This is a genomic window from Agrobacterium sp. NPDC089420 (genome assembly GCF_044900305.1).
Classification (GTDB): Bacteria; Pseudomonadota; Alphaproteobacteria; order Rhizobiales; family Rhizobiaceae; genus Agrobacterium.
In genome coordinates this window covers 1-115,343 of sequence record NZ_JBJDMY010000003.1, presented here as the reverse complement: position 1 = coordinate 115,343, position 115,343 = coordinate 1, and the positions used below count along the sequence as shown (strand labels likewise).

General features: G+C 60.3%; 101 protein-coding genes (1 of these 101 running past the window's edge). 40 read left to right on the top strand and 61 right to left on the bottom strand.

Features of this window, described 5'->3' with window-relative positions:
- The 11 genes from ACI2KA_RS05370 to ACI2KA_RS05320 form a co-directional block, all read left to right on the top strand.
- Positions 1 to 250: the 3' end of an NAD(P)/FAD-dependent oxidoreductase gene (locus ACI2KA_RS05370; protein WP_404499920.1), read on the top strand. The gene continues 1,073 nt to the left of window position 1, outside the view; only the last 250 of its 1,323 coding nucleotides appear in the window; its start codon lies beyond the left edge, outside the window; it ends in the stop codon at positions 248 to 250.
- Positions 251 to 267: 17 nt separating this feature from the next.
- Complete coding sequence (locus tag ACI2KA_RS05365) at positions 268 to 966, top strand: SDR family NAD(P)-dependent oxidoreductase (protein ID WP_404499918.1); 699 nt, start codon at positions 268 to 270, stop codon at positions 964 to 966.
- Between the two features lie 493 nt (positions 967 to 1,459).
- Positions 1,460 to 2,233 carry an aspartate/glutamate racemase family protein gene (locus ACI2KA_RS05360; RefSeq protein WP_404499916.1) on the top strand — a complete coding sequence of 258 codons (774 nt, stop codon included), beginning with the start codon at positions 1,460 to 1,462 and terminating at the stop codon, positions 2,231 to 2,233.
- A 16-nt stretch (positions 2,234 to 2,249) separates the two neighbouring features.
- Complete coding sequence (locus ACI2KA_RS05355; RefSeq protein WP_404499914.1) at positions 2,250 to 3,188, top strand: ABC transporter permease; 939 nt, start codon at positions 2,250 to 2,252, stop codon at positions 3,186 to 3,188.
- Positions 3,188 to 3,991, top strand: a complete 804-nt coding sequence (locus ACI2KA_RS05350) for an ABC transporter permease (protein ID WP_404499912.1) — start codon at positions 3,188 to 3,190, stop codon at positions 3,989 to 3,991. Before ACI2KA_RS05355 ends, ACI2KA_RS05350 begins: the two co-directional genes overlap by 1 nt.
- A gap of 64 nt (positions 3,992 to 4,055) precedes the next feature.
- Positions 4,056 to 5,159 (top strand): ABC transporter substrate-binding protein, encoded by a 1,104-nt coding sequence (locus tag ACI2KA_RS05345; protein ID WP_404499910.1) that lies wholly within the window; start codon positions 4,056 to 4,058, stop codon positions 5,157 to 5,159.
- A gap of 85 nt (positions 5,160 to 5,244) precedes the next feature.
- Positions 5,245 to 6,303: an ABC transporter ATP-binding protein gene (locus ACI2KA_RS05340; RefSeq protein WP_404499908.1), complete on the top strand. Its 1,059-nt coding sequence runs from the start codon at positions 5,245 to 5,247 to the stop codon at positions 6,301 to 6,303.
- A gap of 95 nt (positions 6,304 to 6,398) precedes the next feature.
- On the top strand, positions 6,399 to 7,940 hold the full coding sequence (locus tag ACI2KA_RS05335; protein ID WP_404499906.1) for a hydantoinase/oxoprolinase N-terminal domain-containing protein: 1,542 nt from the start codon (positions 6,399 to 6,401) through the stop codon (positions 7,938 to 7,940).
- A gap of 10 nt (positions 7,941 to 7,950) precedes the next feature.
- Entirely contained in the window at positions 7,951 to 9,039 is a 1,089-nt protein-coding gene (locus ACI2KA_RS05330) for a DUF917 domain-containing protein (protein WP_404499904.1), read from the top strand.
- A gap of 1 nt (position 9,040) precedes the next feature.
- Positions 9,041 to 10,129 carry a DUF917 domain-containing protein gene (locus tag ACI2KA_RS05325; protein ID WP_404499902.1) on the top strand — a complete coding sequence of 363 codons (1,089 nt, stop codon included), beginning with the start codon at positions 9,041 to 9,043 and terminating at the stop codon, positions 10,127 to 10,129.
- Positions 10,130 to 10,219: 90 nt separating this feature from the next.
- The gene (locus tag ACI2KA_RS05320) at positions 10,220 to 12,964 is read left to right on the top strand and encodes a LuxR C-terminal-related transcriptional regulator (RefSeq protein WP_404499900.1); all 2,745 of its coding nucleotides are present in this window, start codon (positions 10,220 to 10,222) and stop codon (positions 12,962 to 12,964) included.
- Between the two features lie 59 nt (positions 12,965 to 13,023).
- Here ACI2KA_RS05320 and ACI2KA_RS05315 read toward each other — a convergent pair whose 3' ends face one another.
- From ACI2KA_RS05315 to ACI2KA_RS05300, 4 genes are all read right to left on the bottom strand, one after another.
- On the bottom strand, positions 13,024 to 13,986 hold the full coding sequence (locus ACI2KA_RS05315) for a hypothetical protein (protein WP_404499899.1): 963 nt from the start codon (positions 13,984 to 13,986) through the stop codon (positions 13,024 to 13,026).
- Between the two features lie 81 nt (positions 13,987 to 14,067).
- Positions 14,068 to 15,753 carry an ABC transporter permease gene (locus ACI2KA_RS05310; protein ID WP_404499897.1) on the bottom strand — a complete coding sequence of 562 codons (1,686 nt, stop codon included), beginning with the start codon at positions 15,751 to 15,753 and terminating at the stop codon, positions 14,068 to 14,070.
- Positions 15,750 to 16,847: an ABC transporter ATP-binding protein gene (locus ACI2KA_RS05305; RefSeq protein WP_404499895.1), complete on the bottom strand. Its 1,098-nt coding sequence runs from the start codon at positions 16,845 to 16,847 to the stop codon at positions 15,750 to 15,752. The genes ACI2KA_RS05310 and ACI2KA_RS05305 overlap by 4 nt, the downstream gene beginning before the upstream one ends.
- 101 nt (positions 16,848 to 16,948) lie before the next feature.
- Positions 16,949 to 17,941: an ABC transporter substrate-binding protein gene (locus ACI2KA_RS05300; RefSeq protein WP_404499893.1), complete on the bottom strand. Its 993-nt coding sequence runs from the start codon at positions 17,939 to 17,941 to the stop codon at positions 16,949 to 16,951.
- 292 nt (positions 17,942 to 18,233) lie between these two features.
- Between ACI2KA_RS05300 and ACI2KA_RS05295 the strand changes: the two genes are divergently transcribed.
- On the top strand, positions 18,234 to 19,367 hold the full coding sequence (locus ACI2KA_RS05295; protein ID WP_404499891.1) for an ROK family protein: 1,134 nt from the start codon (positions 18,234 to 18,236) through the stop codon (positions 19,365 to 19,367).
- A gap of 90 nt (positions 19,368 to 19,457) precedes the next feature.
- Here ACI2KA_RS05295 and ACI2KA_RS05290 read toward each other — a convergent pair whose 3' ends face one another.
- From ACI2KA_RS05290 to ACI2KA_RS05255, 8 genes are all read right to left on the bottom strand, one after another.
- Positions 19,458 to 20,399: a dihydrodipicolinate synthase family protein gene (locus tag ACI2KA_RS05290; RefSeq protein ID WP_404499889.1), complete on the bottom strand. Its 942-nt coding sequence runs from the start codon at positions 20,397 to 20,399 to the stop codon at positions 19,458 to 19,460.
- A gap of 64 nt (positions 20,400 to 20,463) precedes the next feature.
- Complete coding sequence (locus tag ACI2KA_RS05285) at positions 20,464 to 21,417, bottom strand: phosphoglycerate dehydrogenase (protein WP_404499887.1); 954 nt, start codon at positions 21,415 to 21,417, stop codon at positions 20,464 to 20,466.
- Between the two features lie 26 nt (positions 21,418 to 21,443).
- Positions 21,444 to 22,514, bottom strand: coding sequence for an ABC transporter ATP-binding protein (locus ACI2KA_RS05280; protein ID WP_404499885.1), 1,071 nt, complete (start codon positions 22,512 to 22,514; stop codon positions 21,444 to 21,446).
- Positions 22,515 to 22,518: 4 nt separating this feature from the next.
- On the bottom strand, positions 22,519 to 23,352 hold the full coding sequence (locus tag ACI2KA_RS05275) for a carbohydrate ABC transporter permease (RefSeq protein ID WP_404499883.1): 834 nt from the start codon (positions 23,350 to 23,352) through the stop codon (positions 22,519 to 22,521).
- A 16-nt stretch (positions 23,353 to 23,368) separates the two neighbouring features.
- Complete coding sequence (locus ACI2KA_RS05270) at positions 23,369 to 24,262, bottom strand: carbohydrate ABC transporter permease (protein WP_404499881.1); 894 nt, start codon at positions 24,260 to 24,262, stop codon at positions 23,369 to 23,371.
- A 188-nt stretch (positions 24,263 to 24,450) separates the two neighbouring features.
- Entirely contained in the window at positions 24,451 to 25,773 is a 1,323-nt protein-coding gene (locus ACI2KA_RS05265) for an extracellular solute-binding protein (protein ID WP_404499879.1), read from the bottom strand.
- Between the two features lie 300 nt (positions 25,774 to 26,073).
- On the bottom strand, positions 26,074 to 26,781 hold the full coding sequence (locus ACI2KA_RS05260) for a GntR family transcriptional regulator (RefSeq protein ID WP_404499877.1): 708 nt from the start codon (positions 26,779 to 26,781) through the stop codon (positions 26,074 to 26,076).
- Positions 26,782 to 27,112: 331 nt separating this feature from the next.
- Positions 27,113 to 28,159 (bottom strand): substrate-binding domain-containing protein, encoded by a 1,047-nt coding sequence (locus ACI2KA_RS05255; protein ID WP_404499875.1) that lies wholly within the window; start codon positions 28,157 to 28,159, stop codon positions 27,113 to 27,115.
- Between the two features lie 356 nt (positions 28,160 to 28,515).
- Between ACI2KA_RS05255 and ACI2KA_RS05250 the strand changes: the two genes are divergently transcribed.
- The 4 genes from ACI2KA_RS05250 (at position 28,516) to ACI2KA_RS05235 (ending at position 33,428) form a co-directional block, all read left to right on the top strand.
- A complete protein-coding gene (locus tag ACI2KA_RS05250) occupies positions 28,516 to 29,997 on the top strand; it encodes a sugar ABC transporter ATP-binding protein (protein WP_404499873.1) in 1,482 nt (493 codons plus the stop codon).
- Positions 29,997 to 31,031: an ABC transporter permease gene (locus ACI2KA_RS05245; RefSeq protein WP_404499871.1), complete on the top strand. Its 1,035-nt coding sequence runs from the start codon at positions 29,997 to 29,999 to the stop codon at positions 31,029 to 31,031. The genes ACI2KA_RS05250 and ACI2KA_RS05245 overlap by 1 nt, the downstream gene beginning before the upstream one ends.
- A gap of 32 nt (positions 31,032 to 31,063) precedes the next feature.
- A complete protein-coding gene (locus ACI2KA_RS05240) occupies positions 31,064 to 32,107 on the top strand; it encodes a substrate-binding domain-containing protein (RefSeq protein WP_404499869.1) in 1,044 nt (347 codons plus the stop codon).
- 67 nt (positions 32,108 to 32,174) lie between these two features.
- Positions 32,175 to 33,428, top strand: coding sequence for an LVIVD repeat-containing protein (locus ACI2KA_RS05235; protein WP_404499867.1), 1,254 nt, complete (start codon positions 32,175 to 32,177; stop codon positions 33,426 to 33,428).
- 66 nt (positions 33,429 to 33,494) lie between these two features.
- Here the strand turns inward: ACI2KA_RS05235 and mgrA are convergent, their stop codons facing one another.
- The 4 genes from mgrA to ACI2KA_RS05215 form a co-directional block, all read right to left on the bottom strand.
- Positions 33,495 to 34,538 carry an L-glyceraldehyde 3-phosphate reductase gene (gene mgrA / locus ACI2KA_RS05230; RefSeq protein ID WP_404499865.1) on the bottom strand — a complete coding sequence of 348 codons (1,044 nt, stop codon included), beginning with the start codon at positions 34,536 to 34,538 and terminating at the stop codon, positions 33,495 to 33,497.
- A gap of 88 nt (positions 34,539 to 34,626) precedes the next feature.
- On the bottom strand, positions 34,627 to 35,889 hold the full coding sequence (locus ACI2KA_RS05225; RefSeq protein WP_404499863.1) for an SfnB family sulfur acquisition oxidoreductase: 1,263 nt from the start codon (positions 35,887 to 35,889) through the stop codon (positions 34,627 to 34,629).
- 10 nt (positions 35,890 to 35,899) lie between these two features.
- Positions 35,900 to 37,168, bottom strand: coding sequence for an SfnB family sulfur acquisition oxidoreductase (locus ACI2KA_RS05220; RefSeq protein ID WP_404499861.1), 1,269 nt, complete (start codon positions 37,166 to 37,168; stop codon positions 35,900 to 35,902).
- Positions 37,169 to 37,336: 168 nt separating this feature from the next.
- Positions 37,337 to 38,785 (bottom strand): FAD/NAD(P)-binding protein, encoded by a 1,449-nt coding sequence (locus tag ACI2KA_RS05215; protein WP_404499859.1) that lies wholly within the window; start codon positions 38,783 to 38,785, stop codon positions 37,337 to 37,339.
- A 295-nt stretch (positions 38,786 to 39,080) separates the two neighbouring features.
- Between ACI2KA_RS05215 and ACI2KA_RS05210 the strand changes: the two genes are divergently transcribed.
- Complete coding sequence (locus tag ACI2KA_RS05210) at positions 39,081 to 40,499, top strand: LLM class flavin-dependent oxidoreductase (RefSeq protein WP_404499857.1); 1,419 nt, start codon at positions 39,081 to 39,083, stop codon at positions 40,497 to 40,499.
- A 90-nt stretch (positions 40,500 to 40,589) separates the two neighbouring features.
- Here ACI2KA_RS05210 and ACI2KA_RS05205 read toward each other — a convergent pair whose 3' ends face one another.
- The 7 genes from ACI2KA_RS05205 to ACI2KA_RS05175 form a co-directional block, all read right to left on the bottom strand.
- Complete coding sequence (locus ACI2KA_RS05205) at positions 40,590 to 41,591, bottom strand: ABC transporter permease (RefSeq protein ID WP_404499855.1); 1,002 nt, start codon at positions 41,589 to 41,591, stop codon at positions 40,590 to 40,592.
- Position 41,592: 1 nt separating this feature from the next.
- A complete protein-coding gene (locus tag ACI2KA_RS05200; RefSeq protein WP_404499853.1) occupies positions 41,593 to 42,624 on the bottom strand; it encodes an ABC transporter permease in 1,032 nt (343 codons plus the stop codon).
- Between the two features lies 1 nt (position 42,625).
- Positions 42,626 to 44,185: a sugar ABC transporter ATP-binding protein gene (locus ACI2KA_RS05195; RefSeq protein WP_404499851.1), complete on the bottom strand. Its 1,560-nt coding sequence runs from the start codon at positions 44,183 to 44,185 to the stop codon at positions 42,626 to 42,628.
- A gap of 91 nt (positions 44,186 to 44,276) precedes the next feature.
- Positions 44,277 to 45,284 carry a sugar ABC transporter substrate-binding protein gene (locus ACI2KA_RS05190; protein WP_404499849.1) on the bottom strand — a complete coding sequence of 336 codons (1,008 nt, stop codon included), beginning with the start codon at positions 45,282 to 45,284 and terminating at the stop codon, positions 44,277 to 44,279.
- 213 nt (positions 45,285 to 45,497) lie between these two features.
- The gene (locus tag ACI2KA_RS05185; protein WP_404499847.1) at positions 45,498 to 46,751 is read right to left on the bottom strand and encodes an acyl-CoA dehydrogenase family protein; all 1,254 of its coding nucleotides are present in this window, start codon (positions 46,749 to 46,751) and stop codon (positions 45,498 to 45,500) included.
- Positions 46,752 to 46,797: 46 nt separating this feature from the next.
- Positions 46,798 to 47,889, bottom strand: a complete 1,092-nt coding sequence (locus tag ACI2KA_RS05180) for a rhodanese-like domain-containing protein (RefSeq protein ID WP_404499845.1) — start codon at positions 47,887 to 47,889, stop codon at positions 46,798 to 46,800.
- Positions 47,890 to 47,930: 41 nt separating this feature from the next.
- A complete protein-coding gene (locus ACI2KA_RS05175) occupies positions 47,931 to 49,538 on the bottom strand; it encodes an ABC transporter substrate-binding protein (protein WP_404499843.1) in 1,608 nt (535 codons plus the stop codon).
- Between the two features lie 12 nt (positions 49,539 to 49,550).
- Between ACI2KA_RS05175 and ACI2KA_RS05170 the strand changes: the two genes are divergently transcribed.
- Both ACI2KA_RS05170 and ACI2KA_RS05165 read left to right on the top strand, forming a co-directional pair.
- A complete protein-coding gene (locus tag ACI2KA_RS05170; RefSeq protein ID WP_404499842.1) occupies positions 49,551 to 49,820 on the top strand; it encodes a hypothetical protein in 270 nt (89 codons plus the stop codon).
- Positions 49,821 to 49,913: 93 nt separating this feature from the next.
- Positions 49,914 to 50,756 carry an NADPH-dependent oxidoreductase gene (locus ACI2KA_RS05165; protein ID WP_404499840.1) on the top strand — a complete coding sequence of 281 codons (843 nt, stop codon included), beginning with the start codon at positions 49,914 to 49,916 and terminating at the stop codon, positions 50,754 to 50,756.
- Between the two features lie 62 nt (positions 50,757 to 50,818).
- Here ACI2KA_RS05165 and ACI2KA_RS05160 read toward each other — a convergent pair whose 3' ends face one another.
- The 9 genes from ACI2KA_RS05160 to cysE form a co-directional block, all read right to left on the bottom strand.
- Positions 50,819 to 51,556, bottom strand: a complete 738-nt coding sequence (locus tag ACI2KA_RS05160; RefSeq protein ID WP_404499838.1) for an ABC transporter ATP-binding protein — start codon at positions 51,554 to 51,556, stop codon at positions 50,819 to 50,821.
- A complete protein-coding gene (locus ACI2KA_RS05155) occupies positions 51,556 to 52,362 on the bottom strand; it encodes an ABC transporter permease (protein WP_404500425.1) in 807 nt (268 codons plus the stop codon). The genes ACI2KA_RS05160 and ACI2KA_RS05155 overlap by 1 nt, the downstream gene beginning before the upstream one ends.
- Positions 52,363 to 52,409: 47 nt before the next feature.
- Positions 52,410 to 53,378 carry an aliphatic sulfonate ABC transporter substrate-binding protein gene (locus ACI2KA_RS05150; RefSeq protein ID WP_404499836.1) on the bottom strand — a complete coding sequence of 323 codons (969 nt, stop codon included), beginning with the start codon at positions 53,376 to 53,378 and terminating at the stop codon, positions 52,410 to 52,412.
- A gap of 201 nt (positions 53,379 to 53,579) precedes the next feature.
- On the bottom strand, positions 53,580 to 54,929 hold the full coding sequence (locus tag ACI2KA_RS05145) for an LLM class flavin-dependent oxidoreductase (protein ID WP_404499834.1): 1,350 nt from the start codon (positions 54,927 to 54,929) through the stop codon (positions 53,580 to 53,582).
- Between the two features lie 110 nt (positions 54,930 to 55,039).
- The gene (locus ACI2KA_RS05140) at positions 55,040 to 55,693 is read right to left on the bottom strand and encodes a methionine ABC transporter permease (RefSeq protein ID WP_404499832.1); all 654 of its coding nucleotides are present in this window, start codon (positions 55,691 to 55,693) and stop codon (positions 55,040 to 55,042) included.
- Complete coding sequence (locus ACI2KA_RS05135) at positions 55,674 to 56,846, bottom strand: methionine ABC transporter ATP-binding protein (protein ID WP_404499830.1); 1,173 nt, start codon at positions 56,844 to 56,846, stop codon at positions 55,674 to 55,676. The genes ACI2KA_RS05140 and ACI2KA_RS05135 overlap by 20 nt, the downstream gene beginning before the upstream one ends.
- Positions 56,847 to 56,848: 2 nt before the next feature.
- Entirely contained in the window at positions 56,849 to 57,640 is a 792-nt protein-coding gene (locus tag ACI2KA_RS05130) for a MetQ/NlpA family ABC transporter substrate-binding protein (protein WP_404499828.1), read from the bottom strand.
- Positions 57,641 to 57,926: 286 nt separating this feature from the next.
- Positions 57,927 to 58,337: a hypothetical protein gene (locus ACI2KA_RS05125; RefSeq protein ID WP_404499826.1), complete on the bottom strand. Its 411-nt coding sequence runs from the start codon at positions 58,335 to 58,337 to the stop codon at positions 57,927 to 57,929.
- 34 nt (positions 58,338 to 58,371) lie between these two features.
- Positions 58,372 to 59,226, bottom strand: coding sequence for a serine O-acetyltransferase (cysE, locus tag ACI2KA_RS05120; RefSeq protein WP_404499824.1), 855 nt, complete (start codon positions 59,224 to 59,226; stop codon positions 58,372 to 58,374).
- A 305-nt stretch (positions 59,227 to 59,531) separates the two neighbouring features.
- On the opposite strand from cysE, the gene ACI2KA_RS05115 reads away from it, so the two are divergent.
- The 5 genes from ACI2KA_RS05115 to ACI2KA_RS05095 all read left to right on the top strand — a co-directional run bounded on the left by ACI2KA_RS05115 (position 59,532) and on the right by ACI2KA_RS05095 (position 64,151).
- Positions 59,532 to 60,476 carry an MYG1 family protein gene (locus ACI2KA_RS05115; protein ID WP_404499823.1) on the top strand — a complete coding sequence of 315 codons (945 nt, stop codon included), beginning with the start codon at positions 59,532 to 59,534 and terminating at the stop codon, positions 60,474 to 60,476.
- A gap of 336 nt (positions 60,477 to 60,812) precedes the next feature.
- Positions 60,813 to 61,826 (top strand): taurine ABC transporter substrate-binding protein, encoded by a 1,014-nt coding sequence (tauA, locus tag ACI2KA_RS05110; RefSeq protein WP_404499821.1) that lies wholly within the window; start codon positions 60,813 to 60,815, stop codon positions 61,824 to 61,826.
- A 72-nt stretch (positions 61,827 to 61,898) separates the two neighbouring features.
- Positions 61,899 to 62,690: a taurine ABC transporter ATP-binding protein gene (locus ACI2KA_RS05105; protein WP_404499819.1), complete on the top strand. Its 792-nt coding sequence runs from the start codon at positions 61,899 to 61,901 to the stop codon at positions 62,688 to 62,690.
- Entirely contained in the window at positions 62,687 to 63,538 is an 852-nt protein-coding gene (locus ACI2KA_RS05100; protein ID WP_404499817.1) for an ABC transporter permease subunit, read from the top strand. Before ACI2KA_RS05105 ends, ACI2KA_RS05100 begins: the two co-directional genes overlap by 4 nt.
- 424 nt (positions 63,539 to 63,962) lie before the next feature.
- Positions 63,963 to 64,151, top strand: a complete 189-nt coding sequence (locus ACI2KA_RS05095; protein WP_404500423.1) for a hypothetical protein — start codon at positions 63,963 to 63,965, stop codon at positions 64,149 to 64,151.
- 69 nt (positions 64,152 to 64,220) lie between these two features.
- On the opposite strand, the gene ACI2KA_RS05090 is transcribed toward ACI2KA_RS05095, so the two are convergent.
- The 8 genes from ACI2KA_RS05090 to ACI2KA_RS05055 all read right to left on the bottom strand — a co-directional run bounded on the left by ACI2KA_RS05090 (position 64,221) and on the right by ACI2KA_RS05055 (position 73,765).
- Positions 64,221 to 64,412 (bottom strand): hypothetical protein, encoded by a 192-nt coding sequence (locus tag ACI2KA_RS05090; protein ID WP_404499815.1) that lies wholly within the window; start codon positions 64,410 to 64,412, stop codon positions 64,221 to 64,223.
- Between the two features lie 76 nt (positions 64,413 to 64,488).
- Positions 64,489 to 65,811 carry an NtaA/DmoA family FMN-dependent monooxygenase gene (locus tag ACI2KA_RS05085; protein WP_404499813.1) on the bottom strand — a complete coding sequence of 441 codons (1,323 nt, stop codon included), beginning with the start codon at positions 65,809 to 65,811 and terminating at the stop codon, positions 64,489 to 64,491.
- 60 nt (positions 65,812 to 65,871) lie between these two features.
- Positions 65,872 to 67,518 carry a dipeptide ABC transporter ATP-binding protein gene (locus ACI2KA_RS05080; protein ID WP_404499811.1) on the bottom strand — a complete coding sequence of 549 codons (1,647 nt, stop codon included), beginning with the start codon at positions 67,516 to 67,518 and terminating at the stop codon, positions 65,872 to 65,874.
- Entirely contained in the window at positions 67,515 to 68,387 is an 873-nt protein-coding gene (locus ACI2KA_RS05075; RefSeq protein ID WP_404499810.1) for an ABC transporter permease, read from the bottom strand. Before ACI2KA_RS05075 ends, ACI2KA_RS05080 begins: the two co-directional genes overlap by 4 nt.
- On the bottom strand, positions 68,384 to 69,400 hold the full coding sequence (locus ACI2KA_RS05070; RefSeq protein WP_404499808.1) for an ABC transporter permease: 1,017 nt from the start codon (positions 69,398 to 69,400) through the stop codon (positions 68,384 to 68,386). Before ACI2KA_RS05070 ends, ACI2KA_RS05075 begins: the two co-directional genes overlap by 4 nt.
- 39 nt (positions 69,401 to 69,439) lie before the next feature.
- Positions 69,440 to 71,062, bottom strand: coding sequence for an ABC transporter substrate-binding protein (locus ACI2KA_RS05065; protein WP_404499806.1), 1,623 nt, complete (start codon positions 71,060 to 71,062; stop codon positions 69,440 to 69,442).
- A 34-nt stretch (positions 71,063 to 71,096) separates the two neighbouring features.
- Complete coding sequence (locus ACI2KA_RS05060) at positions 71,097 to 72,734, bottom strand: ABC transporter substrate-binding protein (protein WP_404499804.1); 1,638 nt, start codon at positions 72,732 to 72,734, stop codon at positions 71,097 to 71,099.
- 29 nt (positions 72,735 to 72,763) lie between these two features.
- Positions 72,764 to 73,765 (bottom strand): MsnO8 family LLM class oxidoreductase, encoded by a 1,002-nt coding sequence (locus ACI2KA_RS05055; protein WP_404499802.1) that lies wholly within the window; start codon positions 73,763 to 73,765, stop codon positions 72,764 to 72,766.
- Between the two features lie 235 nt (positions 73,766 to 74,000).
- On the opposite strand from ACI2KA_RS05055, the gene ACI2KA_RS05050 reads away from it, so the two are divergent.
- The gene (locus ACI2KA_RS05050; protein ID WP_404499800.1) at positions 74,001 to 74,705 is read left to right on the top strand and encodes a GNAT family N-acetyltransferase; all 705 of its coding nucleotides are present in this window, start codon (positions 74,001 to 74,003) and stop codon (positions 74,703 to 74,705) included.
- Between the two features lie 20 nt (positions 74,706 to 74,725).
- Here the strand turns inward: ACI2KA_RS05050 and ACI2KA_RS05045 are convergent, their stop codons facing one another.
- The 10 genes from ACI2KA_RS05045 to ACI2KA_RS05000 all read right to left on the bottom strand — a co-directional run bounded on the left by ACI2KA_RS05045 (position 74,726) and on the right by ACI2KA_RS05000 (position 84,348).
- Positions 74,726 to 74,899: a hypothetical protein gene (locus ACI2KA_RS05045; protein WP_404499798.1), complete on the bottom strand. Its 174-nt coding sequence runs from the start codon at positions 74,897 to 74,899 to the stop codon at positions 74,726 to 74,728.
- Positions 74,900 to 75,028: 129 nt separating this feature from the next.
- A complete protein-coding gene (locus ACI2KA_RS05040; protein ID WP_404499796.1) occupies positions 75,029 to 76,000 on the bottom strand; it encodes an ABC transporter ATP-binding protein in 972 nt (323 codons plus the stop codon).
- Entirely contained in the window at positions 75,997 to 76,971 is a 975-nt protein-coding gene (locus tag ACI2KA_RS05035; RefSeq protein WP_404499794.1) for an ABC transporter ATP-binding protein, read from the bottom strand. The genes ACI2KA_RS05040 and ACI2KA_RS05035 overlap by 4 nt, the downstream gene beginning before the upstream one ends.
- The gene (locus ACI2KA_RS05030; RefSeq protein WP_404499792.1) at positions 76,968 to 78,512 is read right to left on the bottom strand and encodes a gamma-glutamyltransferase; all 1,545 of its coding nucleotides are present in this window, start codon (positions 78,510 to 78,512) and stop codon (positions 76,968 to 76,970) included. The genes ACI2KA_RS05035 and ACI2KA_RS05030 overlap by 4 nt, the downstream gene beginning before the upstream one ends.
- Positions 78,505 to 79,416 (bottom strand): polysaccharide deacetylase, encoded by a 912-nt coding sequence (locus tag ACI2KA_RS05025; protein WP_404499790.1) that lies wholly within the window; start codon positions 79,414 to 79,416, stop codon positions 78,505 to 78,507. Before ACI2KA_RS05025 ends, ACI2KA_RS05030 begins: the two co-directional genes overlap by 8 nt.
- Positions 79,413 to 80,201, bottom strand: a complete 789-nt coding sequence (locus ACI2KA_RS05020; protein WP_404499788.1) for an SDR family NAD(P)-dependent oxidoreductase — start codon at positions 80,199 to 80,201, stop codon at positions 79,413 to 79,415. Before ACI2KA_RS05020 ends, ACI2KA_RS05025 begins: the two co-directional genes overlap by 4 nt.
- Positions 80,202 to 80,213: 12 nt before the next feature.
- The gene (locus ACI2KA_RS05015) at positions 80,214 to 81,038 is read right to left on the bottom strand and encodes an ABC transporter permease (protein WP_404500421.1); all 825 of its coding nucleotides are present in this window, start codon (positions 81,036 to 81,038) and stop codon (positions 80,214 to 80,216) included.
- A 38-nt stretch (positions 81,039 to 81,076) separates the two neighbouring features.
- Entirely contained in the window at positions 81,077 to 82,003 is a 927-nt protein-coding gene (locus ACI2KA_RS05010; protein WP_304984190.1) for an ABC transporter permease, read from the bottom strand.
- 75 nt (positions 82,004 to 82,078) lie between these two features.
- Positions 82,079 to 83,587: an ABC transporter substrate-binding protein gene (locus tag ACI2KA_RS05005; protein WP_404499786.1), complete on the bottom strand. Its 1,509-nt coding sequence runs from the start codon at positions 83,585 to 83,587 to the stop codon at positions 82,079 to 82,081.
- Between the two features lie 2 nt (positions 83,588 to 83,589).
- Positions 83,590 to 84,348: a GntR family transcriptional regulator gene (locus ACI2KA_RS05000; RefSeq protein ID WP_404500419.1), complete on the bottom strand. Its 759-nt coding sequence runs from the start codon at positions 84,346 to 84,348 to the stop codon at positions 83,590 to 83,592.
- A 406-nt stretch (positions 84,349 to 84,754) separates the two neighbouring features.
- Here ACI2KA_RS05000 and ACI2KA_RS04995 point away from each other — a divergent pair, with 406 nt between their 5' ends.
- Both ACI2KA_RS04995 and ACI2KA_RS04990 read left to right on the top strand, forming a co-directional pair.
- Positions 84,755 to 86,260, top strand: coding sequence for an ABC transporter substrate-binding protein (locus ACI2KA_RS04995; protein WP_404499785.1), 1,506 nt, complete (start codon positions 84,755 to 84,757; stop codon positions 86,258 to 86,260).
- 79 nt (positions 86,261 to 86,339) lie between these two features.
- Positions 86,340 to 87,554 (top strand): amidohydrolase family protein, encoded by a 1,215-nt coding sequence (locus tag ACI2KA_RS04990; protein WP_404499783.1) that lies wholly within the window; start codon positions 86,340 to 86,342, stop codon positions 87,552 to 87,554.
- A gap of 6 nt (positions 87,555 to 87,560) precedes the next feature.
- Here ACI2KA_RS04990 and ACI2KA_RS04985 read toward each other — a convergent pair whose 3' ends face one another.
- Genes ACI2KA_RS04985 through ACI2KA_RS04945 form a run of 9 tightly spaced genes read right to left on the bottom strand, consistent with a single transcriptional unit; the run spans position 87,561 to position 99,008 of the window.
- Positions 87,561 to 89,081: a M81 family metallopeptidase gene (locus ACI2KA_RS04985; protein ID WP_404499781.1), complete on the bottom strand. Its 1,521-nt coding sequence runs from the start codon at positions 89,079 to 89,081 to the stop codon at positions 87,561 to 87,563.
- Between the two features lie 11 nt (positions 89,082 to 89,092).
- Positions 89,093 to 90,382 carry an NAD(P)/FAD-dependent oxidoreductase gene (locus tag ACI2KA_RS04980; protein WP_404499779.1) on the bottom strand — a complete coding sequence of 430 codons (1,290 nt, stop codon included), beginning with the start codon at positions 90,380 to 90,382 and terminating at the stop codon, positions 89,093 to 89,095.
- Positions 90,379 to 91,038 (bottom strand): VOC family protein, encoded by a 660-nt coding sequence (locus ACI2KA_RS04975; RefSeq protein ID WP_404499777.1) that lies wholly within the window; start codon positions 91,036 to 91,038, stop codon positions 90,379 to 90,381. Before ACI2KA_RS04975 ends, ACI2KA_RS04980 begins: the two co-directional genes overlap by 4 nt.
- A complete protein-coding gene (locus ACI2KA_RS04970; RefSeq protein ID WP_404499775.1) occupies positions 91,035 to 91,841 on the bottom strand; it encodes an ABC transporter permease in 807 nt (268 codons plus the stop codon). Before ACI2KA_RS04970 ends, ACI2KA_RS04975 begins: the two co-directional genes overlap by 4 nt.
- A 1-nt stretch (position 91,842) precedes the next feature.
- Entirely contained in the window at positions 91,843 to 92,703 is an 861-nt protein-coding gene (locus ACI2KA_RS04965) for an ABC transporter permease (protein WP_404499773.1), read from the bottom strand.
- A gap of 57 nt (positions 92,704 to 92,760) precedes the next feature.
- On the bottom strand, positions 92,761 to 93,813 hold the full coding sequence (locus tag ACI2KA_RS04960) for an extracellular solute-binding protein (RefSeq protein ID WP_404499771.1): 1,053 nt from the start codon (positions 93,811 to 93,813) through the stop codon (positions 92,761 to 92,763).
- Positions 93,814 to 93,837: 24 nt separating this feature from the next.
- Complete coding sequence (locus ACI2KA_RS04955; protein WP_404499769.1) at positions 93,838 to 95,844, bottom strand: hydantoinase B/oxoprolinase family protein; 2,007 nt, start codon at positions 95,842 to 95,844, stop codon at positions 93,838 to 93,840.
- Positions 95,841 to 97,895, bottom strand: coding sequence for a hydantoinase/oxoprolinase family protein (locus ACI2KA_RS04950; protein ID WP_404499767.1), 2,055 nt, complete (start codon positions 97,893 to 97,895; stop codon positions 95,841 to 95,843). The genes ACI2KA_RS04955 and ACI2KA_RS04950 overlap by 4 nt, the downstream gene beginning before the upstream one ends.
- 15 nt (positions 97,896 to 97,910) lie before the next feature.
- Entirely contained in the window at positions 97,911 to 99,008 is a 1,098-nt protein-coding gene (locus ACI2KA_RS04945; protein ID WP_404499765.1) for an ABC transporter ATP-binding protein, read from the bottom strand.
- 228 nt (positions 99,009 to 99,236) lie between these two features.
- Here ACI2KA_RS04945 and ACI2KA_RS04940 point away from each other — a divergent pair, with 228 nt between their 5' ends.
- The 6 genes from ACI2KA_RS04940 to ACI2KA_RS04915 all read left to right on the top strand — a co-directional run bounded on the left by ACI2KA_RS04940 (position 99,237) and on the right by ACI2KA_RS04915 (position 105,508).
- Complete coding sequence (locus ACI2KA_RS04940) at positions 99,237 to 100,214, top strand: LacI family DNA-binding transcriptional regulator (RefSeq protein WP_304984203.1); 978 nt, start codon at positions 99,237 to 99,239, stop codon at positions 100,212 to 100,214.
- 395 nt (positions 100,215 to 100,609) lie between these two features.
- Positions 100,610 to 101,641, top strand: a complete 1,032-nt coding sequence (locus ACI2KA_RS04935; RefSeq protein ID WP_404499763.1) for an amino acid ABC transporter substrate-binding protein — start codon at positions 100,610 to 100,612, stop codon at positions 101,639 to 101,641.
- Positions 101,642 to 101,659: 18 nt separating this feature from the next.
- Positions 101,660 to 102,844, top strand: a complete 1,185-nt coding sequence (locus ACI2KA_RS04930; RefSeq protein WP_404499761.1) for an amino acid ABC transporter permease — start codon at positions 101,660 to 101,662, stop codon at positions 102,842 to 102,844.
- Complete coding sequence (locus ACI2KA_RS04925; RefSeq protein ID WP_404499759.1) at positions 102,841 to 103,923, top strand: amino acid ABC transporter permease; 1,083 nt, start codon at positions 102,841 to 102,843, stop codon at positions 103,921 to 103,923. Before ACI2KA_RS04930 ends, ACI2KA_RS04925 begins: the two co-directional genes overlap by 4 nt.
- Before the next feature lie 314 nt (positions 103,924 to 104,237).
- Positions 104,238 to 104,426, top strand: a complete 189-nt coding sequence (locus ACI2KA_RS04920) for a hypothetical protein (RefSeq protein ID WP_107327886.1) — start codon at positions 104,238 to 104,240, stop codon at positions 104,424 to 104,426.
- A 35-nt stretch (positions 104,427 to 104,461) separates the two neighbouring features.
- Positions 104,462 to 105,508 carry an isopenicillin N synthase family dioxygenase gene (locus tag ACI2KA_RS04915; protein WP_404499757.1) on the top strand — a complete coding sequence of 349 codons (1,047 nt, stop codon included), beginning with the start codon at positions 104,462 to 104,464 and terminating at the stop codon, positions 105,506 to 105,508.
- A 121-nt stretch (positions 105,509 to 105,629) separates the two neighbouring features.
- Here the strand turns inward: ACI2KA_RS04915 and ACI2KA_RS04910 are convergent, their stop codons facing one another.
- Positions 105,630 to 106,604 carry a fatty acid desaturase gene (locus tag ACI2KA_RS04910; RefSeq protein WP_404499756.1) on the bottom strand — a complete coding sequence of 325 codons (975 nt, stop codon included), beginning with the start codon at positions 106,602 to 106,604 and terminating at the stop codon, positions 105,630 to 105,632.
- Between the two features lie 239 nt (positions 106,605 to 106,843).
- On the opposite strand from ACI2KA_RS04910, the gene ACI2KA_RS04905 reads away from it, so the two are divergent.
- Genes ACI2KA_RS04905 through ACI2KA_RS04885 form a run of 5 tightly spaced genes read left to right on the top strand, consistent with a single transcriptional unit; the run spans position 106,844 to position 112,207 of the window.
- A complete protein-coding gene (locus ACI2KA_RS04905) occupies positions 106,844 to 108,406 on the top strand; it encodes an ABC transporter substrate-binding protein (RefSeq protein WP_404499754.1) in 1,563 nt (520 codons plus the stop codon).
- A 42-nt stretch (positions 108,407 to 108,448) separates the two neighbouring features.
- Positions 108,449 to 109,432, top strand: a complete 984-nt coding sequence (locus ACI2KA_RS04900; protein ID WP_404499752.1) for an ABC transporter permease — start codon at positions 108,449 to 108,451, stop codon at positions 109,430 to 109,432.
- On the top strand, positions 109,429 to 110,262 hold the full coding sequence (locus ACI2KA_RS04895; protein ID WP_404499750.1) for an ABC transporter permease: 834 nt from the start codon (positions 109,429 to 109,431) through the stop codon (positions 110,260 to 110,262). The genes ACI2KA_RS04900 and ACI2KA_RS04895 overlap by 4 nt, the downstream gene beginning before the upstream one ends.
- Positions 110,259 to 111,233, top strand: a complete 975-nt coding sequence (locus ACI2KA_RS04890) for an ABC transporter ATP-binding protein (RefSeq protein WP_404499748.1) — start codon at positions 110,259 to 110,261, stop codon at positions 111,231 to 111,233. The genes ACI2KA_RS04895 and ACI2KA_RS04890 overlap by 4 nt, the downstream gene beginning before the upstream one ends.
- Entirely contained in the window at positions 111,230 to 112,207 is a 978-nt protein-coding gene (locus ACI2KA_RS04885) for an oligopeptide/dipeptide ABC transporter ATP-binding protein (RefSeq protein ID WP_404499746.1), read from the top strand. Before ACI2KA_RS04890 ends, ACI2KA_RS04885 begins: the two co-directional genes overlap by 4 nt.
- Here ACI2KA_RS04885 and ACI2KA_RS04880 read toward each other — a convergent pair.
- Complete coding sequence (locus ACI2KA_RS04880; protein WP_404499744.1) at positions 112,189 to 112,995, bottom strand: phosphate/phosphite/phosphonate ABC transporter substrate-binding protein; 807 nt, start codon at positions 112,993 to 112,995, stop codon at positions 112,189 to 112,191. The genes ACI2KA_RS04885 and ACI2KA_RS04880 overlap by 19 nt on opposite strands.
- Positions 112,996 to 113,084: 89 nt before the next feature.
- Between ACI2KA_RS04880 and ACI2KA_RS04875 the strand changes: the two genes are divergently transcribed.
- Together ACI2KA_RS04875 and ACI2KA_RS04870 are read left to right on the top strand one after the other, a co-directional pair.
- Positions 113,085 to 114,704 carry an FAD-dependent oxidoreductase gene (locus ACI2KA_RS04875; protein WP_404499742.1) on the top strand — a complete coding sequence of 540 codons (1,620 nt, stop codon included), beginning with the start codon at positions 113,085 to 113,087 and terminating at the stop codon, positions 114,702 to 114,704.
- Positions 114,704 to 115,024, top strand: a complete 321-nt coding sequence (locus ACI2KA_RS04870) for a 4Fe-4S dicluster domain-containing protein (protein ID WP_404499740.1) — start codon at positions 114,704 to 114,706, stop codon at positions 115,022 to 115,024. Before ACI2KA_RS04875 ends, ACI2KA_RS04870 begins: the two co-directional genes overlap by 1 nt.
- Positions 115,025 to 115,343 lie beyond the last annotated feature (319 nt).

Below are 115,343 nucleotides of genomic sequence, written 5' to 3'. Positions count from 1 at the left end.
TGCCGAGGCGCGCGTGGTCAGCGAATGGGCCGGCATGATGGATGTGACGCCCGATGCCGTGCCCGTCATCAGCAGCGTCCCCTCCGTTCCCGGCTTTTTCATCGCCTCCGGCTTTTCCGGCCATGGCTTCGGCATCGGCCCCGGCGCTGGGCGCCTGATGGCCGATATCGTGATGGGGGGCGATACGCTGGTCGACCCCGCACCGTTCAACATTTCCCGGCTTCGCCCGAAACTCGCCGTCGCGGCTTGACGATGACGGGCCGGCCAATGCCCCAGAGCAGCAAACCCGTCGTCGTCATCAGCGGCGCGTCACGCGGCATCGGTGCCGCGGTGGCGCAAACCATGCTGGATGCCGGCTGGGCCGCAAGCCTTGGCATGCGAAACCCCGCTGCCTCTGCGTTCAGCGGGCCGGACGTCCTCAACTGCCGCTATGACGCCCTTGACCCGGCATCGGAACGATCCTGGTTCGCACAAACCCTGGCAACATACGGGCGTATCGATGCTCTCGTGCTGAATGCCGGCATGATGATCAAAAAATCCGTGCTCGAGGCAACCGATGATGATTTCGACACCATCTTCGCCGTCAACGTCAAATCGCCGATGCGGCTCAGCCAATATGCCTGGCCGCATCTTGAAAAAGGGCCAGGGCGCATCGTCATCCTCTCCTCCCTGTCCGGAAAGCGGATCAAATCCGATGGTTCGGGGCTGTACGGCATGTCGAAATTCGCACTTACGGCGCTGTCGCACGCCCTGCGCCAATGCGGCCGGGAAAGCGGCGTGCGCTCTACCGCCATCTGCCCGAGCTTCGTGGCGACGGACATGTCAAGCACATTGACGGGCGTCGACCCCGCACTGCTCACGCAGCCCGAGGACATTGCCGCAATCGTGCGAAGCGTGCTCTCCCTGCCCTCGCGGGTCAGCATCGCCGATATTCCGGTCCATTGGTCGGTCGAGGACTGCTACTAGAGACCGGGTCTCCTCAAGGACAGAGATAGCCCGCCGACCGCTCCGTCCGACGCAATCGGCAGCCATACCGAAAAGCGCCTGCAGGGGCGGCGCCACAAACGATCGTGACCGCGATCAGCGGCAATGCGGGCAACGGATATAGCGCGGGTTCCAAAACGGAGGGAGCCTCGGCATCTTTGCGAGGGCCTGGGAAAAAATCCCCTTTTTTAGATTTTACGTCTAATATTTAATCAACCACAAGAAATGCATGCGTTTTATGCGCGAATTACTACCCAAAAGAATAGTAATCGTCCACTCAAGCCAGCCATACTACCCATCCGAAAGAGCGAAGCCCCTATTCGCCAAAGCCCTTTCGCCACAGGGCAAGCCGATGCACCGTAAGACATCGGAACAAGCAGCGCCCGGACGCTCAAGGACACGGGACAGCGACTTTCGCGGCCCGGACACCGCCCGCCTGTAAAGCCGTTGCGGCGCTTCAAGGAGGTATCGAAAATTGCGTGACACCATCGTCAATATTCGTGTCGTATCCCCCATTGTAACACGCGGCTTTCGCAAGCTGTCGGATCTCCGGGCGCTGGAATATCCCGGCATCAGCCTGTCCCACGCCGAAATAACCACGGGGCCGGGCTCAATCGAAAGCGAGTTCGAGGCGGCGATGTCCGTTCCCGGCACCCTGCTCGAAATCGCCCGCGCCGAACGTGACGGCGTCGATGCCGTCATCATTGATTGCATGGGCGATCCGGGCCTGCGCCCGGCCCGGGAGATTTCCGGCATGGTCGTTCTCGGGCCATGCCAAACCGGCATGCATGTTGCTTCCATGCTGGGACACAAATTTTCCGTCATCACCGTCATGCGCCGCCTGATCCCATCCTTTGAAAACACCGCCGCCCTTTGCGGCCTTTCCGGCAAGCTGGCCTCGGTGCGCAGTGTCGACATTCCCGTGCTCGCTCTTGAGGCAGATCTTGCCGCCACCGCCCGCCGTCTCGTCGAGGAAGGCAAGAAGGCGGTGGAGGAAGACGGCGCGGAAGCCCTGATCTTCGGCTGCACCGGCCTGATGGGATGCGCTGCCGGCCTGCGCGAGGGATTGCTCGCCGAGGGCATCGACGTTCCCGTCGTCGATCCCATCCCGACAGCCGTTTCCATTGCCGCTGGCCTCGTCCGCGCCGGCCTTTCCCAAAGCAAGACGACCTATCCGGCGCCGCCGGAAAAGGAACTGATCGGTTACGACGCATTGCACGGGGCCATGCTGCCGCAAGCGGCTGAATGATGGGAGATGGGGCGACATGGCGGTATCCGCAATGACGACAACGGATAAACAGGTGAAGGGGCTGCCCATCGCTCGGGTTTCGTCGGTTCAGAGACGCTTTGGCGAGGGTTTCGGCTTCTGGCTGCTCCTGCTGCCTGCACTGATTTTTTTCATCGCCTTTTTCGTCGTGCCCACTGCCTCGCTGTTCGGCCTTGCCTTTAACAAGTCGGTAGCGGGGGTCATAACCCTGTCGAGCGCAATCACCTTCGACAATTTCGCACGAATCTTCACCCGCGCCATCTATTACGAGGCCATTCTTCGATCCGTTGGCATTGCCGCCGTGGTGGCGCTTGTCTGCCTGGTGCTTGGATATCCGCTGGCCTATGTCATCGCCAAAACGGTCAATCCCGGCCGCAACACCCTGCTGATGATCCTCGTCTTGTCGTCCATGCAGCTCGACATGGTCATCCGGCTTTACGGGCTGATGGTGCTCCTCGGCGATAACGGCCTCATCAATGGCGCACTCATCCGCATGGGCATCATTTCACAGCCATTACCGCTGATGTACAACATCTTCGGCGTCGTGGTCGGGCTGGTGCAGATCACGCTGCCCTTCATGATCCTTTCCCTGATCGGCATCATCAAATCCATCCATCCGGCGCTGGAAGAGGCGGCCAGATCGCTTGGAGCCTCCCGCAGCCGGGCCTTTTTCTCGATCGTGCTGCCGCTTTCCATGCCGGGAATTCTGGCGGGCACGCTGCTGGTCTTCGCACTCGCGATTTCATCCTATGTGGTGCCGGCACTGATGGGCGGCTGGAAGGTGATGGTCATGCCGATCCACATCTACCAGCAGGTGGCGGAAACCGGGCGCTGGCAATTCGGCGCGGCAATCGCCGTCGTCCTCTTCGTCACCAGCCTGATGGCGATCGCCATCTATCACCGCGCTGCCATGCGCACCACGGGAGGGCGCAGCTGATGCGTGAGGAATCATCCATTCCGCTTGTTTTCAGGCTTCTGTCGGCACTGACGCTGACCATCCTGCTGGTGCCGGTCATCATCGTCATCCTGTCCGGCCTGAATGCCGGCGACTACCTGACCTTTCCGCCGCAGGGTTTTTCCCTGCGCTGGGTCTACGCCTTCCTGACCTCGCCGACCTTCCTTTCGGCCTATGGCGTTTCCTTCCTCGTCGCCGGCATCTCGACAGCGATTTCGACGGTGCTCGGCACCATGGCGGCCCTTTTCCTGACACGCGCTTCCAGCCGTCTTGCCGCACCTTTGCGCGCCTTCTTCATGATGCCCATCGTCTTGCCCGGCGTCGTACTTGGCCTTGCGCTCTATGTGTTCTACGTCACCACGGGCATCGGGCTGGCGCGGAGCATGGCGGGTCTGATCGTCGGCCACGTCATCGTCACCTGCCCCTTTGTCATCGCCACGGTCACCGCCGCCCTCGTCGGCTTCGACCGCAGCCTGGAGGAGGCGGCGCGGTCGCTCGGGGCTTCCCCCTTCACCGCCTTTCGGCTCGTGACGCTGAAGATCATTTCGCCGGCCATTTCGGCGGGCACGATCTTCGCCTTCATCATTTCCTTCGGCCAGTTCGAGGTAACGCTGTTTCTCTCGACGCCAAACCTGCAGACGCTGCCGATGGCGATGTATGTGGCGCTGCGCTACGCCTTCGAGCCCACCGCGGCTGCGGCCGGCATCTTCGCCATCCTCCTCGTCGTCGTTTCGATGGTGGCGACATCCAGGCTCATCAATCTGAAGCGTATTTTCGGCGGCTAGGGCTCCGCCGGACATTCAATGAAATACCCGTATCCATAGATTCAAAAACAAGGGGAACATGGACATGACAGGAATGACATTCGATCCCGGCCGCCGCAGGCTCCTCAAGATGGGGGCTGCAGCGGCAACCCTGCCGCTCTTCAACATCAACCACGCCTTCTCGCAGGACGTGACCTATGACGGCTCGGTTTTCGATGCCGGCGGGGCGGTGCTGCGGATCGGGGAATGGGGCGGCCCCTGGGGCGAGTTGGTGCACAAATATCTGCTGACCGACTTCGCCAAGGACTTCAACTGCAAGATCGAATATGATTCCACCTGGCCGTGGTTTCCGAAATTCGTCGCCAACGGGCCGCAGAAACCGCCGCTCGACATCACCAACTGGAACCTGCCGGAAATGTTCAAGACGGCGGGTGCGGGTGATTTCTTCCACACGATCGAAGACATCCTTCCCAACCTGCCGAATGGCAAAAATCTCTGGCCTTTTGCCACCTCGAACGGTGTCGGCGTCACCTGGGCTTTCAACCAGTATGTGCATGCCTATCGCACGGATCTCGTTACCCCGCCGCCCACCAGCTTCAAGGACATGTGGAAGCCGGAATTCGCCGGCAAGCGCGGCACCTACATCACCTCCAACACGCTGCAGATGGACTTCTTCCTCGTCGCCTGCTCGCTCTTCGGCAAGGATCAGTATGATCTCGACGCCGGTTACAAGGCGATGAAGGAATTGATGCCCGCCAAGATTTCGGATTTCACCGGCAACATGCAGACGCTGATGGATCGCGGCGAGGTGGTCATCGCGGTGCAGAGCGACGCCGAACCCATGCAGGCCCGCGACAAGGGCGCTCCCTTCGCCGTCATGTACTGGAAGGAACTGCAGCCGATCCTCACCCAGACCTATACGATCAGCCGCTATTCCGAACCGACCCAGAAGAAGCTGGCCTATGCGCTTCTCAACCGCGCGCTTGAGCCGTCCTTCATGACCAATATGGGCATGGAATTCTACCTGCGTCCCACCGTCTCCAATGCCGTGCTGCCGGATAATCTCGTCAAGGCGGGTATTGTCAACAGCGCCGACGCCATCAAGGATTTCTGGCTACCGGACTGGAAGGCCTATCTCGAAAACGAAGACGAGATCGTCGAGACCGTCAACGAAATCTTTGCGGGCTGACCTTCGCAGCGGAAGAAGGGCGGCGCCCGCAAAACAGCGTAGCCGGCGCCGGCCACGCCCCAGAGGGAAAGGACAACGGAAGACGATGTCGGACATTCAACTGAAAAGCCTCGTCAAATCATATGGCGACAATGTCGCGGTGGCGGGCATCGATCTGCACATAGAGCAGGGCGAGTTCTTCTCGCTGCTCGGACCTTCCGGCTGCGGCAAGTCCACGACATTGCGCATGATCGCCGGCTTCATCCGCCCGACATCGGGGCAGATCCGGATCGGATCGGATGACGTGACCCACCTGCCGCCGGAAAAGCGCGACATCGGTATCGTCTTCCAGAATTATGCGATTTTTCCGCATATGAACGTGGCGGAGAACATCGCCTTCGGCCTGAAGCTGCGAAAGAAATCCAGGGAGGAAATCGACAGCTCCGTCGCCTTCGCCTTACGTCAGGTGGGGCTTGCCGGATACGAGGACCGTTATCAGCGCCAGCTCTCCGGCGGCGAGCAGCAGCGTGTGGCGCTTGCCCGCGTGCTGGTCACCGAACCGCGCATCCTGCTTTTGGATGAACCGCTTTCGGCGCTCGACAAATCGCTGAGGGAGGAGATGAAATACTGGATCAAGGACCTGCAGAAGAAACTCGGCATCACCACCGTTTACGTGACCCACGATCAGGACGAGGCGCTTACCATGTCCGACCGCATCGGCGTGATGCAGAAAGCCAAAGTTGAACAGGTGGGCACGCCGCAGGAAATCTATGAAAGGCCGAAGACGCTTTTCGTCACCACCTTCATCGGTCAGTCCAACGTCATCGATGCCACCGTCAAGGGCCGCGACGGCGAAAGGCTCGCGGTCCGCTTCGGTGACAGCACGGCGCTGACGCGTCTTCCGTCCGACAATTTTTCCGAAGGCAAGGCCGTCAAGCTGGTGGTCAGGCCGGAAAACATCATCATCGGCGAGGCCGGCACCGGCCTTGCGGCAACCGTCGTTTCGGAAACCTATCAGGGCGCCCTGGTCCGCTACCATCTTTCGGTGGGCGGGCAGGATATCGTCGCCGAACGGCAAAACCAGTCCCATCTCGCCAAGCTCTCGCCCGGACAATCGGTCGGCCTGACCTGGGACCCGGAACGATCCGAAGTGCTGGTGGCCTGAAGCCCGGCACCGGAACCAGAAAATCGGGAACGGATGCAATGTGCGGCGACTATCCGCGCAGGCGCCCTTCCCTTGCCTATCGACAGGAGAAAGACATGCGTATTGGCATTGATGTGGGTGGTACGAATACCGACGCCGCCCTTATGGATGGGGCAGCGGTCATCGGCGCGTGCAAAAGCCCGACAACGGCCGATGTCGGCTCGGGCATCGTGGCCGTGCTGAACAAGCTTCTGGGCATGACCGGCGTGTCCGTGTCGCAAATTCAGGCGGTGATGATCGGCACGACCCATTTCACCAACGCCGTGGTGGAGCGCAAGCGCCTGCTGGAAGTTGCCGCCATCCGTCTCGGCCTGCCGGCCACCAAGGGGTTGCCGCCGCTGACCGACTGGCCGAGGGACCTTGCCGACACGCTCGGCCGCCACACCTTCATGCTGCGCGGCGGGCATGAATTCGACGGCCGCACCATCGCGCCCCTGGACGAGAAAGGTCTGATGGAGGTTGCCGCCACCGTGCGCGAACGCGGCCTGAAAACCGCGGCGATCACCTCGGTTTTTTCGCCGGTGACGCCGGAAATGGAACTGCGCGCCGCCGAAATCCTGCGCGATGCAGTCCCCGACATCGCCATCTCGCTCAGCCACGAGATCGGCAGGGTGGGTTTTCTCGAGCGCGAAAACGCCTCGATCATGAATGCCTCGCTGGCGGAACTTTCGCGCAAGGTCGTTTCCTCCTTCCGCAATGCGCTGAAGGAACTCGACATCAAGGCGCCCTTCTTCATCAGCCAGAACGACGGAACGCTCATGTCGCCCGACTATGTGGAGCGTTATCCCGTTCTCACCTTCGCGTCCGGGCCGACCAACTCGATGCGCGGCGCGGCCATGCTGGCCGGCGTCAAGGAGGCCATGGTGGTGGATATTGGCGGCACGACATCGGATGTCGGCATGCTCGTGCACGGCTTTCCCAGAGAATCGGCGGTTGCCGTCGATATCGGCGGCGTGCGCACCAATTTCCGCATGCCGGACGTGCTCGCCATCGGGCTCGGCGGCGGCTCGCTGGTGCGTGACGAGGGTGCACGCATCGGTCCCGATTCCGTCGGTTACGAGATCACCAGCAAGGCGCTGGTTTTCGGTGGCGATACGCTGACCACGACGGATATAGTGGTGGCGGCCGGGCTGGAGGATATTGGCGACCGCTCCCGTGTTGCCCATATTCCCGCAAAAACCATCGACACCGCGCTCGACACCATGCACCGCATGGTGGACGAGGCCGTGGACCGCATGAAGACGAGCGCCGATCCGCTTCCCGTCATTCTGGTGGGCGGCGGCTCCATTCTGGTATCGCGCGACCTTCCTTCAGCATCGAGGGTCCTGAGACCCGAAAACGCCTCCGTCGCCAACGCCATCGGCGCGGCGATAGCGCAGGTAGGCGGCGAGGTGGATCGCATCTTCTCGCTGGAAGGCACCTCGCGTGACGCCGTTCTGGCGAGCGCAAAGGCAGAAGCCACCGAACGCGCGGTGAAGGCGGGGGCAGCAGCAGCCTCCGTCAAGATCATGGATATCGAAGAAGTACCGCTTGCCTATCTGCCCGGCAGCGCCACCCGCATCCGCGTGAAGGCGGTCGGCGATCTGGTGATCGGTTGAGGACATGGCGATGAAACTCACACGCGAACATCTTGCCGATCTTGCCGTCGGTGCGGCCTTTCTGGGAACCGGCGGCGGCGGCGACCCCTATGTCGGGCGCATGATGGTACAGCAATGCCTGGACGAAGGCTGCGAGGTCGAGCTCATCGACCCCACGGAATTGCCCGACGACAGTCTCGTCATCCCGACAGCCATGATGGGGGCGCCGACCGTGCTGGTGGAGAAAATCCCCTCCGGCGACGAAGCCATTTTCTCGCTACGCCGTCTCGAAAAACGCCTCGGTAAAAAGGCCGGTTACACCATGCCCATAGAAATCGGGGGCATCAATTCCACCATTCCGCTGGTCGTCGGCGCCCGGCTTGGTCTGCCCATCGTCGATGCGGACGGCATGGGCCGCGCCTTTCCGTTTCTCGAAATGGAAACCTTCGGCGTTTACGGCATATCCGGCTCGCCCATGGCGGTCAGCAACGAATGGGGCGATTGCGCGCTGATCGAAGCCGTCGATAACCGCCAGATGGAATGGCTCTCCCGCGCCGTCGCCATTCGCATGGGCGGCTGCGCCTATATTGCGGAATATGCCATGAGCGGCGCGGAGGTGAAGCGCACGGCAATTCCCAATACGCTGACACTGGCGATCCACATCGGCAAGGTGTTGCGCAAGGCGCAGGAGGACCACATCAATCCCATCGAGGCGCTGCTGGGTTTCCTGCCGTCCACGCTTTACCGTTATGGCCGCGTCATCTTTCAGGGAAAGATCGTTGATGTGATGCGTGAAACCAAAGCCGGTTTCACCATGGGCCGTGCCCGCATAGAAGCCGTTGTGCCATTCGCCTCCCAGATGGAGATCGAAATCCAGAACGAGAACCTGATCGCCAGGCAGGATGGCAGGGTAAAAGCCATCGTGCCGGACCTGATCTCGATCATGAACACGGAAACCGCCGAGCCCATTACCAGCGAAAACCTGCGCTACGGCCAGCGTGTCACCGTCGTCGCCGTCTCCGTGCCCGAAATCATGCGCACGCCGGAAGCCCTGAACGTCTTCGGCCCGGCCTGCTTCGGCCTGAAGGAACCCTTTACCTCGATTGAGGAGATCGACTGACATGGCAATCATAACGGAGCAGGATATTGACGATCTGGCCGTGGGTGCCGCCGTTCTCGGCACCGGCGGTGGCGGCGATCCCTATATCGGCAAGCTTCTGGCCAAGGCCGCCATCGAAAAATATGGCCCGGTCGATCTGATCGCGCTTGACGCGGTGCCCGATGGCACAGCCGTGGCGGCCTGCGGCGCGATGGGGGCGCCCACCATCCTCATCGAAAAAATCCCCTCCGGCGAAGAGGGCGACCTTGCGCTTGAGACCTATGAGGATCACACCGGTATCGATGTCGGCGCCATCATTCCCTTCGAGGCGGGCGGCATCAATTCCATGATCCCGATCGTGCTTGCGGCAAAGAAGCGCGTGCCGGTCATCGATGCCGACGGCATGGGTCGCGCCTTCCCGCAGCTCGAAATGGAAACCTTCAACGTCTACGGCGTGCCGGCCAGTCCGGTTGCGGTGGCCGACGAACGCGGCAACCGCGTGCTGATCGAAACGGAAGATGCTGCAAAGGCCGAGTGGCTGGCCCGCGGCGTGACCATCCGCATGGGCGGCCAAGCCTATATCGTCAATTACGGCATGGATGGCGCAACGGCAAAACGTGTGTCGGTGCCGGCTACCATGTCGCTCGCGATTGGCATCGGCCGGACCCTGCGCGAGGCGGCCGCCGGGCATCTCGATCCGGTCCGGGCGCTTGTCGATTTTTTTGCGGGCACGCATTATGGCCACGCCGAAATCATCACCTCCGGCAAAGTCTGCGATGTCGCCCGCAAGGAGGAAAACGGCTGGTCGGTGGGCATCGCAACCATCGAACCCTTCGACACCTCGAAGCCGAAGGTCAAAATCCGCATCCAGAACGAAAATCTCGTGGCCGAGGAGGAAGGCGGCCGCGTGCTGGCGATCGTTCCCGATCTCATCACCGTGCTCGATATCGACACGGCCGAAGCCATCACCACCGAGAGGCTGCGTTATGGGCAGCGGGTCAACGTGCTGGCCGTCAGGGTGCCGCCCATCATGCGCACGCCGGAAGCACTTGCCGTCTTCGGTCCCGCCGCCTTCGGCCTGTCGCAAGCCTACCGGCCACTCGGCTCTTGACGAACGCCCGGCATCGGGCACTGATAATGCCCTGCCCCTGCCGGACATCTTTCCGGCAGGGGCAGGTCGTGCAGTGACGAAAGAGGACCGATGCCGAGCCGTGCCCTGCGTGAAAAGCCGCCGCATGCCGTAAGAACCTTTACCGGCGCCGGGCTGCGCTTCAGCCCGCCGCGCATGCTTTTTTCAGGCATTGAGAGGCCTTATCTGCTTTCCAAGCTGGCCGCAGGGCTCGCAAGACAGATCGTCGTCCTTCGCGCCCCGCCCGGTTTCGGCAAGACCGCGCTAATGAAAGCGGCCTATGAGCGTCTGGTGGACGGCACGCTCACGCTGCCCGGCATGCGCGATACGGCGGTTTCCCACTGCTCCTGGCTAAATGCTTCAGGCATTGCCTCGCCTGAACGTTTCGTCGGCGACTTGCGTCAGTCGCTTGGTCTTGCGGCGATGGCGGACGCGCAGGATGCCCTGATCGATGCCATGGACACCGTGGCGCAGCGGGATGGGCTGACCATTCTTTTTATCGACACGATCGATGAAATCGATACCGGCGGCCGATACCGGCTTATGGAACAGCTCATCCTTTCCGCGCCCGATACGCTTCGCATCGCCTGTTCCTCCTGCTCTCCCGCACAATTGCCGCTTGCCCGGCTGAAGGCACGCGGGGTGCTGACGGAAGTGACGGCGCGCGAACTCGAATTCGGGCGGTCCGACCTGCGGCGGCTTCTGGCCCGCGGCGCGATGTCGGCGCTCGTCGATCCCCTGATGGAGATTACCCGCGGCTGGCCCGCTCTGGCGCAGCTTGCCGCCGGTATCGTCACCGGCGGCCCCACGGAAGAAGAACGCCGCCTGCTGCTCGCCGGCACCCATACCGATCTGACCGATTACGTTCGCGAAACCGTCATCAACCGGCTTTCCCCCGCACTTTTGACCTTGCTGCGGCAATTATCGCCTTTTTCGGAATTTCGCCTCGATCTGGCATCCGATCTTGGTTTGCCTGTCCTGCCCGAAGACGATCTGGCCATGCTCGAGGCCATGCATCCGGTTATAGAGAACGGACCGAACGGCTGGCTGTCGCTGCATCCCGTGCTTCGCACCTGCCTCGAAAGGGACACCGCCTTCGTTTCGGAGACGGAAAAAAAGGCGCTTCATCGCCAGGCCGCCATCTGGTTTGCAACCCGCGCCCATCTGGAGCGCGCCGTTTCTCACGCGGCGCAGAGCGGTGATTTCCGTATGGCGGAAGAAATCATCGGCAAGGCCGGCGGCGTCGATATTTTCCTGCGGGCCGGACATCAGGTGCTGGAGCATCTGATCGATAATTTTCCGCCGGAAATCCTGCATGCCTCACCCGGCCTGATGGTCTGTTATGCCGTCGTGCTTTCCAAGCGTGGAAATGCGGCCGCCGGGCGCGAGCGGCTCGATATTCTCAAGGCTAACGGCGAATGGTCGGCTGCCGCGCTCGCCGCCGTCGACCGCAGCGTCCTCGACCATATCGACAGCCTGATCGATGTTTACGAAGACCGCCGCATGACCGCAGCCGAGGTGGAACGGCTGGAACGGGCCGCCGCCGCCCTGCCGCCGCACGCCACTTGGGAACTGGCCTGGCTCTACAACCACCTCTGCATCATCTATACCCGGACCGGCGACCTGGAGGCGGCAAGGCGGGCGGCGCTGAAGGCGCTCGGATATTATCGCGAGGAAAAAACGCCCTATGCCCAGGTCTTCATGCTCATCCATCTCGGCCTCGTCAGCACGCTGACCGGTGAATTTTCCGCCGCCCTGCAATTTTGCCGGGAGGCCGAGGAACTGGTGGAACGGGTGCACTGGACGGACAGGAACCTGCTCGCCATCGTGCGCCTTGCCGCTGCCGATGTGCTTTATCAGCAAGGTGAGGTGCTTCATGTCGAGCAGACGCTGACGGAATGCGTGGAGCCGCTGATACGCGGTGAAAGCTGGGTCGACCTGTTCATGCGGCTGTTCTGGCTGCTCGCACGCAGCCGTCTTCAGGTCGCAGGCTTCGATGCCGCCGCCGCCGCAATCGACAAGGCCGAGGAAGTGGCGGTGGAGCGTAACCTGCCGCGCCTGAAGACAGCGGCTGCGATCATGCGTGTCGATCTGCTCGTCAGGGCCGGCATGATCGAGTCGGCGACGCAGGCGATGGAACGGGTGGAAATATTGAAGCAGGCGGGCGGCCCGGATAACTGGACCTGGCGGGAAGCCTATGATTTCGACATCGCAACCGCCCGGCTGGCGCTCGTACAGGCACAGGCGCCACAGGCGTTGCAAACACTCGAAACCCTGATCCTTTCCGCCAAGGCGTCCGGTCGGGCCTATCACCGCATGCTGGCGGAAATCCTGGCGGTGCAGGCGTCATGGAAAGCAGGACGGCAACAGCAGGCCTTCGCCTATCTGCAGTCGGCCATCGCGCTTGCCCGCGCTCACGAAGCGACGCAACTCTTTACCGACGAGGGACACGATCTGGCCACCACCTTGCGCGCCATCGTGCGCCGTTTCGGCCTGAAGGTATTCAGCCCGGACGCCGTGGAATTCATGAGCCGTATCGTCGGACACGGTCTCGGCCGTCAGCCGCGCACGATGCCGTCGCCGGGCAGCAGCGATGATGGCGCAGCCCACGCTGCCGGACTACTGAGCGGCCGGGAAACCACCGTTCTGAAACTTCTTTCCGAAGGCCGCAGCAACAAGGAAATGGCCCGCGATCTTGGCCTTTCCGAAGCAACCGTAAAATTCCACCTGAAAAACATCTATGCGAAGCTTGGCGTCAGCCGGCGTGGCATGGCCGTTTCCGTCAGCAAACATCTCAAGCTGACCGACCGCGAGTAGCGCCGACATCGACGCCCGAAGATTGCCGGCGCCAACGAAGCAAGGTTCCGAAAACCGGACTACCCCTGGGCCATGTTCAGGCAAACAACGGTCCTGTCATCACTGAACTCCGCCGTTGTCGACCCTTTAACGGATGGATAATCCTGCAGCTTGTGAAAATCCGCCGCCTCGACACGCGCGAACTCGGCTTCCCAGGCCGGGATATCCGTTCCCACCGGCAGGGACAGGTAACCGTCGGTGAAAATTTCAAGGCTTGAGAGTTCCTGCTTGGAAATGCGCAGATCCACGGTCCCTTCATCGATGACCCTTCCGCCATTGATCGATGCGTAACCCAGGACGTGGCCCCGCCTGTTTGCGAATTGCGGCTGAACACGGATACCACCCATCAGGAATTCCTCGACCGCTTCCATGTGGTTCTGAAGACCGCTCATAGCGGCGGCGGCGATGACAACATCATCCGCATCCTGCGCCGTCATGACACCGTTTTCGACAGCGGAACGCAGGCCCGAGAAGATCGTCGCACGGGTGCGCGCTTCAGCCTCGTCACCATCGCCGGTGGCCGCGAAAATCTGCTTGAACACGAAGATGCGCGCCGAAGTACTCACCATGTCGATCAGCTTTGTGTGCTGCAACAGGCGGGCGCCGTTGATCCTGATGCCGGAATCGCCGGCCAGCAGCAGACGAAAGCTGTCGCCCATATCCGCCACGATCGCCAATGTCGTCGATGGCGGATGGCTGGCATTGATGCGCCGCGCCTCGTTTTTCAGAATATCGCTGATATTCTGAAAGAGCGCGGGCGCGGCGAGTGTTTCCAGCGTGCCGTCAAGGCTCATCTCGGCCACGGCCCTGGCGGCGGCAAGGGCGGCAATGCGGCCGGAACTCAGCCCATTGTAGCTTGCGCCGGTCGGATCGGTCGCGCCGTCGAAAACGGCCAGAACCCGCCCGGGAATGAGAAGCGCCACATCGTCCCCCGGCATTGCGGCGTTCTTGTATTTCGATTGCGAAAAGCTCGCGATATTCATCTTTCTGGTGTCCTTGCAGAGGGAGGCTGGCGGCGACATACAAGTCGCCGCTGCTGCAGTTTTGAATGATATTGTTCGGGTTCAGACGAAAGAGGCTTCCTTGTCCTCCGACAGCCGGAAGACGACGAAGACGCAAAGCCCGGTACTGACGAGAAGCAGGGTGGAGAGAGCCGCCGCCGTGCCGAACTCGCCGTCGATCACCTGGATATAGATCAGGACGGGCATCGTGATCGTCCGCGCCGTATAGAGGATCAGCGTCGAGGACAATTCGTTGATGGCGGTGATGAAGCTCATCAGCGAACCGATGATGAGACCCGGCAACATCAAAGGCACCGTCACCGATATGAAGGTCTTCGCCGGCGAGGCACCGAGATTGACTGCGGCCTCCTCGATAGAAGGTTTGATCTGCCGGAGGATCGAGGTCGTGGAGCGGACGCCGTAAGGCAGGCGGCGGATGAACACCAGCAGGATGATGATGAGCGCCGTGCCGGTGATATCAAAAGGCGGATAGCGGAACGTCGTGACGTAACCAATCGCCATGACGACGCCGGGTATCAGATAGGGCACCATCAGCAGGAGATCCAGCGAACCCGATATCGCATTGTCGCGCCTCACCACGATGAAAGACAGCAGACCGGAAACGATGGCGATCAACACAACGGCGGCAATCGCAAAGGTGAAGCTGTTGGCGATCGCCTGCGGAGAATCGCGAAGAATGCGGGCATAACTGTCCAAACCGAAGCCGCCCGTGAAGACGGGACCGCTGGTTGCGAGGAACGATGTATAGATGACCGTAAGCGACGGCAGCATGGCGACAAACACCACCAGATAGCAGAAACCGTGCACGATGAACGACTTCAGCGGGCGCATGGATCGCTTCACCGGCCGGTTCGTCAATGAACTGGCATAACGGCGGCGGGCGAGAATACGTCTTTGCAGCAGCAGCGCAGCCATGGAAATGGCGATCATCACCATCGAGATCGTGACCGCCATGGTCGGCGTACCGGCCATTTCCGAGGTATATTGGGCATAGGCGATGGTCGACAGCGTCCTGATGCCCTTGCCGAGAATCGCCGGCGTTCCGAAATCTGCGATGGACAAGACGAAGCAGATGATCGCACCGGTGCTGACGGCCGGAAAGACCAGCGGCAGGGTTATCTTGCGGAAACGCTCGAATGCCGTGCAGCCGAGGTTTTCCGCTGCATCCTCATAGGACTTGTTGATGGTATTCAGCGCGTTTTCCGTCATCAGGAAGATATACGGGAAGAATTTCAGGCTGAAGACCATCACGATGCCGGGTATCCCGTAAATGGTCGGCAACGAAATGCCGGCAAAGGACAGCAGATTGGTGACCGCCCCGTTGGCGCCAAACAACATGATCCAGGCATAGGCGCCGATGAAGGGCGGCGCGCAGAGAACCAGCACGGCGAAGGTAGCGATGAAGGTGCGCCCCTTGATACGGTAACGCGAGGTGCAGAAGGCAAGCGGAATTCCGAGAAGACAGGCCCCCAACATGCCGAGCACGCCGATGACGAGCGTATTCCACAATGCCACGGTGTAGAAGCGCCGCGTCAGCACCTGAACATAGTTGCCAAGACCAAAAGCCCCCGTCTTGGCGTCGAAGAAACTGATGAAAAAAACACTGAAAATCGGCAGGATCAAAAAGATTGCCAATATGACAACGGCGAACGCCGTTACGCTGGTCCAGAAACCCGGCAATTTCAGGCGGAAACCGCCTGAGGTCGCAGTTGCGGTCGCATCCGTCATGACAGGCGCTCCCCGGTGACGCCTTCACCGAACAGCTGCGTATCACCCGCACGCCAGGAAAAAACGGTTTTCTGGTCAGGCTGAAGGGCGATGATGTCCGCCGATGGCTTGGTGATCGCCTCGATTTCCTCGCCCGACGGCAGTATCGCGGCAACGTTCATCTCGCGGCCGGTGAAGCTGACCTGCCTTATGGTGACAGGCAATTCGATGCGGTCTTCGCCATCCGCCGCGCGCGGGCCAACGGCGACCACCTCTGGCCGGATGGCGGCGATAACGGTTCTTTCCGGCGCAATGGCATCAAGCTGCGGCAATGCCACCGCATGGCCGGAAATGGATGTTTGGCCGCCCGAACGGTCAAGTGTCAGGAAATTGTTTGCCCCCACGAAGGAGGCAACGAAACGGTTGGCGGGGTTGTTATAAACTTCCCAGGGCGCTGCCGCCTGCTGGATTACCCCGCCATACATCACGCAGACCAGATCGGACATGGCAAGCGCCTCCTCCTGATCATGCGTCACGTAGACGGTGGTAATGTTCATGGCCTGCTGAATTTCACGCAGCTCGCGCCGCAGATCCACGCGCAGTTTCGCATCCAGGTTGGATAGCGGCTCGTCCATCAGCAGCACTTTCGGATTGATGACGAGCGCACGCGCCAGACCGACACGCTGCTGTTGACCGCCGGATAATTCGTGCGGCATGCGCTTGGCATAGGGTGTCAGCTGCACGATGTCGAGGATCTTGCCGACACGTTCGCGAATCTCTGCGGAGGACGCCTTGCGCTGCTTCAGCCCGAAGGCGATGTTGTCGAATACGGAAATATGCGGGAAGACCGCATAATCCTGAAAAACCATGCCAACATCGCGCTTGTGGGCGGGCACATGTTCGATCGCCTGTCTTTCGATACTGATGCTGCCGCTGTCCTGCTGGTGAAATCCGGCAATCGTGCGCAAGAGGGTCGTCTTGCCGCATCCGCTCGGACCGAGAAGCGTAAAAAACGAGCCCGATGGGATGGAGATATTGATGTCGGAGAGGGCGACGACCTCCCGGTAACTTTTCTTGATGCTGGTAATTTCCACGGCGGCCATGTGTTGCTCCATGACAGATCCTGCGCGGCCCGGGACCACGTTGGACGAAACGAAAAGCGAATTGTGAATGGGGTAAAGGGGACGGTCGCCTTCGCGCCGTCCCCGGCAATTTGTTACTGGACGTCGAGCAATATCTCGTTCCATTTTTCCATCAGGCGCGCGCGGTTGTCCGCAGCCCATTTGAAGTCGTATTTCGCGTCTGGAACATCGGACAGCGGAACGAGTGCGGCATTGGCCGGGACATCGGTTCGAACCGAGCGGCGGCCTGCCTTCACCACGACTTCCTGCGCTTCCTTGGAAACGATGAAATCGATGAAGGCCTTGCCGTTGTCCGCATTGGGTGCCCCCTTGACGAGCGCCATGCCGTCTGGCGCGATGGCCGTACCCTCTTTCGGATAAACGATTTCGACCGGCGCGCTGCCGAGCTTGTAGCGCAGCGCGGCGTCCTCCAGCGTGATGCCGACTGCCTGTTCGCCGTCATTGACGAAACGCGGCACTGCGCCTGAAGAGGTGGAAAGAACAGAATTGCCAAGAATGCCGCTATAGACTTCCCAGCCCTTCTCCTCGCTGTCGAAATCCTGCAATACCGTCGCCATCTGAATATAGGCCGAACCGGACTGGTCGGCGCGAGCCGATGAAATCAGGCCCTTATAATCCGGCTTTGCGAGATCGGCCCAGGATGTGGGAACGGGAGCGCCCTTCAGGGCCTGCTTGTTGACGATGAAGGCCGTAACGACCGCCGTGAAAGGCACCCAGTTCGCGCTCGGCGAAAAGGCCGGATTGATCGATGCCGCTTCGACAGGCTTGTATGGCTCGAAAAGATCAGCGGAAAAGTCGATCACCGTTCCGTCGACGCTCCAGATCACGTCACCCGCCGCCTTGCCGCTTTCGGCCTTGATGCGGTTCATCAGCTCGCCGGACCCGGCTTTGACAAGCTCGACCTTGGTGCCGGTTTTCTTTTCAAACAACGGCAGCAACTCGTCCATGAGCTGCTGCGGCGCGGCGGAATATACCACGACAGTCCCTTCGGCATGAGCCAAAGCCGCGCTGGCAAGGAAGGTGGCGCCGGCAAAAAGGCGCGCAAAGATAGTGCATGATTTACGCATAAGGGGGCTCCGTTTTTTTGTTCCCTGACAGACCAAGCCCTGCGACATGATTTCTTTTTGATTTTGCCTGTCGCCACCCGCTGTCTGGAATTTATTTTCTTTACGTAAATTAATTAGTCAAGCCGGAATTTATTTTGAATGCAAAAATAAATTACCGGTTTGAAAAAACAGAATATTTCATGATCGGCATCCATAATCATCCAGCCCCGGAAACAGGTCGTGCGGGAAAACAAGGTGTACAATCGCCCGATTTGCGCTAATCATCCGGCGTAACTTCTCGCTGGAGACTTGCTTGATCGACCTCGGCTATAATGAGCGGCGTCTGCTCGAGATTTTGCGCGGCAAGGGAGGCATGTCGCGCATCGAACTGGCGCGCGAGATGGAGGTTTCTGCGCCGACCCTGACCCGCCTGACGGCCAATCTCCTGGAGTCCGGCCTCATCATCGAGGCGGAGGAAGCACGCAATGACGGCAAGCGGGGAAAACCGTCCACCGCCATCGAAATCAATCCAAACGGGCTCTTCACCCTCGGGGTCTATTTCAATCCGGACGATCTGCGTGTCTGTATAGCCGACCTCAACGGCACCATAAGGCAAGAAATCAGATCGGAGCTGGAGGGGCACAGTTTCGAACATATCATGGAGATGGCCGAGACGGCCGCCCGGCAGGTGCTTGAAAAAGCGAAGGTCAAAAAGAAAGATGTGCTGGGCTGCGGCATCAGCTTTCCGGGTCACTTCAAGCGGGATCGCGGCCATGTCTTCCGTATCAAGCAGTTCGAAAGCTGGCGCGATATCGACGTCGACAAGGACTTCCAGCCCTATTTCGATTTCCCCGTCTTTCACGAAAACGATGGCAATACGGTCATCCTTTCCGAGCTTTATTATGGGGCAGGCCGCAATATCCGCAATTTTGCAATGATCTGGCTGACCTATGGCATTGGCGGCGCGCTTGTCGTGCAGCGCCACCTCTACCGCGGCACCAATGGCAATGCGGGCGAGTTCGGCGGGCTGTTTCCCAAATCCCACCCCCGCCCCTCGGGACAGGACCTTTGCGACACTCTGGCTGCGCAAGGTGTCGGCATTCGCCGCCTGAAAGACATTGACGAAAGTTATTCCGATCATCCCGCCGTGATTTCCTGGCTCGAGCGGGCGACGGATCAGCTGCGTCTGCTGTCATTGACGGTCGCCCGCACGATGGACCCGGGAGCGATTATTTTCGGCGGATCGCTGCCGGACTGGATTCTCGAGCACATCGTCCGGCGTATCGGTTCGCTGGAAATACTCGGCGAAGATTTTTTCGTCGAGCCGCCGGAAATACGCAAATCCATGATGAGCGACCTGCCTCATCTCGGTGCGGCCAGCATACCGATCTACCGCGCCACCACGCCAAGCTATTATTCCGGCCGTGCCCTGAAAGGCTGGGCATGACGCCTATGGCCACCAGACCATCGATGGGCCGGGGCTTTTGGTCCCATGAGCGCCCCGGCCCGGCAGGCACGCCGAAGTCCCTGAAAAGCGCTAGTTCGGAGAGCCTGCGGCCTTGGCTATGCGCCGCCGGAATTCCGCCGTTCCCTGCATGATCTTGTCCAGAAGGGCATCTAACGCCCAGAACCGCTCCTGGATATCGAAGGTCACCGCTCGGCTTTCAATCCCACGGATGGTGCCGAGACGCTGGTGATAAAGCTTCGCCAGTTTGGGATAACCCATGGGCTCCGCCATGGCGGCAAGCGCCAGATAGACCGACAGTTCGTCAGCCAGTTCCGGCTGCCGGTCGGCTTGCGTCAGCAGCCATTTGTAAAGGTCGGGATGGAAATTGGTGAAGACACCCGTAAAGCCGCGGGATCCCGCCTTCATGGCATCGAACGCAATCGCGGCATTGGCATTGACGATGGCAAGCGGCGTATGCGCCGTGAGAGCCACGCGCCGCTTGACGGTTTCAAGATCGCAGGAGACGTCCTTGAGGATGACGAAGCGGCCGCTATCGGCGCAGACGGAGATTTCGGCATCGCTCACAAGGCGGCGATAAGGCGCGGGGCATTCATATAGGCCAAGCGGCAGTTCGGACGGCAGGCGATCAAGAAGCCAGCCGAGATCGTCGAGAAACTTCGAACCACCCTCCTGCCGCGCATCGAGCCGGTTGGTGACAAGCACCATGCCGTCGACACCCGTCTGCGCAATCGCGTTGAGTTCTCTCTGCTGATCCTCAAGCGCCTCGCTGATATGGCCCGAAGCGATGACCGGAATGCGGCCAGCTGCGGCCTTCTTGACGAAGGCGGCCAGTTCCACCCGCTCCTCAAGGGTAAGGAACATCATTTCAGAAGACTGGCACACGGCAAAAAGCGCGTCGGATCCATTGGCGATGTACCATTCCACGAGATTGGCGACACCCTCGAAATCTATTTTGCCGTCCCTGAACGGCGTGATCATCACGGGAATGATGCCTTCGATTCGTCTGGTCATTATTTTCGTCCTGTCAAACATAAGGGGTTCAAGCATTCCGGCGCGAAGACCGCGCTGTGGCGGATCAGAGCCGGTTCCGTGGCTGGCGGTTCGCAAGCACGTCGATCACGGCCTCGGCGGTAATCTGCCCGATGGAGGTGTAGGTTTCATAGGTTTCCGCTGCCGTGTGTGGCGTGGTCACGATCTGCGGCAGGGTAAAGAGCGGATTATCGGGCAGGGCGGGCTCCATCTCGTAGACATCGATCGCCGCCGCCTGAAGATGACCGCTGACGATGGCGTCGTAAAGCGCCTTCTCATCGACAAGGGCGCCCCTCGCCGTATTTATGAAAATCGAGCCGGGTTTCATCCGGGCAAAACGCCGGGCATCCATGAGACGGCGTGTCTCCGGCAGGCTCGGCATCATCATCACCAATATGTCGGAAGATGAAAGCACCTCATCCATGTCGCACAGGCGCACGCCAAGCGGCGTTGCGGCAGCCTGGTCGGGAAACTTGTCGTAGGCGATCACCTCCACGTCGAAACCGGAGAGTTTGCGGGCGATCTTGCGGGCGATGTTGCCGAAACCGAGGAGGCCGACGCGGCGGCCGATCAGCTCCTGGCCGACGAAACGGTCCCACGCGCCGCCGCGCAAGGCATCGTGCAGATAAGGTATCCGGCGCATTGCCGAAAGGATCAGTCCGAGCGTCAGCTCAGCCACGGCATTGGCGTTGCCGCCCGGCGCATTGGTCACCGCTATGCCGTGCCGATGGGCCGCGTCGATATCGATATTGTCGACACCGACGCCGAAACGCGCGATCGCTTTCAGCCGCGGCGCAAGGCCAAAGACCCGGTCATTCCAGGTGTCGACACCGGCGATAACGGCATCCACATCGTCAAGTCTTGTGGACAATTCATCAAACGTCATCGGACGTCCAAAGTCGTTTTCGACGACCCTGATGCCTTCCGCTTCCAGCATGGCCTTGGCGTCTGCGCAATAGCGGGAGTAATTGGTTGCCGTTACCAGTACGGTCTTGCTCATTGCAATGTCTTTCGGAAAATCGGAATTCAGATACGTGCGCCGGCCTGATCGAACAGAACGCAGCGATCGGGATCGAAATGCACAGTCAGGATGTCGCCGGGAGCTGGCGCCATGTCGCCGGGCAGGCGGCAATTCAGCCGGTTGCCGGCAATATCCAGCAAAGCGAGCGTGTCGGCCCCCAGCGGTTCGATCAATTGAACGGGACCGGAAATGGTGACGAGGGAGGCTGACGGCCGATGGGTCGAGTCCGGCAAAAGATGCTCGGGCCGCACGCCGAGCTCCGCCGCCCCTTCATAGTCTTGACGTTCGACCGGCACCGGAAAGCGCGTCCCATCCGGCAAGGTCGCAATACCCTTCGCAAGCTGAACGGGCAGGAAATTCATCGCCGGCGCCCCGATGAAGCCGGCAACGAAACGGGTTCTCGGATTGCGGTAAAGCTCCTGCGGCGCCCCGATCTGCTGGATGTGACCGTCCTTCAGCACGACGATGCGATCGGCCATGGTCATGGCTTCCACCTGATCATGGGTGACATAGATCATCGTGCTGCCAAGCCGCTGGTGAAGCTGCTTGATTTCCGCACGCAGGTCGACACGCAGCTGGGCGTCGAGATTGGAGAGTGGCTCGTCGAAGAGGAAAACCTTGGGTCCGCGTACCATGGCGCGCCCCATCGCCACACGCTGGCGCTGGCCGCCGGAGAGTTCGCGCGGGCGCCGTTTGAGCAGATGCGTGAGCTGCAGGGTACGGGCTACATCATCGACGCGCTGCCGCACCTGCGCCTCCGGCACATTGTTCATCCGCAGGGCAAAACCGATATTCTTCTCCACCGACATGTGGGGATAGAGCGCATATTCCTGAAACACCATCGCCACATCGCGTTCCCAGGGGCGAAGCCTGTTGACGATCGTCCCATCGATGGAAATCGACCCCTCCTGAAAATTCTCCAGGCCGGCAATCATGCGCAGCAGCGTCGACTTTCCGCAGCCGGAAGGACCGACGAAGACGATGAATTCGCCGTCGGCAATATCGAAGGAAAGACCATGGATGACACGGTGCGCGCCGTAAGCCTTGACGACGTTCTGGATGGAAAGAGTGGCCATGGGATTATCCTTTGACTGCCCCCGCGGACAGGCCGGCCACAAGGCGGCGCTGGACGAGCAGGGTGAGAATGAGCGGCGGAAGAGCGATCATGGTTGCGGCGGCCATCAGCGCGCCCCAGTTGGTGACGCCTTCGCCAATGAAATTGAACGATGCGACGATGGCGGTCTTGGTATCGAAGCCGGAAAGCGCCAGAGCAAAGAGGAAATAGTTCCAGGTGAAGATGAAGCACAGAATGGCGGACACCACCACACCCGGCATGACCACCGGAAGCACGATGCGCCAGAGCGTCGACAGCGGACGGCAGCCATCCATCTGGGCCGCCTCCACCAGTTCGCGCGGCATGGCGTCAAAATAGGGCAGCATGGTCCATAACGCGACCGGCATGGCGATGACGGCATGGGTGAGGATCAATACCGTATAGGAACCGACGAGACCGAGTTCGGAAAAGATGATGAACCAGGGCAGCAGGAACAGCGTGCCCGGCGCCATGCGTGAGAACAGCGCCAGCGTTGCGGGCCATGTGGTGCGATGCCAGGAGACGGCAAAGGCGGCCGGAAATGCGAGCAGGATGCCGAGCAATGTCGCCCCCGTGGAGACGATCAGCGAATTCAGCGTGTTGGACAGGAATTCCGTACGCTCGAAAAGCTGGCGGTAATTATCGAGAGTGGGTGTGAAGAAAAGGCTCGGCGGCAGCTTCGTCACCTCGTAGCGATCCTTGAAGGACGACAGGATCATCCACAGGATCGGGGTGACCGCGGCGATGACCAGAATGACGGTGCCGAGACCGCCGCGCAGCTTTTCGGCAAGAGACGGCTGATATGCCTCATGTTCGTGCATGAAATTCCTCCTCGGTTTACCAGGTGACCGCCCGCCGCAGCCTTGAAAAGGCGACGACGGTGACCATGACGACAGCCGCGAGCGTAATCATGCCGGCCGAGGCATAACCGAAACGGGAAAACTCGAAGCCCTGCTGGTAGGCATAGATATTGAGCGTGGTCGAGGCATTGCCTGGCCCCCCGCGCGTGGTGATGTAGATCACGTCGAAGAACCGGAGCAGATCGACCGAGCGCAGGATCGCGGCGGAAAGCAGCGTCGGAGCGAGCAATGGAAGGGTAATGTGGACAAGCCTTTTCCAGCCGATGACACCATCGATCTCCGCCGCCTCGAACACCTTCGTCGGCAGGGACTGAAGGCCGCCCAGAACCAGAAGGCCGATCAGCGGCGACCATTGCCACGTGTCGACGGCAGCAACCGTCAAAAGCACCCATTTGGGATCGGCAAGCCAGAGACTTGGGCCGATTCCCACCTGTCCGAGCAGCCAGTTCGCCACGCCGACGGCCGGATCGAGAATGACGATGGCCATCATGCCCACGACCACCGGCGGCATCATGAACGGCATCACCGCCACCGTGCGCACGAGGTTCCGCGCGCTGCGCACGCGGTTGAGGGCAAAGCCGAGCCAGGTGCCGATTACCATCTGCATGGCAAGCGCAAGCCCGTAAAGAACCCAGGTCAGAATGAAGGCGTTGTGGAATTCGCCGTCGGAAAGCAGCTCGGCATAATTTGCGAGACCGACGAACCGGTCCTCCATGCCGAGCGAATTTTCGCGCAGCGACAGCCAGACCGCATAAAGAATTGGAAAGACAATCATCAGGCCGACAAACGCCACGGCAGGCGCCATCATCCAGCGAAAGGAAAGAACGGTCTGGCCGGGGCCGGAGATGCGGGAAGGCATCGGAGCGGTCATCACACGGTGTCCCTCATAAAAATGATACTTGCGTCTGTCATTGCCGCCGTCACGCCGCGCAATGGGTCGTGAAACGGACCGGCAGGCTGTGCAGCGATTAGGGAGAGCAATATTTCCTGCCGGGGATCCGGCTCCGGACTTTACAGCACGGAACCGGACTTGCCGGGAGGCTTCCTGAAGCCCGCGAATTACTGCAGGGCGAGCAACGCCTTGTCCGCCTCGCAGGCGCCATCCTTGATGGTATTGTTGCCGAGCAGATAATCCTGAACCACCTTGCCGATGATCTCGCGGGTCTGCGGCACCTTGTCGGTGGGCGATGCATAATCGCCAGTGCCCGTTTTGCTGATCTGCCTGATGGCATCGGCCCAGCTCTTGCGGATCGGCAATTCATCGGTGAATTTTTTCATATCCGGACCATCAAAAACCGAGCCGCGCGGCGGCGCGACACCCGCATGGATGAGACGCGCCTCGATTTCCGGCGATGTCGCCCATTGCATGAACAGCCAGGTGGCTTCCTTGCGTTTGGAGAAATTCGACATCGACAGGCCCCAGCCGAAAGCGACAGGTTTGGAGATGCCGGTTTCCTTGCCGGGCGGCAGCACCTTGATCGCAAGATCGTCAGCGCGGCCCGGGAATTTGATGATATTGGAGAATTCGTTGGAGGATTCATGCGTCATGGCGACCTTGCCCTGGCCAAGCAGTTCGACGACCTGCGGGAAGGAGTGGTTGGACGAACCGACAGCGCCATAGGTTTTCAGAAGATCGCCATACATCTGCAGGCCGGCTATGGTCTTTTCCTGGCACAGACCCGGCTTCGTCTTGTCCGCCGACTTGAAGTCGCCGCCAAGATTGAAGACAAAAGAGGCCATCGGATAGGGGATGGCATTGCGCACGCCGCGCGCAGTCCAGGCATTGACCGATTTGTCGCATTCCGAAATTGTTTTTGCGGCAGCAGGAATATCCTCGAGATATTGCGGTTCAGGCACGTTGCACTTGGCGAAGATATCCTTGCGCCAGTAGAACAGCGGACCTTCGACATTGATCGGCACGCCGGTCAGCTTGCCATCAAATATCTCGTTCTTGCGCAAACCCTCGCCGAAATCCTCGAAATCGAAATCCGGCGACGTCAGGCTCGCATCCTTCAGCAGCGGGTTGAGATCGGCATACCAGCCGGCCTTGTTGTAGACCGCACCTTCGCGGATTTTCAGCGAAATGAAGGCGTCGACATCGGACGACTTGGCCTGCATGAGCGTCGACAAACGGGCGCGGATCGGGTCTTCGTTGAGAATTTCGACGCGAACCTTGATCCCGGTCTTTTCGGTAAATTCACCGGTCATGTCCTTGATGGCATTCGGCCAGGGATGGTTGGTGAAAAGAACATTTATTGTCTGCCCTTCCTGAGAACGCCAGTTGAAATCGGCGGCTGCCGCAATCGAACCGGTAAAAACGACGCAGGATGCGAGGGCTGCCATTCCTGACGCTGCGGCCAGACTGTTCCTGAAAAATTTCATGTCAATCATATCCTCCCAAATCTCGGTTATTTTCCTCAATGACATACGGCCCTCAGATGAGACTGCGGGCGATGCCTCCCCTCCCGGTCGGCGCGGATTGCTGCACGGCCGCATCTCCTCCCTCAAGACAGACGGACGCTAGCAGGAAAATTTCACTACTGCAACAAGTAACATGTTAGTGTGATTGATAGTGATATTTTCGTTGGCGCGTTGCAAGCCGCCTGCACGGTGCCGCGATTTCGTCGGACATCTCCTGAGCAAGCCCGGCAGCCTGCAAAGCGGGAAATGTTAGGAGGAGAACTACCGCGCGATCGCGCGGTTTTTGGCATTGTGAATATGTTGCTCCATCGCGGCCGCGGCCGCGGCCGGATCGCGTGAGGCGATCGCGTCGAGGAGGTTCAGGTGATCATACATCGTCGGCAGGACGAGAGGAGGATTGAGTTGCGTATGCGCCTGACGGATCAGGCGGATTTTTATCGCGTTCACACGGTAGATATTGGTGAGAATGGAATTCTGCAGCGAATCGATCATTCCGTGGTGAAATCGTGAATCGAGTTCCTGCGCCCTGTCGACCAGGGCCTTGGAGACATGATTGGCATCCGGTTCGGCATTACAGGCATCGATGATATCGAAGTGTTCCTGCCGGATGGCTTCCAGCGTCTCATCGCTCACCAGCCTGGCGAAGACCTGAACAGCCTCTTTTTCCAGAAACAGCCTGACCTGAAATGCGTCCTGCACCAGGTTGAGATCGACCTGGGCAATCTGCATGCCACGCTGCGGAACGGTGACAAGCAGGCCCTCGGCCTCAAGGCGCGGGATCAACTCCCGGATCGCTGCGAGCGGCAACTGGGTGAGCTCAACCAATTGCCGTTGCGAAACAAATTGCCCGGGGCGAAGCTGGCGTGAAAGAAGGTGTTCCGTGAAGCTGGAATAAGCGCGGTCCCTCTGATTGACGTGACCTTCCGCGTTTCTCAGGCTGCGGCCATCCGTTTTCTTTTTCTCGACCAAAGAGCGAACCTCCAATACATGCACCTAACATGTTAGTAAGATTGCCAATGGGATTCAATGACCAAAGAAGTGCCGGAAGAGCATCCGGCATTTTGGAGCAGCAACCGCCCGACGGCCGCTTTTCCTGGCGTTATCCACCAAGGGCCTGCAGAGGGTTAAAATCGGCTGATCAACCCTTGCGTCATCATGACTGATGCCACGATTTCCGCTTACGGCCGCTGCCGGATCAGACCGCGAGAGGCGGGACCCGAACCGGCATTCTTCGCACACAAAATCGGCCCGTCGCTTTCAGGGCGGGCCGACATGCTTTCGAAATCCCTTTCCAGGGGGCTCAGAAGGCAGCCGCCGGTATCCAGCTCGCCGTGGCCGCCGTACTGGTCGAGAAGGCGGGAATCTTCTTCGCAAGTTCCTCGATGGTCTTCACGTCGGCCGCCCGCAATTGCTCCTGCGTGACCAGGACCGGATCGACAACGATGTTTTTCGGCACAGTCTCACCGGCGATTTCAAGGGCGGCGGCGCGTACCGACACGGCACCGACGACGGCCGGATTGGTCGCCGCCGTTGCGACCCAGGGGCTGCCCGGCTCGACGATTTCCTGAATATCGGCCGTGGAAATGTCAGCCGAATAGATCTTGATCCTGTCGCCGATGCCAAGATCGGCCGCCGCCAGTTTCACGCCGCGGGCAAATTCGTCATAGGGTGCAAAAATCACCGAGATTCCCGGATTGGCGCGCAGGACGGCCTTGGCCTGATCGGCCGTCGCCGCCGCGGTCGTATCGCTGACGGTGCCGAAACGGGCTTTTTCGACAATGCCCTGGTTGGCTGCCTTCACCTTGTCCCATATCTCGTTGCGGCGGTCGAGCGGCGCAAAACCCGCCACATAGGCATAACCGGCCTCAAAATTCGTGCCGTTATCCTTGAGGGCCTGATCAAGCGCCAGTTCGGCCAGGCGATGATCGGACTGCTCTACCTGCGGGATCTTCGGGTTATTAAGGTTCACATCGAAAGCGATGACCTTGATGCCCTTGTCCAGCGCCTGCTGAACCACATCCGTCAGCGATTCCGGCTGGCCGTGATCGACGATGATGGCCTGCACACCAAGATTGATCGCCTGCAGGATCTGCTCGCGCTGTTGGGCTGCATCCTGCCTGCCGGGGAATATCCTGAGATCGGCACCCAGCGCCCTGGCCTGCGCTTCGGCACCCGATTGATAGGCCTGGAAGAAATCGCCAGCCGAAATATAGCTGATGAGTGCGATCTTGACCCCGCCCTTGTCGAAGGGCTCTGGCGCGCCTTTTAATCCCTGCGCGCTCGCGGCCCCAGCGGCCAGAAGCGAGGGCAAAAGCGCAAGGGCGAGATAACCGGGTTTAAAAGGCATATGGATTTTTCTCCAATTGGATGGCGGCTGGATAGCCATCTAATTATGTGCATATAATCTATCGTTTTTATGGGTTTAAAATTGCTATTTTGAGCCGGGAACGGAGTTTTCTTTTGCCTCGCGAGCTTGGGCCGGGACAGGTTTTGCTCATGCCGCAAAGATGGGCGCTCTGCGCAAGTATCGGCCGAAACAGCCCGCGGGCATCGCCTAAAAGTGATGAATTTCAAAACCTTGCAACCTGCCCGCGGCACCGTGGAAATTTATTCCCTGCTTTGGCGATACAATAGAAGGGCCATTCTTGTTTGCGGCTGCAAAAGGACTACCAAACTGGATTGTTACAGGATGGATTTCCACACATGCCCCTTCTCGACGTTCAGAACATCTCGCATGCGTTCGGCTCCACCAAGGCTCTCGTCGATGCGCATCTTATGATCGAAGCGGGCGAAGTCGTTGCTCTGATGGGCGCGAACGGTGCTGGAAAATCCACGCTCGTCAAAATCCTTTCCGGGCTTTATCGGCCCGATACCGGAACGATGACATGGCAGGGCAAGCCATTTTCGCCGCAAAGCCCGGCGGATGCGGCATCGCAGGGCATCGTGACGGTTCATCAGTCAACGGATGTCGTCGGCATTCCGGGCCTGACGGTCGCGGATGCGCTTCTTCTCAACCATTTCGTCGATGGCCGTCATCCCTTCTTCCTGTCGAAAAAATCGGTCCGCCGGCAGGCTGCAGCCATTCTCTCAGAAACCGGTTTCGATATGCCGCTCGACCGGGATTTCGAAACGCTGAGCGCCGCCGACCGGCAGCAGGTCGCCATTGCCCGCGCCTTGGCAAACAAGGCCCGGCTGATCATTCTCGATGAACCGACAGCCAGCCTCTCCGCCCGGGAGTCGGCCCGTCTTTACGATCTCGTGCGTTCTTTGAAGGCGCACGGGATCGGCGTGCTTTATATCTCGCACCGAACCGCCGATCTCGAGGCGCTCGCCGACCGGGTCGAAATCCTGCGGGGCGGGCGCAATGTCGGCTCCTTTGCCCGGCCCGTCGATTTCAGCGCCGCCATTGAAACCATGATCGGCCGTTCGCTGGATGCGGCGCGCCCGGACCGGCGGCGCGATTTCGAAAAGACGGTGCTGCGGTTGGAAAACGTGCGTCTGTTGCCGGACAGCGCGCCCTTTTCCCTTTCCGTCCGGGAGGGAGAGGTCGTCGCCATCACCGGCGTTCTGGGCGCCGGCAAAAGCCGTCTTCTGTCCACGCTGTTCGGCCTTGGCTCTTTTTCCGACGGGCAGGCATATCTGGATGGAAAGGCCTATGCGCCGGGCAGCCCGGCAAGGGCAATCGCGGCCGGCGTGGTGATGGCCGCCGAAGACCGGCATAGATCCTCCTTCATCCATGCCGACTGGCCGGGCGAAAGCATTGCCGCAACGATCAGCCTGCCGCATCTCGGCCAATGGTATCCCTCCGGTTTCCTGTTATCCAACCGGGAAAAAGAGGAAGGCCGGAAAGCGATCCAGCGCCTGTCGATCAAGGCGCAATCGGCCGACGCCTCGGTCTGGTCGCTTTCGGGCGGCAACCAGCAGAAGGTCGTCATCGGCCGCTGGGAAGCCGAGCCCAGCCGCCTGCTTCTGCTCGACGAACCGTTTCAGGGCGTCGATGTCGGCGCGAGGCAGGATATCATTGCCGCCATTCGCCGCCATTCCGAGCGCGCCACGCTCATCGCCACTTCAGACCCGGAGGAGGCTTACGAAGTGGCGGACCGCGTTCTCGTGATGGATGGGCACACCCTTTTCGAACAAACCAACGATGCCGGAACGCCGCATCGTCACAAGGAACATGCCTGATGGTCGACGGCACCCGAGATATTTCAGAACAGTCAAAAGAAACGGCGACACTGGAAACCCTGCGAAACGCCATAAGACGCGGCGCGGTCTTCCTGCTGCTGGCGGCGATGGTCGTCGGCTTCTCGCTCGCGCAGCCCGCCTTCATCAACATCAACAATCTCATGAGCATCCTGCAGGCGGTGTCCGTCGTCGCCATTATCGGTGCGGGCGTCAGCGTCACGCTTGCCATCAACGGCTTCGACCTCTCTGTCGGTGCGGTAGCGGCATCCAGCGTCATGGCCGCAAGTTATGCGATGATCGTGCTTGGTTTGAATGCCTGGCAGACGGTGCCGCTGGTGCTGGCCTTCGGCGCGCTTGTCGGCCTTGCCAATGCTTTCCTGATCGTCAGGCTCAAGGTGCCGGACCTGCTGGCCACACTCGCCACCATGTTCCTACTGACCGGCCTCCAGCTCATTCCGACAGCCGGCCGTTCCATCTCCGTCGGCCTCATCCTGCCTGACGGTTCGACGGCCAGCGGCAGATACGATCCCGCCTTCCTGACGATCGGACGCTCCAGCCTGTTCGGCTTCATTCCCCTGCCCGTGGTGCTGATGGCCATCGTCGCCGTCGTTCTGTTCATTCTCACCGAAAAAACGAGGTTGGGCCGCCTGATCTACGCCACCGGCGGCAATGAGACGGCGGCCCGGCTTGCAGGCGCCAATGTCGACCGGATCAAGACCTTCGCTTATGTGCTTTCCGGCACGCTCGCGGCCCTTGGCGGCATCATCGTCGCCGCCCGCGTCGGCCGGGGTGACGTTTCCTCCGGCGCATCGCTGCTGATGGATTCGGTCGCGGCCGCGCTGATCGGCTTTGCGGTTCTGGCGCTGCGCCGCCCCAACGTTCTCGGCACGCTTGTCGGCGCCGTTTTCGTCGGCGTGCTGCTCAATGGCCTCACCATGCTGAACGCACCTTATTACACGCAGGACTTCATCAAGGGCGCCGTTCTGGTTGGCGCGCTGGCGCTGACCTACGGCGTTGCCCGCTCGAAAATCTGACCATTCAATATCCGTCCAGAGAAGTGGAAACCATGTTCAAGACCGTCAAGAAACTGGCCGCGGCCGTCATTTCGCTTACCCTCCTCTCCACCGGCGCCTTTTCCGCCGGTATCGAAGGCGCCCCGGCGCCCTTCGACAAGAAGACGGTCAATATTGCCGTCGTCAGCTTCCTTGGCAGCGGCGACTGGCTGCAGGCCTTTGAGGCCGGCGTCAAGCGGCAGGCCGATACGCTCGGCGTCAAGCTCACCGTCTCCCAGGCCCGCAATGACAATGACACGCAGAGAAACCTCGTCGAGCAGGCGATCAATCTCGGCGTCGACGGCATCATCATCAACAATGGCCGCCCGGAAGTGCTGAAGGACGTGGCGCAAAAGGCGCTCGACAAGGGTATCAAGGTCGTTGCATATGACGTGGACCTCGACAATCCGCAAATCCCGCAGATCGAGCAGAGCGACAAGGACATGGCGAGGCTGGTGCTGGACCAGGCCGTGAAGGACAAGGGCGACGGTTTTGTCGGCGGGGCGGTCTACGTAGCCGGCTTTGCACCGCTCGACCGGCGTTACGCCGTGTGGAAAGATGTCGTCGCCAAACACAATCTGAAGGAAAAGGCCGTATGGGGCGTCGTCAACGATACGGTGCCCGCCTCCGTCGCCGATCAGACGAAGGCCGTCCTGCGCGCCAATCCGGATATTTCCGTCATCTTCACTCCTTGGGATGAATTCGCCAAGGGCGCAAAGCTCGCCATCGACGAACTCGGTCTTTCACAGCAGGTGAAGATCTACGGCGTCGATATTTCGACGGCGGACATCCAGCTCATCACCGAGCCGGACAGCGCCTGGGTCGCCACCGCCGCAACCAACGCCGCCGTCGTCGGTGAAGTATCGGTGCGCGCCGTCGCGCTTTCGATCGCCGGCCAGTTTCCCGGTCGGTCGGTGCTGTTGCAGCCGACCCTCATCACCCGTGACGATCTGGTGAAAAACGACATCGGCACCATCGAGGACCTCCAGAAGAAATTCCCGGCATTTCTGAAAAGCGATGCCGCTACCGCCGCCTGGATTCCCGCCGTCAAGCATTGACCGCCTTCGCCAAGATGCGCCGCCGTTTACGGGCGGCGCTTTTTCCGTCGCAACGCAAGAGCAGACCATGGCCGCCCCAGACCTCTCGACACCCGATTTCGCCCGCAACATGAAACTCATCGGCCACAGCGATATCGGCGGCCGTGGCGATGGCCTGCAACTGATGGTCCATCGCGGTTACGCCTATGTGGCGCATCCTTGGTCGCAGGGTTTTTCAATCATCGACGTGCGCGACGCGAAAAACCCGAAAACCGTCAACTACGTGCAGGCCCCGGCCAACACCTGGAACATCCACCTTCAGACCCATGACGACCTGCTGCTGGTCATCAACGCGCTCGATCTTTTCGCCGATGTCCAGTCCTTCACCGACGAAAAGGCCTATTATACCAAATCGGTCGGCGAGACGGTCGCTGCGGAAAAGAGGGAGCGGGTCTGGACGGCGGGCATGACCGTGTTCGACATCTCGACACCCGACAAGCCCAAAAAAATCGGTCAGCTGGATGTCGACGGCATCGGTTTCCATCGCCTGTGGTATGTGGGCGGGCGTTATGCCTACGCTTCGGCGCTGCTGGACGGTTTCTCCGACTATATCTTCGTCACCATCGATCTTGCCGATCCAACGAAGCCACAATTGCTGGGCCGCTGGTGGCTGCCGGGCATGAACACGGCCGAGGGTGAAAAACCGGCATGGGGCGAGGGAAAACGGTACGCCCTGCATCACGCGCTGGTGCATGGCGACACCGCCTATGCCTGTTGGCGTGATGGCGGCCTGACCCTGCTCGACGTCAGCGATCATTCGGCCCCCAAGCTCATCGTCCATCGCAACTGGTCACCGCCCTATGGCGGCGGCACCCACTCGCCGCTGCCCTTGCCGGGTCGCGACCTGCTGGTGGTTGCCGACGAAGCCGTGCTTGATAATGAAGAGGATGGACGCAAGCATACCTGGATTTTTGACATCCGCGTTCCGGAAAATCCGGTCAGCATTTCGACATTCCCGATCCCGAACGAGATCGATTACGGTAAGAAAGGCGGCCATTTCGGCCCGCACAACCTGCATGAAAACCGGCCGGGATCCTTCGTGTCGGAAACGCTGATCTTCGCCACCTGGCAGAATGCCGGCATCCGCGCCTTCGATATTTCCGATCCCTATCGTCCCGTCGAAACCGGCGCGCTCGTTCCCGCAGGGCCGACAAGGATGACGGACCGGCGACCGGGCCGGCCGAAGGTCATCCAGTCAGCCGATGTCTTTGTTGACGCCAACGGTCTGATCTACGCGACCGACTATAATGCCGGGCTTGAAATCATCGAATATGGCGGTTGAAGCAACGTGGCCTGACAAGAAAATCGCCCGGGCTTTGCCGGGCGATTGTTGGCATGACAGAATGCATCAGACCGCTTCGTCATGGGACGGTTTTTCCCACAGATTGATGCCGCCTTCGACGGCGTAGCGATCGATTTCCGCCAGTTCCTCCGCCGTGAAATAAGGGTTCTTGAGCGCCGCGACATTTTCTTCCACCTGTCTGGCGGAGCTTGCGCCGATCAGCGCCGAGGTCACGCGCTGGTCACGCAGCACCCAGGCGATGGCCAGCTGCGCCAGCGACTGCCCGCGGTTTCTGGCAATCTCATTGAGAGCGCGGGCGCGTTCGATGTTTTCCTGCTTCAAATGTTCCGGCCGCAGGAAATCCCCACCGGGACGGTTGACGCGCGCATCCTGCGGCACGCCGTTCAGATATTTGTTGGTCAGCAGTCCCTGCGCCAGCGGCGTGAAGGCGATTACCCCTGCACCGACCTCGTCGGTCGCATCCAGAAGCTCCTTTTCGACCCAGCGGTTGAAGAGATTATAGGCAGGCTGGTTGATGAGGAGCGGCACGCCGCGCTCTTTCAGCAGGGCGGCAATTTCTCGCGTCTTCACGCCGGAATAGGACGACACGCCGACATAAAGCGCCTTGCCCTGACGAACGGCCTGTGCCAGCGCATCGGCAGTTTCTTCGAGCGGCGTTTCCGCATCGAAACGATGCGAATAAAAAATATCGACATAGTCCAGCCCCAGCCGGGTCAGGCTCTGATCGAGGCTCGAAAGCAGCGCCTTTTTCGAGCCGCCGCCACGTCCGTAGGGACCGGGCCACATGTCCCAGCCGGCCTTGGTGGAGATGATCAACTCATCGCGATAAGCCGCAAAATCCTGTTTCAGTATATGGCCGAAATTTACCTCGGCGCTGCCGGCGGGCGGACCGTAATTATTGGCGAGGTCGAAATGGGTGATGCCGAGATCGAAGGCCTTGAAAAGAATGGAGCGTTGCGTTTCGAGCGGTGTCGTATCGCCGAAATTGTGCCAGAGGCCGAAGGAAATCGCCGGCAGCTTCAGGCCGCTGCGCCCGACACGGCGGAAGGTGGCGTCTTCATAGCGGTTGGGATCTGGATGATACGTCATGGTCGCTGTTTCCTGGTGGCGTTGAATGACCGTCCGGCGATCGGTGATCGCCGGTTCGGATGGGGATTTGTGATTTTGAAACCGGACCCTAGATGGCCCCGTGTCGCGGCGGCAGCACACCGTTCAGATAGAAATTGCCGATATGGTGATATTTCCAGCGGACGGGGTCATGCAGCGAATGCGTTCTGGCATTGCGCCAGTAACGATCCAGCCCGTAGCTTTCCAACGTGGAACGCGCCCCGCCGAGTTCGATGAGCTTCGTGGACGCAAGTTGAGCGGCTTCGGTGCCGAGCGACTTGACCTCCGCCACCGCGATGGAAGCCGCCGCCACCGTTTTTTCGTCCGGTGCCGCAAGCGCACCATCGAGAATACGACCTGCTCTCGTCAAAAGAGCATCGGCCGCATGCACGCGGATGGAGACGTCTCCCACGGCATGGATGGTGTGCGGATCCTCATAACCATGCTCGATGCTCAGTTCGAAAAACGGGCGGGCATGGGCGCGAACATAGGAGATCGTCTCCGCGAGCGCGCCGCGTGCAATGCCGACCTGCACGGCGGCATGAATGATCTGCGCAAAAGGCCCCATGGGTGTCGGCCGCTCGAAGACGACATTGTGATCCACGACCTGGAAGGGCGTGATTTCAACCTCATCAAAGGTGACTGTGCCGCTGCCTGTCGTGCGCTGGCCAAAGGACGTCCAGTCGTCAACAAGGGAAAGACCAGCCGTTGCGCGGTCGATGAAGACGATGTTCACCCGCCCATCCGGCCCCTTGGCGACGACAACGATGATATGGGCAAACAGAGAACCGGTGGAATAGAACTTCTGTCCGTTCAGCAACAGCCTGCCGTCCCGCTCGGCAAAGTGCGTCTTGTAGTCGACCGGGGTTTTCGTGCCGATTTCGGTAAAGGCATTGCCCAGCCGGTCTCCGTCGAGAATGCGCTGAAAATAATGCCGCTTCTGTTCCTCGCTGCCGGCCAGCCGCAAGGCCTCGACCATGTAGAAATGGTTTTGTGGAATTTGCCCGATACTGCCATCGGCGGCCGAAATGATGGCGGTCACTTCCGCCAGCGTAACGGCGGAAACCCCGGCGCCGCCATAATCTTTCGGAACGGTGATGGCCCACAACCCGCTTTGCGAGAAACGCTCGATTTCAGCGAGCGGCAACCGCCGCTCCCGGTCACGCTCGACGGCCCCGACGGCAAAGCCACGCGCAAGCTCCTGCGCAACGGCAATCGCTTCCGCATCGTCCTTTATGATGTGGGCCTTCGTCCGGCGCGGCGGAATATGCGGCGCAGGTTTTCCCGAGGTCAACGCGGCCTCGCGATGCAGCTTCCGGTCAGTCGTTGTCATGGAAACGGCCTCAATTCCAGGCATGGCGCGGGGGATGCGCGCCGTTCAGATAATAATTTCCGACATGGAAATATTTCCACCGCACCGGATCGTGCAACGTATGGACGCGGGCGTTGCGCCAGTGCCGGTCCAGCCCATGTTCGGCAAGCGTCGAACGGGTGCCGGCGAGTTCGAACAGTTTGTTGGTTGCCAGAATGGCGATTTCGGTGGTCAGAACCTTCGATTCCCCGGTCCTGATCGTCGCTTCCGAGACGGTTTCGAGCGTCGTGTTCCGTTTTGCCGTGTCAATGCTGTGACCGGCGATTTCCAAGAGCGCCTCGGCTGCATGCAGCCGGATTTTCAGATCGCCGATGGCGGCAATGGTGAAGAGATCTTCGCCAGCCGTCTGCTTGCCGCTGTCGAGCCACGGACGGCTGTGCTTGCCGATGAAGGCGATGGTGTCATCGATCGTGCCGCGCGCGATGCCCACATCGATCGCCGACTGGATGATCTGCGAGACCGGGCCACCGATGGTAGGATGATCGAAGGACGTGACCTTGACCGCCCTCTCCCCGGGAACGCGGACATTTTCGATCTTCACCGATCCCGATGCCGTGGTGCGCTGACCGAAGCTCGACCAGTTGTTGGTCACCGTCAGGCCCGGAGCATCGCGGTCGGCGAAAACGAGGTATCCCTGCCCCGTCTCGTCGAGTGCGACAATCGGCACGATATGCGCGAGCAGCGCACCGGTCGTATAAAATTTCTCGCCATTGACGACGACGCTGTCGCCGTCATGAACCACTTTCGTCTCGAAATCGGCGACGGTCTTGCTTTTCAGTTCGGAAAAGGCGTTGCCGTAACGAATACCCTGAAGCGCCCAGCCGAAAAACAGCTTCTTCTGGTCTTCCGTGCCGTCCAGTTCGACGGTGGCGACGATTGCCAGATGGTTCTGGGTGATCTGGGCAATCGCAGGATCGGCTGCGGCAATCGTTGCAATCACCTTGGCGAGCGTGGCGTAAGAGACTTCCGGCCCACCATAGGCCTTGGGAACGTTGATGCTCCAGAGACCGCTCTGGGAATATTCGTCGAGCTCGTCGATGGGCAACAGGCCTTCCCGATCGCGCAGCGCCGCACCGACCTTAAATTTTTCCGCCAGCCGCTGCGCGATTTCTATGGCTTCCGCATCCGACGAGACGATATGCGCCGGCTTCGCCGGACGCGGACGCGGCGCAATCGGGTCCGCAGAATTAACGCGGGGATGAACACTATAGTCGATCTTGGTCTCGGAAATCGTGCCCATGGGACGCCTCGCAAACACGGTGAATGATGGCGTGAGCATCGCATAAGGTGCGGCACTGAACAGTAATTCTATGTTTTTTATATTCTAAAAAAGAGAAGGTTTTTCTCTATTATCGGCAAAAAATGAAAGAGTCGCGGAGCGACAGAGCGCCGGTGAAGCGCGAAATATCTACCCCGAAACAGATTGCACCGCAGCCGACCGGGTGACCGCCGCCACCGATGCGAGACGGCGCGCTATCACCTGCGCCACGTAGACCGCGTGTTCCGTGACCTGAGGCAGGCCCATCAATTCCCCGAAGGTTCCGCGCGCCAACGGACCGCCGATCAGCAATGTTTCGATTGTCTCACCTTGCCTGTCGACGGCACGCGATTGCTCATCGCAGCGGATACCAAGCCCCGTTGGGCACAGGGTCAGAAGACCCGCCTGTTTCAGACCGGAAAGAAAGGCCTGCGAGTTCAATATCCCGCCATGGGCCGGACCCGTCGTGACGATGACCGCATCGACATCAGTCGGCGTGACGTCCTTGTCACCGCGAAATCTGATATCGATATGCAATGAACCGCCTTTGTCGGGCCGCGCAGAAACAAGCGAACCTGCGGCGATCTGCAATTGACCGGAAAGGACGGCGGCGTCCAGCAGCGTCTCCACCTGCGGCGCGATCCTGAAGCGATGCGCATCCCAGAAGGGGCGCAACCAACGGACGATCCGACGCCGTTCGTTGACCGGAAGATTGCGCCAGATGTCGCGCCCTTGCAGGCGGACGGCGTCCAGAACGCCATGCCAGGTCGCACCGTCGGCTTCGGAGACACGCAAGGCTGCACGAATACGCCGCAACAATTCCGATGCGCGTCCCGATGGCGGATCGGTAAAGTCACCATAAGGCTCCTGCGGCACGGCTGGATGGCCACGGGACCGCAGGCCGCGGCGCGACAGCGAAACGACCGGCCCATGATGACCGCGCCGCCTGAGCGCGGCAAAGGCATCGGCCGCCGTCAGGCCATTACCGACGATCAGAACACGGTCTTCCGCATCGATCTTGTCCAGCGCGGCATCCGCATTCACGTCGGCCACCAGTTTCGAATGGCCGGCAAGCGGTTGCAGCACCTGCGGTAGGGCCGGCGGCGGATGGCTTGTCGCCACCACCACGATATCCGCGAAGTGGCTGTCTCCGTCCGCGGTCAGCAATTCCCAGCCATTGCCGCGGCGGCCCACATGCTGCACGGTACTGCGCCTGTGCTCAAGGCCCCCCGCCTCCAGCAAAGGGGCTATTTCGGCAGCGACATAGGCGCCGAAGACGCTGCGCTGCGGATAGGCCTGCCCATCCGGCAAAACCGCCGCAGCATCATCGGCCAAGGCGTTCGTTCTGTCGAGATAACGGACGAAACTATCAGGGTCGTCGGGATAAAGCGTCATGCGCCCGGCCGGCACGTTGATCCGGTTGGCAGGCTCCGGCGTGGAATAGGCAAGTCCCGCCCCCAATGTCGCCCGCGGCTCGAAAACGATGACCTGCACCGCCTCCAGCCGTTCGACAGCCCTATGGAGGTGAACGGCAAGCGCTGCTCCGCTGAATCCGCCGCCAATGATGGCGACAATCGCATTCTTCCGGTTTACTGGCATATCAACCCGTGTGATCTCGTCGCCTTGCGGCTGCGGAAAAATCTACAACATTTGTCGATATAGTAGCCTTAAGAATTTCCAATCTTGGCGGGCGGAGCGAAAAAATCATCCGCATCGCCGTCTTCCGGCACCGGTTTAATTCACACATGCATGACGGAGTGACGGCAAAGGGCTGTTGCCTGCCGCTTCAAGCGCGGAATTTTATTCTCCAAGATAGTCTATAAAAAACATCAGGAAACTGTCGCGCGCTTCCGGCCGCCTTTATTCTCGGCTGCGACAGATTTGGGAGTTCAGCATGAGCAAGACCATCCGCTTCAATGCCTTCGACATGAATTGCGTTGGCCACCAGTCGCCGGGCCTCTGGGCGCATCCGCGCGATAAATCCTGGAAATACAAGGATCTCGACTACTGGCAGGATCTGGCCCGCACGCTGGAACGCGGCGTGTTCGATGGCATCTTCATCGCCGACGTCATCGGCTATTACGACGTCTACAAGGGTTCGAATTATCACGCCCTCCATCAGGCCGCGCAGATACCGGTCAATGATCCGCTGCAGCTTGCCGCCCCCATTGCGCTGGCGACGGAACATCTGGGCATCGGCATCACGGCCTCCACCTCGTTCGAACATCCCTACACATTTGCACGCCGGCTTTCGACCGCCGATCACCACAGCAAAGGCCGGATCGGCTGGAATATCGTGACTTCCTATCTGGAAAGCGGGGCGAAAAATATCGGCCAGGGCGGTCTGCGCCGCCATGACAACCGTTATGAAGTGGCCGCCGAATATATCGAGGTGCTCTACAAGCTTTTCGAGGGCAGCTGGGAGGAAGGCGCGGTTCTGCGCGATCGTGACCGACGCATCTTCACCGATCCCGCCAAGGTTCATGAAATCGGCCACAAGGGCAAATATTTCGAGGTGCCGGGCTACCATCTGAGCGAGCCCTCGCCGCAACGCACTCCGGTTCTTTATCAGGCGGGCGCGTCAGGCCCCGGCAAGGCCTTCGCCGCCGAACATGCGGAATGCATCTTCGTGGCTGCGCCGACCAGATCCGTTCTCAAGCAGCATGTGGCGGAAACCCGGCGCCGCGTCGCCGAAGCCGGCCGCGACCCCAAAAAGGTCTATATCTACACGCTGGTCACCATCATCACCGACGAGACGGACGAAAAAGCGCAGAAGAAGTTCGAGGAATACCGGGACTATGTCTCCTATGACGGCTCGCTGGTCTTCATGTCCGGCTGGAGCGGTATCGACTTCGGCCAATATGCACCGACGGACCAGGTCCGGAAGGTCGAAACCAATGCCATCCATTCCTTCGTGGAACACATAGCCGGCGGCGACAAAGCCTGGACGATCGACGAACTGGCGAAATTCGGCGGTATTGGCGGCCTTGGCCCGGTCTTTGTCGGTTCGCCTTCCCGCATCGCCGACATCCTGCAGGAATGGGTGGATGACACGGATGTCGACGGCTTCAACCTCGCTTATGCGGTGACACCGGACAGTTTCGAGGATGTGGTCGGTTACATCGTGCCCGAGCTTCAGAAACGCGGCGTTTATCCTACGACATACAGGACCGGGACGCTGCGTGAAAAGCTTTTCGGCGATGGCGATTACCTGGCGGCCAACCATCCGGCCAACCGCTACCGCGACATTGAAGCCGTCAAGCGGGAAGAGGCGGAAGCAGCCAATACGGTGCCGAAAAGCGCCGCGATCTGACAGCGGCTGCCGCACTGCAGGCGGCACGCTCACATTGCGTGATCGGAATTTTCATGCGCCTTGCGCCCGCCCCTGCTCCACAGGGGCGGTTTATGCATGGGCGGCCGCCTTGCGATTGGCGAAGCCGATGGCGAGCACGAGGAAGATCAGCAAACCCGTACCGACCTGTTGCCAATAGAAGTTCAGGCCCGAGAGCAGAAGGCCGTTGGCGACGATGCTGAGCAGCAGCACGCCGAGAACGGTGCCGGGCACATTCGGCCGCCCCCGTGCATCAAGCGTCGTGCCGATGAATGTGGCGCCGATCGCATTCAGCAAGAAGGCATTGCCGGATGACGGAATATAGACGGTCACCGTGGAGGTGATGATGAGCCCGGCAATGGCGGCGACGAAGGCCGCCAGAACATAGACTGCCGCGACGCTGCCGGAAAGCCGGATACCGGAATAACGGACAACACTCGCCTGGATTCCGGAAGAGACGACAACGCGGCCGAAGCGCGTGGCGGACAGGATCACCCATGCGGCGATGACGACGAAGAGCGCAACGATCAGCGGGACGGAGACGCCGAACAGGTTGCCGTGGCCGAGGAACCGAAAGGTTTCGGGGATTCCGGCGGGCGGCAGATAGACGGGATTGCCGCCATTGGTCAGCAATTGCTGGACGCTGCGGCCGACGAACAGCGTGCCGAGCGTGGCGAGGAACGGCGAAATACCCACACCGGCGATGAGAACGGCGTTGAAGACGCCGACCAGTGCACCGGCGGCAAGGCCCGCCAGCGCCGCGATTGCCACCGGCTGTCCGGCAAGCACCAGCGATACGAAGGCGAAACTCGCAAAATCGATCGCGGCGCCAACGGAAAGATCGATACCGCCGGAGGCCACCACGAAGGTCATGGCGATGGAAACGATTGCCAGCAGCACGAAATTGTTGACCAGCACGCTGACGAGGTTCGTCGCGGTCAGAAACCCGGGCGCCAGACCCGCAAACAGGGCGAAAACGATCAGCAGCGCCGCTGGCAGCGCAAAGCGCGCACCAGCCCGCAGGATCGGGATGATCGTGGTTTTATTGTGCGGGGCGACGGCGGCAGTCGACATGTTAGCGGTTCTCCCGGCGCAAAAGGGTGGTGGCGGATACGACGAGCAGGATCAGCAGGCCCTGGACGCCGCTCACCAGCGTGCTGGAAATGTTGAGAAGCTGAAAACCGTTGACGAGGAAACCGACAAAAAGCGCCGATAGCAGCGTGCCGGTCACCGTCGGCACCAGACGACGTGAAAAGACGGCGCCGAGCAGCGCGGTGACTACCACCGGCAGCAGCATTTCACCGGATCCGGTGGTGCTGCCGCTGAGATAGGAAACGGACAGGATGCCCGCGAAACCGCCGAACAAGCCGCTTGTCACAAACGCACCGGCCACGAAGGATCTTACCGGCAAGCCACCTGCCCGCGCCGCCTCGGGAAATTCCCCCACCGCATAAAGGCGCAAGCCCAGAGGCGTATATTGCACCGCGGCGGCCACCAGCCCGGCAAAAAGGATGAGCACATAGGCCAACACCGGTATTCCGGCGGGACCACTGGCGGAAAGTGCCGAAAGGAAATCGGTGGAGGCTGGAATGACGGTATTCTGCGTCAGAACCAGTTCCAGCCCGGCCACGACATTCATCACCGCAAGCGTTGCCAAAAGCGGCACGATGCCGACCACCGTGACGGCGACCGCGTTTACCGCCCCGATCGCTGCCCCCGTGGCAAGCGCTCCCGCCGCAGCCGTGGCATCGCCATATCCAGCCTGTATGAGGGTCGCGTAAACCGCAGCGCTCAGGCCCATATTCGCCGCCAGCGACAGATCAATGCCGCCGGTGACCACATGGGAACCGCCGGCGATGATGACAATCGTCAGCCCGATGGCGAGAACGCCACCGATGGCCGATTGCGCCAGCACATTGCCGATATTGCCCACGGACAGAAAGAACGAGGCAGCAAGCGAAAAGAAAACAAACACGGCGACGAAGACCGCAAGCGCGCCGCCCCGCAGGGCGAAAGTCGCAAGTCGGCGATGAAACCTGCTTTCGCGCGGGCGCGCAGAAGTCACCGCCTGCGGCAAATCCAGATCAGGAGGCGTGTCAGCCACCATCTCAGATGCTGTGAGTATTGGCGTCCGAAGCACCTGTGACCTCCGATAGAATTTGTTCCTGCCGCGTGTCCTTCGAGATGAATTCGCGTGCAATCCGGCCGCGGAAGAAGACCAGGACCCGGTCCGTAATGCCCAAAAGCTCTTCGATGTCGGACGAGAGGACGATGACGCCCGCACCACGTGCAGCGAGTTCGCCGATAAGCGTGTAAATCTCGACCTTGGCGGCAATATCGACGCCGACCGACGGTTCATCGAGAAGATAGATTTCCGATTGGCGGCTCAGCCATTTGGCAATCGCAACCTTCTGCTGGTTGCCGCCTGAGAGGGTTCTGACCAGCGCCTCCGGACCTTCGGTTTTTATCTGCAACCGCTCGATCAGATCTTCGGTCTGCTGCCGCTCCTGCGTCTTCCTCAGAAATCCAAGGCGGGAAAAGCGGCCGAGACCGGCAAGCGTGGTGTTTTCCGCAACGGTCAGATCAAGCGCAACACCGTCACGACGACGATCCTCAGGAACGAGGGCAAGGCGCCGCGCCGCCGCATCCGCCGGGCTGGAGGAGGTTATCGCCTGGCCGTGCGCCTCGACCGTGCCGGATGACGGCGTCTCCAGTCCGAACAGGGTGCGGATGACCTCTTTTGCGCCTGAACCGACCAATCCTGCGAGGCCAAGCACTTCGCCTTTCTTCAGCGTGAAACTGACATCCGAATATTTGCCGGCAAGCGTGAGGTCTTTTACCGACAGGAGCGCTTCTCCGGGAACAAGCTGGGGCTTGGGGTAAAGCTCGGCGATGTCGCGGTTGACCATCAGCGCGCCGATTTCAGCAGCCGATGTATCGGCGACGGAAAGGGTCGCGACATCGCGTCCATTGCGCAGGACCGTCACCGTATCGCAGATATCGACGATCTCGCCGAGATAATGCGAGATATAGATCACCGTTATGCCATCGTCCCGCAGCCGCCGGATGAGCGAAAACAAAAGCGCCGCCTCCCGCCGCACAAGCGCTGCGGTGGGTTCGTCGAACACCAGCACCTTCGGATTGTCGAGCAGTGCGCGCGTGATCTGGACGATCTGCTTTTCCGCCGCCGACAGATCGGAAATCAGCGCCGAGTTCGGCAGGCGCATACCGAAATAGCGCTCGAGCACCTCTGCGGCACGGCGGCGCATCAGGTTGCGATCAAGAAACGGCGTTCCCTTGATGCGTGGTTCACGCCCCAGAAAAAGCGCTTCACTCACCGTGAATGTGGGCACCAGCAAGCGGTCCTGATGAATGAAATGAATACTGAGCTTTTCGACAAGGTGGGGCGTCAATCGATCATGGGATTTTCCGTCGATCTCGATCGAACCGCCATCCGCACCGTGCAAACCGGCAAGCAACTTGATGAGCGTCGATTTGCCGGCGCCATTTTGGCCGACCAGGCCGTGAACGGTGCCACGGCGCACGGCAAGCGATGCACCGGACAGGGCCTTGGCGCCGCCGAAGGACTTGGTAATATCGTGCAGACGAATGATGTCGTCCGTCTCGCGGGCCTCGACCGGGTGGTCCGGATATATTGCGACAGCCACGGCAATTTCTCCATGCTCGGCGGTTCAGATCGTTCCGCGTCAGGGCCTGACGGGCGCGGAGCAGCAGCACCGCGCCTTGCAGCACAAAACTTCAGCCAATGCCGAGCTTTTTGGAGACTTCACCGACATTCACCTTGTTGGCGAGGAGAGCCGGGACATAGGTTTCACGCGGCAAGGTTTCACCCGCCAGATACCGCGCAACGTTCCGGATGGCCGTTCTGCCGAGTTCGGCGGGCTGCTGGGCGACATCGGCCGCAGCCGGAGAATTGGGATCGGCGACGAGCTGAAGAACCTCGGGGCTGCCATCAACGCCATAGGTCTTGATTTCCGTGCGGCCGGCCGCGGCCAGCGCCTGCGTTGCACCGAGCTGCGGAATATCCCAGGCCGACCAGATCGCCTTGATCGACCCCTTTTCCGGATATTTGTTGAGGATTGCGGTGATCTGCGTGAAAGCGTCCTGCACGGTGTTCGGAATGACGTCGCGCAGTTCCGGCTGGATGATCTTCACCTTGGGGAAATATTTGGTGACGTTGACGAGCTGGTCGTAGCGGATGGCGCAGGGCGTCACGCCGTAAAAACCGTTGAACACGACGATATTGCCCTCGCCACCGATATCGGAAACCAGCTGCAGCGCCAGATCCTTGCCGATGCCCCAATTGTCCGAGGTGGCATTGTTCAACGAATTCGTCGAACCGACATCGATGGTGAAGACGGGAATGCCCGCATCGCGCGCCTTTTTCAGCCAGGGGTCGATGACGCTCAACGTGCCCAAAAGCTGCACGATCGCATCCGGCTTCTGGGCGATCAGCGTCTGAAGCTGCGACACCAGCTTGCCGTCATTACGGCTGGCATCAACCGCGATCGGTTCACCGCCGAGGCGCTTCACCTCCTCGATCTGGGCGTTATAGGCCTGCAGATCGAAGAAATGATCCGTGCCCGTGGCGCTGATGCCAATGCGCTTGCCCTTGAGGGAAAGTTCCTGTTCGGCGAAAGCCTGCGAACCCGACGCCGCCTGCGTGCCAACGGCTGCGGCGGCGACCGCGGCGAGTTTCAGGAGATTGCGGCGGTTGAAACCGGAGGAGAAAATATCTTCTGTCATGTGCGTCCCCAAAATAGATATAATCCATAAATAAAATATGGAATCTGGCCCCGACAGACAGGATTTTCCAAATGCAGGCCGATGCGGAAAATTTTTAAGCCGGCGGATCGGATGGATTGGGTTGCGGCAACGAAGATAACCGCAACGCCACTTATCGAACGGCGAAGGAGGCAGCGATCATCTGCGCGCCGCCGCCCGTGCTCCACGTCCTTCTTACACTTCGGTTTTTTCCTTCTCGGTTTGCGGCGCTATTCCCACGCCTCCATGCGGCGCTGGTGAAGTGCCGTTGACGGCGAAATTCCCGACGATACGGTCGTGATAGATACGGGGATTGTGCGACGTTATGGTGCGGGCATTTCGCCAGTGACGGTCCAGACCATGGCTGCGTTTTGCCGCGGAGGCGCCAAGCGCGTCGAAGAGGATCGTGGATGCATCGAGGATCAGATTGCTGACCACCGTGACCGATTGGCTGACTTCGAGTTCCGCATTGCGGTTTGCCAGCGCAATGCCGTCCTCATCTGCGGAAAGATTGGCTTCATAGGCAGCCTGCAGGGCCTCTGCGGCCTTCAACACGATGACGCCGGCGCTATAGGCCGCCCCCCTGACCCGCCCAACGACCTGAAGCACCTGCGGGTCTTCGGCAAAACGAGAGGCATTGCTGCGTTGATAGACCCGCTTGCGTTCCGCGACATGACGGGCGATTTCCGAAGCGGCCGCACGGCCGATACCGGCAAGCGAGGCCAGATGAACGAGTTGGAAAAAGCCGCCCGAATAGCTGAAGCGAAGGGCACTGGGTTTGATGAGATCTTCGGCAATCGCCACGTCCGTAAAACGCGCCGTGCCGCTGGCCGTCAGCGCCTGGCCAAAACCGTCCCAGTCATCGAGAATCTCGACGCCGTCCGCCTTGGTGGGAACAAGTGCCCCGACCGGCACGCCGTCACCATCCACGGCGCCCAGCGTTATCCAGTCGGCATAGAGCGAACCGGTCGTATAATATTTCTCGCCATTCAGCCGCCAGCCGCTGTCATCGCGGGTAAGCTGGGTGGAATAGGTTCCAAGCCGGGCATCGCCAACTTCGGAAAACCCGCTGCCAATGGTCTCGCCCTGCCCGATCCGCTCCAGCCATGCATCCCGCCATGGCGAAGGTTCTGCGTTGAGCAAATCCTCCGTGAAGCCCAAATGGCTGCGGTAAGCATTGGTGAGATTGGGATCCGCTTCCGCCAGTTCGATGATGAGGCCGAAAAGTTCAGGCAATGTCAGGCCGAGGCCACCGAATTTTTCCGGTAGGCGCAGCCTGGAAAAACCGGCCTCTTTCAAAACATCATAGTCATTGAAACGAAGCTCGCGGCCAAGATCATGTCGTATGGCGTCTCTACCGATATCGGAAAAAATTCCCCGAAATCTCTCGGCTATCGTGTCGAAGCGTCTGCTGGGCGCGGAACCCCAGGCCTGGCTGGCATTGGTCATTACAAATCCCTGTCCGTGGAGCGGTCTGGCGAAATCCGAGCCGCGCTTATGCCGCGGCCGCTTCGACATCCTGTTCGAAATCATGCAGATGAAGAGCGATTTCAAAACCTCGCCGCTTCAGCCAATGCGCCACGACACGGGCGCGGGCACCCAGCAGGTCATCCACGAGAACGACCCGGGCGCCCCGCACGGCAATGGTGCGATAGGCGACACCGAGAAGCTGCCCGCCTTCCGAGGAAATAGAGCCTTCAAGATGCGAAGCCGCGAATTCTTCCGGCGTTCTCACGTCAAGAAAATAGGTCGTGCGCGTCTTGTCCCGCAGCCATGTTTCAACCGTCGGGCGGTCGATGAACAGCAGATCGTCGTCACCGGAGAATGTTTCGAGCCGCGCCTTCGCAATGTCCTTGGCGTCGTCACTGGCAGGCGGATAGGTTTGTGAACGCCCCGTTTCCAGTTCAAACCCATCATCCGTCCAGCCGCGCGTCCCTTCGTGCAGATAGCTGACGTCGTTTTCGACTCCGGCGTCGATCAATGTCTGCGCCCCGAGGATTGCACGGGGCAAACCGGCGCATGACACGACGACCCTCGTTTTGGACGAGGGCACGAGATCGGAAAAACGCAGCAGAAGTTCCGCACCCGGCACGCCGATGGCGCCCGGCACATGCGCCTTTTCATATTCCGCTATCGTGCGCGTGTCGATGACGACGACATCCTCGCCGGCTTCCTGCCAGGCCTTCAGCTCGCGCGCGAAAACCACCGGCGTGTTCTTTTCTCTCCGTATCTTCTGAACGAAGGGGACGCCGGGAATATCAAATGTCGGCAAGGCGTCCACGCCGCCCGCGATCCACGCCGGAATTCCGCCGCGCAGGAAATGAATGTCGCTCCAGCCTTTTGCGGCAAGCCGTTCCGCCGCCTGTTGCGCGCGCCCTGATCCGTCATCCACCAGAACCGTTCGCACGACAGGGCGCGGGATGAAGCGGTCTATTTCCGCCTCCAGCCTTTCAGCCGGCAGATTGGTCGCAAACAGCGGTGAGGCATATCCCACCTCTTCTGCGGAGCGAATGTCGAGAATGGCAAGTTCCTTGCCATCTCCCAGCCATTCGATGAGACGATCCTTGCTGACTGCATGTATGGACATTGCGTATCCTCCTGACAAATCCTGGTTTTTCACTGGGGGTTTCAGGCCGTCGGGTCCAGCCACAGGTCACCGAAACTCCAGTTGAGACCCTGTGCGCCGGTGACGTAGTTCTTGACCCGCTTGCGCGCCACGATCTGGCTTCCAGCCGCAACAAGATCGACGGAGGCGACTTCGTCGTGGATGAGGTGCTGAAACTGGCTCCAGATCACCCAGCGCTTTTTCGCATCGGGCTCGATCGCCGCCGCCTCGAGAAGTGCGTCCGCCTCCGGATTGGCGTAATTGGCGGCATTGGAAAACGGCAGGCCGATCTTGAAATTCTTGCTCCAATAGGCGCGCTGAATGCCGAGCGATGGATCGAAGGTATTGGAAAGGGATTCCACCACCAGATCGAAGGCGCGGTCCGTATAAACGGTCTTCAGATAGGTCGGGAGGTCGTATTTGCGGATCTCGACGGAAATGCCGATCTTCTCGAGCTGGCTGCGAAGGACATCCGCATAACCCGGCGTCAGGTAGGAATTATAGGTCAACCGCGCTGAAAACCGCCTGCCGCCATCCTTGCGGGGATATCCCGCCGCATCGAGCAGTTTCTCCGCTTCCTTCGGGTCGTAGGCGTGGGCCTTGACCGACGGGTCATACCAGTTCGGCAGGGCCGTGCTGACGGGGCTCGGCGATATCTGCGCATAACCGAAGAGCGCCACATTGACGATTTCATCGAGATTGATCGCCTTTGCAATGGCGAGGCGAACCTCTTTCTTGCGGAAGATTTCGTTATCGTAGTTGAAGAACAGCTGCTGCTGCGGTCCCGCATAGTCATAGGTGTTCGTATCGAGAACCAGATCCGGGTTCTGCTTCAACCGTTCGAGATCCGCCAGCGGGACCGGATTGTCGCCGATATCGACCTCACCCGTCTCCAGCGCCACGGCCCGTGCGGCCGGATCGGTGATGATGCGCAGAATGATGCGGTCAAGATATGGTTTGCCGGCATCCCAATAGTCGGGATTGCGGTCGAAGATCAGATGGCTGCCCGGCGTCCATTCCGTCAGCCGGAAAGGACCGGTGCCAATCGCCGTCTGCAGCGTCTGGCCGTCGGCGGGCTTCAGCTTCTCGAAAATGTGCTTCGGCACGATCGGCGATTCCGAACTCGACTGCGCGGCGATCAGAAAAGGCGCCGGTTTGGACAGAACGATGATGGCGGTCAAGGGATCGGGTGTCTCGACCGCCTCGACGTTCTGATAGGTGATGCGGCCGCGCGGATGGGCTTCCTTCAGACGGAAAATCGAAAAGGCAACGTCTTCCGAGGTGAAATCCTTGCCGTCGTGCCACTTTACATTCGGCCGGAGCTTGAACGTATAACGCAGATGGTCATCGGAAACGGACCATTCCGTGGCCAGCAAGGGCTGCGGAGTAAGATCGAAATCAAATGTCAGAAGACCTTCCACGATCTTCGGGCCGATCGCCTGCCCCGTTCCGGACGACGTATTGATGGCAAAAAGCGCATTGCCGGGATCGACACGATAGAGCAGGTTGAGCGTGCCGCCGGACAAGGGCCGGCCCGCGTTGCCGTTTGCCGCGAATACCGAACCCGGCAGGGCGGTTCCCGCCGTTGCCAGAAGAAGCATCTTGTTGAACTGCCGGCGTCCTATCGTCATGAAAATCCCCGTTTGAAACAGCGTTTCGATGACAAAAGCATCGGGGCAAAGCGGCGCGTTCCTAAGAAGAAAATTCTTCCTGACCCGCAAAGAAAACATTTCTTGCAGAATTCCATTCCGGAACGCCGCCAATCAGGCACCAAATTTGTGCTGAATCCCCCGGCGGCCTTGGATTGCCGTTACGCGTCTTCAAAGCCTCGCGCGATAAAAGGAAATCGCGCCGGCATGTCTTTCAAATCCCGCATGGAAATGTTGTTTCACGGAAAAATCGCGAATGAGTAGGACATTGCTCGGCACAGCCGCCGGTAGGGCATATCAAGTGACAGGCAATTTGCGACCTTTCCCGGCCCCCTCGACATTACGGAGTTTTCCAAGATGACCCTGTTCAGCCCCATCACCAGACCGGAAATTCCACAGCAGCGGGTCGAAGCCCGTTACGGTGCGGAAGCAACGTTTTCCCCGCCCTTCTGGAATGACACCATCGATGCATTGCTGAACCACCGCACCGCCCGCGCCTATCTGCCCAAAGCGCTGCCGGAGGGCAGCCTGGAACTCTTGGTCGCGGCCGCACAATCCGCTCCGACCTCCTCCAATCTGCAGGCATGGAGCGTGGTGGCGGTGCAGGACAGGGAGCGCAAGGCGCGTCTGGCGGATTTTACCGGCGGCAACGCCCATATAAAGGACGCGCCCGTTTTCCTCATCTGGCTGATAGATCTGAAGCGGCTGCGAACGATCGCCTCCAGCCATGGCAACCAGGGCGAAGGCCTGGATTATCTGGAAAGCTTCCTGATCGGCGCCATCGATGCGGCGCTGGCCGCACAGAACGCCGTCGCTGCAATCGATTCACTCGGCCTCGGCTCCTGTTATGTGGGCGGCATTCGCAACAGGCCGGAGGACGTGTCCCGCGAGTTGAAGCTGCCGCCCGAAACGGTCGCCGTTTTTGGTCTCACCGTCGGTTACCCCGACCCGGCCGTGAAAACCGACGTCAAACCGCGCCTGCCGCAATCATCCATCCTGTTTCACGAGACCTATTCGGAATCCGCACGCGACGACCTTGCTGCCTATGACGCGGTTTTGAGGGTGTTTCAGGAAAAACAGGGGCTTCCGCAAAATGGCTGGACAGCGCCTATCGCCCAGCGCGTGCGCGACGCCGATGCGCTGAAGGGCCGTGCGGAACTGAGCAGCACATTGCGCCATCTCGGTTTCGGCATCAAATAGACACCGGCAACGGCCCTGCCATTTTACCGCCGATGATGAGCTTTGATCCGCGGGTAACCGCTTTACGCAGTGGCAAATGTGGAGCCGAGAAGGGCTCTTGCTTCACGACGATAATGATCGACGCCATTATCGTCGCGGTCGCGCCGGCCGGGAAGATCGACGATAATTTCCTCAACGATATGCCCCGGCCAGGGCTTCATCACCACGATCCGGTTCGCCAACAGCACAGCCTCATCAATATCGTGGGTGACGAGGATGATCGTCGGGCGGCTTTCTTCCCATATGTCCAGGAGATGATTTTGCAGTGCGGCGCGCGTCAACGCATCAAGCGCCGAGAACGGTTCATCGAGAAGCAGAACCTCGGGCTGGGTCACCAGTGCCCGCGCAATTGCCACGCGCTGCGCCTGTCCGCCGGAAAGCTCCTTGGGCAGCCGGTTTTCGTAGTCCTCGAGATGGACTTGCCCGAGGGCGAGGCGTGTTCGCCGCTCCCGCTCGGCAGCGGGAAGATGGGTCAGGCCGAAGCCGATATTGTCCTTGACCGTCAGCCATGGCAGCAGGCGCGGCTCCTGAAAGATCAGGTTGATCAGCGGATGCGGCTCTGTGACGATCTCGCCATTGATCGCCACCGTTCCGCGGCTCGGCCGTTCAAGCCCGCTGATCAGCCGCAACAATGTGCTCTTGCCGCAGCCGGAGCCGCCGATCACCACGAGGATTTCGCCGCGCGGCACGTTGAGCGTGAAGCCGCCAAGCGCCTGGACACCGCTGTCATAGGTCTTGGAAAGTCCGTTGAGCGACAGCATCACGCCCCCTCCCGCTTGAAATTGTCCTGCCAGGCGACAAGCGGCGATGTCAGCAACACGAGCAACCCGTCGGACAATTTGCCGATGATGGCGAAGATGATGATCGACGCCACGATTTGATCGGGCTTGCCGAGCTGCTGGCCATCGACCAGCAGATAACCCAGGCCTTCGGAAGCGCCCATGAATTCGGCGGCAACCACGAACATCCAGCCAAGCCCAAGGCCCGAACGCAACGAAACGATGAAGGATGGCAGCACCGCAGGAAACAGGATGCGGCGCACAAGATCAAAGCCGGACAGCCTGAAAATCCGGCCGACCTCCACGATCTTGCGATCCACCGACAGAAGCGCCGTCGAGACGCCGAGATAAACGGGGAAAAACACGCCGGTCGCAATGAGGACGACCTTCGACGTTTCAAAAATGCCGAACCATAGGATGAACAGCGGCACCCAGGCGATTGACGGGATGGCACGCAGGGCCTGCAGCGTCGGATCGATCAGGCGGCGTGCGACACCGAAAAAGCCGGTGATGCTGCCGAGTATGGCGCCAGCCAGTGATCCGGCGACGAAACCGAACAGCACTCGCAGACAGGTCGCGCCGACATGTTGATAGAGGTCGCCCGCCTGCGCCAGCTGCCATAGCGTGGCGATGATCCGCGAAGGCGGCGGGACAAGGCGTCCCGTCGCCAATCCCGAAAAGACCGCGAGTTCCCAGATCAGAAAACCGCCGACAGGCAGGAGTATGGCGAGCAGGGCGCGTGTGAGAAAGGGGGGCCATGCCTTCGTCGCACGGCTCTTTCCTTGAATTTCACCCTGCTCCGCCAGAATGTCGGTTGTCGTCACGTTCGGCACCGTTATTGAACGAGCGCTTCGCTGAAGCTTGGGTCGATAAGCTTGTCGGCCTCGGCCGCGATATCGGCTCCGGCCGGCAGGACCCCCGCCTGCTGCAAGGCAAGTCCCGCTTTCAGGATGGTGTCGCGCTGTTCCGAGCCGATACGGGAATATTGCAGGTCGGTGCGCTCCAGCTGCTTGGTGATGACCGCGTCGGGCAGCTTGGCTGCTTCGATCAAGGCGGCCTTCAGTGCCGCCGGATCGGCAAGCGCACGCTTGCGCGCCTGTTCATAGACACCCAGCACCCGCTTCACGACATCGGGGTGTTGGCCGGCGAAGGTTTCAGTGGTGTTCAGCACACCCCAGCTATTGTTCTCGGGCTTGCGATAAAACAGCTTTGCGCCGTCCTCCACTTCGGCAGCGGCCATCAGCGGATCAAGACCGGCCCAGGCATCGACGTCGCCGCGGGTGAGCGCAAGGCGGCCATCGGCGTGCTGGAGCAGAACGAACTTCACATCGCCATCCTTCAGTCCGGCATCGGCCAGCGCCCGGACGAGAAAAATATGCGGATCGGTGCCGCGGGTGACCGCAACCGACTTGCCCTTGAGGTCGGCAACGCTGGCAATCTTGGAATCCTTGCCGGTGACCAGCGCGGTCCATTCCGGACGCGAATAGACATAGACCGACTTGATGGGATTGCCGTTGACACGCGCGATCAGAGCGGCGGCGCCGGCCGTGGAACCGAAATCGATGGAGCCGGCATTGAGAAATTCAAGCGCCTTGTTCGAACCGGCCGATTGCACCCACCTTATGGCGATACCGTCCTTTTCGAATTCCTTTTCCAAAAGCCCTTCCTTCTTGAGAAGAAGGCCGACCGGATTGTAGGTCGCCCAGTCGATGCGAATTTCCGACAGGTCAGCGGCCGCCGCCGGCGCCAGTCCCAGACCGATGAAGCCGGCAACCGCCGCAAGCCTCGCAATGATAGATCGCATGAATGAGCCCTCTCCAGAAAAACAGTGGTGAGAGCCTAGGGACTTGATGGCCTCAGGATAAGGAAAGATGTTCCATTGTCGTGTTTGCCTATGGAATTTATCAGCTTAAATGAAACGCAAGTTGATCCAAAATTTCAACGCAGGCGCTGCCATGGCGCACAGCCGCGGAACCCAAAGGAAAACCGTTTTGGCCGGACCCCGCTACAGGGTGCGTGCGTAATGCCGGGAGGACAGGCGATCACCGTAACCGAACATCCTGTTGCGGAGAGAGCCGCCTCCATAGGAGGTCTTGTAAGCCCCGCGCGCCTGAAGCTCCGGTACGACAATATCGATGAAGGTTTCGTAGCTTTCCGGCACCACGGTCCGGGTCAGGTTGAACCCGTCGATCCCGCTTTCCTCCACCCATCTGATCAGCTCGGCAGCGACTTTGGCGCCATCGCCGACGATCAGCGGATATCGGCCACCGATCGCCAGTTCTTTCAGCAATTGCCGCCTGGTCCAGCCCTTTTCGCGCGCAAGCTGGTTGACCGACTGGATGGCGTTGCCCTTGCCATAGGAAATAGGCTCGTCCGGATCGTAGCGGGAAATATCCACGCCGCTGCCTGCCGAAAAATGGGCGAGCCCCGCCTCCGGACTGGCATGGTCGAGATAGTCGGACAAGCTATGCTCGGCTTCCGCCACCGTTCTGCCGGCCACGACAGTGATGCCGAGGAAGATTTTGACATCCTCGGCACGCCGGCCGGCGGCAACCACCTCCTCGCGTAGGGCCTTCACCGTCCGTCCCGCAGCGGCGGGGTCCGTGGCGCCGATGAAGATGCATTCCGCGTGGCGAGCGGCAAACCGCTTGCCGCGGCCGGACGCGCCGGCCTGATAGAGCACGGGCGTCCGCTGCGGCGACGGTTCGGCCAGATGGTAGCCATGTGAGCGATAATAGGGACCGTCATGGCGAATCTTGCGGACGCGGCCCGGCTCCGCATAGATGCGGCGCGCCTTGTCCAGCACCACGGCATCGTCATCCCAGCTGCCCTCCCAAAGCTTGTAGAGCAGGTCGAGATAATCGTCAGCCCGGTCATAACGGTCGTCATGCGCGATCATGCCATCCTGGCCAAGCGCATGGGCGGCACTGTCGAGATAACCGGTCACGATGTTCCAGCCGATCCGTCCTTCGGTCAGATGATCCAGCGTCGACATGCGGCGGGCGAATGTATAGGGATGTTCGACACCGGTATTGACCGTGATGCCGAAACCGAGATCGCGCGTGACTGCGGCCATTGCCGAAACGAGCATGGCCGGATCGTTGACGGGAAGCTGTATGGATTCCTTTAGCGTCAGATCGGCCGATCCCTGATAGATGTCGTAAACACCGACGATATCGGCCAGAAACAGCCCATCGAACAGGCCGCGCTCCAGCGTGCGGGCAAGATCGGTCCAGTAATCGAGCTTCTTGTATTCGTGCGACCGGTCGCGGGGATGCGTCCAGAGGCCATGATTAATGTGCCCGACGCAGTTCATATTGAAGGCATTGAGAAGAATCTCTTTTGTTTCTTTCATCAGATGGTTCCCGATCCGGTTTGGTCAAATGACGCCAGCAGGCGATGGCCGCCTCCTGAATGGCGGCGGCATGGGAAGGGCGTTCGACAGACAGGAGAGAATGGCGGCCTTTAGCGGGCACGCAGGCGGCGCACCGCGAAATCGCCGACGAACTGGACAAGGCAGACGATGGCGATCAGAACCGCAATCACCACCAGCATCACCGTCGTATCGAAACGCTGATATCCATAACGGATGGCAACGTCCCCCAATCCGCCGGCGCCGACAGCACCGGCCATGGCGGATGCGCCGATCATCGACACGATGGTGATGGTGAAGCCGCCGACCAACCCTGGCAAGGCCTCCGGCAGAAGAACATGGCGAATAATGTGCCAGCGGCGGCAGCCGATGGCCTGGGCAGCCTCGATCAGCCCGTGATCGACCTCCCGCAGACTGACCTCGGCGATACGGGCAAAAAACGGTGTGGCACTGATTGAAAGCGGCACCACGGCGGCCCACACGCCGATGGTCGTGCCGGTGACCAGCCGCGTGAAGGGCAGAAGCGCCACGAGCAGCACGATGAACGGCGTTGCCCTGAACCCGTTGATGATCGCGCCGAGCACCCGATTGGCGCGCGGCGCCTGGATCAGTCCGCCCGGTGCAGAGAGGACCAGAAAGACGGCAAGCGGGATGCCGGCGAGCAACGCCACGGAAGCCGAGGCGCCGACCATCAGGACCGTGTCCAGAAAAGCCTTCCAGAGGCGGTCAATCATCAGAGGCGACATAACCGACGATCCTTATATGACTGGCGAGAGAGACGGAGAGGCTTTCCGCGATCCGTTCGATATTGCGGCCTTTATGGGGAACGCTGAGGATCAGGCGCCCGCCGACATGACCCTGAATGCGATCCAGATTGCTCTGGATAAGTCGCGTGTCGGGGCCGAAAACCGCTCCCAGTTGCGACAGGTCCGGCGCATCGCCGTCGGCACCGGTAAATACCAGCTCGACGATGGCGCGACTTGCGCCGCCGCCGGGCCGCTCCGTGCGTAGCGCCGCGGCCAGGTCTTCCGGCAGGCCGCGGGTAAGCGGCGCCAGCAAAGCGCGGGTCGCATCATGTTGCGGATTGCCGAAAACCCGCCAGACCGCGCCGCTTTCGGCGGTCTCACCCTGCTCCAGAACCAGGACGTGATCGCAGATCTCGCGGATGACGCTCATCTCATGGGTGATCAGGACGATGGCGAGCCCAAGCCGGCGATTGATGTCCTTGAGAAGTTGCAGGATCGAAAGGGTCGTTTCGGGATCGAGCGCCGAAGTCGCCTCGTCGCAAAGGAGAATCTCCGGTCGACTGACCAAAGCGCGGGCAATGCCGACACGCTGTTTCTGCCCGCCGGACAATCGTGAAGGATATGTTTTTTCCTTTCCCTCCAGCCCGACCAGACGCAGAACCTCGGTCACACGCGTGCGGATTTCATCGGCCGGCACGCCGGCGACCAGCAGCGGCAGAGCGACATTTCCGAAAACCGTCTTGGCCGACAGAAGATTGAAATGCTGGAAAATCATGCCGACCCGGCGACGAAATGCGACCAGGTCATTTTCGCCAAGTGTGGCAATGTCCTCGCCGCCCACGATCACCCGGCCGGACGTCGGACGCTCGAGACGATTGATGGTGCGAATGAGGCTGGACTTACCCGCGCCGGATCGCCCGATGATACCGAAGATAGAGCCGGCCGGTATATCGATCGTGATGTCCTTGAGCGCATCAACTCTGCCCGATGAGGAATGGTAGGTTTTTCCCAGTGCGTCGAAACGGATGATGGTCCCTGAGGCGCCGCCCCCTCTCCTCAGAGAAGGGGTGGTCGCAGCCCCGGCTTCCTCATGCGCATGGGCGGAGCGTTTGAAACGGCCCTCCACGGGCGCATCGAAGAATGCCGAGCTCATCGTCACCACGCAATCGTGTAGAGCTTCGGATTACCCGCGAAACCCTTGTCTATGGCTTCGCGCACCACCTTGGAAGACTGATAGAGTTCGACGATTTTCTTGAGCGCCGGATTTTCCGCCTTGGCCTTGTTGGCCGCAAAAACGATGGCGAACTGCTTGTCGTCAATGCCGGAATAGATCAGCGCCGAACCGGGATCAAACGTTTTCGCAGCGATGATGAAGTGCGGATAGCCGAGTGCGAGATCAACGTCGCCGGTGATACGCGCCAATTGCGGACCCTCGACTTCCGTGAAAGTCACCTTCCTTGGATTTTCCACGATATCGTCAAGCGTTCCCTGAAAACCGACGCCTTCCTTGAGCTTGATCAGACCGCCTTTCTCGAGCAGCAACAGCCCGCGCCCCTGATTGACGGGATCGTTGGCGATCGCGACGGTCGCACCTTCGGGAACGCTGGCGAAATCCTTATGCTTCAAGGAATAAATGCCGATATTGGCAAGCGTGCCGGTTCCGATCGGAACGATGTCATAGCCCTTCTGCTTGATGGCATTGGCCAGGAAAGGCTTGTGCTGGAAATAATTGAGATCGAGGTCGCCAGCCTGCAACGCTTCGTTGGGCGTCGTCCAGTCACTGAACTCAATTACCTCAAGGTCGATACCCTGCGCCTTCGCCTCGGGCACCAGCGCCTCGACGGAATCTCCATAGACACCCGGAACGACACCGATCTTGACCGTCTCCGCAAAGGCCGGTGCAGATATTGCGATTATCGCAGCAAAAAAAATGTAAAGAAACTTCATGTGCCCCTCTCGAATAAACAATATTTATAAAATTAGTAGATTTATTGGAGTTTGAGAGGGACTGCTTTTCGCACGGACGTTGATGAGGGAAAAAATTTGCCCCGTGACCGAACTTTGGCGCATCGGTCGCACTGCCGCTCCCCGACAGCACGTCTCGACGCCAAAGACGCTGGCGCAAGGATTTAATCGCTGCCATGGCGGATAAAAGAAACCCTCCACGAAGGAGGGTTTCTCATAGGCCGGCGGCCGAAATGTGCGATGCGCTCAAAAAGCAACAATCACAGGGTTAGAGAGCGCTTTGTCGAACCACGGTGATCTTACCGAGCTCGACCAGGGGCGTAACGTCAAGCCGTCGCCCTTCACCGGACAAATCAAGACTGTATCGAAATATCTTTTCGATTGGCTGATCGTCATTCTCATGGATTTTCTCCGTCCCGATATAGGGGCCGGCAGGAATGGGAATGCCCGAGGCCTCACAATCCTCGAGAGCGCGAAAACGTACAGGTGCACCTTCCATTTGTTCCTCCATAGGCTCAATCAAATGAAAACCAATGCAGCGGGTACTGCCGGAATATATTGCTTTGAAACGAAACGTGAAGCAATCGGCGAAATTTGATGGAAGAAAACAAACCTCGGCCGAATGAAATATCTGGCGCGCAAAGCGATAAACCAGCGCCGCAAATCCGACAAACGGCAATTCCGGCAGCGCGGCGCGCGCAGCCCGATGGATGTCAGATGATGTATTCCGGCTCGCTCATCACCTGGTTCATGCTGACGCCCGGCAACTCCGCTTCCCGGCGCGGCGGTGCGATCGGGCGGGCGGGTACACCGACGACCGACGTATAGGGAGCGACCGCACTGACCACGACGCTGCCCGCCCCCACCTTGGCGCCCGTGCCGATCTCGATATTGCCGAGAATCTTCGCTCCGGCGCCGATCAGGACACCACGTCTCACCTTCGGATGGCGATCGCCGCTTTCCTTGCCGGTCCCGCCAAGCGTGACGTTCTGGAGAATGGAAACGTCATCCTCCACCACTGCCGTCTCGCCGATGACCAGGCCGGAGCCGTGATCGAGCATGATGCCCTTGCCCATTTTCGCCGCCGGATGAATATCGACGCTGAACACCTCGGAAATGCGGCTCTGGATATGACGGGCGAGATGCACGCGCTGGTGATGCCACAGCCAATGGGCGACCCGCTGGCCCTGAAGCGCAACAAAACCCTTGAAATACAAAAATGGCGTCAGGATTTCCGTATTGGAAGGATCCCGCTCCTTGACGGCCAGAAGATCGGATGCGGCACTGGAAAGAATGCTGTGATCATTGAGAAAGGCCTGACCGATAATCGACAGGAGCTCTTCCTGATCCAGATCGTGATTGGCAAGCTTCAGAGCGATGCGATGTGCCAGCGCCTGGGTGAAACTCGTATGGTAAAGCACCGCCGAATTCATCGCCCGGACCAAGGCAGGGTCCCTGGCTGAAGCTTCGACGGCCTCGGAACAGAGGGCTTCCCATATTCCCGCGACTTCGCCCGAAACGGCCGGCTCCTTCGAAAGGTGGCCAAAATTGCCGAGCTGCAAAACCATGCATCGTCCCTTTCCATTGTCGGGTGACGCCGTACGAATCTCAAGACATCCGGTCGGCGTCTGGATTTTACTCCCCAAAGCGGGCGCATCCGTACATTTATATCGGTATGAGCCGTGCAGATCGCGCAAGAAGACCACGCACAATCTCGATGGATTAAAAAGAAAAACCAAATATCTGGAGGCTCACAGCATATGATTGCTTTTGATCGCCGTGGCGAATACCGGGTTGAGATGATGTCCGGCAAAGGGTATCAGGTGCCCCGGTCCCCGGCGGAGCTTCCGCAAGCAACAAGGCATATCCTGACATGATCCCGGACTTCCTCGTCACCCATTCCGGTGGCTTCCACGCCGACGAACTTTTGTCCAGCGTCGTGCTGACCCGGCTTTTCCCGCAGGCTCGCCTCGTCCGCAGCAGGGCGTCCGAATGGATCACACCCGGCGCGGACCGCATCGTCTACGATGTTGGCGGCGCTTACGATGCGGCAGCGGGCGTTTTTGACCACCATCAGCGTGGCGCCCCGTTGCGTGAGGATGATCAGCCCTACAGTTCGTTCGGCCTGATCTGGAAGCATTTCGGTCGTGACTATCTTGCCGCCATGGGCGTTCCGGAAGAGCATGTCGAAACAATTCATGCCTCTTTCGATACCAGCTTTGTGCTGCCGGTCGACCTTGTCGACAATGGCGCGCTCAGCCCCTCCATCGCCGGACCGCTCGTTGGGCTCACGCTGCCTGTCCTGCTGGAAACGCTGAAGCCTGTTTTTGACGAGACAGACCCGGAAGCGGAGGATCGCAGTTTCCACGCAGCGCTCGCTATCGCCCGCAGCTTCGTCGAGGCGAAGATTGCCAATGGCACCGCGAAATTGCGGGCCGAGGCGCTTGTGAACCGGGCTATCGTGAATGCCGGCGAAGGACATATTCTGGAACTGCCGATGGGCATGCCGTTTCGGCCCGCCATCGTCAAGGCGGGCGCAGATCATCTGCTCTTTGTCGTTCACCCACGCAACAACGACTGGTGCCTGACCGGCATCCGCCGCGCGGATGAGGGGTTTGAACTGCGGGCGGACCTGCCGGCCGCCTGGGCCGGCCTTACGAACAAAGAGCTGGAGACGGTTTGTGGTGTCGAAGGCGCAAGCTTCTGTCACAACGGTCGGTTCATCGCCGCCGCCAGAACCCGCGATGCCGCGTTGGCCATGGCGGCACTGGCGGTAAAGGAGGCTCTCCACGCGCAGGCGACGGCGGCAAAGCCGTGACCTGGTGGGGTCGCTCCTGGCCCCGCCGTCCCTGCGCCTGATGCGTTGCAGGCCAGCCTCGAAGGCGGTCCGTGTGGCACTTGGGTTGTAAGCAGACCGGCTCGCATATCTTCCGCCTTTGGCAAGCGCCGATTGGGCATCTTGGCGACCTTTGCCGCCGAGATGACGATCTCAATCGGATAATTTTCTATAGTTTTTATGGGTTTTCCGCCAAGAATTTGCCGTTCGGCAGAATTCTATAGATTGGTTTTCCTGCCAATTCGCGGCGCGTCACTTATGCTTTTCTTCATTCACATGAATTGCGAAGAAATGGCGCTATCGCCGGAAAGCTCAGTCATGACGCCCAGAACATTATTTTCCGCTGTAATCGCAGCGACGATTGGCATGGCGGCTCCGGCATTTATGGCCGAAGCGGCAGACAAAAAGGTCGTCGTCGCGTATCAGACCGACGCGCTGCCGTCCTCCGTCGCAATCGCCAACGGCGAATTCGCCAAGGAAACCGGTTACGATATCGATTTCCGCAAGTTTAATTCCGGCGCGGAAATCTTCGCCGCCATCGCATCGGGAGACGTGCAGATCGGCTATGTGGGTTCCAGCCCCTTCGCCGCCTCCACGTCGCGCGGCCTCGACGTGAGAGCCTTTTACCTGTCCTCGATCTCCGGCATCGACGAGGCGCTCGTCGTTCGCAATGGCTCGAGCATCGAAAGCCTCGACAATCTCAAGGGCAAGAAGCTGGCCGCCGCGCCGGTTTCAACAGACCACTACCAGCTTCTGCAACTGATCAAGTCGCTGGGCCTTTCCGAAAAGGACGTGCAGGTTCTGGCCATTCCGCAGCCGGAAATCGTCGCCGCCTATAATCGTGGCGACATCGACGGCGGTTTCGTCTGGGATCCGGCGCTGACCGAGCTGAAGAAAAACGGCAAGGTTCTCATCACCTCGAAGGAAGTTGCCGAAAAGGGCGCCCCAACCTTCAGCGCCTGGGTTGCGACCGGCAAATTCGCCGATGACAACAACCAATTCCTGGCCAAATTCGCATCTGTCATCAATAAATATTACGCCTCCTTTGCCACCGACAAGGCTGCATGGGGTCCCCAGAGTGAAAATGCCAGGATACTTGCCAAGCTCCTGGGCGGCACCCCGGAACAGCAGGCTGCTGCGCTGAACAATCTCAACCTGCTGACGCCCGAAGTACAGGCTTCCGACGCGTGGCTGGGCGGCGGAGAGAATTCGGGGGTTGCGAAAATCCTCAAGGCGACATCGCAGTTCCTCAAGGATCAAGGCAAGATTTCCGAAGTTCTGCCAAGCTATGCCGCGTTTACGACGGCGGATGCGCTGAAGCTCACCCAGTAAGCAAGGCGAGAGAAAACACGCACCCGCCTGTTCCCAGGGAACCGGCGGGTTTGCCATCGGGGGACCGATAAAATGCTGAAGATCCAGAATGCCACGGTTTATTTCGATGGCCATGACGGCAAGGAAATCCACGCGCTCGACCGGGTAAATCTCGATATTCCCGAAGGCGCCTTTGTGGTTGCGCTCGGCGCATCGGGTTGCGGCAAATCCACGCTTTTGAACGCTATTGCCGGATTCCTGCCGATCTCCGAGGGATCCATCTCCTTGAACGGCCGCGAGATCGTGGCGCCCGGCGCCGACCGCGGCGTCGTCTTCCAGAAGGACACCCTGCTGCCCTGGTCCAACATTGCCGACAACGTGGCGCTTGGACTGAAATTCGCAGGCATCGGCAAGAAGCAGCGGCGCGAAAAAGCCGTGGAGCTGCTTGCGCTGGTCGGCCTCAAGGATTTCGCCGCGAACTTCCCTCATGAGCTTTCCGGCGGCATGCGCCAGCGTGTCGGTATTGCACGGGCACTGGCCACCGAGCCTGATATTCTGCTGATGGACGAGCCGTTCGGCGCGCTCGACAGCCTGACACGCGAGCAGATGCAGGAATTGCTGATTTCCGTCTGGCACCGGACCGGCAAACGCATCTTTTTCATCACCCACTCCATCGAGGAAGCGCTGTTTCTCGGTACGCAGGTCATCGTCATGTCGCCCCGGCCCGGTCGGGTCGTCGCGCGTTACGATCTCGATTTCGTGCGCCGCTTCGTTGAAACCGGGGACGTGCGTTCCATTCATCTGTCGCAGGAGTTCAACACGCTGCGCGAGGAGATCCGCGAAATTCTGCACCACGACCATAACAGAACGGAGCTTCACGCATGACGACGCTGGAACTTGAGGGCAAGGTGATGGAAACCGGCCCCGCAAAGCCCAGGACAGTGAAGATGGCCGGCTTCGGGCTGGACGGCAAACCGACCGTTGCGATCAGCATCGCCGCCGCCGCCGTGCTGATTTTTGCCTGGTGGGCGGCAACGGCGCTCAAGCTCGCGCCGAGCCTCTTCCTGCCACGCCCCGGCGAAGTGCTGCATCAGTTCAGCGTTATCTACGCAGACGGTTATGCCGGCGCATCTATCGGTCAACACATCGGCGCCAGCCTGTTCCGCATCGGTCTTGCCGCCGCGCTTGCCGTCGTCACCGCCATTCCGATCGGCCTGTTGATGGGCCTGAACCGCTGGGCCAAGGGCATTCTCGATACGCCTATCGAGTTCTACTGGCCGCTGCCGCCGCTTTCCTATCTGCCATTGATGATCATCTGGCTTGGCATTGGGGAAACATCCAAGGTGACGCTGCTGTTTCTGGCCATGTTCGCCCCGATCTGCCTGTCGGCGCAAGCCGGCGTGCGTTCCGTTTCGGTGGAGCGCGCCAATGCGGCACGGTCGCTCGGCGCATCGCGCCTGCAGCTCTTCACCCATATCGTGCTGCCAAGCGCCCTGCCGGAAATCCTCACCGGCGTGCGCATTGCCTTCGGCATCGGCTGGGGAACGCTGGTTGCCGCCGAGCTGATTGCCTCCACGCGCGGCATCGGCTTCCTCATCATGTCCGCCGCGCAGTTCCTGGCGACCGATGTGGTGTTCGTCGGCATCGCCATCATCTCCGTATGCGCTTTCGGTTTCGGTTTTTCAGTCCGGCTGCTGGAGCGGATCCTCGTTCCATGGAAGGGAAAGGCCTGACAGGCCTTTCGCCTGTTCCCGGGCCGCCGCAGGCCTTCCGGATCGCTCCTACCGGCATGGTTAAAACAGCAGCCGCTTTTTTCCGACAGCTGCCACGCCCGCCACTTGAGGAATTTCAGTTCCCGGTTTTTTATTTTTTGAGATAAACATCTACGTGCCGTTTGTATTTAGGAGAAATATAGATTTTTCTTCCAATTATCTACCGAATTCGGTGGTTTTCTAGGGGATGTTTGTATATATTTTTTATGGAGAATTCATCAAGGAGTTGGATATGGCCTTTGCACCCGCCTCGCCTGCATTGACATCAAATCGTATCCGCTACTCCGAACCGTGTTGTCGCTTCCCTCTGTTCCAGATGCGTCGCCCGTCGAAAGACGGCCCACACCCAACAAGCCAGCAAAGCCAGAACAGGCGGAGAAGCAGGATGCATAGACAAACGATTGAATATCAGGGGCTGCCCGTCGGCATCGCCATTCCAAACGATGACAAGTTACGGTTCATAGCTGTCAAATTTCACGTCATCGATCTGGATAACCGGCAATTTTCCAGTGTCGCGGAATTGAAGTCGGCGATCCAGGCGCATCTGGGCGAGGAACAGGCACTGGCCGCCTGAGCGAGACGAGAGGCGATCATCGGCACGCCGGACTCCGTCTCTCCAGCAACCTCAACCGGACATGGAATTTCAGACCGGACCCGTCAAAAACAGGGCTTCGCCTCCGAGGCTCGACGTTTCCCATTTCCATCCGCTGGAAAAATAAACGCCTTTGTCAGCGCTCTGCACAACGTACTCCACGACCACGGCCTCTTCGGCGGCTACAGAAAAGCGATCGGCTGGCACAAGGACACGCGCCAGCATCGCCACATCAACGTTCACTTTCGTCTTCCGCAATGAACCGACCCAGCCGTGCAGTTTCAAGCCGGTTCGGATATGTCGTCCGTCGTGAGGAAATCTAGGCGGTTCGCGTACCGATGACATCATGGGAGACAGAAAATCCCGGAAGCTGCAGATTGGCGCGGAAGTCGTCGCCCAGATAATCCGTATCGATTATGGCGCGGCGGCGCAGTTCCGGCAGAAGTCCGTTGACCAGCAGGTCCTCCTGCTCGGGATTGCCAAATCCGTGAAGGGAGAGCACGTCGAGAATTCCCGCCCGATAGCGTTCTTCAATCGCGTCGGCGAGTTTTTCAGGGGTGCCCGCCACCGACCAGTGCCCCGTTTCCTGGGCCTGAATAATAAGCTCCCGCAATGACAGGCCCTGTTTGGCATAACGGCGGAAAACTTCCACCCGGCCGCGCCGGCGGTTGATGCTTGTCACATCGGGCAGCAGCGTATCCGGTAGCGGCTGATCGAGCGGCAACCCGGACAGGTCGATGTCGCCGCCCAGCATATCTGCGAGTTTGAGGCGACCTTGCTCATAGTCGATGCGCTCGTGTTTTTCCTTTAGCCGACGCGCGACATCCGCATCCGACTCGCCGATGACCGAATGGAAGGAATTCATGATGAAAGGCAGGCCGGCGGCACGGCCGAACGCTGTTGCGCGGCGGCGCAGTTCTGTCGCGAAGGTGACGGCATCTTCGAAACGCGGCTGCGACGTATAGACAACCTCGGCATAACGAGCGCCAACGGTAACCCCGGCTTCCGACTGGCCGGCCTGAAACAGCACGGCCCGGCCCTGTGGCAGCGGCGGTACATTGAGCGGTCCCTGCACGCTGAAATATCGTCCCTTGTAGTCGATCGGGTGAAATTTGGCGGGATCCACAGCAACCGCGCCGGAGGCTTTGCGCTGGGCCGCATCCCGCTCATTGGCATCGTAAAGGCCGTTAACGATTTCGATGAACTCGGCCGCCCGCTCATAACGTTCCTCCGGGCTCGGCAGTTGCTCACCGAAATTCTCCTCACCGACCGAAGAGGTAACCGCGTTCCAACCGGCCCGGCCGCCGCTGAGATGGTCCAGCGTGCCGATCTGGCGCGCAAGATTAAAGGGATGGTGGAACGTGGTGGAGATGGTGGCAATCAAACCGATCCGAGACGTCGCCTGGCTGAGCGCCGACAAGGTCACGATCGGTTCCTGAATGCCGGCCGTGCCGGCCAGTCCGGCGGGATCGATATGGAGAAGGTCGGCGGTGAACAGCCCGGTGATTTTCTCGGCTTCGGCCTTTTTCGCCAGCTCAACGGCGCGTTTGATACCGGTCGTTGCATCGGGATCGTTCGATGCGGCAATCACGCTGCTGGCACCGGTGAGCGTTTTCAGACGTCGGGGGCGGGTAAGCGCCATGATCGTTTCCTCTTCAATGCTACGTCGTGTTTCTTGCCGGCTGGTGGACAGCCGGCGGATTTATGCAAGCGCGGGAACGGCATCGATCAGTTTTCGCGTGTAGCCGTGCCGGGGAGCGGAGAATACCTCGCCAACCTCGCCGCTTTCGACGATCCTGCCGTCCTTCATCACCAGCACCCGGTCCGTCAGGTGACGCACGACGCCGAGATCATGGGAGATGAACAGCAGCGACGTGCCGGAGGCCGCCTGGAGTTCCGCGAGAAGATCGAGAACCTGCGCCTGGACGGAAACGTCAAGCGCGCTCACCGGCTCGTCGGCGACCAGAAGGCGCGGGCGCGGGGCGAACGCTCTGGCAATGGCCACGCGCTGGCGCTGGCCACCGGAAAGCTCGCGGGGATAACGGGTGAGAAAGTCGCCGCCCAGCCGGACGGCTTCGAGAACCTCCAGCACACGGTCCCGGCGCTCGGCACCGCGAAGGCCAGTGACATCGAGGCTCTCGCCAACGATCTTTTCGACCGTATAACGTGGATCAAAGGAGCTGAAGGCATCCTGGGCAATCAGCTGCATGCTGCTGCGGTGGGATTTGCGCAGGCTCTCGGCAATATTGCTCCATGGCTGCCCCTCGATAAAAACCTCGCCATGTTCGGGCTCAACAAGCCCCAGAACCATTTTGGCCACGGTGGTTTTTCCGGAACCGGATTCGCCCACGATACCGAGCGCTTCCCCTGCAGAAAGATCGAAGGATACATCGTTGACGACGGGCGCATTTTCCGGCCCGCCATAGTGCTTGACGAGATTGTGCACCGAAAGCACGTGCTTGCCCGGATGAACGGTCCTGGGCGGCAGCGGCACACGTTGCGAAATGGCCGTTTCGCCGCCGTCAACCGGCAGCGGCACCGTTGCCGAAAGCCGATAACCCTTCGATCCGGCCGATGGCACCGCATCGAGGAGTTGACGGGTATAGGGATGTTTCGGCTGGCGCAGCAACTCTAGCGTTGCCCCCTCCTCGACGATACGACCTTCATTCATCACGAGAACCCGGTCGGCAAGGCGCGAAACCACCGCCAGATCATGGCTGATCAACAGCAGGGTGTGCCCGGCTTTCCGGCGTTCGGCCAGGAGGTCGAGGATCTGCTTCTGCACCGTCGCATCGAGCGCGGTGGTCGGCTCATCGGCTATCAGCAGCGACGGGTTTCTGGCGATCGCCGTTGCGATCAGGGCGCGTTGCCGCAATCCGCCCGAGAGCTGATGCGGATATTGACGCAACCGCCGGACGGGATCGGGAATGCCGACCGATTGCAACAATGCGTGGCTGTCGAAATTAGCCGGAGCGCGGGCAAACAGTGTCCGGCGACCTGCAGCATCCGAAAGCTGCTGCGAAATACGGCGCAGCGGATCGAGCGAGACCAGCGCATCCTGCAAGACGAAGCCAATCTTCCGCCCGCGAAGGCGCCGCCAGTCGCCTTCGCGATGGCCGAGCACATTTTCCCCTGCTATCTCGAATCTGTCCGCGGTCACCCTGGCGGTATGTCCGGCAAGCCCGATCAGGGAGCGGGCCGTGACCGATTTTCCCGACCCGGATTCCCCGACAAGCGCGACAGTCTCGCCGCGGTGAATGGTGAGATCGATCCCGTGCACAACGGTATTCTCACCATCCCCGCGCGGAAAACCGATCTTCAGATTGCGCACTTCCACCAGCGGCGTCATGCCTGTCTCCTGCCTTCAAATGCGAGCTGCCAGCGTTTTCCAAGAGTGCTGATGGCGATGACGGTGAGCGTGATGGCAAGGCCCGGCCAGATGCCGATCCACCACGCCACACGCAGATAATTGCGCGCCTCCGCCAGCATTGCGCCCCATTCGGGTGTCGGCGGCTGCGGCCCCATGCCTAGAAAGCTGAGACCTGCCGCCTGAATGATGGTCGAGCCGAGGCCAATCGTCGCCAGGATGGGAACCTGCGCTATCGCGTGTGGCAGAACGTGCCGGGCGACCAGGGTGAAGCGGCTGAGGCCAAAGGTTTTCGCCTGCTCAACATAACCGCTTCGCGCAATGACGAAGGTCTGCGCGCGCACGACCCGGGCAAAACGCGGGACGGAGGCAACGCCGAGCGCGAAGATCAGATTGACGGTTCCCGGCCCGGTAAAGGAGATCAGCACCAGCGCCAGCAGCAGATCCGGAAACGACGATACGACATCGAGAAACCGCGATATGAGTTCGTCGACCGCACCGCGTGCCAGACCGGCGACGAGCCCGAGAAGCGAACCGGCCAACGCGGCGATGGCGATGGCGCTGACCCCGATCAGGATCGAATAGCGTGCGCCATAGACCACCCGCGAAAAGACATCGCGGCCCAGATGATCCGTCCCGAACCAATGTTCGATCGAAGGTGGCAGTTGCGCCTGCAACGGGTCCGCCAGCAAGGGATCGGCGGCAGTCACAAAATGCGGCCAGATGGTCGCCGTCGCCACGAGAAGCAAGAACAGCGATGGAAGCGTCAGCCCCGGCCTTGCAAGCAGCGCCGATACGACCAGCCGCAGACGGCCGGTTGCGGAGAGCGGCGCCTCGTGGGAAATGCTCACGACCTCGCCCTCCCGCCCTCATTGCGCAATCTGGGATCGAGCAGCAGATAAAGAATGTCCACCAGGGTGCTCATCGCCACATAGATAAGTGCGGACAGGATGGCGACCGCCAGCACGACCGGCATATCATGCGAAAGAACGGCATCAACCGTGATCCGCCCGAGCCCGGGGCGTCCGAACACCGCTTCCGTGATGACGGCGCCGGAAAGGAGATTACCGACTAGCCAGCCCGCGAGGGTCACGGTCGGCAGCGCGGCATGGCGCAGACCGTGACGCAGCCTGAGGACAAGATTGCTGGCGCCCCAGCTGCGAACGGTCAGCGCGAAAGGTTCCTCAAGCGCGCGCTCCAGACCTTCCCGCAGCACCTGCCCGAGGACGGCCCCAAGCGACAGGCCCAGCGACAGGGCCGGAAGCACCAGCGCCGAAAGGTTTCGGTCCCCGGAGACCGGGAAAATCTTGAATGTAAAAGAAAAAACGTAAAGCAGCAGGATGCCCAGCCAAAATGTCGGCGTGGAGATCAACGTCAGCTCAAGACCGCCGGCAATGCTGCGCGAGACGCGTTTGCCGGCGGTGAGAACGGCGCTCGCAACCGCAAAGACGATCGCCACCACAAGAGCCGCGGCGGTCAGCTTCAGTGTCGGCAACATCTGCGTTGCAACGAGGCTCGATATGTCGGTCTGCAGTATATAGGAACGCCCGAAATCGCCGTGCAGCAATCGCGTCAGATAAGCGAGATACTGGTCGAAAATGGACTGATCCAGTCCCCACTCGGCGCGGATGGCCGCCTCGATTTCGGGTGTGCGGATCTGTTCGCCGATCAGCAGGCTGACAATATCGCCGGGCGCAAGCTGGATGCTGATGAAACTCAGCGTCACCGCCGCCCACAGCACGAGTATGCCTGAACCGATGCGCCCGAGAACCTGAAGCGGCAGGCCGCTTCGTCGCCGGAGGCGTCCACGACGGAAAAGGGACGCCGGCACCTGGCCCAGCGATGTCACATTGTCAGCTGTCATAGCGTCCACCCTCCGTTGTTGTGTCAGCAGCCGGGCAAGTTACTCGCTGCGCCATAGGTCATAGGCATTTTCCGGCAATTGCTTGAACGGCCGGAAGGTGATGCCCTTCACGTAACTTGCGGCGGCGACCTGGTCTTCGGGCTCATAGAGCGGAATGGCATAAACCTGATCGAGGATCGCAAAACGCTGCAGCTTCGCGTAAATCTCGAAACGTTTTTTCTGGTCGAGGGTCGATGCCGCCTCGTTCAGCCATTGCGCCAGCTCCGGTGCCTCGGCCCGGCTGTAGTTGATGGTGCCGCCCTTCTGAAGCGGCAGGTAATGATATTCGATGTCGATCGCATCCGTCGGCGTGTTGGAATTGGCGATGGACCCGAACTGGCCGGTCTTGCGGCGATCGGTATAGGTCCCGGCATCGACATAGTTGATGGCAAGGTCGATACCAGCCACCTGCCGCGCCTGCGCCTGTAACGCCTGCAGCAGAACGTCGCGCTGGTCGCGCACCGTGGCCTGCGCCTGCACGACATCGATGGTCAGCCGCTTGCCGTCCTTGGTGCGGAAGCCTTCCTCGTCCTTTTCGCTCCAGCCGGCTTCATCCAGCAGCCTGTTGGCCACGGCTGCATCGGCGCCATAGGTCTTCTCTATGCTCTTGTCATAGAATTGCGGATCGATTGGCGAGGTGATGCCCCAGGCGCGCGTGCGTTCGCCGCGATAGACAGCCTGCAGGATCCTGTCGATATCGAGCGAGGCGAGGAGCGCCTTGCGCACCTTCACATCCTGCGTCGGACCCCAGGTGACATTGAGGAAAAGCGAGTATGGCGTGCCGGTATTGAGCGCCGTCTGATAGGTGAAGTCGGCATTGTCCTTGAAGAGTGCGGCGTCGTTGCCCGAAATCCCTTCGATCACGTCAAGCTGTCCGGACGTCAAGGCGCCGGTCCTTACCGATGATTCCGGAAGGAACCGATAGGTTATCTGGTCGAGATAGGCCGGACCCTGATGTTTGGCGGTCTTTGGCGCCCAATTATAAGCCGGGTTCTTTTCGAATTGGATTTCCTGGCCTTTCACATAACGCTTGAGAATGAAAGGACCGGTTCCGGCGACCTCCGGCCCGCCAGACTTGATTTGTGACGACGAAAAAGCAGCCGGCGAGAGGATTTCGAGGCCGGCGACATAATCAAGGAAGGGTGCGTATATGTCTTTCAGCGTGAAGGATATGGTATGGCCGTCGACAGCCTTAAGCTCGGCTATGCGTGAAACCGGGCCGGCGCTGACGCTGGCGGAATAGGCGGGATCCTTGAGTTTTTCGAAATTGGCGATGACCGCCTGCGCGTCGAGTTTCTGGCCATCGGTGAAGGCAACATCGTCGCGCAGCTTGAACGTATAGGTTTTGCCATCTTCGGAAATGCTGTAGCCCGTTGCAAGCCAGGGTACATAGCCACCGTCCGCCGTGCGCGCCAGCAGCGATTCATAGGCATTTCGCAACAAAAGCTTGGTCTTGTCCTGGCCGTTCAGTTGTGGATTGAGGGTTGCGGGTTCAGTCTCCACACCCCAGGTCAATGTGCCGCCACTGACCGGTTTGCCGTCTGCTGCCGAGGAGAGGGCCGGGAAGGCCGAGATTGCCAGCAACGCGGCGCCGGCAACGACGAAATGTCTGCGATTGAGCATGCTTAAACTCCATAAAAAATAAATGACCGACAGATCAGGCGTTCTGCTGAAGCCAGATATCGTAGGCGTTGTCGGGAAGGCGTTTGAAAGGTCTGAAGCCGACGCCCTTGACCGCGACAGCGGCCGCGATCTGGTCATCGGGCACATAAAGCGGCAGGCCGAGCGCCTGTTCCAAAATCGCATAGCGCTGCAATTTCGCGTAGATTTCGAACCGCTTTTGCTGATCGAGAGTGGATGCAGCCTCGTCTAGCCAGGCGGATATTTCCGGTGCTTCGGTGCGGCTGTAATTGATTGAGCCACCCTTGTCGCGCGGGAGATAATGAAAATAGATGGTGACGCCGTTTTCCTGTGTCGTCGTCGAGTTCGGGATAATGCCGTACTGACCATCTTTCTGGCGGCTGGAATAGGTCCCGGCATCGACATACTGCAAGGCGAGATCGATCCCGGCATGCTGGCGAACCTGCGCCTGTACGGCCTGCAGAAGAATGTCACGCTGGTCGCGCACCGTCGATTGCGACTGCACGACCTCGATCGTCAATCGCTTGCCGTCCTTCACGCGGAAACCACCGCCGTCGCGGGCGGACCAACCGGCTTCGTCGAGCAGGTCGTTGGCAAGCTTCGGGTTGAAACCGTAGGCCTTTTCGATGCTCCTGTCGTAAAAATCGGTATCGGCGGGGGTAAGAATACCCCAGGCGCGCCGGCGCTCGCCGCGATAGACCGCCTGCAGGATCTGGTCCACGTCCACAGCCGCCTGGAACGCCTTGCGCACTTTGAGATCGGCGGTCGGCTGTTGGTTGACGTTAAGATAAAGCGTATAGGGTGTGCCGGTATTGAGGGCAGTCTGATAGGAAAATTCCGGATCATCCCGAAACAGACCGGCATCGTTGCCCGGAATTCCCTCGATCACCTGCACCTGCCCGGAAGACAGAGCGCCGCTGCGCACGGCGGATTCCGGCAGGAACCGATAGATCACCTCGTCCAGATAGGCTGGTCCCTGGTGACCGGCGGTCGCCGGCGCCCAGTTATAACCGGGATTCTTGACGAAGCGGATTTCCTGACCCTTGACGTAGCGGTCGAGAACGAAGGGACCCGTGCCGGCGATACCAACGCCGCCGGATTTCAGTTGCGGCGAGGAGAAAGCCCGCGGCGACAGGATTTCAATCCCGGAAGCCCCGTCGAGGAAAGGCGCATAGACCCGCCGGAGCTTAACGACGACCGTGTATTCGTCCACGGCCAGCGCTTCGGTAACATGGGACAGATGACCGGCGCTGATGCTGCCGGAATAGGTCGGCTCCTTCAGCTTGGTGAAGTTGAGCGCCACCGCGGCGGCATTCAGCTTTTCGCCATCGCTGAAGGTCACGTCGTCACGCAGGACGAACGTATACTGCTTGCCATCCTCCGAGATGGAATAGCTTCTGGCCAGCCATGGCGCATAACCACCATCGGGCGTGCGGGCCAGAAGCGATTCATAGGCATTGCGCAGAATGAGCTTTGCCTTTGCCTGCCCGTTGAGATGCGGATTGAGCGTGCTCGGCTCGGTCTCGACAGCCCAGGTCAACGACCCGCCGCTTGTTGGTTTCTGGGTAGCATCGCCCGCACCGAAAGCGACCCGGCTGCTGGCAAAAATCGCTGCGGCACTCGTTGCCAGAATGAAATGACGTCTGGTTACCATATCCAATCCCCTGTGCCCGACGCCTGCCGTCACGCGGCGAGTGCGCGGTTGGCCGCGGCCAGATATTCGATCGTCTTCAGGCGGTGTGCGCCTTCGGAAACAGGGCACTCCACGATGAACTCGTCGATGCCGTGATGTTGATGAAGCCGAAGCAATTCGGCACGGACCGTGGAAGGGGAGCCGCGAAGGATCAGTGGGCTGCGCTCTTCGATGCGATAATGCATGGCGCCTGCCTGCCGGACATATTCCAGTGCCTGCTCCTCACTTCCGACATTCACAGCCTGTCCGCCCTCGACCTCGACACGAAAACGGCGGCCTTCGACCGCAAGCGCCTCTGCGGCCTGGTCGGTTTCCGCCACCACCACAGCGACCGCCAGAACCGCATATTTGCCGCCCGATTCCCTGAACGCGTTCAGCGCCTCGGAAATCGCGGCCTCACTGCCGTGGATGTGGCCGGCATAAACGAAGTTCCATCCCAGCCTGCCGGCAAGCCGCGCACTTTCCGGGCTCGCCCCAAGCAGGAAGCGGTTTGGCGGCGAAGGCGGCAGGGGGTAGGCTGCAAGCTTGCCTTCATCCGCGTTGTCTGCCTTTTCGTCACGGACAAACCGGTCGAGATCCTCGAGCTGCCTTTCGAAGGAGGGCTTGCGCGCGGGATCATAGGCGCCCTGAAGGGCACGCGTCGACAGCGGAAGTCCGCCCGGCGCCTTGCCGATGCCGAGATCGACACGGTCGGGCGCAAGAGCGGAAAGCAGCTTGAAGTTTTCGGCGACCTTATAGGCACTGTAGTGCTGCAGCATGACGCCGCCGGACCCGATATTGATCCGCTGGGTCTGGGCCAACAGGAAACCGATCAACACCTCGGGAGACGAACTCGCCAGTTTCGGCGAGTTGTGATGCTCGGCAACCCAGAAGCGGAGGAAGCCGTGCGCCTCGGCTTTTTGTGCAAGCGCCACGGTTCGCCGCAACGCCGCCGAAGCACTCTCATCCTGATGGATAGGGCTCTTGTCGAGAAAACTCAAACCAAAGGTCATCGATACTCCCAGCGGAACGCCTCATTAATCTGATAAAATCTATATTTTTAGTGTTATAAATAATCGAGCAACGATATTTCCTTATTCAATTGCACAATAAAAGATCATGCCGCGCCAAAGCGGTCTGCCCTGCGCCATGCTTCTGCCCGCGGCTGAGGCCGGTGCAGGCGTCCGAAAATCCCGCCTGATAAACACCGTCCGGACAGCCGGCTATCGTGCCCAAGCGAGACAAGCCATGCCCGATGTCATCATCCACTCCACCTTACTTCACCCTTCAACCCAACCCCTCATCGAAGGCCTGATCAGCGAATATGACGGGCGATACGGCACAAGGGATCGCCCCGGCGGTGCGCGCGGCGAGATACTGCGTTATCCGGAAGGGCTCTATTCTCCGCCATTAGGCGATCTCCTGCTGGTGCAAAGGGATGGCAAAACCATTGCCGGCGGCGCTTTCATGAGCCATGACAACGAAACGGCAGAAATAAAGCGGATATGGACGGACCCTTCCTTGCGGCGGCAGGGGCTTGCCCGCACCATCATGTCAGCACTTGAGGAGAGCGCTGCGGCGCTCGGCTATACCCGTACCTATCTCTCGACCGGGTTCCGCCAGCCGGAGGCCGTCGCACTTTACCTGAGCCTTGGATATCGCCCGCTTTTTGACACCTCTGTCGATACGCAACTCTATCGCTCCCTTCCTTTCGAAAAGCATATCGGCGCCAAGGCCGGGCAGAAAGGAAGCACGCCGGTCTATCCTCCGGCGGCCTCCTTCGAAGCGGCGACGCTGCGCGTGAAGGCATTGAAGGAAGGACAGGAAGCGAAAATCCTGGCGCGCTTTGCCGAGCACGGCGCAGCACGGGCCGCGGCCGGCCTCGACGGACTATCGCATCAGGATGGGTTTTCCGGCCACAAGGCTCAAGCTTCAGTAGGGAGTGCGATATGACTTTCAGGGCGAATTTTCATTTAGGCATGGACCTCAGCCTCCCATCGCCGGATCTGCTCGGGCAGGGCAGCAAGCCGGGCAGCCTTCTCCAGCGACTTGATGAAGGTTTCGACCTCATCACCGTCGGAGACGGCTTTGCACTCCCCACGGGTGATGGCCTCGACGCCATATTTTCGCAAACTGGTTCTGAGCACGCACGAGCCAGGCGAGTATCCAAGGAGAGATTATGGTCAGACCGGCAGGCAGATATCTGGCATTTACAGCCCTTATCGGAATTTCGCTGGCAGCAAGCGTTACGGATGCGGCCACGCTTACATGAAGGCTCAACTTCTGATGTGGCACGCGACAGCGTGTCCGGATAATTTTGTGAGCTGAGGCGGCATTCTACGGCAGATATCTTCAGCAATCGGGCAGCGGCTCGAAAACCTGCACCCTTGAGGCGGATTAGCCGGGCTGGGTATATCGCCACGCAGCACGATGCGTTTACGCCGCCTCTGGGACACGGGGTCGGGCAGCGGCACGGCAGACAGCAGCGCCTCCGTGTAGGGATGCACCGGCCTTGAGAATACTTCAGCTGTGGGACCTGTCTCAACGATATTGCCGAGATACATGACCGCGACGCGATCCGCGAAATGTCGCACCACGGAAAGGTCGTGGCTGATGAACAGGTAGGACAGCCCGAACCGCCTCTGAATATCCAGCAGAAGATTGAGAATTTGCGAGCGGATGGAAACATCAAGCGCGGAAACCGGCTCATCGAGGATCAGCAATCTGGGATTCAGCGCCAGTGCGCGGGCAATGACGATGCGCTGTCGCTGGCCGCCGGAAAACGCATTTGGCATGCGCCCCGCGTGCCCGGCATGCAGGCCCACCAGGCCAAGGAGTTCAGCCACCCGTTCGCGCCGCTCCGCAGCCGTTCCCACACCATGGATCGCCAGCGGCTCGGCGATGCTTTCGCCGATGGAGAGTTTGGGGTTAAGCGCCGAAACCGGGTCCTGGAAAACGATCTGGATATCGCGGGACAGATTTTGCAGGGTGCCGGCAAGCCCGTGCACGACGGGCGCACCGTTGAAACGGATAACACCGCCCGTTGGCCTGGTCATTCCGAGAATGGCTGCCCCCAGCGTGGACTTTCCGCAACCGGATTCGCCCACCAGCGCAACGCTCTCGCCGTGACCGATTTCGAGATCGACGCCATCGACGGCCTTGACGTAGCCGACCGGCCGCCCGAGCAGACCACCGCGGATGGGGTAATGGACCCTGAGACTTTCAAGGGAAAGCAGCGCTTCGCTCATGCAAGCTCTCCTATACGCTCTGAATGCCAGCAGGCGGCGGCGCCACTGTCATCTCTTGCTGCAAGCGGTGGAACGGCCTCGGCGCAAATGGCACCCGCCAGCGGACATCGCGGCCGGAAACGGCAGCCTTCCGGCCATGAGCCGATATCCGGCACGATACCCTCGATCGTCGACAGATGCGTTTTCGGTGCGCCATCAAGACGCGGAATGGTCGAGAGCAAAAGCCGCGTATAGGGGTGTTCCTGCTTTGCGAAAATCGCATCGACCGGCGCTTCCTCGATCACACGCCCCGCATACATCACCGCCACCCGGTCAGCCATATCAGCGACAACCCCCATATCGTGGGTTATCAGCAGAATGGCGGCACCGGTTTCCTCGCGCAGTCTTTTCATGAGTTCGAGAATCTGCGCCTGAATCGTCACATCCAGCGCCGTGGTCGGCTCGTCGGCAATCAGCAGGCGCGGGCGACAGATCAGTGCCATAGCGATCATGGCGCGCTGGCACATGCCGCCGGAAAGCTCGAAAGGATATTGCCCGAAGCGGACCTCCGGGTCGGGAATGCCAACCTCCTCCAGCATGGCAATGGCTGCCTTGCGCGCCGCCCGACCATCGAGATTGCGGTGAACGACGAGGCTCTCCTCGATCTGGCGGCCGATCTTCATCAGCGGGTTGAGCGAAGCCACCGGCTCCTGAAAAATCATCGCAAGATCATTGCCGCGCATCCTGCGGCGCTCTTTTTCGGCCATGTCGAGAAGGTTATTCTCGCCCAATAAAACGCGCCCGCCGGTCACACGCGCCACCTTCGGCAAAAGCCCCATGACCGAAAACGCCGTCATCGACTTGCCGCAGCCGGATTCACCGACCACCGACAGGATTTCCCCTTCATCGACATGGAAGCTCACGCCATCCACAACGGGGTTTCCGGCAATCGCCACGGCCAGTTCCTGCACATCAAGTACGCGCTTCGTCATGCGCCCTCCGCCCCGACTGCCGCCCATGGGTGATATGGATGCGCCATACCGATATTTTCTCCGTTTTCACGCAAAACGAGGGACGGAATGGCGAAATTGACCGGGTAAAGCGTATCAGGAATGATCTCGACCGGAAATTCCTCGCCCAGCCGCGCCGCCACATCAGGGCGGGCGCGTTCGCTGATGCGCAGTTTCACGCCGCTTGCATCGATCCGTGGCGCATGCAGCGCCTCCTCCGGCGACATGCCGTAGACCGTGATCCAGGACAGGATTTGCGCGACCGCGGGCATGATTTGCCTTCCGCCCGCAGCCCCCAGCGCCAGCTTTGGAGTGTTCCCGTCGCTTGCGATAATCGGACACATATTCGCCAGCGGTCGCACGCCGGCCGCTATCGAATTCGGCTGGCCAGGGCGCGGGTCGAACCACATCATGCCATTGTTCATCAGAAGGTCGGTCGAGGGCAGCACGACTTTCGAGCCGAAACGCGACAGAAGCGTATTGGTCAACGAAACCATGGTGCCGTCACGATCCACCACGCTGATATGCGTCGTGCAGCTTTCGCCCCTGCTGCCATGGCCCAGCGTTTTCAACCGGTATTCGCTGGCGCGCCGGATGGCGCGGCCGAAGGCCAGAGCGGTGCGGCCGGAAAGCGGCTCCTTCTCCGGCAATGTTCTTTCCAGCTCCGCCAGCACATCAGCCAACGTTGGGCCACCGGAAAGGCCGGGCATGGCGTGAACGGTCATGCCGCGCCAGCCGATATCAAGCGGCTTTTTCCAGATTGGCCGATAGTCGCGCAAATCATCCGCACGGATCGGACTGCCGCCTGCCTCAAGGTCTGCCAGCAGGCTTTCCGCAATCTGCCCCTCATAGAAATCGCGCGCGCCGTGGCTGGCGAGGCGCTCCAGCATCAGCGCCTTTTTCGGCATGGTAATCGTACGCTGCGCACCCGCCTCCGGCACGCGCGGCGCGCGACCATTATCGAGGAAAAGCACTGAAGACGCGGGAAAACGATGCAGCCCCTCGGCATCGATTGCGAGGCAAAGCACGGTAAACCAGTCGAGCACCAGGCCACGCCGAGCGTGTTCTATGGCCGGTTGCAGCGCCTCGGCAAAGCTGATGCTGCCGAAGCGTTCCAGCGCCTCCGCCAAACCGGCCACCGCGCCGGGTACACAGATGGAGTCGTAACCGATCAGATTGCGATCGCCCTCAACCTGCGGCCAGTTGAACCAGTCGCCATCGCGGCCAGGCATCAGCCGATAGGAAGCCGTATCGAGATGGCGCGAGGATATAACGTTGAAGTCCAATGCGTCGACGCTGCCATCGCGCCCGTCAGCCCGCAGCAGGAAGCCGCCACCGCCAAGCCCGGAAAGCCATGGCTCGACAACACTCAGTGTCAGCGCCGTGGTGACCGCGGCATCCATGGCATTGCCGCCGCGCGCCAGCGCAGCCGCGCCCGCTTCGGCTGCCGGTCCGTTCTGGCATGCAATAAGACCGCCTTTGCCGACTGTCTGCGGCTTGCGTATCGTCCAGTTTTCAGCCATCGGCCTGCCCGAATCTGCGTTTGCCGATTGCAGCCGGCACACTTCCGGCTACAGCAAAACGGCCCTTGTTGGCCGATGCGTCATGATAAGCGGCGATCTCTGCCGCTGTGGCCACCCAGGCAGTCTTTTGCGCCACGATCGCTTCCAGCAGTTCTTCCAGCAGCGCGATGCGCTGGGCGCGACCGGAAATCCAGTCATGCACCGTCAAGGTGAACAGGCCGCCGAAACGGTGAATGGCGTGCCATTCAGCAAGCCAGTCCTGCAACACCGCGCGGCCGGATTGATAGGGCCACTTGTCGCGCCCGCCGCCTTCGAACTTGAAGAAGATCGCGTCATCTGTGGCCCATTGCACCGGGATTTCGGTCACGCCATCGATCTCGTAGGGGTGATCGAAGCCGGAGAGTGAGGAGTCGTAAGCGAGCCCCAGCCGCCGCAATTCCCGCAGCATATGCGGCGTCATCTCCCAGGCAGGAGAGCGGAAACCGACCGGGATACGGCCGGTCTGCTTCTCAAACAGCGCAACGCTGGCTTCCAGCGCGCCGGTAAATTCCGCGTCGGTGACTTCGGAAACGATCTCGTGGAAATAGCCGTGCAGCCCTATTTCATGGCCGCCTTCAAGCAGCGCGGGCAGGATTTCGGGGTTGGCTTCCGCTGTCAACGCCGGCACGTAAAAGCTGGCTTTCACGCCATGGCGTGCGAAAAGATCGAGAAGGCGGTATAGCCCGGTGCGCGGTCCGAAACGACGGATTTCCAGCGTGCCGAGACGATCCGGCACGCCATCGCGATGCGCCCACATGTAGGGTACATGCGCATCGACATCGACCGAGATCAGCGCCGCCGCCTGCTTGCCCTCGGACCAGACATAGGCGGGCCAGGGTGATTTCACATCAAGCGGCGCGCTCATAATGCAGTCTTCTTCTGCTGGAAAACGGCTTGCGAACCGATGGAATTGCCGCCATCAACGGTGAGCGTCGCCCCGGTAACGTAGGATGCGCCCGAGGACGAGATATAAAGCACCGCTGCCGCCACATCAGCTGCGGACGAGGCGCGGCCGAGCGGAATGGAGGACGTTACAGTGTTCACGTGCTCATCGGTCAGCGGGCTGACATCGCTGCCCGCCGCGAAGCCCGGCTCGACGGCGTTGACACGAATGCCATATTCCGCAAGCTCCAGCCCGAGGCCCTTGGTCAGGCGGTCAAGCGCAGTCTTCGATGTGCAATAGGGAACCACGGTACTGCGCATCTTGCGCGCGGCACCTGAGGAAATATTGACGATGGAGCCCCCCTTGCCCGCAGCGATCATCTGCTTCGCGAAGAGCTGCGACAGCAGGAAGGGCGCGCGCAGGTTGATACCCATGATCCTGTCCCAGTCCTCGACCGATATGTCGAGCAGGAAGCCGGAGGGATAAATACCCGCATTGTTGACGAGAATATCGGGTGCGCCCCATGTTTCCGAAAGCGTTTGCGCAAAAGCGCCAATCGATGCGGCATCGGCAAGATCGGCAGGAACAGCCACATGCCCATCTCCCTGTAATTCGGCCTTCACGCTCGCCAGCCGCGCCTCGTCCACGTCGGTCAGGCAGACATGCGCGCCTTCCTGCGCGAAGGCGCGGGCGATCCAGCCGCCGATAATGCCGCCTGCGCCTGTCACGATGACCTTTTTGCCCTTGAATTCGTTCTCAAAATTCATAGCGATAAACTCCTATCTGCCGCGCGGATCGAGCCGGTCGCGAACATGATCCCCAATAAGATTGATGGAAAGAACGAGTAGAAACAGCGCGAAACCAGGGAAGGTGGCAATCCACCAGGCGGTGCCGACATAGTTGCGCCCGGTCGAGAGCATGGCGCCCCAGCTTGAAGTGGGCGGCTGTACACCAAGCCCGAGGAAGGACAGGCCAGCCTCGAACAGCACCATCAACCCGAACTCCAGTGTTGCCACCACGATCAGCGCACCGGCAATATTGGGCAGAATATGCCGCATCAGAAGCCGCAGCCAGCCAGCGCCCATAAAACGCGAGAGGCGCACATAAGGCATGTTCGCCACCGAAAGCGTCTGGCCATAGGCAACGCGGGCGTAACGCGGCCAGCGGGTCAGGGCCAGTACGATCACCACATTGGTCAGGCTCGGACCCAGAACGGCAACGGTGATGATAGCGAGCAGGATGGCGGGAACCGAGAGTACGATATCCACCAGCCGCATGATGAGCGTTTCCACCCAGCCGCGATAGAACGCAGCAACCATGCCAAGAACGCTGCCGAAAATGCCTGACAGAACCACCGAGGCGAAGGCCACCAGCAGCGAGATGCGCGCGCCATAGATCAGGCGGCTCAGCACATCGCGCCCCAGTTCGTCAGAACCGAGATAATAGGTAAGACCACGGCTCTGGAAGCCCGGCGCTTTCAACCTCGCCAGCAGGTTTTGCGTATTGGGATCATGCGGCGCGACCATCGGCGCAAAAATAGCGATGAGCATCAGAAGCAGCAGGATCGCCGCAAAGGGTGCGACGGAGAGCGGAATGAGGCCCATCTTTGGCGCTGCGGGCCGTGTCTGGATCGTCGCCGCCATCACGCATGCCCCTCGATGCGGATGCGCGGATCGACAATGCTATAAAGCAGGTCAGCAACCAGATTGAGCAGAATGGCCGTGGCCGCCCCCAGCAGCACGATGCCCTGCACCAGCATGAAATCGCGTGCCGCAATCGCCTGCACCGTCAGTTGCCCGAGGCCCGGCCAGGCAAACACCGTCTCGACGATCACTGCGCCCGCAAGCAGATTGGCGATTTCGAGAGCGGCAACGGTAATGACGGGAATAGCGGCGTTGCGCAGCAGGTGCCGCATGACGATGCGCATCATCGGCAGGCCCTTGGCATGGCCGGTGCGCACATAATCCTTTTCCAGCTCATCAAGAACAGCCGTGCGCGCCACGCGGGCAAAGGTCGCCATGGAAAGAAGGCCGAGCGCCAGAGAGGGCATGATGAGACTCCACCAGTCCCGCGCGCCGGATGGCGGTAACCAGCCGAGCCACACGCCAAACACCATAATCATCAGAATGGCGCTCCAGAATGTCGGCAGGGACTGCCCCGCCAGCACAACGCCCATCATCGCCTTCGCCTCTATACGCCCGCGCCGTACCGCCATGGTAACGCCGAGCGGAATACCGATACCGAACGCCACCAGCAAAGCGCCGCCTGCCAACATCAGCGTATAGGGAAGGCGGCTGGCGATCAGTTCCCATACCGGTACGTTCTGCACATAGGAGCGGCCGAGATCGAGCGACAGCAGGCCACCGAGATATTCGAGATATTGCACGGCGAGCGGCCGGTCGAAGCCGAGCGATGCGCGCATCGCCTCGATATCGGCCAGCGTGGCGTTTTGCGGCACCAGCAGCAGAACGGGATCGCCTGCCAGGCGTTGCAGAAAAAAAATCAGCGTTATGACGCCAAGAATGGCGATGAATGCCTGGAGCGCACGTTTAAGAAAAAAGGCTGGCACTGCCGCTTTCCGTTCCCTTGTTATGGTTATGCATCATGCGGCCGGAACCCTCCCTGGCACCGACCGCCCGTATTCTCAGTCCTTCCAGCTCATGCGGTTGAGGAAGAGGCTTTCATTGGCGGTCGGCTTCCATTCGAGGTTCTTGGCCGCGCCATAAATGATTGCAGCCTCGTAGAGCGGCACAAGCGGCACTTCGGTAGCAACAAAGGTGCTGACGGCCTTGTAGTCTTCCAGACGCTTCTTCTCATCGAGCGTGTTTCTGGCATCTTCAAGCCGCTTGTTGATCTCCGGACTGGATACAGAGGCCCAGGAACTGGAGGAGTGCAGCAACGGGAATAGCACGCCATCGACATCCTGGCAGGCGCAGGACCAGCGGCCGAACGCGATTGAAGGCTGGCTGGCAGGTTCGCTCTGGGCGCGTTTGAGATAGGTCGCCATATCGGTCATCTCGATATTGACGGTCAGACCGGTCTCTCCCACCATCTGCGCTACCGCCTGCACGATGCGCTGATCAAACGCCGGGGCGGTCGCGAAGGCTACCGCCTTACCGGTCGCGCCAGCCTCGCCGACCAGGCGCTTCGCCTCTGCGGGATCGTATTCGTAGCCCTCGATGCCCTCGACGAAGCCGAAATGCGAAGGCGTCGCCATCTGGGCCGCTGGCTTGTCGACACCGCCGAGCAAACCATTGACGATAGCGTCCTTGTCGATAGCGCGAGCCACGGCCTCACGCACCCGCTTGTCGTTAAATGGCGCAACATTCGGGTTGAGCTTGACGTAGCCGATGCGCTCCGTGAGGACCGAAAGTGTCTTTGCCGTGCCCGACCCCTCGATCTGCGATGCAAGATCGGCATCCAGGCCGACAACGAGATCGGTCGTTCCGGCCTTGAGGTTGGCAATGCGGGTTGCAGCATCCGGCACAGCACGGAATTCGGCAGTGGCGAACTCGCCTTTATCGCCCCAGTAATCGGCGTTGCGCTCCAGTTTTACGGCCACGCCTTTCTGCCAGCTGACGAATTTGTAGGGGCCGGAACCGACGGGTGCGGCGTTGAACGCATCGTCTCCCTTCGCCTCGACGGCATGCTGCGGCACGATGGACAGCTTGACGAGCTGGGCCAGCAGCACCGGATAGGCGCCGTTGGTCTTTAACGTAACCTCATGATCGCCGGTCGCAGTCGCAGAAGTGATCTTGTTGAACTGGCCAAGCTGCGGGCTGGCAAAGGCGGGGTTGATGATGCGGTTGATGCTGAAGGCCACGTCCTTTGCCGTCAGTGGCGTGCCATCATGAAATTTCACATCTTCGCGAAGCTGGAAAACCACTTCCTCATCGGAATTGTATTTCCAGGAGGTGGCGATCTGCGGCACGATCGTACCAGCATCGTCACGGGTAACCAGATTGTCGAAAACATTGCGATAGACATAGTAGCTGTCCGGGTTCCACTGCTTGTGCGGATCGAGCGACGACGGTTCGTTCGTCAGGTCGATTACGAGCTGGTCCTTCGCAAGGGCCGCTGTGAGCGCAAGGGGGGAGCAGGCCAGCAAAAGGCCCGCAAGCGTGAAACGGATCGAACGGCTCGCTGATATCATCGTCATAAAGTCCTTATTCGTGAAACGGTTGTCGATTTTTGTGAAATACGGCCCGCCTTGTCCTTGCCGGGATTACGACGGGCGGGTTTTGCCCCGACCATGGCTTCGGATTCGAGAAAACGGTCGAGAAGATATGTTTCAAGCGCCGTATTGGCCGTTGCCAGCAGTTCCAGCGCCTCGGCCTTGCGGCCATCGATAATTGCATTTACCAGCGTGGAGCGGCTGGCAGGGACGAGCCTGGTGCGCCCGGTCTGTTCGAAAAAGTTGACCAGCCGCACCGATCGGTCCCACAGATCCACCAGCCAGCCCGCAACGATTGGCATGCCGAGGCGGGCCGCCAGAAGCTCAAGTATCTCACGTTCGCAGCGACGGATGGTGGGAATGATATCGCCGCCCAGTTCATAACGTTGCGTCAGCGCCATATGCATTTCCGCCAGCGCTTTCAGCCGCTGAACCGAGGCCTCATCCAGCACCACCGAGCATAGAAGCGGCTCCAGGTGACGTCGCGCCGCGCTCAGTTCGCGGATCTCGCTGGCCGAAACCGGCGCCACCGCCCAGCCGCTTCGCGCCGAGGATGACACGAGGCCACTAGCCTTGAGCCGCGCCAGCGCGGCCCGCACCGCGCCGCGCCCAAGTGCAAACTCTTCCGTCAGCGCGGATTCCGACAGGCGCTCGCCAGGCGTCAGAATACAGTTCACAATTGCACTCCTCAGCGCTTTTTCGGCGACATCACCTTTCCCTTCAAGCGGGAGCGGCGACATATAGGCTTCATTATCCAGCATCAGAAACTGACCTCTCAGTTTTATAATTTGATATCTCTTCCTGTTTTCGGGAAGGACATATTTTCTTTTCGCGGCGACCGAAGCGAAGAAATCATCTCACGATCGGCCTTTGTGCGGAATGAATGGATTTTGCCTCCGTTGCCGACATAAATCAATCGTTTCCAATCAGGCCCGATTTTGAAAACGGCATTCCAATGCATCCGTCTGTTTTAGAATGCATGTAGTTGCGAAGATTACAGCAAGGTGACAGTATGTCATTCTGATATTGCAATATATAAAACTGAGATCTCAATTTGCGATATTGAAAACAACATGCAGCCGTTTCCCACATGGTCAGCCTGTCTTTCGGGGGACCCGGAAGATCAATTGGAAGAAAGATAGCCCCATGCGCCTGAAAAACGTTTTGCTCGCCGCCATGCTTGCGGCTTCCTCGCTCGCCACGACGCCGTTTGCGGCTTACGCAAAGGATCAGCTTGTGGTGGATTTCATTGCCGAGCCAAGCTCGCTTGATCCGCATGTGCAGTGGAATACCGACAGCTTCAACGTCTATCGCAATATTTTCGATAACCTGCTGACCCGCGACGACAAGGGTGAAATTTCCCCGCAAATCGCCACGGAATGGAAGTATCTCAACGACACGGAAATCGAGTTCAAAATTCGTGGCGACGTGAAATTCCATGACGGCACGCCGCTGACCGCCGAAGATGTGGTATTCAGCATCAAGCGGATCACCGATCCCGGTTTCGGCAGCCCGCAGCTTGGCCAGTTCAACCAGATCAGCGACGCGGTTGCCAAAGACACAACGACTGTCGTCGTTACCACAAAGGGGCCTTATCCCGTTCTTCTCGCGCAGTTGACCAAGCTGTCCATCGTGCCGAAGCACGTTGTCGAAAAGGTCAGCAAGGACGAGTTCAACCTCAAGCCGGTTGGCTCCGGCCCCTATAAGTTCGAAAAATGGAACCGTGGCGTCGAGGTTTCTCTTGCACTTAACGAAGATTACTGGGGCGAGAAGGGCAAGTTCCCGAAAGTGGCGTTCCGCGCTGTGCCGGATGGCTCGACCCGCATTGCCAACCTGCAATCCGGCACCACCGATCTTGCCAGCAATCTCAATAACGATCTGGCCGCCCAGCTTGAGGCTTCCGGCCAGGGCAAGGTGCTGCCGGTGCGTGGCGAGCGCATCGCGTTCTTCTCGCTCAACGTCAACAAGGCGCCACTGAACGACAAGCGCATTCGCCTCGCCATCGCCCACGCTATCGACAAGCAGGGCATCGTTGAGGGCATTCTCGGCGGCTTCGATGCCCCGATCGACGAACTGACCGCACCGGTTTCTTTCGGCTATGTCGAAGGTATCAAGGCGCCTGAATACAGCCCTGAAAAGGCGAAGGCGCTGGTTGCCGAAGTTGGCGAGGCGGCAAAACAGGAAATAACCCTGTTCACCACGCCCACCTACGACCAGCGTGTGGTGCAGGCGCTTCAGCAGATGCTCAACGATGTCGGCCTCAACGTCAGCATCCAGTCCACCGATATGGGCAACTGGATGCAGCAGATGCAATCCGGCCCCGAAACCATTCCCTCGACCGCGTTCGGACGCTGGAGCTGCGGCTGCCAGGATGCCGATGGCACGCTTTATCCGCTGCTGCATTCCTCAAGCAAATGGGCCAGCATCAAGGACGAGCGCATCGACAAGGCGCTTGATGAGGCCCGCGTCAGCATTGATCCGGAAAAACGTCTGGCGCTCTACAAGACCGTCCATGAGATCGTCGCGGCCGAGAACTACATCATCCCGCTCTACCAGGCATCGGTCATCTACGGCGCGGCGAAGGACGTGGAATTCACGCCGCTGCCCAACGAGAACCTGTTCCTGAACCGCCTTGGCTGGTCAGGAAAGTAAGCGGACATACCGTTCATAAAACCGGGCAGTGCAAGCTGCCCGGTTTTGCCGTTTTATGCTGTAACCGGGAATATCCGACGTGATTACCGTTCTTGAAAATGCCCATGTGGTCGATGTGGAGACCGCCACCATCCTCGCCGACCGGCATATCGTGATCGAAAATGGCCATATCCGTGAGATTGGCGATGGAAAGCCTGCGGCTTCGGCCGGGCAGCGCATCGATGTGAAGGGCGATTTTGTCATTCCGGGCCTGATCGATGCGCATGTGCACGCCACGGCCTATACCGCCAATCTCGGTGAACTGCCGAAGCAGTCACCCATGTATGTCTCGGCGCGGGCGGCGGGCGTGCTGCGCGGCATGCTTTCACGCGGTTTTACGACGGTGCGCGATGTCGGCGGTGCGGATTTCGGCCTTGCCCAGGCCGTCGAAGAGGGGTTGATCGAAGGGCCGCGCCTTCTCTATTGCGGCAAGGCGCTCTCGCCGAGCGGCGGGCATGGCGATCACCGTGGCATGGGCGTGGACCGCATGGATGAGACCTATGCCCAGGTCAGCCTCGGCCGCCGCTGCGATGGCCTGGACGAGGTGCGCCGCGCGGCGCGTGACGAAATCCGCCGCGGCGCGCACCATATCAAGATCATGGCCAATGGCGGCATCTCGTCACCCACCGACCGTATTACGTCGGACCAGTTTTCGGAAGCCGAGATAACCGCCATCGTCGATGAAGCCGCCATGGCCGATCTCTATGTCGTGTCGCACACCTATACGGCGCGCTCTGTGGCGCGTGCGGTGCGCTGCGGCGTGCGCTCCATCGAGCATGGCAATCTGCTGGATGAGGAAACGGTAGCGCTGATGAGGGAGGCCGGCAGCTTTCTTACGCCGACGCTTTCCTGCTTCCGGGCGCTTGCTGAAGTCGGGGCCGAAAGCGGCTTTCCTAAAGACCGGATGGACAAGATAAAGCTGGTGCTGGACGCCGGGATCAATGCGGTGGAAATGGCTTATCGCGCCGGGGTGCCCATGGCCTATGGCACAGATCTGATAGGCCCGATGCATGAGCGGCAGTTGCATGAATTCGCGCTGCGCGCCGATGTCGTCCCCCCTGCCGATCTGTTACGTGCCGCCACCAGCACCGCAGCGGCACTGGTGCGGCTGGAAAACGAAATCGGTTACGTGCGGGAAAATTATCGCGCCGACCTCAATGTTCTGTCAGCCAATCCGCTTGAGAAAGGCACGCTCGAAAACTTCGCCGCCCACCATAGCCTCGTCATCAAAGGTGGAAAGGTCGTGAAGGGCTGATGCCCTTCAACCCTTGCCGAAGACGATGCGGCATTCTTCCTCGACCTGGCGGTCCCATTCCGCCCGGTCGAGCTTTGCCAGTGGCAGAATGCGTGTGATACGTTTCGTGAAGGGAAAGCGGCGGGCGTCCGTCGAGGCATAGCCGCCGCTATCGACCACGAAAACACCCTGTTCAGCCAGCGGTGTGAACGATGTGCGGAAGTGATTGCTCGATTTGACGTGAATGATCGCCTTGCTTTCGAGATTAATGCCCTGGCTGCGGAAGGCCTGGGTGTCATAGGCCTGGATGCGCTCGGTAACGAGAGCGATATGCCCGGCATCGCCCACTTTCAGCACCGCACCTTCGCCGCCCTCCAGCAATTCGCCATGCAGATTGGCGCCTTCGTTACGATAGCGCACCTCGCCCGCACGCTCGACAACGGCCTCGACCTCGAAGGGCTGCCCGTTGCGCAGCAGACCCATGGGGATGCGGCCACGCTGGCCGACACCTATTGAACAGGCGATCTTCACGGCCTCGCCATCGACCATGAAACCGGCGGCGAATGGCAGGGATTGCGCGGCGAGCGCAGCGAAAATATCGGCGACATTGGCAACACCGCCGGAACCGGGATTGTCACCGGCATCGCCGATCACCACCCGCCCCTTTGCTGCCCGGGCAAAGATTTCCGCTGCCGCCTCATCGAATGACGGGGCAGAACGGGTGATCGCCTCACGCCGCTGCCAGATGGCATCGGCCATCTCGCGGAACGCAGCAATCATGGCGTCCTCATCGGTACCGGTTACTAGAACCGAACTGCCGACATCATCGGAATCCACATAGGGGAAACCACCCATCACGACCACATCGGCAAGGCCGGGTCGATTGCCGATGTCGTCCGATAGCGCCACCAGCTCGTTGAATGGAAAGGCATCGCTGGTCTGGGCGCTCATCGGAGCGGCAACCGGCAGGCGGAACCGGCGCGTGCGCCACGGCGTGTTGTCAAGCGCCAGCCGCATCAGCTTCTTGCCGCGCGCATGGGTGTCGGCATGCGGATAGAGCTTGCCGCCGATGATGACATCGACCTTGTAAGCCAGCATCGGCTCGACATTGGCGTGAAAATCGAGCGGCACGGCAATGCGCACATCCGGCCCGACGATATCGCGCACCTTTTGCGCCAGATCCGTTTCCGGGTACGGCACGCCCTCTACCACCAGCGCACCATGCAGCAGCAATGCCACGACATCAACCGGTCCGGCAGCGGCAATCTGCTCTAGCGAGCCGATGATTTCGCGCACCAGCCGGTGGTAACTCTCGCCCTCCAGCGTTCCTCCCGGCAGGCAGCCGGTGCAGACACCATAGGCGATATCGTAACCCGCCTCATCGAGCGCTTCTGTCACGCCGCCCAGCCAGTTGCTGGTGTAACCGAACTCGCGGCGCACATCCTCACCGGTAAAATATTGCGCGGAAAGAAAGCCCTCGTAATTCGCCTTGACGGGCGTGAAGGCGTTGGCCTCATGAAAAAGCTGGATGACGGCGGCGCGGGGCATGGGATTTCCTTTCACACTTCACGGCTGTCCTGCCACCGCATCCAGGGCAGGATCAGGCGCGCCGTGCGGCAGACGAAGGGATGGAACGGAACGGATGGAACCGGAACGGGGCGCAGCGCCATTTCATCATCCGGCACGCCGCTGATAGCATCGGCCAGCACCGGGGCCATTGCGCAGGCAAGCGCCAGACCGCGGCCGTTGCAGCCTATCCACGTATAAAGCCCGTCCGCCCTGCGGTGCAGGCGTGGCAGACGATCCACCGTCATGGCGATGCGCCCGCCCCAGAACGTATCGAACGCACCGTGCGGCAGCGCCGGAAAGAGCGCGCGCAAACGCCGGTCGACCATGGCCGGAAGCCGCATGGATGCTGCCACCTGGATAGCCAGCGCACCACCCGAAACCAGCCGCCCTTCCCGATCCTTGCGGAAATAGCGCAAATCCATGCGCGTATCCGACGACGCCTCATCGCCAGGCAGAATATCCTGCGCCAGCGAACCGAGCGGTCTTGTGGCGCTCTGATAGGAGGTAACGGGGACAATGGAGCGCCGCAATTCTGGCCACAGATCGCCCGTATGGGCAGCCGTTGCCAGCGCCACTTTTGGAGAGCGGACAAGGCCGGAGGGCGTTACGACTTCCCATACATCCCCGGATCGATTGAGGGCAAGCGCCGGTGTTTTTTCATGAATCACCACCCCTTCACCTGCTGCGGCCCTGGCAAGGCCAACCGTGAAAGCATAAGGGTTGATATGACCACCGGTGCGGTGTTCCCAGCCACCGTGATAGGCATCGGCGCCAAGCCGGATCGCCATCTCTTGCACGCCGACTGCGACGGTGGGAGCGCCCACAGCCGCCCACTGCGCAGCGAGGGCGGCAACACGCTTCGCGCGACCGGGGCTGTGTGCCGGTTGCAGCCAGCCATTGCGACAGGCGTCGCAATCGATGCCGTAACGCTCGATCAGTTCGTAAAGGCGGTCTGCGGCACCGGCGACGAGGCGTATGAAACGCTCACCTCTCTCCCCCGGCCATACGCGCCTTATCGCATCCGGTCCATGCCGGGTGAGTGCCGAAATGACCTGGCCGTTGGCGCGGCCCGATGCGCCGTATCCGATCTTCGCCGCCTCAAGCAATACGACGCGCTGCCCGCGCCGGGCGAGTTCCAGCGCCGTCGTCAGGCCGGAAATGCCGCCGCCGATGACGACAATATCGGCGCTTGCACTTCCTTTCAGCGGTTCACTTTCAAATCGCTCGCGGGAAAGCTGCATCCACAGGGGGGACGGCGTGTCGACAGGCCAGGATGTCATGCGCGCACCAGTGATATTTCCGTTCCGCAGATTTCGCGCAAATCGATGTGCCGATTATCAGATGCAGCAATAACCAGCTCGTTTCGGCCTTTTACAAGCGCTGTTCCGGTTGGCGAGGCCGATGCAAAAGGCTGTAACATATCGGCGCCAGGCGTGGAAACGGACACGAGACGGCGCGCACCGTTTGCATGGCGCATCAGTTCGGGACGCCATAAAAGCTCCGGCGTATGATGCTGGCAAGCCAGGCACTGGAAGCCGGGAGTTGAGGCCGTATCGATACGGGCGACGGAAAAGCGCAACTCACCATCGTCCGTCTGGCGCGAGAAATGCCGCACCGGCTCAGGGGCGATGCCGGTTTTTTCTGCGATCTCGCGGGATGTGACTTCGACATCGGCCGTTCTGAGGGCGATACCACGTATTCCGGCGCCTTTTTCCAGCAAACCGCGCCATCCCGCATTGGCGGGCGTGACCTCGACCACACCGATGATTTCGATATATGCGCTTTCGAGCATGATGCAGCAATTGCCGGTTCCCATGCTGGCGCTGTGCCGGGAGAACGGCGTAACGGTGAAACCGGCTTCCCCGAAAGCTGTGCCCGCCTGTTGCGGATCGCTTACAAGAATAATGACGTGATCAAGAGGCAAAAAGGAAGTCATGCAGCCACCATCATTTTTTTAATGCCGTAAATGCGGTCCACGATTATCAGCGTCACCACGGCAAAGGCCAGTTGAAGGGCGCTGAGCGCGGCAATAGTCGGGTCGAACTGGTGTTCGAGATAGCTCAGCATAGCCACAGGCAGCGTATTTGTGCTGGCGCTGGCGAAGAAATAGCTGACCGGGAGATTATCGAACGAGGTCAGAAACGAGAACAGCGATCCCGCAACGATGCCCGGACGAATGAGCGGCAAGGTAACGTGCCAGAAGACCAGCAGCGGGTTTGCACCCAGAATGGCCGCAGCCTCCTCGTAACTGCGGGGCAGAGTGCTGTAAACGCCCGCCACCGTGCGCAGCACATAGGGCAGGCAAACAATGGTGTGGGTTATCAGCAGCGCGGTGAAAGATACACCAATCCCGAGCCTGCTCATGAAGAACAGCGATGCGAAACCGATCACGATCATCGGCATGGACAGGGGCGACAGAAGAAAAGTCATCAGCGCACTGGCCCATGCCGCTCGCGAGCGCGCCAGCCACAGGCAGGCAGGAACACCCAGCAGGCAGGACAATAATGTCGCCCCGACACCGACCTGCGCGCTGACGATCAGCGCATCCACGAACGGCTGCCAGGCGAAGATATTGGCGAACCATTTCAACGACCAGCCCGGTATGGGAAAAGCCACATAGCTGGCGGAGGTGAAGGATACGACCACCACGACGAAGATCGGCGCCAGCATGAAGATAAAGAATACCGCCACGAAAAGCGCGAGAGCGATGGCAGGCCAGTCTGTTCCTGAACGGGTCATTTCACGCTCCCCGCCGGCGCACGAGCCGCAGTTGCAGGAAAAGGCAAACCAGTGCTATCGCCAGCAGAATGGTGCTCATGGCACTGGCCATTCCGAAATCCCGAGTGGTGTTGAACTGCTGGTAGATCAGTAGCGGCAGGGTCTGCAGTCCGCCACCAAGCATGACAAGGGTAACGAAACTGCCATTGGCGATCATAAAAACGAGGATCGCCCCGGTGCCAATCCCGTCGAGCGACAGCGGCAACGTGACCTCGAAAAAGGTGCGCAAACGATTGGCGCCGAGAATTTTCGCCGACTCCTCCAACCTCATATCAATGCCTTGCAAGCCGGTGGCAATGGACAGAACCATGAATGGTACCAGTACATGCACCAGCGCCGCGATGGCAATTTCCGGCGAGTTCGTCAGCCGCAGCGGTGCCGAAAGAATGCCGAGCTGATCGACAAGCAGATTGTTCGCCAGGCCCCGGCGCGCAAACAGCACCTGCCAGCCGAAAGTGCGCATGATGATAGAGGTCAGCAGCGGCGCTATCAGCAAAAAGACGATAATACCCGACCAGCGCCCGGCCTTGCGCACCAGAAAATAGGCAACCGGATAGCCGATGATGACGCAAATGAGCGTGACGCCGCCCGACAGAAGCACTGTTTCGGCAATAACTTTCAGATAGAAAGCATCGCCCAGCAGCATCGTGTAGCGGGAGAGCGTGAAGCCGCCATCAGTATCGAGAACGCTGCGCATGCCGTTATCGACCAGCGGCAGAACGAAAAACGCCATAAGGAACAGCATGGCAGGCAACACCAGCAGCCAGCCGGGAAGACGGCGGGCGCGTGGCGCGGTCAGGATATGCGGTTGTTTGCTGTTCATACGGCGTTTTCCATCGGTACACGAGCACCCGCCTCATGCGGGGCGGGAGCTCTGATCTTACCGTCCGATCTCACGGTTCCAGCGATCCACCCAGGCGTTACGCACACCGGCAATCTGCTCGTAGGGCGGGAAGGCAGTGTTCTGCCAGGGCGTGATGCGTGGCTTCAGCTTTTCGCTGTAAACGACGTCGGTATTGGTTACGCCGTAATTCATGATGTCGGCGAACTGCGTCTGGTTTTTGGCGTCCAGCACCTCGTTGATGTAATCCCAGGCGAGCGGATTGGCGTTCTTCGGCTTCTGGACGGCAACACCGTTCAGCGATCCGCCCTCTGTCGGGTTGATGAAGTCGATCCAGGTCGCGCCGCTATCGAAGTGGTTCCAGGTGCGGCCATCGAAATAGATGCCGATATCGGCCTCACCCGAAGACAAATGATTGAAGAAATCGTTGGGACCGGGCCAGTAGACGAGATTGTCCTTCATCTTCTCGACCGCCTTGAAGAACGGATCAACATTATCCACGCCGCCGCCCAATGCGCGCGCCATGGCCCAGATCAGCATGATCGGCGTTACGGCATAGCTGATGGAGGGAATGGAGGCCACGAATTCGCCCACTGCGACGCGCTCGACGAATTCCGCAAAGGATTTCGGCGGGTTCTTCACCTTGTCCTTGTTGTAGGTGATGCCCGCGACGCCATAATCGAACAGCGTACCCTTGCCCTGAACGGAATCCGTCAGTTCCTGCGGAATCTTCGCAAGATTTGGCAAGTTTTCGACGGTGAAATCATCGACAAGACCGGCCTTGGCAGCCGTCAGTGCCAGATCGGGCGTCATGATGAGAACGTCGACCGGGGGCTTTGCGGGCGAAGCCTCCACCTGGGCCAGCCACTGCGGCGGGCCGCCGAGTGCCACATTGGCTTTCGCGCCGGTCTTCGCCTCGAACGGGGCGACGAAGGACTTGCGCACGGCCTCCTCCCACACACCGCCAAAAGCGGTGACGGTGATTTCTTTGGCGCCTTGCGCGCTGGCGAAGCGCGGCAGCCCGCCTGCGGCGAGGCCGAGGCCGAGCGCAGCACCTGTGCCGAGGAAATTACGTCTGTTCATATCTGTCATCGCGGTTCTCCATATCCGGAAACGTCATGCACTCTTTGAAACGGGACTGGCGGCAAGGCCCGAGACGGCATGTTCGAAAGCCGCCCTCGCCCGGCCAATTTCTGCGGCATCGGCCGCCACGCGCGGAAATCCTTCCGGCAGAGCGGGCAGGACCGCATCAAATATCTCCTTGCGGCGGCGCTGGCGCACAGTGCCCGGCAGGGCCAGCAGCGCCAGGTTCAGGCTGTCCATCAGCGCCGGTTCGAAAACTGCGTCCCAGCCGTTGCGTTCGGGGCCTCGTCCATCAGCGGGGCTTTTCGCAACCTCTCCGGCGCGGCGAGCCGATGTTGCGTCTGCGTCCAGTTCATTGTCGCGGATCACTACGCCATAGGCCGACGCCGCAGCACCTTCGGAAACAAGACCATTGCGTACATCGCGCAGAACGGCCTGCGGGTCGCGTTTCAGCGGGTCGCCCCGGCCACCGGCGCCGGGCGTGAGAAATGTGATCGTATCGCCCGCATTGACATTGAGAACGTCGATCTTGCCAGGGCGGCGCTCATCGGGCTTGCCCCGATTGACGATCAGTTCACCCGGCAGGCCAGGCCCGCCGCCATGCGCACCCCAGGGGCGGAACAACAGGCGTTCCATGCCACGCCCCAGAACATTGGTGTCATCGGTCAGAATACGGAATGTCAGCTCCATGCCGCACCCGCCGCGCCATTGTCCCGCACCGCCCGAATCCGGCCGCAGCGCATAGCGCAGGATCTCGACACCAAGCTCCGCCTCTACGGTTTCCACCGGATTGTTGGCAAGGTTGGAAATGCCGCTGTCGCGGCCGTCCACGCCGTCACGCCCGCTGCGCGCGCCGGTGCCGCCAATCATCGGCTCCACCACCTGCACGCGCCGCCCGCCCTTGCCATCCGGCTCGGCCACCACGACAGGTATCACGGTGCCGGAAGAGGCCGCAGGCATGATATCCGGCAGCGCCTGGCCGAATGCACCGTTCAGCACATCGTTGACACGAATTGCCGCCGCATGGCGAACGCCGGTCGCGGCCGGTTCCTGAGGGTTGACCAGCGTTCCTTCCGGCGCGGTAATCCGCACGGGGTCCAGCAGACCGGCATTGAGCGGCACAGACGGATCGAGCGTATTGACCAGCGCCAGAACCCGCAATGTCAGCCAGGCATGCGGCCTGCCGCGTGAGGGAATATTCATTGCGGTGGCGACCTGCGGATCGGTGCCGGTGAAATCGAGATGGACCTCTCCGTCAGCGAATGTCGCGGTCAGCGCGATGCGCACCGGCAGTTTGCCCGCCGCGTCGTCATCGAGATAATCGGAAAAGCTGTAGGAGCCGGATGGCACCTGGCGCAGCACCGCACGCGCCTTTTCCGCCGCCCATGCCAGCAGATCGCTGGCGGCGGCCGATACCGCTTCCGCACCGTGGCGCATCACGGTCTGCTCAAAGCGGCGGCGTCCTGCGGCAAGCGCCGCCATCATGGCGCGGATATCGCCCAGGTTGGCCTCTGGCGTGCGGCTGTTTGCTTCAAGAAAAAGCCGCACTTCGGGAGACATTTCTCCGCGTTTCATCAGTTTGACAGGCGGGATGCGCAGTCCCTCCTGAAAGATCTCCGTATTCACCGGCGATATGCTGGAAGGCACGCGCCCGCCGACATCCGAGCAATGCACGAAGCACCAGCCATAGGCGACGATGCGGCCTTCGTGAAAATACGGCTCGATCATGTGCAGATCCGGCAAATGCGTTGCCAGACCTTCGGAGCGATAGGGATCGTTGGTCAGGATGACATCGCCCGGTTCAAGCGGGCCGACAGCGGCAATCGTTGGGCCGCATTCCAGCCCCACGAAACCGGACACGCCGATAGAGCGCGGATAGGCGAAGAAACGCCCATCCGGCCCGGCCAGCGCACAGGCGAAATCGGCGGTTTCCTTGACATAGAGCGTACGGCCGGTGCGTTGCAGCGTCAGGCACATTTCCTCGCTGATCGCGGCGAGCTTGTTACCGAGAATAGCCAGCGTAACGGGATCTGTTTTCATCGGGCCAGCCTTTCGAGGTGCAGGTTTCCGGCATTGTCGCAGCGGGCAGTCCAGCCGGGCAGCAAGATTGTCGTGGTGTCGTCCTGTTCAACGATCGCCGGTCCCTCCATACGATCTCCCGCGCCGAAAGCGCTGCGATCATAAACATCGGCGGCAAGCCATGCGCCGCCACGGAATAGCGGACGTTTTCCCTTTGGCCGCGGCGTTCCTTCACCAACCGGGAAAGCCGGCGCGGCGATATCCGACGTCACCCCCACCACGGCGAGCCGCACGGTGCCAAGCTCCACCTCCGCGCCACTGTCGCGAAAACCGTAGATACGCTCATGCTCGATATGGAACGCTTCTGCGATGGAAACAGCGTCGGTTGCGACCCCGTCCAGCGATACGCGCAATTCATAGGCCTGGCCGGAATAACGCATATCGGCGGCGCGGCGGAAAAGGCGCTGGGTACTGTATTCGCCCTCGTTGTCGAGCCATGCGGCTCCCTCGGCCTCCAGCGTGCCGAACACACCTTCCAGTGCGGCAGCGCTTGTTTCATCGAGTGCACGGCGCAGGCTCCGCACGAAATCGCGACGCAAATCTGCTCCTGCCGCGCCGAGCGCGCAGAATGTGCCCGCTGCCTGCGGAATGATGACGTGGCCGATGCCGATCTCATCGGCCAGCAGGTTGGCATGGGTTGGTCCCGCACCGCCAAAGGGAACGAGAGCGAAATCGGCGGGGTCAAGACCGCGCGCCGCCAGCGTCTTGTAGAGTTCTGTCGCCATGCCTGCGGTGGTGACAGCCAGTGCGCCCTCGGCAGCGCTGGCGGCGGCATTCTCGCCCTCAAGGCCGATCAGTTTTGCCGTTGCGGCAAGAGCCGCCTGCGCGGCTGCACCGTCCAGATGCATGCGCCCGCCGAGAAAGCCTGCGGGATCGATATAACCGAGCGCCAGGTAGCAATCCGTCACAGTGGGTTCGGTGCCGCCACGACCATAGCAGACAGGCCCTGGCATTGCCCCGGCGCTACGCGGGCCAACTTTCAGAACGCCGTGGTCATCCACCTGAACGATGGAGCCGCCGCCTGCGCCGATGGCGGAAACATCGACAACAGGCAAAACCAGCGGCAGACCGCCGATATCGGTGCGTGTTGCCAGTTCCGCCGCACCCTGATGCGCCACGGCGATATCGGAGGATGTGCCGCCCATATCGAAGGTGATGATGGAGCGGACGCCGGCAGCCTCGACAAGCCGCGCTGCTGCCATGACACCGGAAGCGGGGCCGGAAAGTATCGTTTCCACCGGCCTTTCCTGTGCCGAACCGATGCTCAGCGAACCGCCATTGGAGGCCGTCACGAGGATTGGCGCGCTGACGCCGTCGCGCTCCAGCCCGGCTTTCAGCCCGGTGAAATAGTTCTGCATCAGCGGCTGGATATAGGCATTAAGGCAAGCAACGAGCGTGCGTTCATATTCGCGGATTTCCGGCCAGATGGCGGCAGCGGGCGTGACAGACAACCCGGCTGCTTCTGAAATACGGGCCGCTAGCGCTGTCTCGACTGCCGGGTTGGTATAGCCGTTAATCAACACAAGCGCTGCCGCATCGACATCCAGCGCCTTCAGTTGCCGGGCCACATCGGCTGTCGCAGCCTCATCAGGCGCTTGCGTCACCTCACCCTTTGCCGAAAGACGCGCGCCGATTTCAATGATCCTGTGGCGCGGCACCAGCGGCTCTTCCTTGCTGGCGTGGAAATCGAAAGAAGACGGCATGCGGCTGCGGGCGATTTCCAGAATATCACGATAGCCTTCGCTGACGATCAGCGCGATCCGCGCACCGCGCCGCTGAATGATGGCATTGAGACCAATCGTCGTGCCATGCATGAGCGTTTCGATGTCGCCAGCCGACAATCCGGCCTTGTCGAGCAGCGACTGCAACCCGACGATCAGCGCACGCGACGGCTCGTCAGGCGTCGACGGCTCCTTGTAATAGGTCAGATTCTTTCGTGCAGGATCGAACAGAACGAAATCCGTGAAGGTTCCGCCTACGTCTATGCCGATACGTGCGCCGTTCTTTTGCATTCTTCCGCTTTCAGTTCATTCCGGTTTCACGGTGACTGCATCCTGCGGATTCCAGCCAAGTGCGATTTGCTGACCAAGATGCCAGGCGAGTTCCCCGGGCGGGCCTTCCGGCTGGCGATAGACAAGGATCTGACGGCCAAGCGCGGGAATATCGACTTGGTACGCGGCGTAATTTCCGCGAAAAACCGCACCCGCCACACGCCCGGCAAGCCAGGCGGCATCAGTCTGGCGCGCCGGGAAAATCCGCTCCGGACGGACTGAAAGCACCACCGGCGATGATGGCGCCACAGTTGCTCCGAGCAGAAAACGCACCGGTCCTGAAGGGCCAGTCAGCACCAGCGAAGTGCCATCTTCCGAGCCGACCCCTTCGAAAATATTCGACGCGCCCAGAAATTCGGCCACGAACCGGCTTTGCGGCCGGTCGTAAATATCGCCGGGCGTGCCTTTCTGAAGGATGCGCCCCCGACTCATCACCGCCACCTCATCGGCCATGGACAGCGCCTCCTCCTGATCATGCGTAACCAGAAGCGTGGTGATGCCGAGGCGCTGCTGCATGGCGCGGATCTCGAATTGCATGCTCTCGCGCAATGACTTGTCGAGCGCACTCAAAGGCTCGTCCAGCAACAATACGCGGGGATTGGCGACCAGAGAGCGCGCCAGCGCCACACGCTGCTGCTGCCCTCCCGATAATTGCGACGGCCAGGTATCGCCACGGCCTGAAAGCTTAATGAGATCGAGCATCGCCGCGACCCTGCCATCTCTTTCCGCCCTGCCGATACCCTGCATACGCAGGCCGAAAGCGATATTTTCAGCCACGGTGCGGTGGGGAAACAGGCTGTAATTCTGGAATACCATGCCCAGCCGCCGCCGGTGGGGTGCAAGCGTGGTCACGTCCGTTTCGCCGGTATGAATGCTGCCGCTATCGGCCAGTTCGAAACCGGCCACCATGCGCAACGTTGTGGTCTTACCGCAACCGGAGGGGCCGAGCAGAGAAACGAGTTTGCCGGCCTCGATGGTGAGATCGAGATTATCTACGGCAAGCGTGGCGCCGTAACGCTTGCTGACACCCTTCAGCACAAGCGCGGCAGGCTGCTCACGCAGCGGCCCGCTCATGGGCGGAGCCTTCGTTCTATTTTGCCACCGATAACGGTTCTCATGCTGCTTCCGGTCATGTATGAGTGGATTGTAGCGCTACAATCACCGAGATGAATCGTACCGTCAAGAACTCCTTTTCTTTAATTTCGCGGATTGCGGGGATAAAAATCCTTGAAATTTATGCCGCGCCGGACAACGAAACAGACGCACATGACAAGGCCAGACGATAACAGACCGGTGGTAACGATGCAGTCCGTCGCGCGCGCGGCGGGCGTATCGCCAATGACCGTTTCGAACTCTTTCCGCTATCCCGCGAGAGTGCTCGAGGAAACGCGTCAGCGTGTTTTCAAGGTTGCGGCCGAACTGGGCTATGTACCCAATCATTCGGCGGGCAATCTTTCTTCCGGCCAGAGCCGCATCATCGGCGCGGTCATTCCCTCCATCAAGAACTCAAGTTTCTACAAATACGTGCGCGGCATACAGGAATATGCAGCAGCACAGGGCTATGAACTTGTGCTCAAGCTGGCGGAAAGCCGCGATGACGAGGCGGCCGCAATCCAGACATTCATTGGCCTGCGCGTTGCAGGCATTATCCTGGTCGGCAACGAGCACGCGGCCGGGATTATGGATTTCGTTCTCAAAAGCGCAACACCGGTAGTTGAGGCATGGGTCAGCAATGATGCCGTCGACATGGCGGTCGGCTATTCAACGACAGGCGCCATACAGGCCATGGCCTCGCTGCTTATCCGGCGCGGTTGCCGCCGCATAGGGTTCGTGGGTTACGAGGGTGCATCATCGCGCCGCTACACCGAACGCCTCCCGGCATTTCGCGAATGCCTGGAGACTGCAGGTCTGGACAGCCACCGGATATGTTTTGTCGATGAAGCGGATGGTTTCGGGGCCGGGCCGAAAGCGCTTGATGACCTGTGCCGGATCGACCCCGAAATCGATGGTGTGATTTGTCCCACGGACATCGTGGCGGCAGGCGTCCTGTTCGAATGCAGCCGCAGAGGCTGGAAAATACCTGAACGTCTGGCTGTGACGGGTTGGGGTGATTACGAAATAGCGTCCGAGATCACCCCGGGCCTGACAACTCTTCAGCCCAATGCCTACGAGATGGGCGCAAAAGGCGCGGAACTGATTATAAGCCGTGCCTCCGGTGGGGTCGTCCTGCCGCGAACCTGCGATATCGGGTTCGATGTCATCTCGCGCGAGAGTGCCTGATAACCGTTAATCTTTAATCTCGACGCTCTGCCCCTAGTCAACTGGTTTGCAATTTTTCGGGCTTTCATGAATTGGCGTTTCGGGGAGGATTCTAGAGGAAATACCGGAAAAGCCGCAGGACAAGACAGGCTTTCCTTTCATGCATAGCGGCTGCACAGGACACCCGGGACGCAAAAAGCAGCAAGGCGGACGATCTCGAAGCCCTCACTTCCGTCCAGAGAACCGCCGTTCCGACAATTCGAAAAATAAGCAATTGCCTTTTCTAAAAGCTTAAATTTCGGGCAATCGATCCCTCGTTTATATATTCCATAAAATTACTATATTATTAGGTTTCGGCCATCGGGGGATCAATCGGTGGGCGGTAAACCTGATCATTTCATCAGGAGCATTTTTAGATGTCATCTCAGGGATTTATCGGCGGCGTCGTCAGATCGACCATTGCCGCGGCGCTGCTGGCGTCCGCAACATTGTCCGGCACGGCCCATGCCGGCCCGACACTCGACAAGATCAATCAGCGCGGCACGATCAAGGTCGGCGTCGGCACGACGCCGGGCTTCTTCTCGCCGGACAGCAACGGTCGCTGGCAGGGCTTCTTCATCGATTACGGCCGTGCGCTCTCCATCGCCGTCTTCGGCAATCCGGACAAGGTCGAATTCACCAATTCCTCTCCCCAGCAGCGCCTGCCTGCGCTGCAGAGCGGTGAATTCGACATCCTGCTTTCCGGCGTCACGGTAACCGTCACCCGCGCCTTCAAGCTCGGTTTCCACTTTGGTCCGACAATTTTCTATGACGGTCAGGGCATTCTGGTCCGCAAGGATCTGGGCGTCACCAAGGCCGCCGATCTGGACGGCGCCACCATCGGCGCCCAGAGCGGTACCACCGGCGAACTCAACGTTGCCGACTTCTTCCGCAAGACCGGCAAGAAATTCACGCCGGTCACGATCGAAGATACCGGGCAGTTTATCGCGGCGCTGGAGTCGGGACGCGTCGACGCCATCACCCAGGATTCCTCCGATCTCGTCGGCAAGCGCACCCAGTTGAAGAAACCGGACGACTATATCGTCCTGCCCGAACGGCTGTCGAAGGAGCCACTGGCGCCGGCCATTGCCGGCGGTGACGACCGCTGGCTGGAAATCGTGAACTGGACCGTCAACGCCACCATCCAGGCGGAAGAATGGGGCATTACCTCCAAGAACGTCGATGAGTTTCTGAAGTCTCCCGACCCGGCAATCCAGCGTTTCCTCGGCGTCGATCCTTCGCTTGGCGAGGCCATCGGCCTTGATCCCAAATGGGCCTATAACATCATCAAGACGGTCGGCAACTATGGTGAAATCTTCGACCGGCATCTGAAGCCGCTCGGCTGGGATCGCGGTTACAATCGCCTCTGGACCGATGGCGGCCTGCTTTATTCCCCACCCTTCCGTTGAGACGGTCGAGTTTCACAGATGTCCTCAATCGTAACGCCGGGTCCTCGCAGGCCCGGCATCTATCGTCGGTTGCTCATGTGGTGGGGCCATCGCCCCATCGCTCAACTGGCGGTCATCGCCTCGTTTATCGCATTGCTCGTCTATCTCGGGATCAACGTCACGACGACGATGGCCCGTATCGGCGTCTCACCGGGCTTTGATTTTCTCTGGCGTTCGGCGAACTTCGAAATCGGCGAAAGTCCGATCACTTTCGCCGCCGGCGATCCATATCTTCGTGCCATGCTGGCGGGGCTGCTCAATACGCTGAAAGTGTCGCTGATCGGCTGCGTATTAGCGACTGTTGTCGGCGTGACCGTGGGTGTCGCGGGCCTGTCAGGAAACCTGCTTCTTGCCTCCCTAGTGCGCTGGTATGTGGAGTTGATCCGCAATACGCCGCTCCTGCTGCAACTCTTCTTCTGGGTTTCGCTCGCCAAGGCGTTTCCGGCGCCGCGCCAGGCGGGCGCTTTGCTCGGATCGGTCTATCTGACCAATCGCGGCGTTTATCTACCGGCCGTCTTTGCGGAAGGCCTCCCGGTCGCCGCACCGGTGCTTGTGATATTTATCATCCTTGCCCTTGGCCTTGCGCTCGTCTTGCTGTCCCATTTGAAGCGGCTGAACGGGCGAACCGTCACTATTGCCATCGTCGCCATTCTCGCAGCCGCGACCACCGCGTTCGCGGCATCAGGAGCGAAGCTCACGTTTGAAACGCCCGCATTAGCGGGCTTCAACCTCCGGGGCGGGTATAATCTGACACCGGAATTTGCCGCGCTTTTAACCGGTCTGATCGTAAAGTTCTCCGCCGCAATCGCGGAGATTGTCCGGGCTGGCATCCAGTCGGTCAATCGCGGCCAGTGGGAAGCCGCCCGCGCGCTCGGCCTGCACAATGGACAGATCATGCGGCTGATCGTGCTTCCGCAGGCGCTACGCGTCATCACCCCGCTCGCCACGTCGAGCTACCTCGATCTGACGAAGGATTCCAGTCTGGCGGTCGCCATCGGCTACCCGGATCTCGTCAGCATCGTCAACACAACCGCCAATACGACCGGTCAGTCGCTGGAGGCCCTCATGATCCTCATCGGCACCTACCTCGGCATCAATCTGGTCGTTTCCGCGCTCATGAACCAATACAACAAGAGGGTTGCGCTGAAGGGAACGGCACGATGACCAGACAGGCCGGAAACACCGCCGCCCATCGGCTTCATGGGCCTCTCGGCAAGCTGCGAAACGGGCTCTTCGGCACGCTTTCCAACAGCGCCATCACTCTTCTGACACTGGCAGGACTGACCTGGCTTCTGCCGCCCTTTTTCCGGTGGGCGCTGCTTGACGCCACGTGGAGCGGAACCTCCGCGGACTGTGCGGCGCGCGAGGGCGCCTGCTGGGCCTTCATTGCCGCCAAGCTGCGTTTCATCCTGTTCGCCTTCTACCCGCCGGACCTGCAATGGCGTCCGGCACTCGTCATTCTGATCCTCATGGCGTTGCTCGTCACCAGCGCTCTCCCGCGTTTCTGGCGCAGGGAACTGCTGCTCGTCTGGCCGGTTGCGGCTCTGGTTTGCTGGATGCTCTTGACCGGTGGTCCGGGCGGCTCTCCAGTTCCGTCCAACCAATGGGGCGGGCTGCCGGTGACGCTGTTTGTCTGGGCCATCTGCTTTGCGGCCGCGACGCCGATTGCGATCCTTCTGGCGCTCGCCCGTCGTTCGGGCCTTGGCGGGCTGCGTACCCTTTCGATCGTCTACATCGAGGTGATGCGCGGCACGCCCATGGTCGCGATCCTCTATGTCGCCATGCTGATCCTGCCCATGGCGCTGCCGGAAGCACAGTTCGACAAGATGATCCGGGCGATGATCATGATCACTCTTTTCTGGGCAGCCTATATAGCGGAAGTCGTGCGTGCCGGCCTGCAGGCGATACCATCCGGCCAGCAGGAAGCGGCCACTGCGCTGGGTATCGGTTACTGGCGGACAATGCATCTCGTCGTTCTGCCCCAGGCATTGCGGATCGTCATTCCCGGCATGGTCAACTTGGCAATCGGTTTCCTGCTGGCAACATCCCTGCTCGCGGTTATCGGCGTTTTTGACCTGCTGAACGCCGCCCGCGCAGCCGCAACAGATCCGGGCTGGCTCGGCTTTTACAACGAAGCCTATCTGCTTGTGGCCCTTATCTACTTCGCGATCTGCTTTGGCGCGTCCCGGTACAGCCTGTGGCTGGAGCGCCTGCTGCGAAACAGACCAACCCAAGGAGAATGACAATTCCCCAGCTGGGCATTTCTGAGATAATTATCTACGCACGCTCGCCATTATGGAGAAGTATAGATTTTTCTTCCGAACCGGCATCAAAATCAGTGGTTCCATTGCTCAATGTAGTATATATTTTTTGTAGAAAATAATCGTAAAAAGGAACTTCGGAAATGGCCTTTGCATCCGCTTCGCCTGCATCGACGTCAAGTCATGTCCGTCGCTCCAGACCCTGTTGTCGCCTCTCTCTGCCCCGAATGCGGGCGCCGTCGAAAGACGGTCCGTACCAAACACCCCCACAAAGTCCAGATTGGCGGAGAAGCGAAATGCAAAGACAAACGATCGAATATCAGGGACTGCCCGTCGGCATTGCTATCCCGAACAACGACAAGCTGCGATTCATCGCGGTCAAATTCCACGTCATCGATCTGGACAACCGGCAGTTTTCCAGCGTCGCGGAGCTGAAGTCGGCCATCCGGGCGCATCTGCACGGCGAACAGGTATTGGCCGCCTGAGTAATAAGAAACCACCCAAAAGCCGGAAACTGGACATGGTATTTCAAACCGCCCGCATCGAAAATACGGCTTTGCTGCCGACGCTCGACCTTTCGCGTTTTCATTCGCCGGAAGAGCGTAGTGAATTTGTCAGCGACCTGCGCAACGTGCTCCATGACCATGGTTTTTTCTATCTCACCGGCCACGGTGTCGATCCCCGGCTGATCGAAGATGTCCTGTCGACCTCGAAACGTTTTTTCGCTTTGCCGCTGGAGGAAAAGCTCAAGATCGAGATGGTGAAATCACCGCATTTCCGTGGCTATAACCGGGCCGGTCAGGAGCGGACGCGGGGCGAGCAGGACTGGCGTGAACAGCTCGACATCAATACCGAAGGCGAACCGGCAAAGATCGGTCCGGACTCGCCGCCATGGAAGCGGCTGTTTGGACCCAATCAATGGCCGGAGGCTTTGCCCGAACTCAAACCGTTGCTGCTGCGATATCAGGCGGAGGTGACGCGGATCGGCATCGATCTCCTCAAGGCGATTGCCGCCGCTCTCGGGCAGCCGGAAAACGTCTTTGCCGAGATTTATGAGCCACAACCGACGCAGCTTCTCAAAATCATCCGCTATCCCGGACGAGATATCGCCGAGACCGATCAGGGCGTCGGCGCCCACAAGGATGGTGGCTTTGTCACCGTGCTTCTCCAGGACACGACGCCAGGGCTGCGGGTGCGTACCGAAACAGGAGACTGGATCGACGCGCCGCCAGTGCCTGGAACCTTTATCATCAATACCGGTGAATTGCTGGAACTTGCCACCAACGGCTTCGTCCGCGCAGATGTGCATGACGTCGTGGCGCCGCCAGCGGGTGTGGAGCGCTTTTCCGTCGCCTTCTTCCTCGGCTCCCGCTATGACGCGACCATACCGGTCATCGACTTGCCGGACGAACTGAAGCGCTCCGAACGGGGCATCACCGTTGATCCCCTTAACCCGATCTTCCGGGAGGTTGGGCAGAACCACCTCAAGAGCCGCTTACGCTCGCATCCCGACGTCGCGCTCGCGCACCACGCCGATCTTCTGCCGCCGGAACACAAAACCGCTTAGTCCGGTTGATGTCGGAGACCACTTCGGCTCGCTTAATTCCCTGACGACAGGCCCGACGGGGCGCATTGATTTCGATGCCGCCTGTCGGGAGTAAGGTGGTCTTTCCTCTTACCCGTTACGATCAAACATCCTTCGTCGCGGCATCAACGGGCAATGCCTCAAGATGGCGAGGATGACGCGGATCGTCATGGGGCTTCAGGAAGAAGCGGCGGGCGACATCAAGATAGCCGTTATAGACCAGACCGCCATTGATCGTAACGAGAGCGGTTCGATGGCGACGGTAGAGAACCGGGATACTATACCAGGGGACGGCAGGCGATTTGTGATGCAACACATGCAGATTGTTATAGAGAAACAGCAGCCCGAACAGCGGGCTGTTCTCGACGATCGCGGTGCGCTCATCCTGATGGTCGGCATAACGGTGCTCCGCATAGGAGCGGAGCCTGCTCAGCGCCGCGCCCACATAAACAAAACCGAAGAGATAGAGCCAGAGCGGCATTCCGCAAATTCCTGCCACCCAGATCAGAACACCCGCAACGCCAATCGCATGCCGCGCCCAAAGTGCGGCGCGCGGCCTGTCGCCCTTGAGGACCAGAGAAGCCTCCTGCACCAGGAAACTGGCGATCATGACCAGCGGGCCGAGTGTCAGCCGTCCCAGCAAGGTGGTGTTCCAGAGCGCCAGATATCGGCCGACAAGTCCCATTTTCTCCCAGGCAGCCTGGGTAAAATAAGAGGATTCCGGATCTTCGATCGGATCGGTCAGGTGTTCGTCGCGGTGATGGGTGAGATGCCCTTCCCGATAGACCGCATAGGGCAACCAGAGGGATAAAGGCGGCCAGCCGATTGCATCGTTGATGGCGCGATAACGGGTGGGATGTCCGTGAATGACCTCGTGCTGAAGCGAACCATGCCAGGCGATCAGCCAACCGCCAAGCGCGATGACAGCGAGAACCGGCAAAGATTGCCAAAACCACGTCACCGTGAAGAAACCGCCATAAATGACAGCCGCCAGCAGCACCGTCTGCCATTCAATAGAAGCAATGGCGACAGAGGTGGATGGCGAGCGAAAGAGGTCGGGAGAAGGGAGACGGGACATGGAGTAGTTCCGGCTGGCGGTGGGTAACGGGTTTCGCATGTCACTATAAAGGCGGGCACCGGATGGCGCGCCGCACGGCTTTGCAGCACGGACCGGAAAAAGGGAAAAATGGTTTTGCAGCGGCACTCTACGGAAAATATTTATTCTATAAAATTTGTAGGTTATTAGCTTTAATCCCTCGGTCGAATTGCTGAGCGCCGCCCGCCGCGGGCAGGCGCTCCATACCGGAGGGACCTATCTTGACATTCAACACCACACGCCGGCAGGTGCTCGTCGGCGGCGCGTCCATTGCGGGTCTTGTCGCTCTTGGCGGCGCTCATCCCGTTTTCGCCAATGCGGACCGCTCCAGGATCGTCGTTCGCGTCGAGAAAGACCTTTCCAATCTCGATCCTGCCAATCGTTCAGGCCCGGTCGATCTCAATGTTATCTGGTCAGTGCAACAGGGCCTGATATCCTTCAAGCCAGGCTCGACGGACTGGGAGCTCGATGCCGCCGAGGAACTGGAACAGGTCAGCGATACCGAAATCCGTTTCAAACTTAGAAGCGGCCTTACCTTTACCGGCGGTTACGGTGAGCTGACCGCCGAAGATGTTAAATTCTCCTTCGAGCGCTTCCTCAAGCCGGACGCCGAAGGCAAGCCCGTCACCTATGCCAAGGACTGGTCGGCTCTTGACCGTGTCGAGGTTGTCAGCCCACTCGAAGGCCGCATCATCCTCAAACAGCCGGCACCGGCACTCTATACGATCGCGCTTGCTGACGGATCTGGCCGGATCATATCCAAAAAGGCTTTCGAAGCACTGGGCAAGGATATCGCCACGAAACTGATCGGCAGCGGTCCCTACATTCTCAAGGAATGGGTGCCGCGTGAACAATTCACGCTCGAAATCAACCCCGACTACAAGGGGCCGATCAAGCCGCATTTCCAGCAGATCGTCGGCAAACCGATCGGAGAACAGAAGACTTCGGAAATTGCCTTCCAGTCCGGCGAAATCGACTTCACCGCAATCGACCCCGAAAATGGAAAGGCCCTGGCCAAGCTACCGGATGCGAGCGTGACGGAAATCCCCGCTATCGACTATGTCTGGTTCGGGCCGAACATCGAAAAGGCGCCCTTCGATGACATTCGTGTCCGCCAGGCGATCCGTTATGCGGTAGACATCGACGCGATTCTGCAGGGCGCCTATTCCGGCATCTATCCGCGCGCCAATTCGCTGCTGGCGCCAAGCCTGCTCGGATATTGGAAAGACGCGCCGGTCTATGCCCGTGATCTGGAAAAGGCGCAGGCATTGCTCACCGAAGCCGGCCACGCAAACGGTTTCAAGACCAAGCTCACCATCGAAGCAACGGCACGGTATCAGGCCATTGCCCAGATCATTCAGGCCAACCTTGCTGAAGTCGGTATCGAGGTGGAGATCGAAGCGCTCGAATCCGCCGCCTACTGGGCACTCGGCAAAAACGACGCCAGCAAGGATCTCGAACTGTCGCTGATTAAATTCAACGGAAAGTTCGATCCCGGCTTCCAGACACAATGGTTCACCTCCGCGCAGGTCGGCCAGTGGAACTGGCAGCGCTGGAAGAACGCCGATTACGATGCGCTGCACGAAAAGGGCGGCGTCACAGTCGACCCCGCCGAGCGTGAAAAGATCTATATCGAAGCACAGAAACTGCTCGACGAATCCGCAGCCTTCATCTGGATCACGCACAATCTGAATGCCTTTGCCGCGCGCAAATGGCTGAAACCCGGTGTTCTGCCGAATGGCAACAACTGGCTCTATACGGCCTTTACGGAAGCGACGGCCTGATCCGGTGCACGCTGTTTCAATGACCGACAGGGATGCGCCGCGATGAGAAGCGCCTCCCTGCGCATTCACCTCGTCTTCAAGCTGGTGACGGCATTCCTCGCCGTTGCCGGCTCCGTTGTTTTGCTGATGACCATGACGCGGCTGATTCCCGGCGATCCCGCAACGGTGATCCTCGGTTCGCGCGCAACGCCTGAAGCGATATCGCTGCTCAATGCCCGCATCGGTCTCGACAAGCCGCTGATCGGGCAGGTGTTTGCCTTTTTCGGCCGACTTGCTTCCGGCGATCTCGGCGAAGACGTCTTCAACGGCCGCCCGGTTATCGCCCTCGTTGCAGCGGCCCTGCCCAATACGGCGGCACTGGCCGTTTCCGCCATGCTCTGCGCCATTGCGCTTGGCGTACCGCTTGCGCTCGTCTCTGCCCACTGGCCAGGCGGGCAGACGGATCGGCTTATCGCGTTCCTGAGTGTTGGCTTCATCTCGACCCCGAGCTTCGTCGTCTCGGTGTTTCTCCTGATGATGTTTTCGGTGAAGCTGCGGTGGTTTCCGGTGCTGGGTGCCGGCGAAAGCGGCGATATCGGCGACCAGCTTTGGCATCTCGCCCTGCCGACGGCGGCGCTCGCCGCCGGCTGGATCGGCTATGTCGCCCGTCTGCTGCGCGCCTCGCTGCTGGAAGTGCTCGGCGAAAACCAGATCCGCACCTTGCGGGCCTATGGTGTGAGCGAGATGAAAATCCTGGTGAAATACGCCTTGAAACCGGCGATGCTGCCGACCGTCGCGGTTCTTGGCATGGGCTTTGGCGAACTTCTGGGCGGCGCAGTCTTTGCAGAAGTGATTTTCAACCGCCCCGGTCTCGGCTCGTTGATCTATGACGCCATCCGCACGCGCAATTATCCGGTCGTACAGGGCGGTGTCTTCGTCATCGTGCTGCTCTACGTCCTGACCAATCTCATCGCGGACCTTTCCCAGAGCCTGCTCGATCCGCGCGAGCGCAGCCGGTTCGTGTCGGGAAAGCGGCAGCAGCAATGACGCTCCTTGTCGATCTTGCCCGCCGGCCCGGCGGCACATTCGCAATCCTCGCGGTCACGCTTCTCTGTCTGGCGGCAATCGCCGCACCGCTGATCGCCCCCTACGGTCCAAACGCGATAGCTCCCGCCAACCGCTTCATGGACCCGTCGCTGCAACATCTTCTGGGAACCGATCACCTCGGGCGCGACATATTGAGCCGGCTTATCTACGGCGCTCGGGTCGCACTCGGCATATCTCTTTCCGTCATTGCCATTTCGCTGACAACGGGCGTCGCCCTTGGCGTGGCAGCGGCCCTCTCGTCGCGTGTTGTCGACCTGTTTATCGTCGGCATCTTTGATATCGTGACGTCTTTCCCAAGCATCATCCTTGCTCTGGCGCTTGTCGCCGTCTTCGGCCCGGGCCTCGGCAACGTCGTCCTGCTTGTCAGCATCGTCTTCATCCCGCATTTCGGCCGGGTCGCCCGCGCCCAGACGATCGCAATCCGCAACAGCCCCTTCATCGAGGCCGAAAGGGTCCTCGGCGCCGAGACTTGGCGTGTGGTCCTGCATCACGTCACGCCCAATATCATTGGCCCTATTTTCGTGCTGGCATGCATGGATATTCCCGTCGTCATCACCATCGAGGCGGGATTGAGCTTTCTCGGCCTGGGCGTGCGTCCGCCGCTTGCCAGCTGGGGCAACCTGCTCAATGACGGTTACACCTATCTCGACCAGTCGGCGTGGCTTGCCACCTTTTCCGGCCTGGCACTGATCCTGGCCACACTTGGCTTTGCGCTCATGGGTGAAGCCCTGCGCGACACGCTCGACCCCAAGCTGAGGAGAAGCCTTTGACAGACGCCCTCCTGCTTATAGAAGACCTCAATGTATCCTACAGGGGCGCCGGACACAGCGCGCATATTATCGACGGTGTCGACATCACCATCGGCCGGGGCCAGTCCGTTGGCCTTGTCGGCGAAAGCGGCAGCGGCAAATCAACCGTCGCCTTCACCCTGCTCGGCCTGCTTGCCGGGAATGCGGAAATTTCAGCAAAGCGCGTGGCCTTTGACGGACGCGAGACAAATCTGGCGTCAGGGGAAACGGCAAGGTTTCGCGGCACCGACATAGCCATGGTGTTTCAGGACCCTATGACCGCGCTGAACCCGATGTTCACCATCGGCACGCAGCTCGTCGATATCCAGCGCCGACGCTTTCCAAAACAAAGCCGGCGGGCGCTGTGGGCGCGGGCGGAAGCGGTGCTCTCCGATGTGGGCTTGCAGGATGCCGCGCTACGCATGCACCGTTATCCGCACGAATTCTCCGGCGGCATGCGGCAGCGGGTCGTGATCGCCATGGCGCTTCTGGTCGAACCGAAGCTGCTGATTGCCGACGAGCCGACCACGGCACTTGACGCCACGGTCGAAGCGCAGGTCGTGGAGACGCTGCATCGGCTGCGGCAACGGACTGCCGCTTCCATGCTGGTCGTCAGCCACAGCATGGGGCTTATCGCCGAACTCTGCGACAGCGTCATCGTGATGTATGCCGGCACGGTGGTGGAAAACGGCCGGGTAACGGACGTGTTGCATCATCCACAACATCCTTACACCCGCGCCTTGCTCAACTGCGAGATAGACCCCTACGCCGCCTTCGACCGCCGGCAGGATCTTGCCACCATTCCCGGCACCGTTCCCGATCCCGCCCACCGGCCGCGGGGCTGCATCTTTGCGGAACGATGTCCCTCCCGCCACGACCGCTGCGCGGAAAAGCCGCCGCACCGGCAGGCAAAAAGCGGGCAGAGCTTCTTCTGCTGGCTGGAGGCGGCATGATGCGTACCCCCATCCTCTCGCTGGAAAATGCAGTCATCCGCTATGACCGGCTGACCGCCGTCGACGGCGTGTCGCTGGATCTGTTCCCCGGCGAAACCCTCGGCCTTGTCGGGGAAAGCGGATGCGGAAAATCCTCCCTCGCCCGGGCCATCGTCGGGCTGCAGCCGCTGGCCGCCGGTAGGCTCTCGGTGGAGGGAGAGCCGCTCGGCGATGCCACGGCGGCCCGTCGCAACGATTTGCAGCGCCGCATACAGCTGCTGTTCCAGGACCCCGCCGCTTCACTCTCTCCCCGCATGAAAGTGCGCGCGCTTTTGGCGGAACCGCTTAAAATCCGCAAGGTGCAGTCTGCCGAAAGCTGGGCGCGGATATCGGCCCTTGCGGCAAGCATCGGTCTCGGCGAGCAGCTTCTTTCACGCTATCCGCATCAGCTGAGCGGTGGGCAGGCGCGGCGCGTGGCGCTGGTGCGCGCGCTTGCGGCCGACCCCTCGATCATCGTTGCGGATGAACCGACGGCCGGCCTCGACATCTCCATTCAGGGCGAATTGCTCAATCTTCTGCGCACGCTTCGCGATCGCCTGAAGCTCAGCTATCTGCTCATCTCCCACAATCTCAATGTGGTCGGCCGCGTGACCGATCGCGTCGCCGTGATGTATCTTGGCCAGATCGTGGAGAGCGGGCCGACGGCCGACTTGTTTCGCAATCCCCGGCACCCCTATACGCAGGCGCTGCTTTCCGCCAATCTCACGCTCGATCCCCGCCGCCGGCGCGATCGCATCGTCCTTTCCGGGGAATTGCCAAGCCCGGGTAACCCGCCCTCCGGCTGCCGTTTTCACAAACGCTGTCCCTTGGCGCGTCCACGCTGTTCAACCGACGTTCCCCTGCTTCTTTCCGCCGGTTCACCGGGCCGCGACGTTGCCTGCCACTTTCCGCTTTCGGCGGAAGCAGAAACCCTGCCTCAGGCGATAACGGGGTAACCATGACGCGCGGCATCCCGATCAAGCTCGGCCAGCACTTCGTAATCGGCATCGCCAAGCAGGCTGATGCCGCGCAAGGAGAGCGTATCGCAGACATGGGCAAGCTCGGGGTCGGCAATGGTCTCGGCCAATGCCCGTCGCAGCATCACCAGTTCCCTTGCCGGTGTCGCGGCAGCCGTGATGAAGGGCAGGCCCGGCCCCTTGGCGGTTTCGGCAAGGATGCGCACGCCTGCGACCCGCTGCGGATCGAAGCGCAGGGTGTTGCCGAAGGTGACGCAGTCTATGGAGGCGATATCGGCCTCGCCTCGCGCAACCGCGTCGATACTTGCCAGATGACCACCGGTCTCCTGCACCGCAGAAAAGAACCGGCCGTCCACGGCATGTGGCGCCACGAAAGCGCGAAAGAGATTGTAGCCGGAATTGCTGCCGGGCTCATTGATGGCAGCCCGGGCGCCCCGCAACTCCGCGATCGACTGCGCCCGCGACGCTGCGTTGACGACGATGAAGCTGCATTTCAACGAACCATCGCAGCCCGGCAGATTATAGACGGGAGTGGCCACCAGCTGCACCTTGCCGCGCAGAAGCCGGACATAGGGATATCCGCAGGTCTGGCCGAACAGCAGATCCGGCCGAAGCCAGGCCTCGTCATAGCGGGTCTTCTCATCCAGCGCCTCCGGCGCGTCAACGCCACCAGCACGAAGACGTTTGCCCAGAGCCACCCAGAACAGCGCCGTCGCCTCCTTGACCGGCAAAGGGCTGGCATACATGGCAAGGCTGGCGACCGACATGGGGGAAGCTCCGGAAAAACAACTCAAAAACCTATGCAATACATAGATTTAAAGCGCAATGCGATTTCTTTGCCGAAAGGAAGCCTGCCATGAGCCTGCCCCTGCAAGACTCCCGCTCTTTGCCTCCAGCCACCGCCGGCATTACCTGCAACGTACTCGTCATCGGCGGAGGCCCCGCTGGCTGCTGGGCGGCATTGGAGGCGGCGGGCGCCGGAGCAAACGTTGTTCTGGTCGACAAGGGCTATTGCGGCAGCTCCGGCGCAACAGCCTCGGCCGGCACCCAGATATGGTATGTTCCACCAGAGGCCGAGGCGCTGGACGCAGCCATGGCAAGCCGTGAGGCCATGGGCGGTTATCTTTCCGAACGATCATGGATGGCGCCGGTCCTCGACAAGACTTTCGAAAACGTCAACCGGCTGGCGGACTGGGGTTACCCCTTCCCCCGGGACGAGAGCGGCGAACAACAGCGCATCTCCGTTCAGGGACCGGAATATATGCGGCTTTTGCGTCGCCGGGTGAAAAATGCCGGCGTCGCCATTCTCGATCATCATCCGGCGATCAGACTGCTGACAGAAGACGGGCGCGTCGTCGGCGCAACCGGCCTGCGGCGGCAACAGGGCGGCCAATGGCGCGTTGCGGCCGGAGCCGTGGTGCTGGCGACAGGCGGATGCGCCTTCATGAGCAAGGCGCTCGGTTGTGATGTTTTGACCGGGGATGGCTATTTGATGGGCGCCGAGGCCGGAGCGGAACTGTCGGGCATGGAATTCTCGTCAGCCTATGCGATCTCGCCGGCCTTCGCCTCGATCACCAAGACGGCGCTCTACCGTTTCGCGCAGTTCTATGACAGGGACCATAGCCTGATTGAAGGCGCAGGCTCCGCCCGCGGACGCTCGATCATCGCCCGCACCCTGCTGTCGCAACCCGTCTATGCCCGGCTCGATCTTGCCGGAAGCGACGAGGTGAAGGCGATCCTGCGGCGTGCCCAGCCGAATTTCTTCGTGCCATTCGATCGCCGTGGCATCGATCCCTTCACCGAATTCTTCGAAGTGAAGCTTCGGCTGGAAGGCACGGTGCGCGGCACCGGTGGGTTGCGGCTAACCGGGCTGGACTGCGCGACGACGGTTGCCGGCCTCTATGCCGCCGGCGACAACGCAACGCGCGAGCCGATCTGTGGCGGTTTTACCGGTGGCGGCAGCCATAATGCGGCCTGGGCAATGTCCACGGGCGCCTTTGCCGGCGCCGCGGCTGCAGCCTTTGCGCGCGAAAAGGCGGAACGGCCGCGAAACGATCCTCCGCAACCCGCATTGCAAACCACCGCAGCACGGAAGGAACCGGCCGACCCTGCAGCCATCGTCAGGGCGGTGCAGGACGAAGTGTTTCCCCTCGACATCAACTACTTTCGCACCCATTCCGGCCTTTCGGCGGCACTGGCGCGACTTGACGCTTTGTGGACAAGGAACGCCGCGGCAACGGCCGCCGATGAAAGCCAGATCCTGCCGTTGCGTCAGGCACAGGCGATGATCGCCACTGCCCGCTTCATGTATCGCGCCGCGCTCGCCCGCACCGAAACGCGTGGCATGCACCGGCGCGAGGATTTCCCCAACCAGGATCCCGCCCAGCATTTCAGACTCGTTCTGAGCGGTCTCGATGACGTCACCATCCGGCGCGAAGCCGTCATTACCGGTATTTACAAGGAGGCGGCAGAATAATGATCGAGGTTCTGGATCCCGACACCTGCACGGATTGCAATCTCTGCGTTCAGGTCTGCCCGACCAATGTCTTCGAGGCGATGCCGGAAGGCCCGCCGGTCATTCTGCGGCAGACCGCATGTCAGACCTGCTTCATGTGCGAGGCCTATTGCCCGGTGGATGCTCTCTACGTCGATCCGGATGCCGACGCCGTCCATGACCTCACCCTCGACAGCGTCAGGCAGAGCGGCCTCTTCGGCAGCTACAGAAAAGCCATCGGCTGGCACAAGCAAACGCGCCACCGCCGCCACATCGACGACCACTTTCGCCTTCCGCAATAAGCCTGGCCCAACCCTGTCACATTAAGCCGGTTGGGATATGTCATCCGCTGTCAGGGAGTCCAGGCGGTTCGCGACCCGATGAGGTCGCCCGGCAGCTTCGCCCGAATGTTTCGGTAGCCATCAAGAGCGAACCGGACCCGCGATAGCGCACCGGGTATGAACCGAAGATTGCCTCGCCTAGCTGCGCTCGACGATGTGATGGCTTAGTCGGTATGCTCGACAAAATGGCAATCCCGCAGATTGAATTGATGTCGGTGGCATGTGGTGAGATCGGGGGCATGCGGGCGGCCGTCATTTTGAACGAGCCATCTTGGCTTTA

What these genes read in the sequence shown, in the direction of transcription:
- ACI2KA_RS05365 (WP_404499918.1), top strand. Translation starts at nt 268, where the DNA reads ATGCCCCAGAGCAGCAAACCCGTCGTCGTCATCAGCGGCGCGTCACGC.
- ACI2KA_RS05355 (WP_404499914.1), top strand. Translation starts at nt 2,250, where the DNA reads ATGGCGGTATCCGCAATGACGACAACGGATAAACAGGTGAAGGGGCTG.
- ACI2KA_RS05350 (WP_404499912.1), top strand. Translation starts at nt 3,188, where the DNA reads ATGCGTGAGGAATCATCCATTCCGCTTGTTTTCAGGCTTCTGTCGGCA.
- ACI2KA_RS05345 (WP_404499910.1), top strand. Translation starts at nt 4,056, where the DNA reads ATGACAGGAATGACATTCGATCCCGGCCGCCGCAGGCTCCTCAAGATG.
- ACI2KA_RS05340 (WP_404499908.1), top strand. Translation starts at nt 5,245, where the DNA reads ATGTCGGACATTCAACTGAAAAGCCTCGTCAAATCATATGGCGACAAT.
- ACI2KA_RS05335 (WP_404499906.1), top strand. Translation starts at nt 6,399, where the DNA reads ATGCGTATTGGCATTGATGTGGGTGGTACGAATACCGACGCCGCCCTT.
- ACI2KA_RS05330 (WP_404499904.1), top strand. Translation starts at nt 7,951, where the DNA reads ATGAAACTCACACGCGAACATCTTGCCGATCTTGCCGTCGGTGCGGCC.
- ACI2KA_RS05325 (WP_404499902.1), top strand. Translation starts at nt 9,041, where the DNA reads ATGGCAATCATAACGGAGCAGGATATTGACGATCTGGCCGTGGGTGCC.
- ACI2KA_RS05320 (WP_404499900.1), top strand. Translation starts at nt 10,220, where the DNA reads ATGCCGAGCCGTGCCCTGCGTGAAAAGCCGCCGCATGCCGTAAGAACC.
- ACI2KA_RS05315 (WP_404499899.1), bottom strand. Translation starts at nt 13,986, where the DNA reads ATGAATATCGCGAGCTTTTCGCAATCGAAATACAAGAACGCCGCAATG.
- ACI2KA_RS05310 (WP_404499897.1), bottom strand. Translation starts at nt 15,753, where the DNA reads ATGACGGATGCGACCGCAACTGCGACCTCAGGCGGTTTCCGCCTGAAA.
- ACI2KA_RS05305 (WP_404499895.1), bottom strand. Translation starts at nt 16,847, where the DNA reads ATGGAGCAACACATGGCCGCCGTGGAAATTACCAGCATCAAGAAAAGT.
- ACI2KA_RS05300 (WP_404499893.1), bottom strand. Translation starts at nt 17,941, where the DNA reads ATGCGTAAATCATGCACTATCTTTGCGCGCCTTTTTGCCGGCGCCACC.
- ACI2KA_RS05290 (WP_404499889.1), bottom strand. Translation starts at nt 20,399, where the DNA reads ATGACCAGACGAATCGAAGGCATCATTCCCGTGATGATCACGCCGTTC.
- ACI2KA_RS05285 (WP_404499887.1), bottom strand. Translation starts at nt 21,417, where the DNA reads ATGAGCAAGACCGTACTGGTAACGGCAACCAATTACTCCCGCTATTGC.
- ACI2KA_RS05280 (WP_404499885.1), bottom strand. Translation starts at nt 22,514, where the DNA reads ATGGCCACTCTTTCCATCCAGAACGTCGTCAAGGCTTACGGCGCGCAC.
- ACI2KA_RS05275 (WP_404499883.1), bottom strand. Translation starts at nt 23,352, where the DNA reads ATGCACGAACATGAGGCATATCAGCCGTCTCTTGCCGAAAAGCTGCGC.
- ACI2KA_RS05270 (WP_404499881.1), bottom strand. Translation starts at nt 24,262, where the DNA reads ATGACCGCTCCGATGCCTTCCCGCATCTCCGGCCCCGGCCAGACCGTT.
- ACI2KA_RS05265 (WP_404499879.1), bottom strand. Translation starts at nt 25,773, where the DNA reads ATGAAATTTTTCAGGAACAGTCTGGCCGCAGCGTCAGGAATGGCAGCC.
- ACI2KA_RS05255 (WP_404499875.1), bottom strand. Translation starts at nt 28,159, where the DNA reads ATGCCTTTTAAACCCGGTTATCTCGCCCTTGCGCTTTTGCCCTCGCTT.
- ACI2KA_RS05250 (WP_404499873.1), top strand. Translation starts at nt 28,516, where the DNA reads ATGCCCCTTCTCGACGTTCAGAACATCTCGCATGCGTTCGGCTCCACC.
- ACI2KA_RS05245 (WP_404499871.1), top strand. Translation starts at nt 29,997, where the DNA reads ATGGTCGACGGCACCCGAGATATTTCAGAACAGTCAAAAGAAACGGCG.
- ACI2KA_RS05240 (WP_404499869.1), top strand. Translation starts at nt 31,064, where the DNA reads ATGTTCAAGACCGTCAAGAAACTGGCCGCGGCCGTCATTTCGCTTACC.
- ACI2KA_RS05235 (WP_404499867.1), top strand. Translation starts at nt 32,175, where the DNA reads ATGGCCGCCCCAGACCTCTCGACACCCGATTTCGCCCGCAACATGAAA.
- mgrA (WP_404499865.1), bottom strand. Translation starts at nt 34,538, where the DNA reads ATGACGTATCATCCAGATCCCAACCGCTATGAAGACGCCACCTTCCGC.
- ACI2KA_RS05225 (WP_404499863.1), bottom strand. Translation starts at nt 35,889, where the DNA reads ATGACAACGACTGACCGGAAGCTGCATCGCGAGGCCGCGTTGACCTCG.
- ACI2KA_RS05220 (WP_404499861.1), bottom strand. Translation starts at nt 37,168, where the DNA reads ATGGGCACGATTTCCGAGACCAAGATCGACTATAGTGTTCATCCCCGC.
- ACI2KA_RS05215 (WP_404499859.1), bottom strand. Translation starts at nt 38,785, where the DNA reads ATGCCAGTAAACCGGAAGAATGCGATTGTCGCCATCATTGGCGGCGGA.
- ACI2KA_RS05210 (WP_404499857.1), top strand. Translation starts at nt 39,081, where the DNA reads ATGAGCAAGACCATCCGCTTCAATGCCTTCGACATGAATTGCGTTGGC.
- ACI2KA_RS05205 (WP_404499855.1), bottom strand. Translation starts at nt 41,591, where the DNA reads ATGTCGACTGCCGCCGTCGCCCCGCACAATAAAACCACGATCATCCCG.
- ACI2KA_RS05200 (WP_404499853.1), bottom strand. Translation starts at nt 42,624, where the DNA reads ATGGTGGCTGACACGCCTCCTGATCTGGATTTGCCGCAGGCGGTGACT.
- ACI2KA_RS05190 (WP_404499849.1), bottom strand. Translation starts at nt 45,284, where the DNA reads ATGACAGAAGATATTTTCTCCTCCGGTTTCAACCGCCGCAATCTCCTG.
- ACI2KA_RS05185 (WP_404499847.1), bottom strand. Translation starts at nt 46,751, where the DNA reads ATGACCAATGCCAGCCAGGCCTGGGGTTCCGCGCCCAGCAGACGCTTC.
- ACI2KA_RS05180 (WP_404499845.1), bottom strand. Translation starts at nt 47,889, where the DNA reads ATGTCCATACATGCAGTCAGCAAGGATCGTCTCATCGAATGGCTGGGA.
- ACI2KA_RS05175 (WP_404499843.1), bottom strand. Translation starts at nt 49,538, where the DNA reads ATGACGATAGGACGCCGGCAGTTCAACAAGATGCTTCTTCTGGCAACG.
- ACI2KA_RS05165 (WP_404499840.1), top strand. Translation starts at nt 49,914, where the DNA reads ATGACCCTGTTCAGCCCCATCACCAGACCGGAAATTCCACAGCAGCGG.
- ACI2KA_RS05160 (WP_404499838.1), bottom strand. Translation starts at nt 51,556, where the DNA reads ATGCTGTCGCTCAACGGACTTTCCAAGACCTATGACAGCGGTGTCCAG.
- ACI2KA_RS05150 (WP_404499836.1), bottom strand. Translation starts at nt 53,378, where the DNA reads ATGCGATCTATCATTGCGAGGCTTGCGGCGGTTGCCGGCTTCATCGGT.
- ACI2KA_RS05145 (WP_404499834.1), bottom strand. Translation starts at nt 54,929, where the DNA reads ATGAAAGAAACAAAAGAGATTCTTCTCAATGCCTTCAATATGAACTGC.
- ACI2KA_RS05140 (WP_404499832.1), bottom strand. Translation starts at nt 55,693, where the DNA reads ATGTCGCCTCTGATGATTGACCGCCTCTGGAAGGCTTTTCTGGACACG.
- ACI2KA_RS05135 (WP_404499830.1), bottom strand. Translation starts at nt 56,846, where the DNA reads ATGAGCTCGGCATTCTTCGATGCGCCCGTGGAGGGCCGTTTCAAACGC.
- ACI2KA_RS05130 (WP_404499828.1), bottom strand. Translation starts at nt 57,640, where the DNA reads ATGAAGTTTCTTTACATTTTTTTTGCTGCGATAATCGCAATATCTGCA.
- cysE (WP_404499824.1), bottom strand. Translation starts at nt 59,226, where the DNA reads ATGGTTTTGCAGCTCGGCAATTTTGGCCACCTTTCGAAGGAGCCGGCC.
- ACI2KA_RS05115 (WP_404499823.1), top strand. Translation starts at nt 59,532, where the DNA reads ATGATCCCGGACTTCCTCGTCACCCATTCCGGTGGCTTCCACGCCGAC.
- tauA (WP_404499821.1), top strand. Translation starts at nt 60,813, where the DNA reads ATGACGCCCAGAACATTATTTTCCGCTGTAATCGCAGCGACGATTGGC.
- ACI2KA_RS05105 (WP_404499819.1), top strand. Translation starts at nt 61,899, where the DNA reads ATGCTGAAGATCCAGAATGCCACGGTTTATTTCGATGGCCATGACGGC.
- ACI2KA_RS05100 (WP_404499817.1), top strand. Translation starts at nt 62,687, where the DNA reads ATGACGACGCTGGAACTTGAGGGCAAGGTGATGGAAACCGGCCCCGCA.
- ACI2KA_RS05095 (WP_404500423.1), top strand. Translation starts at nt 63,963, where the DNA reads ATGCATAGACAAACGATTGAATATCAGGGGCTGCCCGTCGGCATCGCC.
- ACI2KA_RS05085 (WP_404499813.1), bottom strand. Translation starts at nt 65,811, where the DNA reads ATGGCGCTTACCCGCCCCCGACGTCTGAAAACGCTCACCGGTGCCAGC.
- ACI2KA_RS05080 (WP_404499811.1), bottom strand. Translation starts at nt 67,518, where the DNA reads ATGACGCCGCTGGTGGAAGTGCGCAATCTGAAGATCGGTTTTCCGCGC.
- ACI2KA_RS05070 (WP_404499808.1), bottom strand. Translation starts at nt 69,400, where the DNA reads ATGACAGCTGACAATGTGACATCGCTGGGCCAGGTGCCGGCGTCCCTT.
- ACI2KA_RS05065 (WP_404499806.1), bottom strand. Translation starts at nt 71,062, where the DNA reads ATGCTCAATCGCAGACATTTCGTCGTTGCCGGCGCCGCGTTGCTGGCA.
- ACI2KA_RS05060 (WP_404499804.1), bottom strand. Translation starts at nt 72,734, where the DNA reads ATGGTAACCAGACGTCATTTCATTCTGGCAACGAGTGCCGCAGCGATT.
- ACI2KA_RS05055 (WP_404499802.1), bottom strand. Translation starts at nt 73,765, where the DNA reads ATGACCTTTGGTTTGAGTTTTCTCGACAAGAGCCCTATCCATCAGGAT.
- ACI2KA_RS05050 (WP_404499800.1), top strand. Translation starts at nt 74,001, where the DNA reads ATGCCCGATGTCATCATCCACTCCACCTTACTTCACCCTTCAACCCAA.
- ACI2KA_RS05040 (WP_404499796.1), bottom strand. Translation starts at nt 76,000, where the DNA reads ATGAGCGAAGCGCTGCTTTCCCTTGAAAGTCTCAGGGTCCATTACCCC.
- ACI2KA_RS05035 (WP_404499794.1), bottom strand. Translation starts at nt 76,971, where the DNA reads ATGACGAAGCGCGTACTTGATGTGCAGGAACTGGCCGTGGCGATTGCC.
- ACI2KA_RS05030 (WP_404499792.1), bottom strand. Translation starts at nt 78,512, where the DNA reads ATGGCTGAAAACTGGACGATACGCAAGCCGCAGACAGTCGGCAAAGGC.
- ACI2KA_RS05025 (WP_404499790.1), bottom strand. Translation starts at nt 79,416, where the DNA reads ATGAGCGCGCCGCTTGATGTGAAATCACCCTGGCCCGCCTATGTCTGG.
- ACI2KA_RS05020 (WP_404499788.1), bottom strand. Translation starts at nt 80,201, where the DNA reads ATGAATTTTGAGAACGAATTCAAGGGCAAAAAGGTCATCGTGACAGGC.
- ACI2KA_RS05015 (WP_404500421.1), bottom strand. Translation starts at nt 81,038, where the DNA reads ATGGGCCTCATTCCGCTCTCCGTCGCACCCTTTGCGGCGATCCTGCTG.
- ACI2KA_RS05005 (WP_404499786.1), bottom strand. Translation starts at nt 83,587, where the DNA reads ATGATATCAGCGAGCCGTTCGATCCGTTTCACGCTTGCGGGCCTTTTG.
- ACI2KA_RS05000 (WP_404500419.1), bottom strand. Translation starts at nt 84,348, where the DNA reads ATGTCGCCGCTCCCGCTTGAAGGGAAAGGTGATGTCGCCGAAAAAGCG.
- ACI2KA_RS04995 (WP_404499785.1), top strand. Translation starts at nt 84,755, where the DNA reads ATGCGCCTGAAAAACGTTTTGCTCGCCGCCATGCTTGCGGCTTCCTCG.
- ACI2KA_RS04985 (WP_404499781.1), bottom strand. Translation starts at nt 89,081, where the DNA reads ATGCCCCGCGCCGCCGTCATCCAGCTTTTTCATGAGGCCAACGCCTTC.
- ACI2KA_RS04980 (WP_404499779.1), bottom strand. Translation starts at nt 90,382, where the DNA reads ATGACATCCTGGCCTGTCGACACGCCGTCCCCCCTGTGGATGCAGCTT.
- ACI2KA_RS04975 (WP_404499777.1), bottom strand. Translation starts at nt 91,038, where the DNA reads ATGACTTCCTTTTTGCCTCTTGATCACGTCATTATTCTTGTAAGCGAT.
- ACI2KA_RS04970 (WP_404499775.1), bottom strand. Translation starts at nt 91,841, where the DNA reads ATGACCCGTTCAGGAACAGACTGGCCTGCCATCGCTCTCGCGCTTTTC.
- ACI2KA_RS04965 (WP_404499773.1), bottom strand. Translation starts at nt 92,703, where the DNA reads ATGAACAGCAAACAACCGCATATCCTGACCGCGCCACGCGCCCGCCGT.
- ACI2KA_RS04960 (WP_404499771.1), bottom strand. Translation starts at nt 93,813, where the DNA reads ATGACAGATATGAACAGACGTAATTTCCTCGGCACAGGTGCTGCGCTC.
- ACI2KA_RS04955 (WP_404499769.1), bottom strand. Translation starts at nt 95,844, where the DNA reads ATGAAAACAGATCCCGTTACGCTGGCTATTCTCGGTAACAAGCTCGCC.
- ACI2KA_RS04950 (WP_404499767.1), bottom strand. Translation starts at nt 97,895, where the DNA reads ATGCAAAAGAACGGCGCACGTATCGGCATAGACGTAGGCGGAACCTTC.
- ACI2KA_RS04945 (WP_404499765.1), bottom strand. Translation starts at nt 99,008, where the DNA reads ATGAGCGGGCCGCTGCGTGAGCAGCCTGCCGCGCTTGTGCTGAAGGGT.
- ACI2KA_RS04940 (WP_304984203.1), top strand. Translation starts at nt 99,237, where the DNA reads ATGCAGTCCGTCGCGCGCGCGGCGGGCGTATCGCCAATGACCGTTTCG.
- ACI2KA_RS04935 (WP_404499763.1), top strand. Translation starts at nt 100,610, where the DNA reads ATGTCATCTCAGGGATTTATCGGCGGCGTCGTCAGATCGACCATTGCC.
- ACI2KA_RS04930 (WP_404499761.1), top strand. Translation starts at nt 101,660, where the DNA reads ATGTCCTCAATCGTAACGCCGGGTCCTCGCAGGCCCGGCATCTATCGT.
- ACI2KA_RS04925 (WP_404499759.1), top strand. Translation starts at nt 102,841, where the DNA reads ATGACCAGACAGGCCGGAAACACCGCCGCCCATCGGCTTCATGGGCCT.
- ACI2KA_RS04920 (WP_107327886.1), top strand. Translation starts at nt 104,238, where the DNA reads ATGCAAAGACAAACGATCGAATATCAGGGACTGCCCGTCGGCATTGCT.
- ACI2KA_RS04915 (WP_404499757.1), top strand. Translation starts at nt 104,462, where the DNA reads ATGGTATTTCAAACCGCCCGCATCGAAAATACGGCTTTGCTGCCGACG.
- ACI2KA_RS04910 (WP_404499756.1), bottom strand. Translation starts at nt 106,604, where the DNA reads ATGTCCCGTCTCCCTTCTCCCGACCTCTTTCGCTCGCCATCCACCTCT.
- ACI2KA_RS04900 (WP_404499752.1), top strand. Translation starts at nt 108,449, where the DNA reads ATGAGAAGCGCCTCCCTGCGCATTCACCTCGTCTTCAAGCTGGTGACG.
- ACI2KA_RS04895 (WP_404499750.1), top strand. Translation starts at nt 109,429, where the DNA reads ATGACGCTCCTTGTCGATCTTGCCCGCCGGCCCGGCGGCACATTCGCA.
- ACI2KA_RS04885 (WP_404499746.1), top strand. Translation starts at nt 111,230, where the DNA reads ATGATGCGTACCCCCATCCTCTCGCTGGAAAATGCAGTCATCCGCTAT.
- ACI2KA_RS04880 (WP_404499744.1), bottom strand. Translation starts at nt 112,995, where the DNA reads ATGTCGGTCGCCAGCCTTGCCATGTATGCCAGCCCTTTGCCGGTCAAG.
- ACI2KA_RS04875 (WP_404499742.1), top strand. Translation starts at nt 113,085, where the DNA reads ATGAGCCTGCCCCTGCAAGACTCCCGCTCTTTGCCTCCAGCCACCGCC.
- ACI2KA_RS04870 (WP_404499740.1), top strand. Translation starts at nt 114,704, where the DNA reads ATGATCGAGGTTCTGGATCCCGACACCTGCACGGATTGCAATCTCTGC.